103 protein-coding genes (2 of these 103 running past the window's edge) are annotated in these 111871 nt (G+C 74.2%); 54 read left to right on the top strand and 49 right to left on the bottom strand.

Features of this window, described 5'->3' with window-relative positions; all coding sequences use genetic code 11:
• Positions 1-599, top strand: partial view of an aldo/keto reductase gene (locus tag AB0O53_RS02665; protein ID WP_350989163.1) — the 3' portion only. 385 nt of this gene lie to the left of the window's left edge; only the last 599 of its 984 coding nucleotides appear in the window; the start codon falls outside the window, past its left edge; the stop codon is at positions 597-599.
• A gap of 22 nt (positions 600-621) precedes the next feature.
• Here AB0O53_RS02665 and AB0O53_RS02660 read toward each other — a convergent pair whose 3' ends face one another.
• The 7 genes from AB0O53_RS02660 to AB0O53_RS02630 form a co-directional block, all read right to left on the bottom strand.
• Entirely contained in the window at positions 622-2052 is a 1431-nt protein-coding gene (locus AB0O53_RS02660; RefSeq protein WP_350989161.1) for an aminobutyraldehyde dehydrogenase, read from the bottom strand.
• On the bottom strand, positions 2045-3391 hold the full coding sequence (locus AB0O53_RS02655) for a flavin monoamine oxidase family protein (protein ID WP_365192848.1): 1347 nt from the start codon (positions 3389-3391) through the stop codon (positions 2045-2047). Before AB0O53_RS02655 ends, AB0O53_RS02660 begins: the two co-directional genes overlap by 8 nt.
• Positions 3392-3416: 25 nt before the next feature.
• The gene (locus AB0O53_RS02650) at positions 3417-4514 is read right to left on the bottom strand and encodes an ABC transporter ATP-binding protein (protein ID WP_365192847.1); all 1098 of its coding nucleotides are present in this window, start codon (positions 4512-4514) and stop codon (positions 3417-3419) included.
• 5 nt (positions 4515-4519) lie between these two features.
• On the bottom strand, positions 4520-5440 hold the full coding sequence (locus tag AB0O53_RS02645) for an ABC transporter permease (RefSeq protein ID WP_365192845.1): 921 nt from the start codon (positions 5438-5440) through the stop codon (positions 4520-4522).
• Positions 5437-6309 carry an ABC transporter permease gene (locus tag AB0O53_RS02640; RefSeq protein WP_350989155.1) on the bottom strand — a complete coding sequence of 291 codons (873 nt, stop codon included), beginning with the start codon at positions 6307-6309 and terminating at the stop codon, positions 5437-5439. The genes AB0O53_RS02645 and AB0O53_RS02640 overlap by 4 nt, the downstream gene beginning before the upstream one ends.
• A gap of 1 nt (position 6310) precedes the next feature.
• Positions 6311-7441: a polyamine ABC transporter substrate-binding protein gene (locus tag AB0O53_RS02635; RefSeq protein ID WP_350989153.1), complete on the bottom strand. Its 1131-nt coding sequence runs from the start codon at positions 7439-7441 to the stop codon at positions 6311-6313.
• A gap of 352 nt (positions 7442-7793) precedes the next feature.
• Positions 7794-9269, bottom strand: coding sequence for an aromatic ring-hydroxylating oxygenase subunit alpha (locus tag AB0O53_RS02630; RefSeq protein WP_365192842.1), 1476 nt, complete (start codon positions 9267-9269; stop codon positions 7794-7796).
• 389 nt (positions 9270-9658) lie between these two features.
• On the opposite strand from AB0O53_RS02630, the gene AB0O53_RS02625 reads away from it, so the two are divergent.
• From AB0O53_RS02625 to AB0O53_RS02590, 8 genes are all read left to right on the top strand, one after another.
• A complete protein-coding gene (locus AB0O53_RS02625) occupies positions 9659-10078 on the top strand; it encodes a hypothetical protein (protein WP_350989149.1) in 420 nt (139 codons plus the stop codon).
• On the top strand, positions 10075-11469 hold the full coding sequence (locus AB0O53_RS02620) for an NADH-ubiquinone oxidoreductase-F iron-sulfur binding region domain-containing protein (RefSeq protein ID WP_365192840.1): 1395 nt from the start codon (positions 10075-10077) through the stop codon (positions 11467-11469). The genes AB0O53_RS02625 and AB0O53_RS02620 overlap by 4 nt, the downstream gene beginning before the upstream one ends.
• The gene (locus AB0O53_RS02615; protein ID WP_350989145.1) at positions 11466-11657 is read left to right on the top strand and encodes a ferredoxin; all 192 of its coding nucleotides are present in this window, start codon (positions 11466-11468) and stop codon (positions 11655-11657) included. Before AB0O53_RS02620 ends, AB0O53_RS02615 begins: the two co-directional genes overlap by 4 nt.
• A gap of 1 nt (position 11658) precedes the next feature.
• Positions 11659-13737, top strand: a complete 2079-nt coding sequence (locus AB0O53_RS02610; protein WP_365192838.1) for an acetate--CoA ligase family protein — start codon at positions 11659-11661, stop codon at positions 13735-13737.
• A gap of 34 nt (positions 13738-13771) precedes the next feature.
• Entirely contained in the window at positions 13772-14944 is a 1173-nt protein-coding gene (locus AB0O53_RS02605; RefSeq protein ID WP_350989142.1) for an acyl-CoA dehydrogenase family protein, read from the top strand.
• 76 nt (positions 14945-15020) lie between these two features.
• Positions 15021-16193 (top strand): acyl-CoA dehydrogenase family protein, encoded by a 1173-nt coding sequence (locus AB0O53_RS02600; RefSeq protein ID WP_350989140.1) that lies wholly within the window; start codon positions 15021-15023, stop codon positions 16191-16193.
• Positions 16194-16291: 98 nt separating this feature from the next.
• The gene (locus tag AB0O53_RS02595) at positions 16292-17254 is read left to right on the top strand and encodes a 3-hydroxybutyryl-CoA dehydrogenase (protein WP_365192835.1); all 963 of its coding nucleotides are present in this window, start codon (positions 16292-16294) and stop codon (positions 17252-17254) included.
• A complete protein-coding gene (locus AB0O53_RS02590; RefSeq protein WP_365192834.1) occupies positions 17251-17862 on the top strand; it encodes a TetR/AcrR family transcriptional regulator in 612 nt (203 codons plus the stop codon). The genes AB0O53_RS02595 and AB0O53_RS02590 overlap by 4 nt, the downstream gene beginning before the upstream one ends.
• A 39-nt stretch (positions 17863-17901) precedes the next feature.
• Here the strand turns inward: AB0O53_RS02590 and AB0O53_RS02585 are convergent, their stop codons facing one another.
• Together AB0O53_RS02585 and AB0O53_RS02580 are read right to left on the bottom strand one after the other, a co-directional pair.
• On the bottom strand, positions 17902-18693 hold the full coding sequence (locus AB0O53_RS02585; RefSeq protein WP_350989135.1) for an N-acyl homoserine lactonase family protein: 792 nt from the start codon (positions 18691-18693) through the stop codon (positions 17902-17904).
• A gap of 53 nt (positions 18694-18746) precedes the next feature.
• Positions 18747-19427 carry a TetR/AcrR family transcriptional regulator gene (locus tag AB0O53_RS02580; RefSeq protein WP_365192831.1) on the bottom strand — a complete coding sequence of 227 codons (681 nt, stop codon included), beginning with the start codon at positions 19425-19427 and terminating at the stop codon, positions 18747-18749.
• Between the two features lie 68 nt (positions 19428-19495).
• On the opposite strand from AB0O53_RS02580, the gene AB0O53_RS02575 reads away from it, so the two are divergent.
• Both AB0O53_RS02575 and thpR read left to right on the top strand, forming a co-directional pair.
• Positions 19496-21121, top strand: coding sequence for an FAD-binding oxidoreductase (locus tag AB0O53_RS02575; protein WP_365192829.1), 1626 nt, complete (start codon positions 19496-19498; stop codon positions 21119-21121).
• Between the two features lie 106 nt (positions 21122-21227).
• The gene (thpR, locus tag AB0O53_RS02570; protein ID WP_350989129.1) at positions 21228-21812 is read left to right on the top strand and encodes an RNA 2',3'-cyclic phosphodiesterase; all 585 of its coding nucleotides are present in this window, start codon (positions 21228-21230) and stop codon (positions 21810-21812) included.
• 28 nt (positions 21813-21840) lie between these two features.
• On the opposite strand, the gene AB0O53_RS02565 is transcribed toward thpR, so the two are convergent.
• Positions 21841-22680, bottom strand: a complete 840-nt coding sequence (locus AB0O53_RS02565) for a class I SAM-dependent methyltransferase (protein WP_350989127.1) — start codon at positions 22678-22680, stop codon at positions 21841-21843.
• A 91-nt stretch (positions 22681-22771) separates the two neighbouring features.
• Positions 22772-23947 carry an alpha/beta hydrolase family protein gene (locus AB0O53_RS02560; protein ID WP_350989125.1) on the bottom strand — a complete coding sequence of 392 codons (1176 nt, stop codon included), beginning with the start codon at positions 23945-23947 and terminating at the stop codon, positions 22772-22774.
• A gap of 178 nt (positions 23948-24125) precedes the next feature.
• Here AB0O53_RS02560 and AB0O53_RS02555 point away from each other — a divergent pair, with 178 nt between their 5' ends.
• The 4 genes from AB0O53_RS02555 (at position 24126) to AB0O53_RS02540 (ending at position 26962) form a co-directional block, all read left to right on the top strand.
• Complete coding sequence (locus tag AB0O53_RS02555; RefSeq protein WP_365192827.1) at positions 24126-25598, top strand: NUDIX hydrolase; 1473 nt, start codon at positions 24126-24128, stop codon at positions 25596-25598.
• Positions 25595-26167, top strand: a complete 573-nt coding sequence (locus AB0O53_RS02550) for an NUDIX hydrolase (RefSeq protein ID WP_365192826.1) — start codon at positions 25595-25597, stop codon at positions 26165-26167. Before AB0O53_RS02555 ends, AB0O53_RS02550 begins: the two co-directional genes overlap by 4 nt.
• Before the next feature lies 1 nt (position 26168).
• A complete protein-coding gene (locus AB0O53_RS02545) occupies positions 26169-26720 on the top strand; it encodes an AAA family ATPase (RefSeq protein ID WP_350989119.1) in 552 nt (183 codons plus the stop codon).
• 86 nt (positions 26721-26806) lie between these two features.
• Complete coding sequence (locus AB0O53_RS02540) at positions 26807-26962, top strand: DUF6131 family protein (protein ID WP_167389254.1); 156 nt, start codon at positions 26807-26809, stop codon at positions 26960-26962.
• 23 nt (positions 26963-26985) lie between these two features.
• Here AB0O53_RS02540 and AB0O53_RS02535 read toward each other — a convergent pair whose 3' ends face one another.
• Positions 26986-27372: a VOC family protein gene (locus AB0O53_RS02535; protein WP_350989118.1), complete on the bottom strand. Its 387-nt coding sequence runs from the start codon at positions 27370-27372 to the stop codon at positions 26986-26988.
• A gap of 31 nt (positions 27373-27403) precedes the next feature.
• Complete coding sequence (locus AB0O53_RS02530; RefSeq protein WP_350989117.1) at positions 27404-28624, bottom strand: FUSC family protein; 1221 nt, start codon at positions 28622-28624, stop codon at positions 27404-27406.
• Positions 28625-28793: 169 nt separating this feature from the next.
• Here AB0O53_RS02530 and AB0O53_RS02525 point away from each other — a divergent pair, with 169 nt between their 5' ends.
• Positions 28794-28985, top strand: coding sequence for a hypothetical protein (locus tag AB0O53_RS02525; protein WP_365192825.1), 192 nt, complete (start codon positions 28794-28796; stop codon positions 28983-28985).
• Between the two features lie 63 nt (positions 28986-29048).
• Here AB0O53_RS02525 and AB0O53_RS02520 read toward each other — a convergent pair whose 3' ends face one another.
• The gene (locus AB0O53_RS02520; protein ID WP_350989114.1) at positions 29049-29423 is read right to left on the bottom strand and encodes a hypothetical protein; all 375 of its coding nucleotides are present in this window, start codon (positions 29421-29423) and stop codon (positions 29049-29051) included.
• A gap of 125 nt (positions 29424-29548) precedes the next feature.
• Here AB0O53_RS02520 and AB0O53_RS02515 point away from each other — a divergent pair, with 125 nt between their 5' ends.
• Together AB0O53_RS02515 and AB0O53_RS02510 are read left to right on the top strand one after the other, a co-directional pair.
• A complete protein-coding gene (locus tag AB0O53_RS02515; RefSeq protein WP_350989112.1) occupies positions 29549-30085 on the top strand; it encodes a SixA phosphatase family protein in 537 nt (178 codons plus the stop codon).
• Between the two features lie 100 nt (positions 30086-30185).
• Positions 30186-30413 carry a hypothetical protein gene (locus AB0O53_RS02510; RefSeq protein ID WP_350989110.1) on the top strand — a complete coding sequence of 76 codons (228 nt, stop codon included), beginning with the start codon at positions 30186-30188 and terminating at the stop codon, positions 30411-30413.
• Between the two features lie 19 nt (positions 30414-30432).
• Here AB0O53_RS02510 and AB0O53_RS02505 read toward each other — a convergent pair whose 3' ends face one another.
• Both AB0O53_RS02505 and AB0O53_RS02500 read right to left on the bottom strand, forming a co-directional pair.
• Positions 30433-30906, bottom strand: coding sequence for a DUF5709 domain-containing protein (locus AB0O53_RS02505; protein ID WP_350989108.1), 474 nt, complete (start codon positions 30904-30906; stop codon positions 30433-30435).
• A gap of 64 nt (positions 30907-30970) precedes the next feature.
• Entirely contained in the window at positions 30971-31321 is a 351-nt protein-coding gene (locus AB0O53_RS02500; RefSeq protein WP_350989106.1) for an STAS domain-containing protein, read from the bottom strand.
• 101 nt (positions 31322-31422) lie between these two features.
• Here AB0O53_RS02500 and AB0O53_RS02495 point away from each other — a divergent pair, with 101 nt between their 5' ends.
• The 5 genes from AB0O53_RS02495 (at position 31423) to AB0O53_RS02475 (ending at position 35704) form a co-directional block, all read left to right on the top strand.
• Positions 31423-32352: an oxygenase MpaB family protein gene (locus tag AB0O53_RS02495; protein ID WP_350989105.1), complete on the top strand. Its 930-nt coding sequence runs from the start codon at positions 31423-31425 to the stop codon at positions 32350-32352.
• Between the two features lie 66 nt (positions 32353-32418).
• Positions 32419-32817: a hypothetical protein gene (locus AB0O53_RS02490; RefSeq protein WP_365192821.1), complete on the top strand. Its 399-nt coding sequence runs from the start codon at positions 32419-32421 to the stop codon at positions 32815-32817.
• A 151-nt stretch (positions 32818-32968) separates the two neighbouring features.
• The gene (locus AB0O53_RS02485; protein WP_365192819.1) at positions 32969-34402 is read left to right on the top strand and encodes a carotenoid oxygenase family protein; all 1434 of its coding nucleotides are present in this window, start codon (positions 32969-32971) and stop codon (positions 34400-34402) included.
• Between the two features lie 178 nt (positions 34403-34580).
• The gene (locus tag AB0O53_RS02480; RefSeq protein ID WP_350989099.1) at positions 34581-35453 is read left to right on the top strand and encodes an isocitrate lyase/PEP mutase family protein; all 873 of its coding nucleotides are present in this window, start codon (positions 34581-34583) and stop codon (positions 35451-35453) included.
• The gene (locus AB0O53_RS02475) at positions 35450-35704 is read left to right on the top strand and encodes a hypothetical protein (RefSeq protein WP_365192817.1); all 255 of its coding nucleotides are present in this window, start codon (positions 35450-35452) and stop codon (positions 35702-35704) included. Before AB0O53_RS02480 ends, AB0O53_RS02475 begins: the two co-directional genes overlap by 4 nt.
• A gap of 143 nt (positions 35705-35847) precedes the next feature.
• Here AB0O53_RS02475 and AB0O53_RS02470 read toward each other — a convergent pair whose 3' ends face one another.
• Positions 35848-36075 (bottom strand): hypothetical protein, encoded by a 228-nt coding sequence (locus tag AB0O53_RS02470; RefSeq protein ID WP_350989095.1) that lies wholly within the window; start codon positions 36073-36075, stop codon positions 35848-35850.
• 150 nt (positions 36076-36225) lie between these two features.
• Between AB0O53_RS02470 and dacB the strand changes: the two genes are divergently transcribed.
• Genes dacB through AB0O53_RS02455 form a run of 3 tightly spaced genes read left to right on the top strand, consistent with a single transcriptional unit; the run spans position 36226 to position 38992 of the window.
• Entirely contained in the window at positions 36226-37851 is a 1626-nt protein-coding gene (gene dacB, locus AB0O53_RS02465; RefSeq protein ID WP_365192815.1) for a D-alanyl-D-alanine carboxypeptidase/D-alanyl-D-alanine endopeptidase, read from the top strand.
• Positions 37852-37908: 57 nt separating this feature from the next.
• Positions 37909-38403 (top strand): NUDIX hydrolase, encoded by a 495-nt coding sequence (locus AB0O53_RS02460; protein WP_350989091.1) that lies wholly within the window; start codon positions 37909-37911, stop codon positions 38401-38403.
• A 49-nt stretch (positions 38404-38452) separates the two neighbouring features.
• Positions 38453-38992 carry a helix-turn-helix domain-containing protein gene (locus tag AB0O53_RS02455; protein ID WP_365192813.1) on the top strand — a complete coding sequence of 180 codons (540 nt, stop codon included), beginning with the start codon at positions 38453-38455 and terminating at the stop codon, positions 38990-38992.
• Between the two features lie 7 nt (positions 38993-38999).
• Here the strand turns inward: AB0O53_RS02455 and AB0O53_RS02450 are convergent, their stop codons facing one another.
• The 3 genes from AB0O53_RS02450 to AB0O53_RS02440 are packed head-to-tail and all read right to left on the bottom strand — an operon-like array spanning position 39000 to position 40479.
• Complete coding sequence (locus tag AB0O53_RS02450; RefSeq protein ID WP_350989087.1) at positions 39000-39299, bottom strand: Asp23/Gls24 family envelope stress response protein; 300 nt, start codon at positions 39297-39299, stop codon at positions 39000-39002.
• Positions 39296-39964 carry an Asp23/Gls24 family envelope stress response protein gene (locus AB0O53_RS02445; protein WP_365192811.1) on the bottom strand — a complete coding sequence of 223 codons (669 nt, stop codon included), beginning with the start codon at positions 39962-39964 and terminating at the stop codon, positions 39296-39298. Before AB0O53_RS02445 ends, AB0O53_RS02450 begins: the two co-directional genes overlap by 4 nt.
• The gene (locus AB0O53_RS02440) at positions 39955-40479 is read right to left on the bottom strand and encodes an RNA polymerase sigma factor (RefSeq protein ID WP_365193131.1); all 525 of its coding nucleotides are present in this window, start codon (positions 40477-40479) and stop codon (positions 39955-39957) included. The genes AB0O53_RS02445 and AB0O53_RS02440 overlap by 10 nt, the downstream gene beginning before the upstream one ends.
• A gap of 237 nt (positions 40480-40716) precedes the next feature.
• Between AB0O53_RS02440 and AB0O53_RS02435 the strand changes: the two genes are divergently transcribed.
• Both AB0O53_RS02435 and AB0O53_RS02430 read left to right on the top strand, forming a co-directional pair.
• Entirely contained in the window at positions 40717-41202 is a 486-nt protein-coding gene (locus AB0O53_RS02435) for an Asp23/Gls24 family envelope stress response protein (protein ID WP_365192809.1), read from the top strand.
• Positions 41203-41439: 237 nt separating this feature from the next.
• The gene (locus AB0O53_RS02430; RefSeq protein WP_365192807.1) at positions 41440-41943 is read left to right on the top strand and encodes an SgcJ/EcaC family oxidoreductase; all 504 of its coding nucleotides are present in this window, start codon (positions 41440-41442) and stop codon (positions 41941-41943) included.
• Here AB0O53_RS02430 and AB0O53_RS02425 read toward each other — a convergent pair.
• The 3 genes from AB0O53_RS02425 to AB0O53_RS02415 all read right to left on the bottom strand — a co-directional run bounded on the left by AB0O53_RS02425 (position 41909) and on the right by AB0O53_RS02415 (position 44924).
• Positions 41909-43273, bottom strand: a complete 1365-nt coding sequence (locus AB0O53_RS02425) for a sensor histidine kinase (RefSeq protein ID WP_365192805.1) — start codon at positions 43271-43273, stop codon at positions 41909-41911. The genes AB0O53_RS02430 and AB0O53_RS02425 overlap by 35 nt on opposite strands.
• Positions 43270-43965 (bottom strand): response regulator transcription factor, encoded by a 696-nt coding sequence (locus AB0O53_RS02420; RefSeq protein ID WP_350989077.1) that lies wholly within the window; start codon positions 43963-43965, stop codon positions 43270-43272. Before AB0O53_RS02420 ends, AB0O53_RS02425 begins: the two co-directional genes overlap by 4 nt.
• A gap of 125 nt (positions 43966-44090) precedes the next feature.
• Entirely contained in the window at positions 44091-44924 is an 834-nt protein-coding gene (locus tag AB0O53_RS02415; protein ID WP_350989075.1) for a class I SAM-dependent methyltransferase, read from the bottom strand.
• Between the two features lie 137 nt (positions 44925-45061).
• Between AB0O53_RS02415 and AB0O53_RS02410 the strand changes: the two genes are divergently transcribed.
• The 10 genes from AB0O53_RS02410 (at position 45062) to AB0O53_RS02365 (ending at position 53623) form a co-directional block, all read left to right on the top strand.
• Positions 45062-45598, top strand: a complete 537-nt coding sequence (locus AB0O53_RS02410; protein WP_350989073.1) for a hypothetical protein — start codon at positions 45062-45064, stop codon at positions 45596-45598.
• Positions 45599-45655: 57 nt separating this feature from the next.
• On the top strand, positions 45656-46390 hold the full coding sequence (locus AB0O53_RS02405; protein WP_350989071.1) for an ArsR/SmtB family transcription factor: 735 nt from the start codon (positions 45656-45658) through the stop codon (positions 46388-46390).
• 66 nt (positions 46391-46456) lie between these two features.
• Positions 46457-47416: a DMT family transporter gene (locus tag AB0O53_RS02400; protein WP_350989069.1), complete on the top strand. Its 960-nt coding sequence runs from the start codon at positions 46457-46459 to the stop codon at positions 47414-47416.
• The gene (locus tag AB0O53_RS02395; RefSeq protein WP_350989067.1) at positions 47413-48342 is read left to right on the top strand and encodes a 2-dehydropantoate 2-reductase; all 930 of its coding nucleotides are present in this window, start codon (positions 47413-47415) and stop codon (positions 48340-48342) included. The genes AB0O53_RS02400 and AB0O53_RS02395 overlap by 4 nt, the downstream gene beginning before the upstream one ends.
• A 101-nt stretch (positions 48343-48443) precedes the next feature.
• Positions 48444-48956: a hypothetical protein gene (locus tag AB0O53_RS02390; RefSeq protein ID WP_350989065.1), complete on the top strand. Its 513-nt coding sequence runs from the start codon at positions 48444-48446 to the stop codon at positions 48954-48956.
• A 113-nt stretch (positions 48957-49069) separates the two neighbouring features.
• Positions 49070-50164 (top strand): PI-PLC domain-containing protein, encoded by a 1095-nt coding sequence (locus AB0O53_RS02385; RefSeq protein WP_365192802.1) that lies wholly within the window; start codon positions 49070-49072, stop codon positions 50162-50164.
• A 113-nt stretch (positions 50165-50277) separates the two neighbouring features.
• The gene (locus AB0O53_RS02380) at positions 50278-51507 is read left to right on the top strand and encodes a cytochrome P450 (RefSeq protein WP_350989061.1); all 1230 of its coding nucleotides are present in this window, start codon (positions 50278-50280) and stop codon (positions 51505-51507) included.
• Between the two features lie 199 nt (positions 51508-51706).
• A complete protein-coding gene (locus tag AB0O53_RS02375; protein ID WP_365192799.1) occupies positions 51707-52261 on the top strand; it encodes a rhodanese-like domain-containing protein in 555 nt (184 codons plus the stop codon).
• 100 nt (positions 52262-52361) lie between these two features.
• On the top strand, positions 52362-52613 hold the full coding sequence (locus AB0O53_RS02370) for an EF-hand domain-containing protein (protein WP_030843592.1): 252 nt from the start codon (positions 52362-52364) through the stop codon (positions 52611-52613).
• A gap of 167 nt (positions 52614-52780) precedes the next feature.
• Positions 52781-53623, top strand: coding sequence for a class II glutamine amidotransferase (locus AB0O53_RS02365; protein WP_350989057.1), 843 nt, complete (start codon positions 52781-52783; stop codon positions 53621-53623).
• On the opposite strand, the gene AB0O53_RS02360 is transcribed toward AB0O53_RS02365, so the two are convergent.
• Positions 53604-54698 carry a mechanosensitive ion channel family protein gene (locus tag AB0O53_RS02360; protein ID WP_350989055.1) on the bottom strand — a complete coding sequence of 365 codons (1095 nt, stop codon included), beginning with the start codon at positions 54696-54698 and terminating at the stop codon, positions 53604-53606. The two genes, AB0O53_RS02365 and AB0O53_RS02360, sit on opposite strands and share 20 nt — an antisense overlap.
• 90 nt (positions 54699-54788) lie before the next feature.
• The gene (locus AB0O53_RS02355; RefSeq protein ID WP_403141618.1) at positions 54789-55709 is read right to left on the bottom strand and encodes a SigB/SigF/SigG family RNA polymerase sigma factor; all 921 of its coding nucleotides are present in this window, start codon (positions 55707-55709) and stop codon (positions 54789-54791) included.
• A gap of 190 nt (positions 55710-55899) precedes the next feature.
• Here AB0O53_RS02355 and AB0O53_RS02350 point away from each other — a divergent pair, with 190 nt between their 5' ends.
• Complete coding sequence (locus tag AB0O53_RS02350) at positions 55900-56277, top strand: helix-turn-helix transcriptional regulator (protein WP_350989051.1); 378 nt, start codon at positions 55900-55902, stop codon at positions 56275-56277.
• 7 nt (positions 56278-56284) lie between these two features.
• Here AB0O53_RS02350 and AB0O53_RS02345 read toward each other — a convergent pair whose 3' ends face one another.
• Positions 56285-56716 carry an SsgA family sporulation/cell division regulator gene (locus AB0O53_RS02345; RefSeq protein WP_350989049.1) on the bottom strand — a complete coding sequence of 144 codons (432 nt, stop codon included), beginning with the start codon at positions 56714-56716 and terminating at the stop codon, positions 56285-56287.
• Between the two features lie 272 nt (positions 56717-56988).
• On the opposite strand from AB0O53_RS02345, the gene AB0O53_RS02340 reads away from it, so the two are divergent.
• A complete protein-coding gene (locus AB0O53_RS02340; protein WP_350989047.1) occupies positions 56989-57339 on the top strand; it encodes an SH3 domain-containing protein in 351 nt (116 codons plus the stop codon).
• An 18-nt stretch (positions 57340-57357) separates the two neighbouring features.
• On the opposite strand, the gene AB0O53_RS02335 is transcribed toward AB0O53_RS02340, so the two are convergent.
• Positions 57358-58935: an amidohydrolase gene (locus tag AB0O53_RS02335; protein WP_365192795.1), complete on the bottom strand. Its 1578-nt coding sequence runs from the start codon at positions 58933-58935 to the stop codon at positions 57358-57360.
• Between the two features lie 61 nt (positions 58936-58996).
• Entirely contained in the window at positions 58997-59209 is a 213-nt protein-coding gene (locus tag AB0O53_RS02330) for an MbtH family protein (RefSeq protein ID WP_350989043.1), read from the bottom strand.
• Between the two features lie 94 nt (positions 59210-59303).
• Between AB0O53_RS02330 and AB0O53_RS02325 the strand changes: the two genes are divergently transcribed.
• Together AB0O53_RS02325 and AB0O53_RS02320 are read left to right on the top strand one after the other, a co-directional pair.
• Positions 59304-60398, top strand: a complete 1095-nt coding sequence (locus tag AB0O53_RS02325) for an alpha/beta fold hydrolase (RefSeq protein ID WP_365192793.1) — start codon at positions 59304-59306, stop codon at positions 60396-60398.
• A gap of 72 nt (positions 60399-60470) precedes the next feature.
• Positions 60471-61139, top strand: a complete 669-nt coding sequence (locus AB0O53_RS02320; RefSeq protein ID WP_350989039.1) for a GNAT family N-acetyltransferase — start codon at positions 60471-60473, stop codon at positions 61137-61139.
• Here AB0O53_RS02320 and AB0O53_RS02315 read toward each other — a convergent pair.
• From AB0O53_RS02315 to AB0O53_RS02280, 8 genes are all read right to left on the bottom strand, one after another.
• The gene (locus AB0O53_RS02315) at positions 61115-62815 is read right to left on the bottom strand and encodes an ABC transporter ATP-binding protein (protein ID WP_365192791.1); all 1701 of its coding nucleotides are present in this window, start codon (positions 62813-62815) and stop codon (positions 61115-61117) included. The genes AB0O53_RS02320 and AB0O53_RS02315 overlap by 25 nt on opposite strands.
• A complete protein-coding gene (locus tag AB0O53_RS02310; protein WP_365192789.1) occupies positions 62802-73820 on the bottom strand; it encodes a non-ribosomal peptide synthetase in 11019 nt (3672 codons plus the stop codon). Before AB0O53_RS02310 ends, AB0O53_RS02315 begins: the two co-directional genes overlap by 14 nt.
• 74 nt (positions 73821-73894) lie before the next feature.
• On the bottom strand, positions 73895-75682 hold the full coding sequence (locus AB0O53_RS02305) for an ABC transporter ATP-binding protein (RefSeq protein ID WP_350989033.1): 1788 nt from the start codon (positions 75680-75682) through the stop codon (positions 73895-73897).
• Between the two features lie 2 nt (positions 75683-75684).
• On the bottom strand, positions 75685-76743 hold the full coding sequence (locus AB0O53_RS02300) for an iron-siderophore ABC transporter substrate-binding protein (RefSeq protein WP_350989031.1): 1059 nt from the start codon (positions 76741-76743) through the stop codon (positions 75685-75687).
• 76 nt (positions 76744-76819) lie between these two features.
• Positions 76820-77695, bottom strand: a complete 876-nt coding sequence (locus tag AB0O53_RS02295; RefSeq protein WP_350989029.1) for an ABC transporter ATP-binding protein — start codon at positions 77693-77695, stop codon at positions 76820-76822.
• Positions 77696-77734: 39 nt separating this feature from the next.
• On the bottom strand, positions 77735-78841 hold the full coding sequence (locus AB0O53_RS02290; protein ID WP_403141597.1) for a FecCD family ABC transporter permease: 1107 nt from the start codon (positions 78839-78841) through the stop codon (positions 77735-77737).
• Positions 78838-79899: a FecCD family ABC transporter permease gene (locus AB0O53_RS02285; RefSeq protein WP_350989027.1), complete on the bottom strand. Its 1062-nt coding sequence runs from the start codon at positions 79897-79899 to the stop codon at positions 78838-78840. The genes AB0O53_RS02290 and AB0O53_RS02285 overlap by 4 nt, the downstream gene beginning before the upstream one ends.
• A gap of 60 nt (positions 79900-79959) precedes the next feature.
• Entirely contained in the window at positions 79960-81318 is a 1359-nt protein-coding gene (locus AB0O53_RS02280; protein ID WP_350989025.1) for a lysine N(6)-hydroxylase/L-ornithine N(5)-oxygenase family protein, read from the bottom strand.
• Positions 81319-81591: 273 nt separating this feature from the next.
• Here AB0O53_RS02280 and AB0O53_RS02275 point away from each other — a divergent pair, with 273 nt between their 5' ends.
• The 5 genes from AB0O53_RS02275 (at position 81592) to AB0O53_RS02255 (ending at position 86230) form a co-directional block, all read left to right on the top strand.
• On the top strand, positions 81592-82539 hold the full coding sequence (locus AB0O53_RS02275) for a methionyl-tRNA formyltransferase (RefSeq protein WP_365192785.1): 948 nt from the start codon (positions 81592-81594) through the stop codon (positions 82537-82539).
• Positions 82540-82659: 120 nt separating this feature from the next.
• Positions 82660-82911 carry a hypothetical protein gene (locus AB0O53_RS02270; protein WP_350989021.1) on the top strand — a complete coding sequence of 84 codons (252 nt, stop codon included), beginning with the start codon at positions 82660-82662 and terminating at the stop codon, positions 82909-82911.
• Positions 82908-85253: a heavy metal translocating P-type ATPase gene (locus AB0O53_RS02265; RefSeq protein WP_365192783.1), complete on the top strand. Its 2346-nt coding sequence runs from the start codon at positions 82908-82910 to the stop codon at positions 85251-85253. Before AB0O53_RS02270 ends, AB0O53_RS02265 begins: the two co-directional genes overlap by 4 nt.
• The gene (locus AB0O53_RS02260; RefSeq protein WP_350989019.1) at positions 85250-85846 is read left to right on the top strand and encodes a copper chaperone PCu(A)C; all 597 of its coding nucleotides are present in this window, start codon (positions 85250-85252) and stop codon (positions 85844-85846) included. The genes AB0O53_RS02265 and AB0O53_RS02260 overlap by 4 nt, the downstream gene beginning before the upstream one ends.
• Before the next feature lie 135 nt (positions 85847-85981).
• On the top strand, positions 85982-86230 hold the full coding sequence (locus tag AB0O53_RS02255) for a DUF6296 family protein (protein WP_350989018.1): 249 nt from the start codon (positions 85982-85984) through the stop codon (positions 86228-86230).
• Positions 86231-86363: 133 nt separating this feature from the next.
• On the opposite strand, the gene AB0O53_RS02250 is transcribed toward AB0O53_RS02255, so the two are convergent.
• The 3 genes from AB0O53_RS02250 to AB0O53_RS02240 all read right to left on the bottom strand — a co-directional run bounded on the left by AB0O53_RS02250 (position 86364) and on the right by AB0O53_RS02240 (position 88912).
• On the bottom strand, positions 86364-86762 hold the full coding sequence (locus tag AB0O53_RS02250; RefSeq protein WP_350989016.1) for an ATP-binding protein: 399 nt from the start codon (positions 86760-86762) through the stop codon (positions 86364-86366).
• 190 nt (positions 86763-86952) lie between these two features.
• Entirely contained in the window at positions 86953-87426 is a 474-nt protein-coding gene (locus AB0O53_RS02245) for a hypothetical protein (RefSeq protein WP_350989014.1), read from the bottom strand.
• Positions 87427-87640: 214 nt separating this feature from the next.
• Positions 87641-88912: an amidohydrolase gene (locus AB0O53_RS02240; protein WP_350989012.1), complete on the bottom strand. Its 1272-nt coding sequence runs from the start codon at positions 88910-88912 to the stop codon at positions 87641-87643.
• Between the two features lie 164 nt (positions 88913-89076).
• Between AB0O53_RS02240 and AB0O53_RS02235 the strand changes: the two genes are divergently transcribed.
• Positions 89077-89250 (top strand): thiazolylpeptide-type bacteriocin, encoded by a 174-nt coding sequence (locus AB0O53_RS02235; RefSeq protein WP_007268044.1) that lies wholly within the window; start codon positions 89077-89079, stop codon positions 89248-89250.
• Between the two features lie 77 nt (positions 89251-89327).
• On the opposite strand, the gene AB0O53_RS02230 is transcribed toward AB0O53_RS02235, so the two are convergent.
• The 10 genes from AB0O53_RS02230 to AB0O53_RS02185 are packed head-to-tail and all read right to left on the bottom strand — an operon-like array spanning position 89328 to position 105646.
• Positions 89328-91265, bottom strand: a complete 1938-nt coding sequence (locus AB0O53_RS02230; RefSeq protein ID WP_365192779.1) for a TOMM precursor leader peptide-binding protein — start codon at positions 91263-91265, stop codon at positions 89328-89330.
• The gene (locus AB0O53_RS02225; protein ID WP_350989007.1) at positions 91262-92017 is read right to left on the bottom strand and encodes an ABC transporter permease; all 756 of its coding nucleotides are present in this window, start codon (positions 92015-92017) and stop codon (positions 91262-91264) included. Before AB0O53_RS02225 ends, AB0O53_RS02230 begins: the two co-directional genes overlap by 4 nt.
• Positions 92014-93000, bottom strand: coding sequence for an ABC transporter ATP-binding protein (locus AB0O53_RS02220; RefSeq protein ID WP_350989005.1), 987 nt, complete (start codon positions 92998-93000; stop codon positions 92014-92016). The genes AB0O53_RS02225 and AB0O53_RS02220 overlap by 4 nt, the downstream gene beginning before the upstream one ends.
• A 58-nt stretch (positions 93001-93058) precedes the next feature.
• The gene (locus AB0O53_RS02215; protein ID WP_365192777.1) at positions 93059-94159 is read right to left on the bottom strand and encodes a peptidase M50; all 1101 of its coding nucleotides are present in this window, start codon (positions 94157-94159) and stop codon (positions 93059-93061) included.
• Complete coding sequence (locus AB0O53_RS02210; RefSeq protein WP_403141616.1) at positions 94156-95232, bottom strand: lantibiotic dehydratase C-terminal domain-containing protein; 1077 nt, start codon at positions 95230-95232, stop codon at positions 94156-94158. The genes AB0O53_RS02215 and AB0O53_RS02210 overlap by 4 nt, the downstream gene beginning before the upstream one ends.
• Positions 95229-97979: a lantibiotic dehydratase gene (locus AB0O53_RS02205; RefSeq protein WP_365192773.1), complete on the bottom strand. Its 2751-nt coding sequence runs from the start codon at positions 97977-97979 to the stop codon at positions 95229-95231. The genes AB0O53_RS02210 and AB0O53_RS02205 overlap by 4 nt, the downstream gene beginning before the upstream one ends.
• Before the next feature lie 14 nt (positions 97980-97993).
• Positions 97994-99553, bottom strand: a complete 1560-nt coding sequence (locus AB0O53_RS02200; protein WP_365192771.1) for a SagB family peptide dehydrogenase — start codon at positions 99551-99553, stop codon at positions 97994-97996.
• A 40-nt stretch (positions 99554-99593) separates the two neighbouring features.
• Positions 99594-101576, bottom strand: coding sequence for a TOMM precursor leader peptide-binding protein (locus AB0O53_RS02195; RefSeq protein ID WP_365192769.1), 1983 nt, complete (start codon positions 101574-101576; stop codon positions 99594-99596).
• Positions 101566-103866 (bottom strand): TOMM precursor leader peptide-binding protein, encoded by a 2301-nt coding sequence (locus tag AB0O53_RS02190; protein ID WP_350988994.1) that lies wholly within the window; start codon positions 103864-103866, stop codon positions 101566-101568. The genes AB0O53_RS02195 and AB0O53_RS02190 overlap by 11 nt, the downstream gene beginning before the upstream one ends.
• A gap of 58 nt (positions 103867-103924) precedes the next feature.
• Positions 103925-105646: an AfsR/SARP family transcriptional regulator gene (locus AB0O53_RS02185; RefSeq protein ID WP_365192766.1), complete on the bottom strand. Its 1722-nt coding sequence runs from the start codon at positions 105644-105646 to the stop codon at positions 103925-103927.
• A 580-nt stretch (positions 105647-106226) separates the two neighbouring features.
• On the opposite strand from AB0O53_RS02185, the gene AB0O53_RS02180 reads away from it, so the two are divergent.
• The 6 genes from AB0O53_RS02180 to AB0O53_RS02155 all read left to right on the top strand — a co-directional run.
• Positions 106227-106889, top strand: coding sequence for a hydrolase (locus tag AB0O53_RS02180; RefSeq protein WP_350988991.1), 663 nt, complete (start codon positions 106227-106229; stop codon positions 106887-106889).
• Positions 106886-107407, top strand: coding sequence for a DoxX family protein (locus tag AB0O53_RS02175; protein ID WP_365192764.1), 522 nt, complete (start codon positions 106886-106888; stop codon positions 107405-107407). Before AB0O53_RS02180 ends, AB0O53_RS02175 begins: the two co-directional genes overlap by 4 nt.
• An 84-nt stretch (positions 107408-107491) precedes the next feature.
• Positions 107492-108322: an alpha/beta fold hydrolase gene (locus AB0O53_RS02170; protein ID WP_350988989.1), complete on the top strand. Its 831-nt coding sequence runs from the start codon at positions 107492-107494 to the stop codon at positions 108320-108322.
• A 112-nt stretch (positions 108323-108434) separates the two neighbouring features.
• Positions 108435-109388: an alpha/beta hydrolase gene (locus AB0O53_RS02165; RefSeq protein ID WP_365192761.1), complete on the top strand. Its 954-nt coding sequence runs from the start codon at positions 108435-108437 to the stop codon at positions 109386-109388.
• On the top strand, positions 109385-111283 hold the full coding sequence (locus tag AB0O53_RS02160; RefSeq protein WP_350988985.1) for an amidohydrolase: 1899 nt from the start codon (positions 109385-109387) through the stop codon (positions 111281-111283). Before AB0O53_RS02165 ends, AB0O53_RS02160 begins: the two co-directional genes overlap by 4 nt.
• A gap of 20 nt (positions 111284-111303) precedes the next feature.
• Positions 111304-111871: the 5' portion of a GPR1/FUN34/YaaH family transporter gene (locus tag AB0O53_RS02155; protein ID WP_434094314.1), read on the top strand. 173 nt of this gene lie beyond the right edge of the window; 568 of the gene's 741 nt are visible here — the first part of the coding sequence; its start codon is at positions 111304-111306; its stop codon lies beyond the right edge, outside the window.

The raw sequence follows: 111871 nt of genomic DNA, 5'->3' as shown, positions 1-111871 counted from the left end.
ACGTGCCCATCGAGGAGAGCGTGGGCGCCCTGGCCGGGCTGGTCGAGGCCGGCAAGGTCCGCCACATCGGCCTGTGCGAGGTCTCCCCCGCCACGATCGCCCGCGCCCACGCCGTGCACCCGCTGGCCGCCGTACAGACCGAGTACAGCCTCTTCGAGCGCGGCATCGAGCACGACGGCGTCCTCGACACCCTCCGCGACCTGGGGATCGGGCTCGTCGCCTACTCCCCGCTCGGCCGCGGTTTCCTCTCCGGCGCCATCACCAGCCCCGACGACTTCGCGGCGGACGACTTCCGGCGCACCGACCCGCGCTTCCAGGGGGAGAACTTCCGGCGGAACCTGGCCGTCGTGGACCAGGTCCGCCGGCTCGCCGCCGAGAAGGGCGTGACGCCCTCGCAGCTCGCCCTGGCCTGGACCCTGCACCAGGGCGCGGTGCCCATCCCCGGCACCAAGCGCCGCACCTACCTGGAGGAGAACATCGCCGCCACCGGCGTGGTGATCACCCCGGCCGAACTGGCCGCGATCGACGCCGTCGCCCCGCACGGCGTGGCCTCCGGCGACCGCTACGCACCCGAGCTGATGGCCTCCCTGAACGGCTGACGGGGCGCAGGTGGCGGCGGGCTCACAGCATGACGTGCTTGACCCGGGTGTAGTCCAGCAGGCCCGCCATCGACAGGTCGCTGCCGTAGCCCGAGTGCTTGACCCCGCCGTGCGGCATCTCGGAGACGGTGGTGCCGTGGGTGTTCACCCAGACGATGCCGGTGTGCAGGGCACGCGTGGCCCGCATCGCCCGGTCGTGGTCGGCGGTCCACACGCTGGCGGCGAGTCCGTGGCGCACGTCGTCGGCCAGCCGCAGCGCCTCCGCCTCGTCGGTGAAGGACTGGACGGTCACGACGGGACCGAAGACCTCCTCCTGCACAATCTCGTCACCCTGGCGGACGCCCGCGACGACCGTGGGCTCGTGGAAGAAGCCGGGCCCCGGCAGCCGGGCGCCACCGGCGACGATCTCGGCGCGGTCCGGCAGCCGGCCGAGCAGCTCCCGCACCGACGCCAGCTGGGCGGCGTTGTTGAGGGGGCCGAAGTCGGCGTGCGGATCGTCAGGGCCGCCGGTGCGCAGGGCGCGCACCCGCTTCGCGAAGGCGGCCAGGAACGCGTCGTGGATCCGGTGGTGGACCAGGAACCGGGTGGGCGCGGTGCAGTCCTGGCCGGCGTTGTAGTAGGCGACGGCGGCGAGGGCCTCGGCGGTGGCGTCGACGTCCACGTCGTCGTGGACGAGGACGGGTGCGTTCCCGCCGAGCTCCAGGTGGACGCGCTTGAGGTCGACGGCCGCGGCCGCCGCGATCTGCCGGCCCGCCCGCACGCTGCCGGTGACCGCGACGAGTGCGACGTCGCGGTGGGCGACGAGGTCGCGGCCGGTGTCCCGGTCGCCGCAGACCACGTTGAGCACGCCGGGCGGCAGGTGCGCGGCCGCGATGCGGGCGAGGAGCGCGGTCGAGGTGGGCGTGGTGTCGGCCGGCTTGAGCACGGTCGTGTTGCCGGCGGCGATCGCCGGGGCGATCTTCCACACAGCCATCATCAGCGGGTAGTTCCACGGGGTGATCTGGGCGCAGACCCCGACCGGTTCGCGGCGCAGGAGGGAGGTGCGGCCCTCGGTGTACTCGCCGGCCGCGGAGCCCGGCAGGTTTCGGGCGGCGCCGGCGAAGAAGCGGACGCTGTCGACGATGGCGGGCAGTTCCTCGGTTCTGAACAGGTGGGCCGGCTTGCCCGTGTCGCCGGTCTCGGCGGCGACGAGGGCCTCGGCGTGCTCCTCGATGGCGTCGGCGATGCCGAGCAGGGCGCGTTGCCGTACGGCCGGGGTGGTCGCGGACCAGTGCGCGTACGCGGCCGCGGCGGCCGCGCAGGCGGCGTCGGTGTCGGCCCGGCCGGAGCGCGGGGCGCGGCGGTGCTGCCGGCCGGTGGCGGGGTCGGTCAGCTCCATCACCGCGCCGTCCGCGGCGGGCCGGTCCGCGCCCGCGATGTGGTTGAGCACGGTGGTGGTGGCGGTGTCAGCCACGGTGCAACGCCTCCCGGGCCGCGGCGCGTCCGGTGCGGACGGCGCCCTCCATGTAGCCGGCCACCCATTGGTCGGATCCGCAGACGTAGAAGGGTGGTTCGTGGGTGCCGTGGCGGGGTCCGACGGCCGTGACGTCGCCGGGGGTCCACTGGGTGACGTACCCCTGGGTCCACGGGTCGGTGCCCCACATCCGGGTGTGGGTGGCCAGCGGGCGGTGCGCCTCTTCGCCGTAGAGGCGGGCGACCTCGGCGAGGAGTTCGCCGGTGCGCAGCGCGGTGGGTGTGCCGAGCAGGACGGCGAGCCGCTCGGGCGGGACGAGGGCGGAGAGGACGCCCTCGCTCTGCGGCCAGGTGCTGCCGAGGACCCCTTCGCATTCGGAGAGGCCGCTGCGCCCCCGGTCGCGCCAGAACGGGCGGTCGTAGGCGGCGACGAACTTGGCCGCGAGAGCGTGGCGTTGGCGGTGCAGGGAGGTGAGCCGTTCCTCGCATACGCCGGTGACGACGACCGAGCGGAGCGGGCCGACGGGCAGGGCGCTGACGACCGCGCCGGCGGTGAGGGTCTCGCCGCCGGCCAGCCGCACGGTGCAGGGGCCGGGGCGGCGGACCGTGACGGCCTCGACGGGTGAGCCGGTACGGATCCGGCCGCCGAGTGCGGCCGCCATGCGCAGGGCGACCGTCGCGGAGCCCTCGGCGACCCGCAGGCCCTCCCAGGCCTCGTAGTCGTAGTGGTCCGGGCCGGTGCCCGTGCCGGTACCGGCGTCGGGGACGGGTACGGCGGCGTGCTTGCGCAGGGCGGCCAGCAGCGAGGTGCGCTCGTACGAGCCGTCGGCCAGGGCGAGCTGGCCGATCTCCCAGAGCCGGACGACGGCCGGGGTCGCCCCCTCGGCCCGCAGCCAGTCGGCCACGGAGAGCCGGTCGAGGGCGGCGGCGTCGGGGTGGGCCCAGGGGTCCTCGGGGTCGACGGTCCGGGCGAGGGCGCAGAAGGCGGCGGTGACCTTGCGGTGACAGGTGTCGTCGCCGGGGCCGAACCAGTGGGGCGGCTCGCCCGCGGAGACCCCTTCGGGGGTGGCGCGGGTGAGGGCGCCCGGTTCGGCGACGTAGCTGGGTATCAGGGTGAGGCCGAGTTCGGCCGCCAGGGTCGTGTACGCGGTGTGGGCGCGGCCGACGACCTCTCCGCCGAGCTGGACCAGCCGTCCGTCGGGGAGTTCGGTCTGCTCGACGCGCCCGCCGACCCGGTCGCGGGCCTCGACGACGAGGACGTCGGCTCCGCCGGCGGCGAGGTCGCGTGCGGCGGCGAGGCCGGCCAGGCCGGCGCCGAGCACGATGACGTCGTGGTTCATGGGGTGTTCCTCCGGTCGGGGGCCGTCATCGGTCGAGGACCAGGCAGTGTTCGGGCTTCCAGCCGATCTCGACGTGCTCGCCGCCGCTCCAGCGGTCCTCCATGCGGGAGCGGACGGTGTTCTGCTCCAGTACGGACACCGTGACGCCGGGGGCGAGTTCGATGAGGTAGGTGGTGGTCGGGCCGCAGTAGACGGTCTCCCGGACGACGCCGCCGACCCGGGCCATGTCGGGTTCGAGGTCGGAGAGCCAGATCTTCTCGGGGCGGATCGACAGGCTCACGCTGCTGCCGTCGGTGACGGACGGCCGGTTGCCGACGGGCAGTTCGGGTCCGGCGTCCAGGACCACGCGGCCGGAGCGGTAGGTGCCGGGGACGAGGTTGGAGGTGCCCATGAAGGAGGCGGTGAAGCTGCTGGTCGGCCGTTCGTAGACGTCCTCGGGGGTTCCGCACTGCTCGACGCGGCCGTCGTTCATGACGGCGAGCCGGTCCGACATGGTGAGGGCCTCGTCCTGGTCGTGGGTGACGAAGACGAAGGTGATGCCGACCTCGCGCTGGATCTGCTTGAGCTCGACCTGCATGTGGCGGCGGAGTTTCAGGTCGAGGGCGGCCAGCGGCTCGTCGAGCAGCAGCACCTGGGGCCGGTTGACCAGGGCGCGGGCGAGGGCGACGCGCTGCCGCTGGCCGCCGGAGAGGGTGGGCGGCTTGCGGGCCGCGAGGTGTCCGAGCTGGACGAGGTCGAGCATGGCCGTGACCCGCTCGCGCGTCTCGGCGCGGCCGACGCCCTTGCGCTTGAGGCCGAAGGCGACGTTGTCGGCGAGCGAGAGGTGGTCGAAGAGGGCGTAGCTCTGGAAGACGGTGTTGACGTTGCGCTTGTTGGGCGGCAGGCCGGTGACGTCCTCGCCGTCGAGCAGGACGCTGCCCTCGGTGGGGTCGGTGAAGCCGCCGATCATCCGCAGCAGGGTGGTCTTTCCGCAGCCGGAGGGGCCGAGGAGGGAGAAGAACTCGCCCTGGGCGATGTCGAGAACGACGTCGCGCACGGCGTAGGTGTCGTCCGCCGCCGGGTACCGCTTGCTGACGTGGTCGAGCCGGACGGCGGGGGTCGGGTGCACGGGGGTGGGGTGCATGGGTGTCACTTCCCGGAGAGCAGGTCGAGGCCGCCGCGGCGTCCGAACAGGCGCGGTATGGCGAGGGCGAGGACGATGAGGCCGACGGATCCGGCGAGCATCAGGGTGCCGACGGCGTTGATGGTGGGCTGTACGCCGAACCTGATCGCCGAGTAGATGCGGACGGACAGCGGCTGCGGGTCGACTCCGGTGGTGAAGTAGGCGAGGACGAAGTCGTCGAAGACGAGGGCGAAGATCAGCACCGCGGACGCGAGGATGCTGGGGAGCAGTGCGGGCAGCGTGACCAGGCGCAGTGCCTGGCGGCGGGTGGCGCCGAGGTCCATCGCGGCTTCTTCGACCTCGGGGTTCAGGGCGGCGATGCGCGAGCGGAGGATCACCGTCACGTAGGAGATGGAGAAGGTGATCTCGGCGAGCATCACGGTGGTGGTGGACAGGGTGATGCCGAGCCCCTTGAAGAGGAGCATCGCGGCGACACCGGTGACGATCTCCGGGGTGATGAGCGGGACGAGCATGACCAGGCCGGCGAAGGAGCCGAGGCGGCTCCGGCTGCGTACGAGGCCCAGGGCCAGGGCCACGCCGAGGACGAGCGAGCCGGCCATGGCCACGAGGGAGACCCGCAGGCTCATGCCCAGCGAGTCGAGGATGACGTCGTCCTGGAGGAACGCGGTGTACCAGCGGAAGCTGAAGTCCTCGAAGACGGTGAGGGACTTCTGGGAGTTGAAGGAGAACAGGACGACGACGGCGACGGGGAGGTAGAGGAGGGCGAAGAAGACGGCGGTGACGGCGATGGCGAAGCGGGGCCTGCGCTCGGCCGTGCGGCGGCGCCGCCGCTGCCGCTGCTGCTGCTGTTTCGGAGCGCTCGGGGTGTCCGGGGTGTCGGCGGGGCTCGTCGTGCTCGTCGTCACGGGGGTGCTCGGGGTGCTCATCGGACCGCCTCCGCCTCGTCCTTGCGAGTGCGCCGCAGGTAGCCGAGCATCCCGAGGAACAGGACGGCCATCAGGAGCATGGTCAGGGCCGAGCCGAGCGGCCAGTTCTGGCCCTGGAAGAACTTGTCCTGGATCAGGTTGCCGATCATGATCTGGTCGGGGCCTCCCATGAGCTGGGCGCTGACGAAGTCGCCCATGGCGGGCAGGAAGACGAGGACGCAGCCGGCGGCGGCTCCCTGTCGGGTGGCGGGGACGGTCACGTAGAGGAAGGTGCGCAGCGGGCCGCCGTAGAGGTCGCGGCCGGCCTCGATGAGCGAGGTGTCCATCCGCTCCATCGCCGCGTACAGCGGGATGATCATGAAGACGACGAAGCCGTAGACGAGTCCTGCCACGACCCCCGCGCCGGTCTGGAGGATCTTCGTGCCGTCGTCGGCCACGCCGATCGCCCGCAGGGCCCTGAGCAGCGGCCCGTCGTCGGAGAGGACGACGGACCAGCCGTACATCCGTACCAGGTAGTTGGCGAAGAACGGGACGACGATCGCGGCGATCAGCAGGTTCTTGAAGCGGCCGCCGCGCAGGGCGATGGCGTAGGCGACGGGGTAGGCCACGGCCAGGCAGATGAGGCAGGTGATCAGCGCGTAGCCGAGGGAGCGCAGCAGGACGGTGCGGTAGGCCGGGTCGGCGAGGGCGGTGAGGTTGTCGGGATTGAACCCGAAGCGCGGATTGCCGAGGGGGTCGGTGGTGCCGAGGGCGAGGGTGGCCACCAGGAGGAGGGAGGCGACCAGGAAGCCGGTCATCCAGAGGGTGCCGGGGAGCAGGAGCCAGGTCCACAGCCGCGTCCGCGGCCGGGCCCCGTTCACACGTGCCATGTCAGCCGGCCTTCACGTCGGTCCAGGCGGCGTCGCGGGCCTGTTCGGCCCGGGCGTCGCCGTTGCGGAAGAAGAGGTCGGCCTTGAGGTCGTCGGCGGTCACCAGGCACTGGGGGAAGGGCTCGACGAGCGCCGCGTAGGTGTCCTCGGTGCCGCGGACCGGCATGGGGTAGCCGATGTACTCGATGTTCTTCTTCACGTTCTCCGGGCGGAGCATGTAGTCGATGAAGAGCATCGCGGTGCCGGGGTGCTGCGCGTTGGCGGGGATTGCGTAGCAGTCGGAGTTGACGGGGGCGCCCTCGCGGGCGACTTCGAAGCCGAAGACGGCCGGGTCCTCGGCCTGGGCGAGCATGGCGGCCATGTCCCCGCTCCAGGCCTGGGTCATGTCGGCGTTGCCGTTGAGCAGGTTGTTGTAGCTGTCGCTGGAGAAGCCGCGCAGGCGGGGGCGGAGCGAGCGCAGGGTGTCGGTGACGCGGGCGAGGTCGCCGTGGTCGCCGGTGGTGAGGTCCAGGCCGAGCTTGAGCGCGCCCAGGCCGAGGACCTCGTCGCGGTCGTCGAGGACGAAGACCTTGCCCTTGGCCCTGTCGTTCCACAGGTCGTTCCAGGACCCGGTGAGGTCGCCGAGCCGGTCCCGGCGCCAGCCGATGCCGGTCTTGTACATGGTGAAGGGCACGGTGTGGGCCGAGCCCGGGTCGTACCAGGGGTCGGCGAAGTAGCCGTACCCGCCGAACACCGGCTCGGCGTTGCGCAGTTTGGAGTGGTCGATCCTGCGCAGCCGGCCGCCGGTCGCGAGGCGCTGCGCCCATTTCGCGGTGGGGAAGATGATGTCGTAGCGGTTCCCGGCGTTGAGCTTGGCGGCCATGCCCTCCATGGAGTCGTAGTTCGACTGGACGACCTTGACGCCGTACTCCTTCTGGAAGCCCTCGAAGACGGCCGGGTCGACGAAGTCGGCCCAGTTGAAGTAGACGAGGTCGCCGTCGACCTCGGCGTCGACGGGGGTCTCGGCAGTGGCTCGGCCGGCCGGGTCGGCTTCGGAGGCGAAGCCGCAGCCGGCGGCGGTGAGGGTGAGAGCGGCGGCGGTGCCGATGCGCAGGAACCGGCGTCTGGTCGGGTGGAGTGCCTCGGGGGACATGGGGTCCTCTCCGTAGGGCCGCGGGGGGACGGCGGGAACGAGCGGAAGGTGGGGGGCTCGGTCGGGCGGGGCGCCGTACGGGCTGCGCCGTCGTCGTACGGACGGTGCGCGGGCGCCGGTCGCGCGGTGGGGCGGAGCCGGAGGTGGGGCGGGTGGGCCGGGACGGGCGGGCGTGCCGGGACGGGCGGGCCGGGCCGCCGGGCCGGGTCCTGTCCTGTCCTGTCCTGTGGACCGGGGCGGATCAGCTCGCGGTGTCCCGCGCCATGGGGTCCGCGCAGGTCAGGGCCCGCGGGGTCCGGGGGACGGCGCGGTGCCGGCTGCCGCGGGTCCGGCGCGATCCGTACGGCACGGCCTACGGCCCGGCGGCGTCGAGGGCGGCCCTGATGCGGCCGGCGAACCAGCCCACGGCCGACTCGCGGCGCGAGAGCGGTCCGGGCTCGAAACCGGGGGTGGAGAGCCCCTTCTGGACGCGGGCGACCAGTTCGGCGTCCTCGTCGTTGGTGATCCAGCCGATGTGGATGTTCAGGCGGCGGGCCAGCCGGGTGCGCAGGCCCGTGCCCCGGCGGGTGTAGAACGCGCCGGGCACGGCCACCCGGTCCACCGCCGTGGGGAGCGCCGTCCAGGCCAGCACGTGGTCGGGGTAGAAGTCGATGAGGGTGTTGGGATAGATGACCGCGTACCGCCAGATGCGGCGGTCGGCCTCGGCGAGGCCGGGCATGGGGGCGGCGATGCGCTGGTAGAGGCGCTCGGCCCAGTTCGAGGAGGGCTTGTCGCGCAGCGGCGAGGCGAACAGCGCGTAGGACTCCTCGATCTCGCAGGTGTACCCCTGGTAGTCGAGCAGGCGCATCAGGCCGGGGTGGGCCACCGGGACGTGGTAGCCCTCCAGGTAGTTGTCGACGGCCACCTTCCAGTTGGCGTGCTGCACTTCGGCGCCGGCCAGGTCGTGGATCCGGGCCCGGCCGACGGGGACCAGGTCGGCTCCGGCGTAGTGGCCGACCGCCTCCGCGAGGCCAGCGCAGCTCTCCGCCAGCGGCACGGCGTCGGGGTCGAGGTTGACGAAGACGAAACCGAGGAAGGACTCGGCGCGGGCCGGGAACAGGCCGAGGCTGGGCTTGTCGAGGCAGGGGATCTGCCGGGCCTCCGGGGCGCCGACCAGGCTCCCGTCGAGGCGGTACGTCCAGCCGTGGTACGGGCAGCGGATCGCCTTGCCGGCCGGTTCGGGGTTGGTGACCAGGCGGGTTCCGCGGTGCCGGCAGACGTTGAGGTGGGCGGCGAGGCCGCCGTCCTCGGTGCGGACCACGACGACCTCCCGGTCCGCGACGGTGGCGGCGAGGCGGGATCCCGGGTCCGGCAGGTCCGACTCGTGGCAGACGAGCTGCCACGACGCGGCGAACACGTGTCGCGTCTCGGCGGCGGCGATGGCGGGATCGGTGTAGTAGCGCGCCGGGAGCGCGGAACCGGGCGCGTCGGAGGCGGAGGCCGCGGAGGCCCGGGCCGCTGAAACGGGGGCCGCGGAAACGGGGCCCGCCGAAGCCGCGGCCGCCGGGGCCGGGGGTTCGGATCCGGGGGCCTCAGGGGCGGGGGCCTCAGGGTCGGGGGCCTCGGGGTTCCTCGGGCCCGGAGCGGGGGTCTTCGGGGTCCCGGTGCCCGGAGCGGGTGCGTTCTGGGCGGTGGCGGTCCCGGAGGCCGGCGGTCCGGGCACGGCGCCCCGGCCCGGCGGGCCGGTCGGGCCGGCGCCGTCGGTGCGGCCGGGGGGTGCGGAGGGGCCGGGGGGTGCGGAGGCACCGGAGTGGCCCGTCGTCGGTGTTTCGGGAGCTCGGGAATGCATCGTGACTCCTCCGTGCCGCCGTGCGGCGATCGGTGTCGGCGTTCGATGGCGAGACGACCCTGCAGTGGACAGGCGGCCGGGGCGGGAAGCCGGGACCGGGCTGACCGATTGGACAGTCAGATTGCTGGCTTGTTTCCGCCGGGTCAAGACTTGTTCACTGACCGATCGGTCAGCTAGCGTGATTCTTGCCTGACCGCTCGGTCAGCAAACGTGCTTTCCTGTCGCCGGCCCGGCGCTGCTCCGCGTTCGCCCTGTTCAACGGGGCGCATTCGGCCCGGGCGGCCCGCCCGGCCCCGCCCGGGCCCGCACCCCTCGATTCCCCGCTCCCCCGCCGACCGGCCTGCGCCGGCCGCCGGGTCGGCGGCGGCATCCCACCCCCGGAGGCACGCATGAGCGGTCGTCGGCGTCTGGACTGGCTCGGGCTCACCCCCGAACCGGAGCGAGAACTCCCCACGGCGGTCGCCGCCCTGCGCGCCTCGTCGCGCGGCACCCGCGCCCCGCGGACGGCCGAAGAGCTGGCCGCCGCCGAGCGCCGCCGCGTGGAGCGCCTGATCCTGCGCGGCAGCCGGCACAGCTGGCTGCGCTACCTCGCCGAGGTCACCGACCTGGTCACCGGCGTCGCCGCCGGGTCCCGCACCGGCGACCGGGCCGCCGCCCTGCTCGCCGGCGAGGTCGTCCTCGACCACCACCGCATGCTGATCGGCCTTCCCGGACCGGGATACGGCCGCACCGCGACGGACCGCACCGCGCTGGAGGGCGCCGTACGGGCCCTGCGCACCCCCACCCCCCGGACCGGAGGCAGCCGATGACCACGATCCGACTCCCCACCGCCCGGCCGCCGGGCACCGTCCTCGGGACGGCCCCGGACACCGGCGAGAGCGCCGACGCCTACCGCGCCGCGGGCGGCTACGGCACCGACACCACCCCCGGCGAACTGCTCGCCCACCTCACCGACTCCGGCCTGCGCGGCCGCGGCGGGGCCGGCTTCCCGGCCGCCGTCAAGCTCCGCTCCGTACGCGACCACGGCGGCCAAGGCGACCACGGCGCCCCGGGCGGCCGCGGCGCACCCGGCGGCCCTCCGGTCGTCGTCGCGAACGGCGAGGAGGGCGAACCGGGCTCGGCCAAGGACCGCTGGCTGCTGCGGGCCCGCCCGCACCTGGTCCTCGACGGTCTCGCCCGGGCCGCCGCGATCACCGGCGCGGCCCGCGGCTTCGTCTACCTCTCCGACCCCGCCGCGGGCGAGAGCGTGCGCCGGGCCCTGGCGGAGCATCCGCCGCCGCTGCCGGTCGAGGTCGTCGAGACCGGCCACACGTACGTCGCCGGCGAGGAGACCGCGGTGGTCCGCCGGATCGACGGCGGACCGGCGCTGCCCGCCGCCAAGCCGCCCCGCCCGTTCGAGCGGGGGGTCGGCGGCGCCCCGACCCTGGTCTCCAACGTCGAGACGCTCGCCCGGATCGCCCTCACCGCCGCCCGGCCCGACCTGCGCACCGACATCGCCCGCGGCACCCTGGTGACGCTCTCCGGCGGTACGGCCGGGCCCGTGCTCACGGAGGTCCCGTACGGGGTCCCGCTGCGCGCACTGGCCGCCCGGCACGGCGTCCCCGACGCGGCCGGGGCGCTGATGGGCGGCCTGTTCGGCGGACTCGTCGACGCCCACGCCCTGGACCTTCCCCTCGAACCGGACGCGCTCGGCGCCGCGGGCACCGCGCTCGGCTGCGGCGCGATCCGCTTCCTGGCCCCCGGCAGCTGCCCGGTGACCTGCGCCGCCGACGCGGCAGCCCACCTCGCGGCCGAGAGCGCACGGCAGTGCGGGGTGTGCGTCTCCGGCACCTCGGCGGTCGGCGACGCCCTGTACGCCCTCGCCGCCGGGACGGCCGGCCCGGACACCGCCGACCGCCTCGACCGCTGGTCGCGGGGCCTGCGCGGGCGCGGGGCCTGCGGGCTGCTCGACGCCGCCGCCGGCCTCGCGGGCAGCCTGCTCCGGGCCTTCCCGGGGCACGTCCGCTCCCATCTCGCCGCCCCGTGCCCGCTGTGCGCGGCCGCCGCTCCCGCGGAGGGAACACGTCGCCTCACCGTGGCCGTGCCGCAGGTCGCGGGCCCGCCGACGGCAGCCGCACCCGTACTCCCGCCCGTACCCCGTCCCGCCCGCCTGCCCCTCCCCCTGCCCGAGCCGCTGCCCGCGCTGAAAGGAACGCCGTGAAACTCCTGCTGGACTCCACCCGCTGCCAGGGCTACGGACTGTGCCAGGAGCACGCCCCCGACCTGGTCGAACTCGACGAATGGGGCTATGCGAACGTCATCGCCGTCACCGTCCCGCCCGGCGCCGAGGACACCGCCCGGGCCTGCGCCGACAGCTGCCCCAACTCCGCCCTCCGCGTGGAGGGATGACATGGGACGCGATCTGACCCCCCTCTTCGACCCGGCCTCCGTCGCCGTCGTCGGCGCCAGCGACGATCCGGCGAAGTACGGGCACGCCGTGGCCTCCCAGGCCCTGCGCGCACCCGGACGGCGGCCCGTGCACCTGGTCAACCGGCGCGGCGGCACCGTCCTCGGCCGGACCGCCGCCACCTCCCTCTCCGCCATCGGAGAACCCGTCGAACTGGTGGTGGTCTCCGTGCCGGGCGCCGGCTTCGAGGCCGCCGTCGACGAGGCCCTGGCCTGCGGGGCGAAGGCGATCGTCGCCATCACCGCGGGCTTCGCCGAGGCCGGCCCGGCCGGACTGGCCCGCCAGCGGGCGGTCGCCGACCGCGTGCGCGCCGCCGGAGCGGTCCTCGTCGGACCGAACTGCCTCGGCATCGCCGACAACACCACCGAGCTGTACCTCGCCTCGGACCGGTTCGCACCCGGCACAGTCGCCCTGCTCAGCCAGAGCGGCAACCTCGCGCTCGAACTCCAGCTCCGCGGCGAACCGTACGGCCTGGGCTTCTCCCGCTTCGTCTCCCTCGGCAACCAGGCCGACGTCACCCTCGTCGACCTCGTCGAGGACTGCGCCCGCCACCGGGCCACCTCGGCCATCGCCGTGTACGCCGAGGACTTCGGCGACGGCCGGGCCTTCGCGGCGGCCGCCGCGGCGGCCGGCAAGCCGGTGGTGCTGCTGACGGCCGGCCGGGGCTCCGCCTCCGCGCGCAGCGCCCAGTCGCACACCGGCGCCCTCACCACCTCGGCCGACGTGGTGTCCGCTGCCTGCCGCGACGCGGGCGTCGAACTCGTCCGCACGCCGCGGGAGATGACCGTCGTCCTGGCCGCGCTGGCCGCGGGTCCGCGGACCGCGGGGCGGCGCACCGCGGTCTTCACCGACGGCGGGGGCCACGGCGCGGTCGCCGCGGACGCGGCCGAGGACGCCGGGCTCGACGTGCCGGAGCTGGGCGCCCGGACCCAGGCGCGGCTGCGGAGCGTGCTGTGGGAGCAGTCCTCCGTCGGCAACCCCGTCGACCTCGCGGGCATGGGCGAGCAGCGCCCGCTCTCGTACGCCGACACCGTCGGGGAACTCCTCGCGGGCGAGGAGGTCGACGCCGTCCTGATGACCGGCTACTTCGGGGGCTACGCGGCCTCCGACGGGGGCCTGGGCGGCGGCGCGGACGGCGGCAGCGTCCTCGCGGAGGGCGAGACCCGGGCCGCCAAGGAGATCGTCGCGCACCTGGCCGCCGTGTCGAAGCCGCTGGTCGTGCAGTCGATGTACCCGCGGTCGGCGAGCTGCCGGGTGCTGGCCGAGGCGGGGGTGCCGGTGTTCTCCGCGACCGAGGACGCGGCCCGCGCGCTGGCGGCGATGACCGGCCGGGCGGCGGCCGCCCGGGGCGGCGCCGGCGCCGTGCCGCCGCTGCCGCCCGCCGCCGCGCCGCTGCGGGACCCCGGCTATCACGCGGTCCGGGCGCTGCTCGCCGACGCCGGCGTGCCGTTCCCGGCGGCGCGCGAGGTCACGGACGAGGCCGGACTCCTCGCGGCGGCCGCGGAGTTCGAGGGACCGTACGTGCTCAAGGCCCTGCACCTGCTGCACAAGTCCGACGCGGGCGGTGTGGCGCTGCGCCTGGCGGACCGGGCGGCGCTGCTGGCCGCGTACCGGGAGATGCGGGCCCGGCTCGGCGCACCCGCCCACTCGGTCGAGGCGATGGCCGACCTGACGGACGGCGTCGAGCTGATCGTGGGGGTGAACCGCGACCCCCGGTTCGGGCCGGTCGCCATGGTCGGGCTCGGCGGGGTGCTCACCGAGACCCTGCGCGACGTCGCCTTCGCCCTGGCGCCCGTACCGGCCGGGCGGGCCGAGGAACTGCTGCGGGGCCTGCGCAGCGCGGCCCTGCTGGACGGCGTGCGCGGCCGGCCGGCCCTCGACGTGGCCGCGGCGGCCGCCGTCGTCGAGCGCATCACCGCGGCCGCCGCCGCGCACCCGGAGATCGCCGAGCTGGAGGTCAACCCCCTGCTGGTCCGGCCGGACGGGGCCCTCGCCCTGGACGCGCGGGCCGTCCTGCTCTGACCGCTCCATCCCACCCCTGTGCCCTGGAGGACGCATGGACTTCCGCTACACCCCCGAACAGGCCGCTCTCAAGGCCCGCGCCGCCGGCTACGCGCGGCTGCTGATGCGCTACGAGGACCAGTCGGAGGAGGCCGGCGGCCCGCTGCCCGCCGACACCGTCCGGGAACTGACCCGGGCCGCGATCGACGCCGGGGTCTACGCCATCAACATGCCCGCGGAGTGGGGCGGGGCCGGCCTGTCCCTGCTCGACCAGGTCATCGTCGAGGAGGAGTTCGGCAAGGCCACCAACTGCCTGTGGGACATCCCCTGGCGGCCCGCGAACGTCCTCGCGTACGGCACGCAGGCGCAGCGGGAGAAGTACCTGCTGCCGGTGATCCGGGGCGAGCGGTTCGACGCGTTCGCCGTGACCGAGCCCGGGGCCGGCTCCGACCCCGGCTCGGGCACGAGCACCGCGACCCGGACGGACGGCGGCTGGCTGCTCAACGGCGAGAAGTGGTTCGTGACCTGCGGTGACATCGCCGACTTCCTGCTGGTGCAGGCGGACGCGGGACCGGAGCGGGCGGCGACGCTGTTCTTCGTGGACAAGCAGGCGCCGGGCGTGGAGATGACGCGCGTCCCGCGTTTCATGCACTCCGCGGTCAACGGGCACCCCGAGTTCACCTTCACCGACGTGTTCGTGGCCGACGAGGACGTGCTCGGCGGCATCGGGGGCGGCTACGAGCTGACGAAGGAATGGTTCACCGACGAGCGGCTGATGATCGCCGCCCGGACCGTCGGCGCGGCCGAACGGGCGCTGGAGCTCGCCCGGGACTGGGCCGTCGAACGACGCCAGTTCGGCTCCCCCATCGCCGACTTCCAGCTCGTCCAGGGCATGCTCGCCGACTGCGCCGTCGACATCGCCGTCAACCGCGCCTACACCCACCAGGTCGCCTGGGAGGCCGACCGGCCGGAGACCGACCGCAAGACGCTGCACGCCAAGGCGTCGACGGCGAAGCTCGCGGCGAGCGAGGCGGCCGGGCGGGTGATCGACCGGTGCGTCCAGATCTTCGGCGGCCGCGGCTACGACCGCTCCTACCCGGTCGAGCGCATGTACCGCGAGCTGCGCGTGGACCGTATCTGGGAGGGCACCTCCGAGATCCAGCGCCTGATCATCGCCAACGAGCTGGTCAAGCGCGGTACGCGGGCCCTCGCCCTGCCCGGCTCCTGACGTCCTGTCCGAGGTCCCGCCGGACGCCCCTTTCGAACGACCGCTCCCCCACCACGACCCAGAGGACAGAGTGCACATGGACTTCCGTCTCACCGCCCGTCAGGAAGAGCTCCGGAGCGCGGCGCGCGAACTCACCGAGTTCATCATGAAGTACGAGCTCGACTGCGAGGAGAACAACGGCCTGCCCCCGCAGGCGCACACCGAGATCCGCGACGCCGTCCTCGACAGCGGGCTGCAGGCCGTCAACATGCCGGCGGAGTGGGGCGGCGCCGGGCTCAGCATCCTCGAGCAGGTCACCGTCCAGGCCGAACTCGGGCGGCTCACCGGCGCGTTGTGGGACATGGTCTGGCGTCCGGCCAACGCGCTGTCCTTCTGCACGCCGGAGCAGCGCGAGCGCTACCTCGTCCCCGTGATCCGGGGACGGCGCCGGGACTGCTACGCGGTGAGCGAGCCCGAGGCCGGTTCCGACCCGCAGAGCATCCGGACGACGGCGACGCGGGCCGACGGCGGCTGGGTGCTGAACGGCGAGAAGTGGTTCGTCACCGTCGGGGACCACGCCGACTTCATGATCGTGCTGGCCGCCGCCGGGGAGGAGCGGGCGCCGACGCTCTTCCTCGTCGACAAGGAGACCCCGGGCATCGAGATGACCCGGGTGCCGCGCTGGATGCACACCTTCGTCTACGAGCACCCCGAGTTCACCTTCACCGAGGTGTTCGTCCCCGAGGACGCGGTGCTCGGCGAGGTGGGCCAGGGCTACGACATCACGCGCTCCTGGTTCACCGAGGAGCGGCTGATGATCGCCGCCAGGACCATCGGCGCCGCCGAGCGCGCCCTGGAGCTCGCCCGGGACTGGGCCGTCGAACGCCGCCAGTTCGGCTCCCCCATCGCCGACTTCCAGCTCGTCCAGGGCATGCTCGCCGACTGCGCCGTCGACATCGCCGTCAACCGCGCCTACACCCACCAGGTCGCCTGGGAGGTCGACGAGGGCACGGCCGACCGCAAGACGCTGCACGCCAAGGCCGCCATCGCCAAGCTGGCGGCGAGCGAGGCCTCCGGCCGGGTGGTCGACCGGTGCCTGCAGATCTTCGGCGGCCGCGGCTACGACCGCTCCTACCCGGTCGAGCGGCTCTACCGCGAGCTGCGCGTGGACCGGATCTGGGAGGGCACCTCCGAGATCCAGCGCCTGATCGTCGCGGGCGAACTCGTCAAGCGCGGTACGGGAGTGCTGCGGATGCCGTCCGCGGGATGACCCGTACCCCGTGGTCCGGGGCGGCGCCCGCGGGCGCCGCCCCGGACCGCGGCACGGCTCTCGCACGGACCGGCACACGAAGGAGGGAGGACGGATCCATGACCGATGTCGAACGCGTCGGGGTCGTGGGCTGCGGGCTGATGGGATCCGGTGTCGCGGAGGTCTGCGCCCGGGCCGGACGCGACGTCGTGGTGGTGGAGGCGAGCCGTACGGCCGCGGCCGCCGGCCTGGAGCGGATCACCCGCTCCCTGGGCCGCGCGACGGCGTCGGGACGGCTGACCGCCGCCGAACGGGACGCCGCCCTCGGCCGGATCGCGGTGACGGCGGACCCGGCGCGGCTCGCGGACCGGGACCTCGTCGTCGAGGCGGTCGCCGAGGACGAACGGGCGAAGCTGGAGGTCTTCGAGCTGCTCGACCGGGTGGTGGAGCGGCGGGACGCCGTCCTGGCGACGAACACCTCCTCGATCCCCGTCATCCGGCTGGCCGCCTCGGTCTCGCGGCCGGAACAGGTCGTCGGCCTGCATTTCTTCAACCCCGTACCGGTGCTCCCGCTGGTCGAGGTGGTGCCGTCCCTGCTGACCGGCGCGGAGACCGTCCGGCGCACGCACGCCTTCGCCTCCGAGGTCCTCGGCAAGGAGGTCGTGCGCGCCCAGGACCGGGCCGGCTTCGTCGTGAACGCGCTGCTCGTGCCGTACCTGCTGGCCGCCATGCGCATGGCCGAGTGCGGGACCGCGTCGGCCGAGGACATCGACCGGGGCATGACGCTGGGGTGCGCGCACCCGCTGGGCCCGCTCGCCCTGGCCGACCTGATCGGGCTGGACACCGTGCAGGCCATCGCCCGGTCCCTGTACGCGGAGTACCGGGAGCCGTTGTACGCCCCGCCGCCGCTGCTGGCCCGGATGGTCGACGCGGGGCGGCTGGGCCGCAAGACGGGCCGGGGCTTCCACGCCTACGACGCCCACGGGGGCGGTGCGATGCGCGAGGATGGGAGCGGGGTGGCCACGGCAGCCGGGCCCACCCGCCCGGGCAGCGGGCGTCGAGACGGGGAGCAGCCAACGTGACCAAGGCCGAGCGCGCACTCGAGACGCGCGAGCGCATCCTCACGGCCGCGTGCGAGGTCATCGCCGACATCGGCTTCGAGAACGTCAGCATGCGCAAGGTCGCCGAGCACGCCGGGGTGTCGAAGGCCCTGCTGCACTACCACTTCGACACCCGCGAGAAGCTCTTCGCGGAGGCCATGACGCACTCCTTCGCCCAGACGGGTACGGACACCGAGGGCGTCGCCGACTCGGTGCCCTCGTCCGTCGTCCTGGCCCGGATCCTGCGCAGCATGCTGCCCAGCGACGCGGAGCTGCGCCAGGACTGGAAGCTGTGGCAGGAGCTGTGGGTGCGCGCCCAGCGCGACGCGGCGGCCCGGCACCTGGCCGTCGACCTGTACGACCAGCTGCACGCCTGGGTCGGCGGGGCCGTGGAACGCGGGATCAGGTCGGGCGAGTTCGCCGACTGCGACGTCGCGGCGCTGAGCACCCTCGTACTGGCCCTGTGCGACGGCCTGGGCATCCGCCTGATGCTCGACGACCCCCGGGTGGACCTGGCGACGGCCCGTTCCACGATCTGGCGGAGCATCGCGCCCGTCCTGGGCGTCGACCCGGTGTTCCCGGACGTGTGAGGCCGCCGCGGGCGCGGGGCCCCGGCGGGGCGGCGGGTCTCAGTCCCAGAACTCGCCGTCGTGCGGGAGGGCGGCGAAGTGGTCCGGGTCGTGGGAGAGGAAGACCCGGATGCCGGCCCGGGAGAGCGCGCGCAGGCGGCCGTGGGTGAGCAGCTTCTCCTGGACGTTCCAGTCGCTGGGCATGGGCAGGTCCTGCTCCAGGCTCTTCTGCAGGTGCGCAGCGTCCCCCATGAGGGCGATCCGTCCGTGGTGGTCGAGGTCCAGGACGATGCCCTGGTGGCCGGGGGTGTGTCCGGCGGTGCGCACGATGGTGAGCGTGCCGTCCTCGAACAGGTCGGTGTCGCCGCGCAGTTCGAGGAATTCGTAGTCCCGGCAGGCCGCGTAGTCGTTGAAGGCGTAGCCGCGGGCGGTCCAGCGGTCGGGCCACCAGGCGTGGCGCAGTTCCTCGTGCTGGGCGACGTGCACGGCGTGCGGGAAGTAGGTCATGCCGCCGGCGTGGTCGAGGTGCAGGTGGGAGTAGACGACGTAGCGGACGTCCTGGAGCCGGTAGCCGAGGCGTTCCAGCTGGGCGTCGACGGCGTGGGCGCGGGTGAAGCCCTCGGCGCCGTACGCGGTGCGCAGCCCCGGTCCCCAGTGGGCGTCGGCGGTCTCGGGGTCGGCCACGCGGTGGTTGATCCCCGTGTCGAAGAGGACCGGTCCGTGGGTGGCGTGCTCGATGACTGCCACCGTCGAGGGGACGGTGACGGTGCCGCTCGCGCCGTACTGCAGGCCGCTCCTCGGCATGGTGAACGGCCCGGCGTCCACCGTCGTCACGCGCAGTCTGGCGACCACGGGACCTCCCTCTCGCGGACCGGCCCGGCCGCTGTCGCGTCGCCCCGTCCAGGCTAACCCCGGGAGGGCGGGGGCACGCGTCGGTCCGGCTCGGCCTGGGCGGCCGGCTCGGCCGGGGCGGGGGTGAGGGCCGCGGCGGCCGCGAAGAGGCGGGCGCAGCGGCGGGTCATGGCGTCCGGGGATTCGTCGGGGTGCTTGACCCACCAGCGCACGAGGGTGGCGACGAGGTCCCGCCAGACGTACTTGAGGGCGTCCGCGTCCAGGGGGTCGTCGGAGCCGGTCGCCCGCAGCAGGTCGGCGGTCCCGCCCGCGGCGAGGGCGTCGATGGCGGACCAGTACTCCGCGGCCCGGCGGGCGGCCGCTCCGTCGGCCGGCAGGGAGGTGTCGTACAGCACGAACCACGCCTCCCGCTGCCCCTCCAGCGCGGTGAAGATGCTCTGCAGCACCCGCAGGGGCGTGTGCGCGGTGGCCCCCTCCCGGCCCATCGCGGTGCGGATGGTGTCCAGCAGGCGGTCGCCGACGGGCACCAGGCAGGCGAGGTAGAGGTCCTCCTTGGTGCCGAAGTACTGGTGCAGCAGGGTCTTGGTGACGCCGACGCGCTCGGCGATGGCGGCGAGGGAGGCGGCCGCGTAGCCGCGGGTGCCGAACTCCTCGGTGGCGGCGGCCTGGATCTGCGCCCGGCGGTGGTGCCGCGGGACTCCCTTGGTACCGGCTTTCGAGCGTGGGGTTGCCATGGACGGATATTATCAGTAAGTAATTTACCGCAAGGTAAGTTCCGCATCGCGACCTCTGGAGCGCCCCCATGCCCGGTACGACGCCACAGCCGACCCCTGCCACGCGCACCCGGTCCTGGTGGGGGTGGGGGTGGGCGGACGCGCACCCCGACGACGCGGAATGCGCCGCGATGGGCGCCCTGATACCGGGCACCCTCGCCCACCCGCTGCCCGTCCCGCACGTCCGCGACCTGGACATCGAGCGGCCCGCCGCCGAGCCCCCGGCGAGCCTGGCGCACCTGGTCACGGCGGATCCCGAGGACCGTGCCGCCCACGCCATGGGCAAGGCCTACCGCGACATCGTGCGCGCCCTGCGCGGACGCCCCGGCCGCATCCCCGACCTGGTCGCCCGCCCGACGGACGAGCGCGAGGTGGCCGACCTGCTGGACTGGGCCGGCGAGCGGCAGGTCGCGGTCGTCCCGTACGGCGGCGGCTCCTCGGTCTCGGGCGGGGTGGAGTACCGGGGCGACGCCCACCGCGCGGTGCTGTCCCTCGACCTGACCGCCATGGACCGCGTCCTGGAGGTCGACACCGCGGGCCGGGCGGCGCGCATCCAGGCGGGCACCCTCGGCCCGCACCTGGAGGACCAGCTGCGGCCGCACGGGCTGACCCTGCGGCACTTCCCGCAGAGCTTCGAGTTCTCCACGCTGGGCGGCTGGCTCGCCACGCGGGCCGGCGGCCACTACGCCACCGGGCGCACGCACATCGACGACTTCGTCCAGTCGCTGCGCGTGGTCACGCCGGCCGGGACCAGCGCCTCGTGGCGGCTGCCCGCGTCCGGCGCGGGCCCCTCCCCCGACCGGCTGTTCCTCGGCTCCGAGGGGGCGCTCGGGGTCATCACCGAGGCGTGGGTGCGGCTGCAGGAACGTCCCGCCCACAAGGCGTCCGCCTCCCTCGCCTTCGGCGACTTCCACGCCGCGCTGGAGGCGGTGCGGGCCATCGCGCAGTCGGACCTGTTCCCCGCCAACTGCCGGCTGCTCGACGCCGGCGAGGCGGCGCTGGCGGGCGCCTCGCACGACGGCTCCGCCGTGCTCGTCCTGGGGTTCGAGTCCGCGGACGGACCGGTGACCGCCCGGCTCGGGCAGGCCGTCGACCTGGCCCGGTCCCACGGCGGCCGGCCGGCCGCCTCCGCCGCCACGGCGGCCGCGGGCGGCACGGGGGGCGGTGACGCCGACGCGGCCGTGAGCGCCTGGCGCTCGGCCTTCCTGCGGATGCCCTACCTCCGCGACGGCCTGGCCCGGATGGGGGCGGTCGCGGAGACCTTCGAGACGGCGGCCACCTGGGACCGGATCCCCGGCCTGATCGAGGCGGTCCGCAAGGAGGTCGGGGAGGCGGCGCTCAAGGGCTCCGGCCACCCGGCGACCGTCAACTGCCGCCTCACCCATGTCTACCCCGACGGCGCGGCCCCGTACTTCACCGTCCTCGCGGCGGGCCGCCGCGGCGACGAGGTGGCCTTCTGGGACGACCTCAAGGCCGTGGCGGGCGACGTCCTGCACCGGTACCGGGCCACGATCACCCACCACCACGCCGTCGGCCGGGACCACCGCCCCGGCTACGACCTCCAGCGCCCCGATCCCTTCGCCCTCGCGCTGCGCGCCGCGAAGGGCGCGCTCGACCCGCGGGGCATCCTCAACCCCGGCGTGCTCGTCGGCTGAGCGGCGAGCGGCACCCCGCCCGGGGCGCGGGCCGCGAAGGCGCCGGCCGCGAAGGCACGTGCCGCGAAGATGACCGGAGCACGCGTCGTACGGTACGAAGACTTCTGTGAAGGAACAGATCCAGCCCTCGACCGTTCGTGTGTTCATAGCGCTCGCCCCGCCCGACGACGCCAAGGAGGAGCTCGCGCGGGCGCTGCGGCCCGCCTACTCCGCGTACCCGGGCCTGCGGTGGAACCGCATCGAGGACTGGCACATCACCCTGGCGTTCCTCGGTGAACTCCCGGTCGGGACCGTCCCGCTCCTGCGGCCGCCGCTCGCCGGCCTGGCGGCGGCCCGCCGCCCCCTCGAACTGGGGCTGAGCGGCGGCGGGCACTTCGACGAGCGGGTGCTGTGGAGCGGTGTCGACGGGGACCTCGAAGGCCTGCACCTGCTGGCCTCCGAGGTCCGCGCCGTGGTCAAGGAGTGCGGCGTCCCCTTCGAGGACCGGCCGCTGCGCCCCCACCTCACCCTCGCCCGGACCCGCCGCAACGATCCCGCGTGCGTGGTGGAGGCCGCGGCCGGGCTCGGCGCGTTCTCCGGCCGCCGGTGGCGGACCGCACGCCTGCACCTGGTCGGCAGCAACATCGGCCGCGGCCCGGGCCCCATCCACTACCGCGACATCGAGGCCTGGAGCTTCCGCCACGACGGCTGAGGTCCCGTACGGTCCGGCCCGGACATCCCTAGGGCGTGGCCCGCAGCCGGGCCACCGAGTACGCGGGGGCGCCCAGGGTGAGCAGGCGGAACAGCCCCGCGGCCGCCCGGTGGCCGACGCCGATGCGCTCCATCACCGGGTGGTCGGCGACCCACTCCCAGCCGGGAGCGGCGGCGGCCAGCCCGCGCCCGCCGCGGGCCCCGGAGCGGAACTGCGCTCCCGTCGCCCTGACGATGGGGTGCCGGCCGCTGAGGGCGACCTTCGGGTGGAAGTAGTCGGCGACGAGTTCGGCGCCGGGGAAGGCCTCCCGGCAGGAGGTGAGGAAGGAGCGCAGCCCGGCCGGGTCCAGGTACATCAGGACCCCCTCGGCCAGGACGAGTACGTTCCTGCGCCCGCCGACGAGCGGCAGCAGCCGCTCCGTCCAGCCCGGCTCGGTGATCGAGGCGGGGAACACCCCGGTCAGGTCGTGGGGAAGGAGCGTGGCGCGCAGTTCCACGACCTCGGGCACGTCGACGCCGAGCCAGGTGACGGAGGCGGGCCGGGACGGGGCGAGCCGTTCGGCGCGGGTGTCGAGGCCGATGCCGACGGAGATGACCACCGCGTCGGGGTGTTCGCGGCAGAAGGCCGAGGTGAGTTCGTCGAGGACGATGGCGCGGTGGACGGAACCGCGCGCGTTGCTCCGGTCGGTCAGCACCTCCGGGGGCCGGAATCCGGTGGCGGCCAGCACGGAGGCGGCGGCCGGGTCGCGGAAGGTGGTGCCGGGCAGGAGCTCGGCCGCGTGGGCCCTGCCGTACAGGGGCGTGAGCAGGGTCATGGCCACGCCGCTCAGGCCGTGGGCGCTGCCGCCGCTCTCGGATGGGGTCGACATGGGTGTGGCTCCTCGGTCCGATGGGTCGTCCGGAACAGGGCGGGACGGGGGCGCCCGGCGCGGCACTCGCGCCGCGCGCCCCCGTGCCGGGTCAGCTGCGGTGGAACACCACCTCGGGGTCGGCCGGGGTCGGGCCGTCCAGGCGGGGCGCCGGCCTGCCGCGCAGGTGGAGGTCGAAGAACGCGCCGACGTACGCGCGCGTGATCTGCTGCGACCGGGTGCCCGACAGCGGGGTCTCGGGGTGGGGGTAGCCCGCCCCGTCACCCAGCACGGGCCAGTCGGTGAAGGCCGGGTGGCCCGCTCCCGTGACGGTCAGCCAGCGCTTCCAGCCGTCCAGCCGGGGCCAGTTGTCCTCCCAGGACGTGTCGTTGAGGTCGGGCGGCAGCAACGTCGGATCGCCGCCGAGCAGCAGGAAGGGGCGGCCGCCGAGCCCGGCCTCGGGTACGGGTGTGAAGAGGGTGCCGTCCATGTTCACCCCGGCGTCCACGCGCGGGTCCGCGGCCATGGCGGCCGAGGCGGCCGCACCGCCGATGGAGTGGCCGGCCATGCCGATGCGCTGCGCGTCGATCAGCCAGGAGTAACGCCACGCGGAGTGCGGGCCGGTGAGACGGTCGAGGAGGAACCGGACGTCCTGGGCCCGCCCGTCGGAGACCCGGTGCAGCGATCGGTCGGGGAAGACCTGCTCACAGGCCTTGCAGGTGAGGACCCGTCCGCCGGGGAAGACCGTGCCGTCCGACTCGTACGCGTGGTCCACGGCGGCGACGACGTAACCGCGGCTGGCGAGGTCCTCCGCCAGGGTGGTCAGCGAGGCGCGCGGCATCGTGAAGCCCGGGGAGAGCACGATCAGCGGGTGGCGGCCGGCGGCCGGCCGGGGCAGCGCACCGGTCCTGGAGTGCGTGCGGGTGGCCGCCAGGCGTTCGGGGGTGACGTGGTCACCGAGCTGCCCGCGGTCGGTGAGCAGCGCCTTGGCCTCGGCGACCGCCATGTAGGGGGCGGGGCCGCCGGTGCGGTCGAGGGCCGGGTAGTACAGCGACAGCAGCAGTTCCCGGTCCGCGGTCGGCACCCACGGGTCCTTGCGCTCGCGGTCCACCAGGTGGAGGGTGTCCCGGCCGACCGCGAAGGCGCCGGTGGGGCGCGGGAGTTCGAGCCTGGTGGCATCCCCGGCGGGTGCGGCGGTCTGGGCCGCGGCGGGCGTCGCGAGGGTGCCGGGCCCGGCGAGGACTAAGCCGGCGGCCACGGCCGCCAGCACACGGATGATCTTCTTCATGCCCCGCATCCTAAACCATTTTTAGGCAAGGCTAACCTAACTTGATTGGGGTGGGCGGGAGTTGCCCCGTCACGGCACCACCCCCGGGCGGGTGACCGCCCCCGGAACGACCGCGGCGGGCCGGTTCCCGGGCCATCCTGGGAGCCGGCCCTCCCTCTCCCGGAACTGCGAGGTTCACGTGCCGCCCACCCGCGCCCACCTCCGCGACGCCGTCGCCGCCCACCTCGAACGCCATCCCGCCGAACGGGATGCGCTCCGCGGCCTGTTGGCGACCCTCGACGCCGGGCCTGTCGACGCCGCCCGGCCGGCCGCGCCCGTGCACATCACGTGCAGCGCGGTCGTGATCGACCCCGGACGGCGCGTCCTGCACGTCCGGCACGGGGCCGACGGCACGCTCCGCCTGCCGGGCGGGCGCGTCGAGCCGGTGGACCGTACGCTCCTGGCCGCGGCCCTGCGCGGAGTCCGGGAGGGGGCGGGCATTGCGCCCGCCGCCCTCTGCCACACCGCCGAGTACGGGGGTGCGCCCGTCCACATCGGCGTCGGCACCGTCGGGGTGGACCCGGCCGGGGGTGAACCGGTCGGGGGCGAACCGGCCCGCCCGCACTACGACTTCCGCATGGTCTTCCACCTGGCCGACGCGGCTGCCGGCCCGGCGTCGCGCGGCGAAGGAGCCCCGGGGGCCGAGTGGCTCCCCCTCGACGAGATCGGCCCGCCCGCCCTGCGGGCCAGGCTGCTGGAGTCCGGGCTCGACGGTGTGGCCCGGCCGGTGAACGCCTCGGCCTTGATCCACGACGGCGCAGGCCGCTACCTGCTCCACCTGAGGGACGACGTCCCGGACATCTGGGAGCCGGGGGCCTGGGCCCTGCTCGGCGGCGGCCGCGAGCCGCAGGACGCCTCGCTGGAGGACACCGTCCGCCGGGAGTTGCGCGAGGAGGCCGGACTCGAACCCCGCACCGTGGAGGCGTACGCGGTGGAGCGCGTCACCGGGACCGACGGCACCACCGTCCCCGTGCAGATCTTCACCGCCCGCTGGAACGGCGACCCGGCCGCCCTCACCCTGACCGAGGGGGTCATGCTCGCCTGGCACGACCCGCAGACCGCGTCCCGCCTGCGCATGAGCCCCTCGACCCTCGACCTGATCCGCCGGCACGCCGAGGAGCGGCCCCCGGGGCCGCCCCGCGCCGCGGCCGCGGACGCGGCGGTCCCCCACGTCGTCGGCGTCCATCTCTACCTGGAACGCGACGGCGAGGTCCTGCTGGGACTGCGGCACCCCGACTCCGCCTACGCGGCCTCCGCCCACCACTTCCTCGCCGGGCACTGCGAGCAGGAGTCGGCCGTGAGCTGCCTGGTCAGGGAGGCGCGGGAGGAGGCCGGGCTCGTCATCGACCCGGCCGACGTCGACCTCGTCCACCTGGTGCACACCCTGGACCGGCCGGGCGCACGGCCGCGCATGCAGCTGGTCTTCCGGGCCCGGCGCTGGCTCGGCGAGCCGCAACTGCTGGAACCGGACCGGTGCGTGGCGTGGACGTGGTGGCCGCTCGACGCGCTGCCGGACCCGGTCGTCCCCTACGCCCGGGCCGCGATCGAGGGCATCCGGGCCGGACGCCCCTACACCGAACTGGGCTGGGGCCGCCCCGGGGACACCCGGTGACCGGCGCGCCCCGGCACACGCTGCCGCTCGACGTGCACCTCCTGCTGCGCCGCGACGGCGGGCGCGGCCCGGAGGTCCTGCTGTCGCGGCGGGCCGGGCCGGTCTACGCGGCCGGGATGTGGCACCTGCCGTCCGGCCACCTGGAGGCGGGCGAGGACTTCGTCGAGGCCGTGGTCCGGGAGGCCCGCGAGGAGACCGGGATCCTCATCGACACGGGCGACGTACGGGCCGCGGTGACGGTGCACCACCGCCCGCCGACGGGCTCGTCGTCCCGCCTCGGCGTCTTCTTCGAGGTCCGCAGGTGGTCCGGCCTGCCGCAGATCATGGAGCCGGACCGGTGCGACGGCATGGGCTGGTACGCCCTGGACGCGCTGCCGGCGCCGATGGTCGCGTACTGCCGGGCGGGACTGGACGCCTACGGGGCCGGACTCCCGGCGGCCGTCCACTTCCAGCGGCCGGGCGACCCCGTGGACCACCGGGACGGCGAACCGGGCGCCGGCCGCACCGAGTTCCTGGCCGGCCCCGCGGCCGATGCGCACGGGCCGCTCCCGCACGAAGGGGGCCGGTGACATGCCCCTGCCCCTGGGGAGCGAAGAGACCCGCCTCGTGGTCGTCCGGGGAAACTCGGCGTCGGGCAAGTCCTCGGTGGCGGCGGGGATCCGCGACCGGTTCGGCCGCGGCCTGGCCCTGGTCGGCCAGGACAACCTGCGCCGGACCGTACTGAGGGAGCGCGACGTGCCCGGCGGCGCCAACATCGGCCTGATCGACATGGTCGCCCGCTACGCGCTGGACGCCGGCTACCACGTGGTGGTCGAGGGCATCCTGTTCGCCGACCGGTACGGCGACATGCTCGCGGGCCTGCTCCGCGACCACCGCGGCGTCTCGCGCTGCTACTACCTCGACATCCCGATCGAGGAGACCCTGACCCGGCACTCCTCCAAAGCGGATCCCGACTACCTGGCCCAGGTCACCGAGCTGGAACTGCGCGCCTGGTACCGCGAACGCGACCTCCTGCCCGGTGGCGTCGAGACCGTCGTCGGAGCCGACAGCGCCCTCGCCGAGACGATCGACCGTGTCCTGCGCGACACGGGCCTCGCGGGGCTGCCGCCGCGGATCGACTGACACTCGATCGGGGCGAAACGGGCATAAGGTCGCGCAATCGTGGTAGACGCCCTGCATACCGGTTCGACAGGAACCAGGAGGTAATCATGATCGTTCTGGGCGTCATCCTGCTGATCATCGGCTTCGTCACGGGGATATCGATCCTCTGGACGATCGGCGTGATCCTCGTCGTCATCGGCCTGGTGCTGTGGCTGCTGGGCGCGGTCGGGCACGCCGTGGGAGGCCGCAAGCACTACTACTGACGCCGACCCTCCTGGCACCACGCTCAGGGGCGGCGGCGCAGCGGATGGTCCTCCGGGACCTCCACCACGGCGATCCGCACACCGTCGGGGTCCGCGATCCACATCTCGACCAGGCCCCACGGTTCGCGCACCGGAGGCCGCAGCACCTCGGCGCCGCGGCTGTGCAGCTCCTCGTACGCCGCCCGCACGTCGGCGACTTGGAGCCACAGCCGCAGGCCCGGCGCGGGCGGCGCGTCGGCCCGCCCCGACACCTCCAGGAAGCCGCCGCCGAGGAAGTACACCGTGCCGCGGTCCGGTCCCGTGCCGAACTCGCGGTACACGGCGAGGCCGAGGGTCTCCCCGTAGAACGCGCGCGAGCGCTCGGGGTCCGTGGGTCGCAGCAGGATCCGGCTGCCCAGTACGTGCACCATGCCCCCACCTTCGCGCACCGCGCCCCCTTCGTCACCCCGGCTGCTTCGCGCCGCCGCGCCTGCGGGTCCACGTCCGCAGCCGGCCGCGCAGCCCGCCGGTGCGGCGAGTGCGGGTGTGCTCGTCGAGTTCCTCCAGCAGGCGCTGCGAGCGCTTCTCCACTCCCAGCTCGTCGAGGACCCGGTCGATCTCGGTGAGCAGCGCGCCGCGCAGCTGCCAGTGCTCGGGGTCCTCGCGGGCGGAGGCCAGCAGCAGGTCGGCGAGCCGGTCGCGGTGGACGCGGGCCACGGCCAGCTCCCCGGTCAGGCGGGCCTCGGCCTCTTCGGCGTTGGCGCTCACCTGGGCGGTGATGAGCTGGGCGAAGCTCTGCACGGCGACCGCGGTGTGGCGCAGCACCTCGCGCAGCGCCGTGGCGGTCTCGGGCTCGAAGAGCGGGCCGTCGGGGCGGGCCTTGGCCAGGTCGGTGAGGGTGCGGCTGGCCACGCGGAGCACCACCGCGCAGATCTCCAGGGTGTCGAGGCCGGTGCGCAGCACCAGCCTGAAGAGCAGGCCCTCCTTGACCCGCGGATTGAGCCGGAGGCTGTCCTCGGCCTGCCGCAGGGCGGTGTCGACCTGCGCGATGTCGTTGTCGAGGCGGCGCGCCTCGTGCAGTCGGGCGGCGGCCCGTTCGACCCGGCCCGGGCCCGGGAGTTCCTCGCCGAGGTGGTCGAGCAGGCGGCTCATGCGCAGGGCGAGATCGGTGATGGCGTCGCCCGCCGGGCCGATCCACAGGGGTGGCGCCAGGAGGAGGTTGACCAGCAGGCCGACCACCGCTCCGATGACGGTTTCCAGCACCCGGTCCCAGGCGGTGTCCGCCACCTGGGTGACGCCGAGGACGAGCATGGCGCTGATCGCGACCTCGGGGACGAATTCGTCCACGCGCACCAGGTGGCCCACCACCAGGGAGGCCAGGATCAGCAGGCCGAGGCTCCACCAGGTGAGGCCGACCAGGGCGCTGAAGCCGATGGCGATCAGGACGCCGACGACCACCGAGTTGACCCGGCGGATGCTGGTGGTCAACGTGGAGTAGAGCGTGACCTGGACGACGAGCAGTGCCGTCAGCGGAGCGGTCAGCGGGTTCGGTTCGCTGCTCAGGCGGAGCGCGACGACGTAGCTGATGACGGCCGCGGCCGTGGAGCGCAGGGCCTGGACGGCGACCGGCTCGCGGCGGCGCCGTGCGACACGGGTGGCGAAGCTGGTGATCGTTTCGGGCATGACTGCGCATCTTCCCAGGCCGCGCCGGATGACGCGTGCCGGAACCGATGAGTCCGGTCGTGTCGTACCGCGTCGTTCCGTCCCGTGTCGCGCGTGCGGTGCGGGGTAGGTGGAAGGAGTCCGAAGTCCAAAAGTCCGCGTCGATCGGATCCGCGAGGGAGCGTCAGCCATGAAGGGTACGCAGGACAGGCGTGAGCAGCCGGCCGGGGGCCGTGGGGAGCACGCGCAGGAACACCCCGGTCCGGACCCGGTGCACCCCGAGGCCAGCAAGCCGGTCGCCGGCAAGACCCCGGAGGAGCTGCGGATGCGGCAGGAGAGCAGGATGTCCCACCCGCACGAGCACGAGGAGGACGCCGGCTGACGGCGTCCGTCCGGCGAACGTGCCCCCGGACGGGTCCTGCCCGGAAGGGTCCTGCCCGGCGGGTCAGGTCTCCCAGGGGCCTTCGTCGTAGGTGCCGGCCTCCACCTCCAGGGCCAGTTCCTGGAGGACCTCGATCGAGGAGACGTCCGTCCGCCCGGCGTCGTGCGCGATCGCGAGGCTCGTGAAGGCCAGACTGAATCCCGAGACCATTGTGTGCAGGGCCGGGCCGAGCGCCCCGGCCACCAGGGTCGCCACCTGCTGCGGCGACGCGTCGGCGGGCACGCTGATCGACGGCAGCATCTCGTTCAGGAGCTGGGTGGCCACTCCGGCCGTCTCGGCGGGACCGTCGGCGTCCTCCCCGGCCTCGGCGGCCCTGCGGATGTCCTGGGCCTCGGTGAGGATGCCGATCACTCGCCTGAGCACGTCTGCGCGTTCCATCCCGCCGAGCCTAGTGCGCCCCGGCCCGGCCCGGGTGCGGGTGCGCGCGTCCCGCACGGACCGCACCATGACCGTGTACCCGTACGCGGTGCGCGGTACGCGGACCAGCCGGAAGGGAGAGCGCCATGTCCTCGGACCCCGCGCAGCGGACGACCGGGAGCCGGCTGCTGCTGGTACGGCACGCCAAGGCGGTGCCGAAGGGCGATCCCGCCGAGGACTTCGGGCGCGCCCTGGGCGAACGCGGCAGGGCCGACGCGCCCCGGACGGGCCGCTGGCTGGCCGAGGAGGGCTACCGGCCGGATCTGGCCCTGTGCTCGCCCTCGCGCCGGACGCGCCAAACCTGGCAGCTGCTGGTCCCGGCCCTGGCGGACCCCCCGGACGCCGTCTACGACGAGAGGCTCTACGACGCGGCGCCGAACACGCTGGTGACCGTACTGGCGGAACGCGGAGCGGGACTGGGCTGCCTGGCGCTGGTCGGCCACAACACCGGCATCCACGAACTGGCCACGGCCCTGTGCGGGAGCGGCCCGCAGGAACTCCTGGAGCGGTTGCGGGACGGGTTCCCGACCTCCGGCGTCGTCGTGGTGGATCTCGCGCGCGGCTGGGAGGACCTGACGCCCGGCAGGGGGCGACTGACCGCCCTCTGGGCGCCGGATCACTGACGCCCGCTCACCTCTGCACCGTCACTGCGCAAAATTGGTGCGCATCCGCACCGAGTTGATGCAAGCATGGTGCCCTCCTCACCTTCAGGAAGGGCTTCCCATGGATCAGCTCCCGCCTCACCCGGACACCGAGCGGTACTCCGTGACCCTGTGCCCGCCCGCGGTCACGGTCGTCTCCGAACTGACGGCCGCGAGCGGCGTCAGCAAGTCCGACGTGATCAACCGGGCCGTGCTCCTGCTCGGTTTCATCGAGCGCGAACGCGCCAAGGGCAACGACCTGATGATCCGCGACACCGCGGGCGCCCTTGAGCGCATCCACATCATCTGAACCCGGCCCCGCCGCGGGCTCAGGCCTCCATGTCCTCGGCGGGCATGTCCTCGGCGGGCGGCAGCTCCTCGACGACGTGGACGGCGGCCTCCTCGGCCGATGCCGCGCCGCCGTCGATCCCGACGTCGCGGGCCAGTACGGAGATGTGGCGCTGCGGCGCCGAGTCGTCGACCGCGGCCAGGCGGCCCGCGCGGTCCGGTCCGACGAGCATGGCCTCGCCGGACTCGTCGGAGATCTCGTCCTGGTCGGACACCTCCGGCTGCTCGCGCGCGAGGCGCTGCTCCAGCGTCTCCCCCGTGCGCGCCTCGGCGGCGGTCGTACCCCGGTCGTCGACGGCCAGGGGGCGGTCGAGCGGTACGTAGGCGGTGTCGAGGGTGTCGTCGAGGCCCGGCTCGTCGAGGGTGTTCTCCAGGTCGGGCTGCGCCTCGGCGGACTCGTCGGTCTCCTGCGGCTGGTAGACGTCGTCGCCGTAGGCTTCGTCGGCGCTGCTCATCGGTTTCTCCGATCGGTCGGGGTCGGCGTGCCGCCGGCAGGGGGCGCACCGGTCCCCGGTGCGCTCAGCCGGGCACGGTGGCGTCCAGGGGGAAGGAACCGCTCGAACCGGTGAGTTCGAGCAGCCTCAGCAGCTGGTGGCTGGGCGCCGCCAGACGCAGGACGTGCCCGGTCCTGGCGGCCTGCCGCCGGGCGTCCAGCAGCGTGTTGAGTCCCGCGGAGTCGCAGAAGGAGGAATTCCGCAGGTCGACGATGATCTCGGCGCCTTCGGGCGCCTGTGCCAGGGCCGCGGCGAGCGTCCGGCGGAGCTCGCCCGCGTGGTCCAGGTCCATGTCGCCGATCACCTGCACCACGTAGGGGTCGTGGTGCCCGGTGCCGGCGGCGGGCTCCGGTACGGGCGCGTCCTCGGCAGCCATGACGTACCTCCTCGTACATGGGGCACCTGCCCGTGGTGACGTCGGTCAACCGTCCCTGTGTCCATGGGACCGCGCGGCGGCGCCGGGCGCATACTGGGCGCATGGCGAGCCCGACGACGGCCGTCCGGCGGATCAGGCGGCACGCCGGCGAGGCGGTCTTCCTGCGCATCGCCGGTCCCGAGGGAGCCCGCAACCGGGAACGCATCCACCGGACGCCCGGACCCCGCTGGTTCGGGCCGGACCGGCCGGTCCGGCGGGTCCACGGGGACGCGTCGATGTTCGTGGGCGGCCTGGCCGCCCTGCTGCTCCAGTCCCTGCACCCCGTCGCGATGGCCGCGGTGGCGGCGCATTCCGGGTACCGCGGCGACCCGTGGGGGCGCCTGCACCGGACCAGCACCTTCCTCGCGGTCACCACCTTCGGTACGAGCGCCGACGCCGAGGCGGCGGTGGCCCGCGTCCGGGCGGTGCACGCCCGTGTCCGGGGGCGCACGGCCGACGGCGTACCGTACCGGGCCGACGACCCGGAGCTGCTGGGCTGGGTGCACGCCGCCGAGGCGGACTGCTTCCTGCGGGCCCACCAGCTCTACGGCCGGCGCCCGTTGGATCCGGCGGGCTGCGACGCCTACCTCGCGGACACGGCGCGGGTGGCCCGGGCGCTGGGCGCGCTACAGCCACCGCAGGACGTGCGGGAACTGGCCCTGCGGATGGCGCGGTACCGTCCCGGCCTGCGGGCGACGGACGCGTCCCGGGACACGGCCCGCTTCCTGCTGACGGACCCGCCGCTGCCGGGGGTCGCCCGGCTGCCGTACGCGCTGCTCGCCGCGGCGGCCGTGGAGCTGCTGCCGTCGTGGGCGAGGACGGCGGTCACCGCAGGATCGGGTTCCGCGGCCGACCGGGTGCCGGGCCCGGCCGCCCGCGCGGGCGGCCATGCGGTGACCCGGGCGATCCGCTGGGCGCTGCCCCCGGCCCCGGCGGGCGCGGCCCAGCACTCCTCGTCAAGATCGATGTTGACGGACGGGGTGGGAGACTAGGGGGTGTCCGGCGGATCAGGGTCGGACAGCCCCGTTACCGGACCCGACCGCAGAAGTGGACCACCGATGCCCCTCCAGGAAGGCCAGCGGGTCACGCTGGCGGCAGACCTCCGGCTGGCCGGGACGGTCGTCACGGCCGAGGGCTCCCCGGCGGGCGGGGAACCCGTCGCCGGCTCGCTCTCCCTCGCGTCGGGCACCGGGGGCACCGTCGAGCGGGTGGACGCGCCGAGCGAACGGGAGCAGAGCCACGAGGTGTGCGAGTACGTCCGGCTCAAGGCGCTCCTGGACGACTTCGGCCACCAGATGCCCCCGGCCAGCCGGCAGCAGCTGGCGGAGCAGGTGGCCTCCCTCGAACCGGAGTGGGCCGCGCACCGGGAGCACGGGCCGCGGGTGACGGTCCGGGTCCGCCTGGACAGCGGATTCGTCCTCGACGACGCGCACGCCGACCTCTTCACCCCGGCCTGACCTGCCCGGACGGACTCCGGCCGAGCGGCCTCGCCGCCCGCTCTGGCAGCCGTACGGGTCCCGCGTTTCACTGGAGGGAGCCGCGACGGTGCGCCCGCGGAGGAGTTCCTTCCGGCCGCCGGGACCCGCCGGGCCCTGCCGGGAGGTCTTCGTGAACACGCACACGCCGCCCCGTTTCGACCCCACCCGCGTCCCTCATCTCCTGGGTTCGTTCGCCCCGGTCACGCAGGAGGTCGACGTCGCCGACCTGGAGGTGACGGGCGAGCTGCCGCCTTCGCTGGACGGCCTGTACCTGCGCAACGGCCCCAATCCGCGGTTCACCCCGATCGGCTCGTACCTGTACCCCATCGACGGGGACGGCATGCTGCACGGGGTCTGGCTCTCAGGGGGCCGCGCCCGGTACCGCAACCGCTTCGTGCGCACGCCCGCGCTGGAGGCCGAGGAGCGGGCCGGGCGCGCCCTGTGGGGCGGCCTGGAGTCGATGGTGATGCCCGACGCCGACCAGGTCGGTCCGGAGCTCGCGGGCACCTTCCGCGACCTCCCCGACATCAACGTCGTCCGGCACGGCGGGCGGATGCTGGCCCTCGCGGAGTCGGCGTGCCCGTTCCGGATCGACGCGGGCCTGGCGACCCTGGGCCGCGAGGACTTCGGCGGGGCGCTGCCCGCCGGGATCACCGCCCATCCCAAGGTCGATCCGGTCACGGGCGAGATGGTCGTCTTCTGCTACGGCCTGGAACCGCCGTACCTCACCTGGTCGGTCATCGGCCGCGACGGCGCCGTCACGCGCGGGCCCACGCCCGTCGAGGGGGTGGACGAGCCGATGATGATCCACGACATGGCCCTGACCGGCCGCTACGCCGTCCTCGTCCTCGCCCCGGCCCTCTTCGACCTGGCGGCGGCGATGTCGGGCGGGTCCTTGCTGGCCTGGCGGCCCGAGCGCGGCACCCGCGTGGCACTGATCCCCCGCGACGGCGGACCGGTGCGCTGGGCGGCCGACGAGGCGTTCTGGATGTGGCACACGGTGAACGCCTACGACGACGGCCCCGGCGAGGACGCCCCGGTGGTCCTCGACTACGTGGAGTGGAGCAGGCTGACCGTCGGCCCGCCCCCGAGCCCGGAGGCCGGACCCGTGAGCGGCGGACTGACGCGGGCGCGCATCGACCCGGCCGCCGGCCGGATGGCCCGCACCCGGCTGGACGACTCCCGGGTGGAGTTCCCCCGGGTCGACGACCGGCTCGTCGGACGGCGCCACCGGTACACCGCGCTGGCCGCCGAGACCGGGCGCACGGACCTCCTGCCGGGCGAGTACGACGCCGTGCGCTGGTACGACACGGAGACCGGAAGCTCGCGCGTCTGGCGGGCGGGGAACCTCTCGGTCGGCGAGCCGGTCTTCGCCCCCGAGCCCGGGCGGGACTCCGACGCACACGGCTACTGGCTGACCTTCGCCACCGACCGCACCGACGGGGCGAGCTGGTTCCTGGTCTTCCCCGCCGAGGACCCCGCGGCGGGTCCGGTGGCCCGCGCCCGGATCCCCGTCCGGGTCCCGCTCGGCCTGCACGGCTGCTGGCTGCCCACCGAGGCCTGATCCGGACGCCTCAAGTGACGTTTCTGTGGTGAACCGGCTACGCCGTAGGGGTGAGTAAAGGCTTCATCAGTGAAAGTTCTGCTCTTCACCAAGGAAGTATCCGCTTTGGGTAAAGAGCCCTGGTGGCGCGGCTCTCCGCCCTCCCCTGTGCCGATGCGCTCCTCGGAGGAACCGAACGATGTCTTACGGGAACAAGCTGCGGGAACAGATCGCGAAGCCGGGCACCACGCCGCTCATCGGGGTGTACGACATGTACTCGGCCTCGGTCGCGGCCGCGCACTACGACGGGATGTTCGTGTCCGGGTTCGGGTTCGCCGCCTCCTACTACGGGCTGCCCGACATCGGCTTCATCGCCTGGCCCGACATGGTGGCCTTCGTCCAGCGACTGCGCGGCGCCTTCCCCCGCCACCACCTGCTCGTCGACATCGACGACGGGTACGTCGACCCCGAAGTGGCCTGCCACGTCGTGGAGGGCCTGGAGCGGATGGGCGCCTCCGGAGTCATCCTGGAGGACCAGAAGCGCCCCCGGCGCTGCGGTCACGCCGACGGCAAGCAGGTGCTCCCGCTCACCGAGTACCTGGAGAAGCTGGAGATGGTGCTGGCGACCCGCAAGGACCTGGTCGTCGTCGCGCGCACCGACGCGACGGAGGAGGCCGACATCATCCACCGCGCCCAGGCCCTGGCGGCGACCGACGCGGACGTCGTCCTCGTCGACGGGGTCCGCAGCGTCGAGTGGATCGAGCGGATCCGCGAGGCCGTCGGCGGCAAGCCGCTGCTGTTCAACCAGATCGCCGGCGGCAAGTCGCCGCGGCTCTCGCTCACCGAGCTGACCGACCTGGGCGTCGACATGGCCATCTACAGCACCCCGTGCCTGTTCGCCGCGCACAAGGCGATGGACACCGCCCTCGCCGAACTCCGGCTCGCCGACGGGCGGCTGCCCGCGGCCGAGGGCGGCGAGGAGGTCGGGGTCGGCGAGTCCACGCGGCTGCTGGCCAAGAACATCTCGCGCCACCACCCGGTACCGGTGGCCCGCGAGAGCGTGAAGGTGTGACCGGCGCGCGCGTCCGGGCCGCCGCCGCGCTCGCGGTGGCGCTCATCGGCGGCGGCGCGGCACCGGCCGCCGCGAGCGGCAGCCTGATCACCGTCATCGACAACTCCCACTCCGACTCCGTGGTCGAGGTCGACCGCGCGGCGAACCTCCAGAGCGGAAGCGGGACGGCCGGCAGCGACCACGACGGCAGCGCCGTCGACGTGCTCGCCACCCTCGTCGAAGCGGTGCGCCCCGGCGACGAGAACGGCTGAGACACCGCCGGACCGGACGACGGGAACGACGGGAACGACGACGGGAACGACAACGAGAACGGCCGGTCCGCATCTCTGCGGGCCGGCCGTTCGGCCGTCGCGGCGGCGTCGTCCCCGGTCCCCGGGTGCGGTGGGCGCCGGTGTCAGTCCTCTCCCAGCAGGTCCAGGTCCTCGACCACATCGGTGACGTCGTCGGTCAGGTCGTCGGTGAGCTCGTCGGCCGGGCCGTCGGCGGCCGCCGCGGACACCGCGGTCACGGCCGGCCCGGAGGCGGGACCGGCGGCGTGGGCGGTGGTGGCGGCGGTGGCGGCCGAGAGGGCACAGCCCGCGAGGGCCAGGGCGAGGCTGGTGGTTCGTACGTTCAGGCGCATGCCCTCAGAACGATCTTGTCCGTCGGAGGTCACACCGTGTGCCCGCCGGCGCGGCCTCGACGGCGCCTTTCGGGGACGTGCAGGCCGGATGCGGCCGTGCCACGCTGTTCACAGGCCTCGGGGAGACAGCCGCGGCGAACGGAGCGCGCTGTGAACGGTCCGCACCCTCCCGCACCGCTGCGCCGCGGCCTCGCCGCCGCCTGCGCCGCGCTCCTGTTCGTGGTCCTGACCACCGGTACGGCGGCCGGGGCGACCCCGTCCCCCACCCCCTCGCCCTCGCCGTCCTCCTCCGGCGGGCTCGACCCGCGCATCACGGAGATCATGCGGAAGCCGGAGTACCGCAACGCCCAGTGGGGTCTGCTGCAGACCGGACCGGACGGCGGCCGCGTGGTCCACAGCATGTACCCCGACCAGTTCTTCATCCCCGGGTCCACCGCCAAGCTGGTCACCGTCTCCGGCCCGTGGCACACCCTCGGCTCCGAACACCGCTTCGTGACACCGCTCTACGCGGTCGGCGAGCGCAGGGGCGCCACACTGACCGGCGATCTCGACCTGGTCGCCCAGGGCGACCTCACCCTGGGCGGCAGGACGCGCCCCGACGGCACGGTCGCGTACACGGACCTGGACCACACCTACGCCAACGACTTCACGGGGGCGACCCTCACCCCGGAGAACCCCCTCGCGGGCATCGACGAACTCGCGCGCCAGGTGCGCGCCGCGGGCATCACCCGCGTCGACGGCGACGTGATCGTCGACAGCCGGCTGTTCGCCCCGGACCCCGTCCTCGACCCGACCCCCACCCCGCTGATCGTCAACGACAACCTGATCGACCTCCTGACCACGCCCGGGGACCGGGCGGGCGCGGACGCCCGGCTGGACTGGCGGCCCAAGGTCGCCCCTTACCAGGTCGATTCCACGGTGAAGACGGTCGCGGCCGGCGGGCCGACCGACATCACGGTGACGGCCACCGACGGCGGCACCCGCATCCGGCTGTCGGGCACGATCGCGGCCGGCGCCGAGCCGCTGCTGCGCACCTCCCCCATCGCCGATCCCGCCGCCTTCGGGCGTGCCGCGCTGATCCAGGCACTGGAACGGGCCGGCGTACGGGTCACCGCGGACCCGGCCGGCCCGAACCCGGTCGCCCGGCTGCCCCGGGACTACGAGGGCCGGCCGCGGGTGGCCGCGTACACCTCCCCGCCCTACGCCCAGTACGCCAAGCTGATCCTCAAGGTCAGCCACAACCTGGGCGCCAACCTGGGCATCTGCCTGATGGCCGTCGCGACCGGCAGCCGTCAGTGCGAGGACGGCTTCCCGGTGCTCGCCGACTTCCTGGACGAGGCGGGCGTCGACCGCGGGCAGCTCCAGCTCATGGACGGCCGGGGCGGGAACCCCGCCGACCGGGCCACGCCCGAGGCGCTGGTGCAGATGCTGACGTACTGGCAGCGCACCCCCGACGCACGGCTCTTCCGCGAGGCGCTGCCCATCCTCGGCGTCGACGGGCTGCTGGCCGAGAACTGCCGCGACTGCCCGGCGCGCGGGAAGGTGTTCGGCAAGACCGGTGCGGCGGTCGGAGGGGACGCTCTCAACGACCGCCTGGCCGTGGGTGCCATCACCATCGCCGGGTACCTGGACCGCGGCGACGGCCGCTTCGACCCCTTCTACGCGGGGGTCAACGGCGCCTCCACCCCCGGCCCGAACACCCAGGACGTGGTCGCCATCGCCAATGACCTCGCCATGATCGCCGCCTACCTCCAGGAGGCTCCGCCGTCCCCCTGACCGGCGACTCCGCGGCCGGCGGAAGCACGGTCGGGGGTGTCTGACAGGGTGTGCGCCATGGGTGAACAGGTCGAACGGGTCGACGAGTACGACGAGGTGCTCGGTGTCGTGGACAGGGCCGAGGCGATCCACCGCGGCTGGCTGCACCGCGTGGCGACGATCGTGTGCCGTGACACCGAGGGACGCTTCCTTGTCCACCGCCGCCCGGACGGCGTCCCGCGTTTTCCGGGTCACCTCAACTGGATGCTCGGGGGCGCCGTGGACGTCGCCGAGTCCTACGAGGATGCCGCCGCGAGGGAACTGGCGGAGGAACTCGATGTCCTCGCCCGTCCTCGCTTCGTGTTCAAGTTCCTGTGCAGGGGTGCGATCAGCCCGTACTGGCTCGGCCTGCACGAGGTCGTCGTCGCGGAACCCGTCCGGCCCGATCCGTCGGAGGTCGCCTGGCACGGCTGGGTGAGCGAGCGCGAACTCGCCGAGCTGGTCCGCCATCAGGCGTTCGTCCCGGATGCCCGGGAAGCGTTCCACCGGTATCGGGAGGGGCCGATCGGATGAATGCCGGGGATCGCGCATCACGGATCGAAAGTGCGGTTGTCAGACCTGTATGACAGTCGATCAGTTTCTTCCTCGTCAGATCGTCCGGCCGCCGCTGGAGAAGTCCTCCGTGCGGCGGGCAGGGGGGCTTCCCGAGCCCGGTGAGCGGCGTCGGCTCCGTGAGCAGTGGGGGCTGACGACCCGCCAGGTCGCCGCCGCGTTCGGGGTGACTCCGGCGACCGTGCGGTCCTGGGAGTGCGGGCGCACGGCGCCGCGGGGAAGCCGGCGCGAGGCGTACCGGCGGTTCCTGGCGGGCCTGGCCCAGCACACCGGCGTCGAGGCGTCCGGCTCCCCCGGCGGCCGGCCTGCCGCGCCCGTCCCCCCGAAGTCCGCGGCGCGGCAGGCGGTACCGGCGAAGGCATCGCCGCAGAAGGCCGCGCCGCCCTCACCGCCCTCACTGCCCTCACCGCCATCGCCGGCGCGCGTCGTGGGGCGGGTGGACCCGGTCCCGGCGGGCCGGGTGCGCAGACTGCGGGTGCTGGGGGCGGCCGCCTGCGCGTGGTCGATCGCCGCCCTGTGGGTGATCCTCACCTGCCCGCCGCCGCTCTAGCTCCTGTTCACACGATGCCGGTGACGGTGATCCTCACCGCCGCCGACGGCGCGGCCGCCGCCTCGGCGGCCGCCGTCCGTACCGCACGGGCCACGTCCGCCGCCCGGTGCTGCGACCGGGCGACGATCTCCACGTGCAGGGACCGTACGGACCCGGTGGCGTCGAGGACGACGCGCACCGCGCCTGGTCGGCCCACGGCGGCGTGCAGCAGTCCGCGCAGGCCGGGGCGCAGGCAGGCCACGCCCGGTACGGCGAGCACGGCGTCGGTCACGGCCGCGGTGACGGCATCCGCCCGTGGCGTCGTCATGGTGTGGCCCCCTGTGGCCGGTGCGGCGGGTCGTGGAGGTCGGTGACGGTGACGTCGAGCGAGGAGACGGCCAGGCCGAGCCGTTCGTCCGCGGCCCGGCCGGTGTCGCGGCGTACGGCCTCGCACGTGGCCCGGAGTTCGTGCCCGTACGCGACGGTGACCTCCAGCTGCACCGTGACCGGTCCGCGCGGGTGCTCGCCCCGGCCGCCGGACGGGGCGATGCGGCAGCTGCCTGCGCGGACCCCGGGAACCTCCTCCGCGGCCGCGCGCAGGGTGCGGGCGGCGACGGACTCGTAGACCCAGATGTCCTCGTCCGCACCGCCGAGCGGCAGCGTCCGGCCGGGGCGCAGTTCCAGTCGCACCACGTCCATGACCCTGCGGACGAGGGCCGACGTGTCCGCCGGTCCGTCGGCGCCGGGGCCGGCGTCGCAGGTCGCGGCCGGGGCGAGCGCGGCGGCGCGGAGCCGCTCCAGGTCGGCCGCGGCGTCCCGGCAGTGCGGGCACGTGAGGGCGTGCGGGTCCGTGCGGCCCTGCCCGGGCTCGCCGGCGCGCTCGGCCTGCTCCCACACGGCGGCCAGGTCGCGGCCGCAGGCGAGGAGTTCGGCGGGTTCCTCGTCGGGTCGTCCCCCGGGGGCTCCGAAGGGTTCGGGGTCGTTCATCGCCATGCGGCCATCGCCTCCGTCAGCACGCGCCGGGCCCGGAAGACGCGAGCGCGGACCGCTTCCGGGCTGATGCGGACCGTGTGGGCGATCGATTCGTAGGACCTGCCCTCGATCTCGCGCAGGACCCAGCACACCCGCTGCTGCGTGGACAGGCAGCGCATCGCCAGGTCGAGGTCGCGGGCGGCCGCGTGGGACTCGGCGGCCCGGACGGGTGACGACCGGTGGTCCGGAGCGGCCGGTTCCGGGACCGCGTCGAGGTCGGCGACGGGCCTGCGGGCGCGCAGCAGGTTCAGGCACCGATTGGTGACGATGCGGTGCAGCCACGTGCCGAAACCCGCCTGCCCCCGGAACTCGGGCAGTTTGCGCCAGGCGCTGACGAAGGCGTCCTGTACGGCGTCCTCGGCTTCCGCGCGGGACCCCATGAGCCGTTCGGCGAGCTGGAGCGCGGCCGCTCCGTGGTGGCGGACGAGCACCTCGAACGCCTCCTCGTCCCCCTCCGCCGCCCGCACGGCGAGCAGCCGGTCCCCGGCGCCGGACGCAGGGTCCTCGTCCTCACCGCCACCGTCGGGGTCCCTTCGAGCACTCACACGCGGGCTCCTTCCAGCCTCCGCTGCTTTGACACCCCGGCCCCCGGGTTCGTTACGCCCCACAGAAGCGCACTGTCGTTCGCACCATCCCCCGAAAGGCGTCCGTAACCGATCGGCTCCCGCCGGTGTCAATCGGGCGTAACCGCACACGGCCCCGAGGGAGCAGTCATGACCACGACGCAGGAAACGGCACCGGCCGGTCTCGACCGTGCGAACGGTTCCGGCCCGGGGCCGGGAGCCGGACGTACGGAGGCCTCCGAGCCGGCGGGCACCCGGGGCCGGACCTCGATCGCGGACGTCGTGGTCGTCAAGATCGCCGGTATGGCGGCCCGGGAGATCCCGGGCGTCCACGACATGGGCGGCGGCCTGTCGCGGACCCTGGGCGCGGTCCGCGACCGGGTGCCCGGCGGCCGGCCCCACGTCGGGCGCGGCATCAAGGTGGAGGTGGGCGAACGGCAGGCCGCGATCGACGTCGAGCTCGTCGTGGAGTACGGCGTTCCTGTTCCGGACGTGGCCCGGGACGTACGGGAGAACGTGATCGGCGCGGTCGAACGGATCACCGGACTGCAGGTCGTCGAGGTGAACGTGGCCGTCAACGACGTCCACCTGCCCGGCGACGACGACGGGGCGACGGGCGACAGCCGCGTGGCATAGGGGCGTCCCGGGGCCGTCCCGGGCGGCACAGGGCGCCTTGCGCGACGGTGCGGGCCCGCCTTGCCCGCGGGAGTGAACGGGCCGCCACTGTGCGTACCTTGGCCGTTTCCTGGACCTGCGCTGCAGGTCCCCTGCACGGCCGCTGGTCCGTGGCGGGCAAGTCTGGAGCCGCTTCCCCGGAAGGCCCCCGGGGCCCGACGGGAAGCAGCCCTCCCGACCCACACCCCTGGAGATGCGTTGACCCGTCGTTCCCTCGGCAAGCGCGCCGCGGTCGTCACCGGCGCCGCCGTCCTGGTCCTCGGCACCGTCGGTACCGTCGCGGCGGCCGCCGGGCCCCAGCACCGGCCGTCACACCCCGGCAAGGACCGGATCGCCGCCCTGTTCGACACCTGGAACAAGGCCCTGCAGACCGGCGATCCGCGGAAGGTGGCCGACCTCTACGCGCGCGACGCCGTGCTCCTGCCCACGGTCTCCAACGAGATACGCACCGATCGCGCGGAGATCGTCGACTACTTCGAGCACTTCCTGCGCAACAAGCCGGTCGGCACGAAGATCGAGACCAGGGTGAACGTCCTCGACGGCGACTCCGCCATCGACACCGGCGTCTACGCGTTCACGCTCACCGACCCGAAGACCGGAGCGAAGAGCACCGTGAAGGCCCGCTACACGTACGCGTACGAGAAGCGGAACGGCACATGGCTGATCGTCAACCACCACTCCTCGAAGATGCCCGAAGGGTGATGACCACCCACAGGCCCGAGCCGGGCGCGTCCTGCAGGGTCACCGTGCCGCCGTCGTCCGTCACCAGTTGCCTGACGACGGCGAGGCCGAGGCCCGAGCCGGACCGCCCGGTCAGGCCCTGACCGCGCCAGAACCGGTCGAAGGCACGGGACTTCTCCACGTCCGTCATGCCGGGGCCCTCGTCGACGACGGAGAGCACGGCCCCGGCACCCCCGGGGTCGATCCGGACGGTGATCGTGCCACCGTCCGGCGAGACCTCCAGTGCGTTGGACAGGACGTTGTCCAGGACCTGGTCCAGATGACCGGGACTGGCCAGGACGGTCGGCCGGCCGCCGGCGCCCGCCGGGAAGGCGATGGTGACCCCGCGCTCCTCGGCGGCCGGCCGCCACACCGACAGGCGTTCCTCCACGATGTCCCCGAGCGGGAGCGGCTCGGCCGCCGACTCCTTCGCCTCGGCGCGGGCCAGCACCAGCAGACCGTTGACCAGGCGGCTCATCCGGACGACCTCGGCGGTCGCCAGTTCCACGTCCTCCCGTACGAACTCGTCGTCGACCCCGTCCGCGATGTTGTCCAGTGACAGGCGCAACGCGGTGAGCGGCGTCCGCAGTTGGTGGGACGCGTCCGCGACGAAGATGCGCTGGGAGGCGATCAGCGTGTCCAGGCGCTCGCCCGCCTGGTTGAGGGTGCGGGCGAGGGTCCGCGTCTCCTGCGGGCCCTCCACCGGGGAACGCGCGGTCAGGTCGCCGTCGCTGAACCTGCTCGCCATGTCGTTGAGTTGGCGCAGGGGGCGCGTCAGCCGCCGGGCGACGACCGCGCCGATCAGGGCGGCCACCCCCAGGACCGCCACCGCGAGGCCCGCCCGGAACCCCCAGATCGTCCAGAGCCGGTCGGTGAGGTTGCCGGTCGAGAAGACGATGCGTACCGCGCCGGTGATCCGGCCGCGGTCCTCGGCGGGGACGGTGATGACCAGCTCGCCGCCCCAGATGACGTCCGAACCCCAGTCGGTGGTCGGGTGCCCGTCCTTGAGCGCACGCTCCAGGGCCGCGTCGGGGACCGGCGCGGGAATGTCCGGGGCGCAGGTGCCGGTGGCGGTCACCTCCACCCGGTCGTGGGTCTCCCGTTCGTACGCCCGCACCACTTCCTCCAGCGCCCGGCAGGAGCCGGCGTTGCCGTTGCCCAGCAGCAGGGCCATGGTCGTCGCCTCGCGCTGGACGAAGTCCTCGGTGTCGTCGCGCAGTTGAGCGGTGAGCGTGAACGCCACCGGAACGGTGAACAGGAGGATCGCCACGGCGACGAGCAGGATGTAGCTGCGGATGAGCTGGCGGATCATGAAGCGGCCGCGCCCCCGCCCTTGTCGACCTCCAGCCGGAAGCCGACCCCGCGCACCGCCTCGATCACGACCGCCCCGGCGAGTTTGCGCCGCAGCGCCGCCACGTGCACGTCGAGCGTCTTGGTGGGCCCGAACCAGTTCGCGTCCCACACCGCTTCCATGATCTGCTCGCGGGACATCAGCGCCCCGGGCTCCTCCGCGAGGAAGGCGAGCAGGTCGTACTCCTTGGGCGCGAGGGCCACTTCACGGCCGTCGAGCCGGACGCGGGCCGCCCTGCGGTCGATGGTCAGGCGGGCGCCGTAGCCGTCGGGCGAGCTCTGCGGGGAGGACGGGGTACGGGGCTGCACGCGCCGCATCACGGCCCGTATGCGGGCGATGACCTCCCGGACCCCGAAGGGCTTCGACACGTAGTCGTCGGCGCCCAGTTCGAGGCCGACCACCCGGTCCGTCTCGTCGCTGCGCGCACTGATCACGATGATCGGCACCCCGCCGCGCCCGCGCAGCGCCCTGCAGACGTCGAGGCCGTCGGTGTCGGGCAGCCCGAGGTCGAGGAGGACCACGTCGTACGGCCCCTCGTGGCTCAGCGCCGCGCCGCCCGTGGTGACCCACTCGACGTCGAAGCCGTAGCGGCGCAGCCCGCGCGACAGGGACTCGGCGACCGGCTCATCGTCTTCCACCAGAAGTACGTGCACACCGAGCACACTAGTGCGGTGCGCCGGACACCCCTAGGTCGTGTCGTCAAAGTCCCGTCTGGCCGGCGGGGTCTGGCACGCACGCCCCGCCCTTCGGGCGGCCGACGCTACTTTGACGACACTCCCTAGGGCCGGGCGGCGGTGATCAGGTAGTAGTCCAGGATCCGCTGTTCCCAGGCGGCCATGAAGTTCCGGGGCCAGGTACCGGGTGCCCAGAGGCGGGCGAGCCAGCGGTCCCAGCCGGGCCAGACCTGCGGGCCGATCGAGTCGGTGCGGACGTCGGAGAAGCCGGCTTCGGTGAGGGCCTGCGCGAGCCGGGAGACGGGCCGGGCGATGTCGAGTCCGCTCGCGAACGTCTCCAGCAGGCCCGCGAGCCGCTCCTCGGGCGCGCTCTCGCCGTCGACGCTGAAGAACCCGGCGACCGCCACCCGCCCGCCCGGGCGCAGGACCCGGGCCGCCTCCCGGGCGAACGCCGGCAGGTCCGGGAAGTGCTGGACCGCCTCGACGCTGTACAGGCAGTCGAACTCCGCGTCGCCGAGCGGCAGGCTCTCGGCCGCTCCGAGGACGAAGCGCAGCCGCTGCGGCCGTGCGGCGAGGAGCGGGGAGTTCGCCTCGCGGGCCCGCCGCAGCTGCTGGGGGTGGATGTCCACGCCGGTGACCGCGGCGGGTCCGTACTCGTCGAGGGCGAGGGCGCATCCCAGGCCGAGGCCGCAGCCGATCTCCACGGCGCGGGCGCCGTCGGGGGCGACCGCGTCGAGCACGTGCCGATAGAGGTCCTGCTCGCTGCGGATCCGGTCGTCCTGCGACAGCGGCCCTTCAAGGTCGACGGCGTGCCAGTAGCCGAAGTTGATGAACCCTCCGGCGAACACGGGCACGGCGCTGAGGTCGGCTGGTCCGTACGTCTCCCACACCTCGGGCCGTACGGCCGGAGCGGACTGCTCCGCAGGATCTTCCGACACCACGTCACCGCCTCCTCGCGACGGGGACGTTGTGCCCCGCGGCCACCAGTGTGGCCCGTGGCGGACCGTCACGACAGAGGGCACGCCCGGGCCCCGGTGCCCGGGCACGACCGGGTGCCGCGCCTTAGGGTGGCGCCATGGATCATGCCGATGCCGCAGCCGCAGCCGCAGCCGCCGGTGCACCCGAGCAGGAGGCGGCCGCTGCCGCCGCCCGGCTGAAGGAGCGGCTGTACGCGACCATCACCATGATCTCCGTGGTGATCGGTCTGGCCGTCTCGGAGCACGCCGACGCCGCCGGGACCGCGGCCACGGTGCTGACCGCCGCCGTCGGACTGTGGCTGGCGGCCCTCGTCGCCGATCAGCAGGCCCACCGCGTGGTCCACGGCAGGCTCGCCACCGGAGCGGAGCTGCGGCACATGCTGTGGGTCGGCAGCCCGCTGCTGCTCTCCGCCGTCGGACCGTTGATCCTGATCGCCGCCTCCGCCCTGGGGGTGATGGACCTGCAGACCGCGCTGTACGCCTCGGCGGGCGTGAGCGTGGCCAGCCTCTTCGGCTGGGGCTGGTACGGCGGCGTCCGCATGGGCAGCGGGGCGGGCCTCGCCCTGCTGGCAGGTGCGCTCGACGCGGCGATCGGCCTGGCCGTCGCCCTGGTGAAGGCGGCAGCCGGCCACTGAACCAGTGGCGGCGCGAATGGTTCGTCGTATGCCGAAATCATGGGGCATCCTGGACGCATGAACGAGTTGCACCCCGAGCAGCCCGCGGACGCCGCGGCCCCCGCGGCCCGCCTGGCGGCCTTCGCCGCCGCCCTGGCCGACGAGACGCGGGCCTCGATCTGCATGACGCTGCTGGAGGGGCGTGCCTGGACCGCCGGTGAGCTGGCTCGGATCGCGGGGGTGGCCCCCTCCACCGTCTCCGGCCACCTGACCCGGCTGCTGGACGCCGGGATCTGCGTGACCGAGCGGCAGGGCCGCCACAGCTACGTGCGCGTCGCCGACGCCGCGACGGCCCGGCTGCTCGACGAACTCGCCTCGTACGCCGTCCCGGACCGGGACGCCGCGCACGCCGTACCGGTGGTCGGCGCACCGGATCCGCTGGCCCGGGCCCGGACCTGCTACGACCACTTCGCAGGGCGGCTGGGCATGGCGGTGACCGACGCGATGGAGGAGCGCGGCCTGCTGCGTACGGAGGGCGTGTTCGAGCTGACCGAGGCCGGCCGCCTCTGGTGCGCGGAGGCCGGCATCCCGCTGGACGGCCAGGGGCGCAGGCGGCCGGCGAGCTCCTGCCTGGACTGGACGGAGCGGCGCCGCCATCTGGGCGGCCTGGCGGGTGCGCGGCTGTGCGCACGGGCGCTGGCGCAGGGGTGGGTGGTGCGCCCGCCGGGCGGCGGGCGCGCCCTGGAGGTGACCGCGGCGGGCGAGCGGGCCTTCGCCGAACTGCTGGGGATCACCCGGCGGGCCTGGGCGTAGCCCCTCCGTCCACACCTCCGAAATATTTCGGTCGACGCCGAAATGTTGCGGTCGTAGAGTGGTGCCATGACGTTCCGCTCGACTCCGATCCCGCCCGGCGTCCTCACGGCCGGTGCCGTCACCTTCACGGTGTTCGCCTGGGCCTCCGCCTTCGTCTCCATCCGCAGCGCGGGAGCCGCGTACTCCCCCGGCGCGCTGGCCCTGGGCCGGCTGCTGGCCGCCTCGCTGGTGCTCGCCGTCCTGCTCCTGGTCCGCCGCCAGGGCCTGCCGCCCCGCGACGCCTGGCGGGGGATCCTGGTCTCGGGTGTGGTGTGGTTCTGCGGCTACACGGTCGCGCTGAACTGGGGTGAGCGGCTGGTCGACGCCGGTACGGCCGCTCTGCTCGTGAACACCGGGCCCATCCTCATGGCGCTGCTCGCGGCCCGCCTGCTCGGCGAGGCGCTGCCGCCGCGCCTGCTGGCGGGCATGGCCGTCTCCTTCGTCGGAGCGGTGGTCGTGGGCCTGTCCATGTCCTCCGGGGACGGCGGGGCCACCTCGCTCCTCGGCGTGGTCCTCTGCCTGCTCGCGGCGGTGGCCTACGCGACCGGCGTCATCGCCCAGAAGCCCGCGCTCTCCTTCGGCACGCCCCTGCAGATCACGGCGTACAGCTGCATGACGGGCGCCGCGGTCTGCCTGCCCTTCACCGGGCAGCTGCTCGACGAACTCCCCCGCGCACCCGTCTCCGCGACCCTGAACATGGTCTACCTGGGCGTGGTCCCCACCGCCCTCGCCTTCACCACGTGGACCTACGCCCTGGCGCGCATGCCCGCCGCCCGGCTGGGCGCGACGACGTACGCCGTCCCGGCCATCGTCGTCCTGCTCAGCTGGGCCCTGCTGGCCGAGGTGCCCGGCTGGCTGACCCTGCTCGGCGGGGTGCTGTGCCTGGCCGGCGTGGCGGTCTCCCGGTACGCACCGCGCACGCCGCCCGCCCCGGCGACTCCCGTCGACGGCACTCCGCCCGCTCCCACGAAAGGCAACCGCACATGAGGATCCTCACGGTCGGCGCCGGCGCCGTCGGCGGCTTCTTCGGCGCCCGGCTCGCGGAAGCCGGCCAGGACGTCTCCTTCCTCGTCCGGCCCACCCGCGCCAAGGCCCTGCAGACCCGCGGCCTGCGGATCGAGGGCCAGGGCGAGAAGCTCCGCCTCACCCCGAAGCTGGTGACGGCGGACGCCCCGGGCGGCCCCTACGACCTGGTCCTGTTCTCCGTGAAGGCCACCGCCCTGCACCCGGCGCTGGCCGACATCCGACCGGCCGTCGGCCCGCAGACGGCCGTCGTGCCGCTGCTCAACGGGGTGGCCCACCTCGACGCGCTCGTCGCGCACCTCGGCGCCGGGGCGGTCCTCGGCGGGGTCGCGAAGGTGGTCACCACCCTGAACGAGGAGGGTGACATCCTCCGCATGGCGCCGCCCGCGGTCATCCTGACCGGCGAGACCGACGCCCGCCCCTCCGCGCGCGTGGAGGCGATCCGTACGGTCCTCACCGGTGCGGGCATCGACTCGCCGGACACCGCGGACATCGTCGCCGCCATGTGGCACAAGTGGGTGTTCATCTCCACCCTGGTCGCCGTCACCTGCCTGATGCGCGGCACGGTCGGGGAGGTGAACGCCGTACCGGGCGGGGCGGCCCTCGGAGCGTCCCTGCTCGCCGAGGCGGCGGCGGTGTCCGCGGCCGCCGGGCATCCGGTGCCCGAGGCCGAACTGGCCTTCACCACGGCGACGGTCACCGCCCCCGGCTCCCCGCTCACCCCGTCCCTCTACCGGGACCTGGTCGCCGGATCGCCGACGGAGGCCGACCACGTCCTGACCGACCTCACCGTGCGGGCCCGCGCGCTGGGGGTGCCCACTCCCCTGCTGGACCTCGCCGCCCTCCACCTGCGCGTCCACGAGCACCGCCTGGCGGCCGGACGCCCCTGAGGCCACCGCGCCGCGCCGCCGCCCCTCACCCGGATGCCCCGTCCAGTGGGCATCCGGGCCGCCGGGCCGTTGACTGGGAGGCCCGGAACACCCTTGGAGGCGTGGTGGCGACGGTCGCGTGGACGCGTGGTGCGGCAGGCGTGGTGCTGGCGGCGGCGGTGGGGCTCGGCGCCGCGGGCTGTTCGGGCGGGGACGGCAACCCGTCCGGCGCCGTCTCCAGCGCCGCGTCCGCGGTGAGGTCGGCCGGCGAGGCCGTGTCGTCGGCCGCCTCCGAGGCGGCGAAGGCCGCCGAGTCCGCGGCCGCCGTCGCCAAGGACAAGCTCGGCGAGGTCAAGAACGGGGTCAACGCGAAGGACCAGGTGTCCCTGGGCACCGTGGCCACCGACACGGACGGGTACACGACGGTTCCCGTGACCGTGCGGAACACCGACGACGCCGCGAAGTCCTTCGCGGTGCAGGTCGAGTTCAAGGACGAGAGCGGCAACCTCGTCGACACCGTGGTGGTGACGGTCTCCGACGTGGCCGGGCAGGGCACCGGGCAGGGCACGGCCCGCAGTACGCACAAGCTGTCCGGCACCGTCACGGCGCAGACGGGCACGGCCCTGCGCTACTGAGGCCCCCCGACGGTGCAGGAAGGGCGCCGGAGCGCGCCCGCTCGGACCGTCGTTTACCGGCCGTACGCGTCCGCAGGGGGGCGTGTTGGCGGGGTGCGCGCTACCCTCCCGCCATGATTGACATGGACATGAAACGAAGGGGCTTCCGGGGCCGCCTGGCCGGCGTGCTCCGCAGAGGCCGCGCCCGGCGCACCCTGGTGGGTCTCCTCCTGCTGGCACTGCTGGGCACGGCGACCACCGCGACGGCCTCACCGGCCCCGCCGGCCGCGACGGCCCCGACCGCGGTGGCGCCCGCGGCCCGAGCGGCGGCCGGAGCGGCGGCCGCCCGCTGGGGCGACCGGCGCCTCGACGAGGTCTCCTTCCTGACCACCCACAACGCCTTCACCAACTACGAGGACTCCCGCTGGAGTTCGGTCAACCAGTCCGAATCGGTGCGCGGCCAGCTCGAAGGCGGCGTGCGCGGTCTGAGCCTGGACACCCACTGGTACGAACGCAGTACCTGGCTGTGCGTCATCAGCTTCGGCAGCGACTGCTATCCCAGCGACGTGTACCTGTGCCACGGCGAGTGCAAGACCTTCGCCGGTGCCACGTACGCCCTGCCGCGCCAGTCCTTCCACGGCACGATGCAGACCGTGGTGGACTTCCTCGCCGCCCACCCCCAGGAGGTCGTGACCGTCTTCCTGGAGGACTACGTGAGCGCCGACCAGCTGGGCCGCTCGCTCGGCCGGGTCCGGGGGCTGTCCGACATGGTGTTCCGGCCCGACGAGTGGGGCGTACGGCAGAACGGCTGGCCGAAGGTCGCCGACCTCGTCACCTCCAACAAGCGGCTGCTGATCTTCTCCGACCGGTCCGACCGGGAGAACCTGGGCGTCATGTACGACCGGTCGTGGACCGTCAGCAACTTCTGGAGCCTCGGGGACCTGGGCAACGACCTGTCGTGCGTCAGCCGCTGGTCCGACGTGCCCCTGGACCGGCAGGAGCCCGGCTTCCGGCGCCTGTTCACGATGAGCCACCACCGCAACGTGCCCACCGTGCTGACGGCTGCCCTGGACAACGGTGCGAAGCTGCGGAACCGGATCGCCGAGCAGTGCCGGCCCGCTGCCGGGGGCCGGAACCCGAACTTCGTCTCGGTCGACTTCCACCGCCTCTCCGACGGCAGCGGCCACACCCCCGCCTCGGTCGTCGCCGAGCTCAACTCCGGTCCGTAGCGGGGGTCGTGCGCCCTACCGGGCACGGCCGGGTTCGGGCAGGATGACCCGGCGCACCGGCGGGCGCCCCGCGGCGGCGCCCGCCCGGCCCGACCGTGATCCGGAGGTCCCCTGTGACGTGGCACGACGAGCAGGCACGGCGTGACGAGCTCTACCGCGACCCGTACCCGCTGTACGAGCGCGCCCGCCGGGCCGAGGGGCTGACGTACGTGCCCGAGTTCGACGCGTGGCTGGTCGCGCGCGACCGCGAGGTACGGGAGGTGCTGCTGCGCGCGGAGGACTTCTCCTCCGCGAACTCCCTGCTGCCGGACGTCCAGCTCTCGGAGGCGGCGCTCGGCGTGCTGCCGCGCGGGTTCGGGCCCCGGCCCACGGTCGTGTCCTCGGACGGCGCGGCCCACCGCCGGCACCGGGCGCCGCTCAACCGTGGCCTGTCGGCCGCGCGGGTGGCCGCGCTGGTCCCGTACGTGCGCGCGTCGGCCGCGGAGCTGGTGGACGGCTTCGCGGCGGACGGCTCCGCGGACCTGGTGGAGGCCTATGCGCAGCGGCTGCCGGGGATGGTGGTCGGGCGGCTGATCGGGCTGGATCCCGCCGACGTGCCCGCGGCCGTGCACGGCGGCTACCGGGCCGAGGAAATGCTGTTCCGGCCGCTGCCGCCGGAGGGCCAGGCGGCCGCCGCCGAGGACGTGGTCGCGCTCCAGCACCTGCTGGACGGGTACGTGCGCGACCGGCGCGCCCGCCCCCGGGACGACCTGTGCTCGGTGATGGTGGCCGCCCTCGCCCCCGGTGCGGGCGAGCTCACCCTGGAGCAGCGCCACGAGCTGGTGACGAGCCTGCAGAACCTGCTGATCGCCGGATTCCTCACCACCGGGGCCCTCATCGGCACCGCGCTGCTGCACCTGCTCGACGACGACCGGCGGCAGTGGCGGATGCTCTGCGCCGATCCCTCGCTGATCCCCGCGGCGGTGGAGGAGGCCGCCCGCCACGACACCGCCATCCAGGCCTTCCGGCGGACCACCACCCGCCCGGTGACGCTGGGCGGCACGAAGCTGCCCGCCGGGGCCGCCGTCCTGGTGGCGTACGGTGCGGCCAACCGCGACGAGGAGCGGTACGAGCGGGCCGGCGAGTTCGACATCACGCGCCCGGTGGACCGGCGCCACCTGGCCTTCGGGCACGGCCCGCACGGCTGCCCCGGATCCCGGCTGGCGCGCGAACAACTGCGTCTGACGCTCGAACTGCTGACGAGCCGGATGCCGGGGCTGCGGCCGGCTCCCGGCCGCCCGCGGCCGCGGATGCGGCCCACCCTGATCCACCGCTCGCCGGAGGCACTGCACGTGACCTGGTGAACGGGGGCCGGGCCGGGTCCGGGGCTCCGGTTGTTTCCGGAACATGGCAGTCGTGTGGCGGGACCGTCGGAATCCGGCCACGGCGCCCCGCGGGTGCCTAACATCCCCGGCATGGCTCCGGCGCGTGCCGTACCGCACCCCGTGCGGCGCGCCGCCGGGCCTCCCCTCCGCTCCCCCACCGCCAAGGACCAGGTCCGCCATGAGCGTTCCCCCCTCACTCGACGTCGAGCAGGCGCGTCCGCGGCTGCGCGAGCTGACCGTCGTCGACGTCCGCACACCGGGCGAGTTCGCCTCCGGCCACCTCCCGGACGCCCTCAACGTGCCCCTCGACCGGCTCCTGCGGAGCCTGCCGGAGCTGCGGTCGGCCGCCGGCCGCGGCCCGCTGCTGATCGTGTGCGCCTCGGGGGCCCGCTCGGCCGGCGCCGTCCGCAGCCTGGCGTCCCACGGCATCGGCGCGTCGAGCCTCACGGGCGGTACGGAGGCCTGGGCGGCCGGCGGCAACGCCCTGGACCACCCCGGCGGCGGCGCCCGGACGCGGGCCGTGTGGGCGATGGAGCGCCAGGTCCGCTGCGCGGCGGGCGCCCTCGTGCTGCTCGGGCTGCTCCTCGGGCTGCTCCTGCACCCCGGCTTCTCGCTGCTGTCCGCGGCGGTCGGGGGCGGACTGGTCTTCTCCGCGCTCACCGGCACCTGCGCGATGGCGGTCGTCCTGGGCCGGCTGCCGTTCAACCGGCGGGGCGCCGAGGCCCGGCCCTGACGTCCGGCACTGAGTGGGGCAACCTCCCGGGGTGCCGCTGCGTCCTTGCGTACAGGACCCGCCGGCCGAGACGGCGCGTGCACCGCGGAGAGGACATGTGATGAGTGAGAAGGCCCGTCGGTTGTTCGACGCCCTCGACCTCGACCAGGACGGCACCCTGACCCGGGCCGAGGTCATCGGCGCCCTGCGCTCCAAGGGCCCGACCCTCGCCGCGCAGGGGGCGATCCCCTTCTGGGGCGTGGGGGACACCGAGGAATCCTCCGCGCTCTTCGACGCGGCCGACCAGAACGGCGACCGGGTACTGACCTTCGAGGAGTTCGCGGCCGTCGTCGACCGCCGCTTCGGCTGGTAGCCGCCGCAGCGTCCGGCGGGCGGACGTCCGCCGGACGTCCCGCGTGCGGGCCCCGCCGGGCGGCGCGAGAATGACAGGGGCGGCGGGGCGCCCACGCGGGAGGTTGCGGCCCCGGCCGGCCCGCGGCTCGGCCGACCTGACGGGGCGGACGGATCAGGTGATCGCACATGTGCCGGTGGCTGGCGTATTCGGGAACCCCCGTGCTGCTCGACACCATCCTGTACAAGCCCGCCCACTCGCTGATCGACCAGAGCCTGCACTCGAAGCTGGGCGTGGAGACGACCAACGGCGACGGTTTCGGCATCGGCTGGTATCCGGACGGCGGCGGTGGGGACGGCACGCCCGCCCTCATGAAGGACGTCGGTCCCGCCTGGAACAACCGCAACCTGCGCGAGCTCGCGGACCACGTCACCTCCCCCGTCTTCTTCGCCCACATCCGGGCGTCGACGGGTACGGCGGTGCAGCAGACGAACTGTCACCCCTTCCGCCACGGCCGCTGGATGTGGATGCACAACGGTGCCATCTCCGGCTTCCACGCCATGCGGCGCGACCTCGCCCTCCTCGTCGACCCCGCCCTGTTCGGGGAGATCGAGGGCACGACGGACTCCGAGACCATGTTCTACCTGGCGCTCACCTACGGCCTGGAGGAGGACCCTCCGGCCGCCGTCGCCAAGATGGTGGGGGTGGTGGAGCGGGTCGGCCACGAGCACGGCGTGGAGTACCCGATGCAGATGACAGTGGCCGTCACCGACGGGACCAGCGTGTGGGCCTTCCGCTACTCCAGCCAGGGCGCCTCGCGGTCGCTGTTCTACAGCAGCCGGGTGGACACGCTGCGCAGGCTGCACCCCGACATCCGGTTCCTCCAGGAGGCGTCCGACGAGACCCGTCTGGTGGTGTCCGAGCCCCTGGGCGATCTGCCCGGTGCGTGGAACGAGGTGCCGGAGAGCAGTTACGGCGTGGTCAAGCCGGGTGCGGACGCCCTGTTCCCCTTCACCCCGCTGGCGGCCTGACGTCCGTACGGGCTTCCGTACGGGCTTCCGTGCGGGGCGACGGCACCGCGGCTGCGGTCGCGACGCGGGGCAGCGCGTACGGGTGCTTCTCGGCCAGCCAGCCGACCAGCTGTTCGCGCACCTCGCAGCGGGCGGTCCACAGCCGGTCCGGGTCCTTGGCCGTGACGATCGCCCGCACCACGATCGTGGTGGGGGTCGTGTCGGTGACGGACAGGTCCCAGCCGCGGCCGTCCCACGCCTCGCAGCCGTCCAGGATCTCCTTCAGCTTCTCGCGCATGAGGGCGACGGGGACGGTGTGGTCGCAGTGGAGGAAGACCGTGCCGGTCATCTGGATTCCGCCGCGGGACCAGTTCTCGAAGGGCCGCGAGGTGAAGTACGAGACGGGCATGGTGATGCGGCGCTCGTCCCAGGTGCGCACGGCGATCAGGGTGAGCGTCACCTCCTCGACCACGCCCCACTCCCCGTCGACGACGACGGTGTCACCGATGCGCACCATGTCGCCGAAGGCGATCTGGAAGCCGGCGAAGAGGTTGCCGAGGGTGGACTGGGCGGCCACGCCCGCGACGATGCCGATGATGCCGGCCGAGGCCAGGACGGACGTGCCGACCGCCCGGAAGGCGGGGAAGGTGAGCAGCATCGCGGCCGCCGCGACCACGGCGACGACGGCGGTGACGATCCTCCTGATGAGGGTCACCTGGGTGCGGACCCGGCGCACCCGTGAGGGATCGCGGGTGCCGAGCGCGTAGCGGGCGTACGAGGACTCGACCACGGCCGAGGCGACGCCGACGACGCACCACGCGCCCGCCCCGATCAGGAGGAGCGTCAGGGTCCGGCCCACGGCCGTCTCGTGGTCGCGCAGCGGCTGCCATTCGATCTGTCGGTACGCACCGCGCAGCACCGCCGTGAACAGCAGTACCTTCACGGACGGGCCGCAGCGCCGCAGCATGTTCCACAGGGGTGTCTCGGGATGGCGGGCGTCGGCCCGGCGCAGCAGCAGGTCGGTGAGGCGGCCCACGACGAGGGTGAGCACGACGGAGCCGCCCAGGACGGTCAGCAGTCGGAAAAGGCTGTTCATGACTCCCCGGTGTCCGGTCTCGGGAACGGATGGGGGCCGCCGGGCGCGACAGGACGCCCGGACCGGCTCCTGAGGTCCTCGGACCGCCGGTCAGTCGTGCAGCATCTCCTCGCGCAGGCTCTCCAGCGTGCGGGCGAGCACGCGGGAGACGTGCATCTGGGAGAGGCCGACCTCCTCGCCGATCTCCGCCTGGGTCATCTCCTCGCCGAAGCGGAGCTGGAGGATGCGCGTGCTGCGCTCGTCCAGGCCGGCCAGCAGCGGGGCGAGGGCCTGCCGGTCCTCGACGGCCTCCAGGGCGGGGTCGAGGTCGCCGACGGTGTCGGCCAGGGAGCGGGCGGGCTGTCCGCCCGCGGGGGTCCCGCCGCCGGACTCGGACTGCTGGGGTGCGTCGAGGGACTGCGTGGAGTAGCCGTTGGCGGCGACCAGGCCCTCGCGGACCTCGTCCTCGGTGAGCCCCAGGTGGGCGGCGAGCTCCGCGGGGGTGGGCGCGTGGTCCGTCTCGGAGGTCAGTTCCTCGGTGGCCCTCGCCAGGACCAGGCGCTGCTCCTGGAGCCGGCGCGGGACGCGCACGGCCCAGGTGGTGTCGCGGAAGTGGCGCTTGATCTCACCTGTGATGTAGGGCACGGCGAGCGTGGTGAACCGGGTGTTGCGGTCGGGGTCGTACCGGTCGATGGCCTTGATCAGGCCGATGATGCCGACCTGGACGATGTCCTCGTTCTCGGGGCCGCCGGGACGGTCGCGGAACGGCCGTGCGGCGAAGTTCACCAGTGAGATGTTCATCTCGATCAGCGTGCCGCGCACGTACTGGTACTCGCGGGTGCCCTCTTCCAGGCTCCGCAGGCGCTCGAAGAACACCCGGGTCAGCTCCCGGGCGTCGCCGGTCGACAGTTCCCGGGGGCAGGGCACCTCGGGCAGCCCGCCGAGGGCGGGTGCGGCCACGGCGCCGCCGTCGGGGGCGGCGGCCGTAGTGGGGGGCGTCGTCGAGGGCGTCGCCTCGGTCGCGGCCGTCATGGTCATCGTCTTCGCTCCTTGGGCACAGGTGCTTGCGGCGCGTTGCGCGATTGCTCGCTCGTTGCTCGGTCGGTGCGGAAGTCCCCTTCCGCTCCCCAGCACCCTGCCGGGAGCCCGGACACACGTCAAGTTATACCGGAAAAGGTTTTCTGGATTTGCTTTTCGCGAGTCGCCACTCAAGAATGTCGGCGTGGAGAACGAGCACACGGGTTCCCGCCGGAACCACTGGACCTTCCTGACCAACCACGCCCGGGTCCTGATCGCCATCGCGCGCGACCCGGGAGTCAGGCTGCGCGACATCGCGGCGGGCTGCGACCTCACCGAGCGCACCGTGCAGGCGATCGTCACGGACCTGGAGACGGACGGGTACCTCACACGCACCCGGGACGGCCGGCGCAACCGCTACGCGATCGCCCCCGGGGCGCGCTTCCGCCACCCGGCCGAGTCCGGCCTGGAGATCGCCGGCCTCCTGGCCTACCTCGCGGGGACACCGACGGCGACGGCGCCGCCCGGCCCCGGCTCCGCACCCGCCGTCCCCGACGGCGACGGAGCCCTGCCCCGGCTGTGATCCCCGGCTAGCGGTCCGCGAGCAGGCCTTCGAAGAACTCCCAGTCCAGGCGCTCCGCCTCGGCGCCGGCCGGAACCGCCGCCCAGGTCCGCTCCAGCCACGACGCGAGCCCCGCGCGGTCCAGTACGAAGAGGGCGTGGGGCGCCTCCGTCCCCAGCCGCAGGAGGACCTGCGCCGTGCGGCCGGGTCCGGCGGTCGGCCGGATCCGCACCTCTCCCGTCCCCGCCAGCGTGCGCAGCCCCCTGGCCAGCAGGTCACGGCCGATGACCCAGGTCACGTCGTCCTCTCCCGGCTGGTGGAAGGTGAGCTCGACGCCCAGGGGCGAGCGGGCGGACCAGTGGAAGGTGGCCCGGAGCGGGAAGCGCAGCCGGGTCCGCACCTGGTGGATCCCGGTCGTCCAGGTCAGGTCCTGCTCGGGACAGCGGGGCCGGTGGTCCATGATGACTCGTCTCTGCAGGTGGGCGGCGGGGCGGCGGCCGGGGCCCGGTGCGCACCGTCCGGCCGGAACGGCACCGGCGACACCGGGTGCCATGCAGCGCGTCTGCTCACTCGTCCGCGTCCGAAACAGCCGTGCGGGCCATTGGGGGGAACGGCGGACGTGTCGGCCCGCAAGCTCCGGGGTGCGCACGGATAGTCGTACCGGGCACCCCCGGCCGGCCGCGGTCCGCCGTGGCGCGCCCGTACCGAAGTCGTCGGAGAACGGGGCCGCAGATGAAGAAGTCCGTAGTGATGTGCGCGCTGGTGACGGGCCTGGCGCTCGGCCCGATGGGCGGCGCGGGGTGGGCGGCCCAGCAGCAGGGGTCCGCGCCGGCGCCCGCCGCGCCCCGGGCCGCGTACCCGGTCGGCGAGGTGGTCTCGGACGCCCCGCTCCACGTGCGCCAGAAGCCCACGGTGTACTCGGGCGTCGTCAAGACGCTCCGCCCGGGTCAGCGTGTGCTCCTCAACTGCCAGGCGCGCGGCGGGTGGGTGGACGGCAACCCCCTGTGGTACCGCCTCCAGGGCTCCAAGGGCTGGGTCTCGGCCCGCTTCGTCCACGACCACCAGCCGGTCCGCCCCTGCTGACGCTCGCGCCGTGCCCGCCTACACGGCGGGCTTGCCGGCCTCCCGGCCGTCGACGTACGTCGCCACGACCTCGATGTCGCCGATCGCGCTGACGTCGACGCGCCGCGGGTCGTCGCCCAGGACGACGAGGTCGGCGCGCTTGCCCGGCGTGAGGCTGCCCGCGCTGTCCTCCCAGCGGCAGGCGCGGGCTCCCGCCACCGTGTAGGCGTACAGGGCCTCGTCGACGGTGATGCCCTCGTCGGGGCCGATCAGCCGGCCCGACTCGGAGGCGCGCTCGACCATGAACTGGACGGCCCGCAGCGGGGAGCCGTCGGTCACCGGGCGGTCGGAGCTGCCGACGAGGGTGATGCCGTGGTCGAGGAACCCCCGGCCGCGGTACAGCCACGGGGCCCGCTCCTCGCCCGTGATCGCCGCGTAGTCGTCGCCGAAGTAGCGCAGGAAGTTCGGCTGGACCACCGCGGCGATCCCCAGCCGCGCGAAGCGCGGGAGCTGGTCGGGGCGGATCAGGCCGGCGTGCTCGATGCGGTGGCGGGCGTCGGGCCGGGGCCTGAGCCGCTGGGCCTCCTCCAGGGCGTCCAGGGCCACGTCGGCCGCGCGGTCACCGATGGCGTGCACGGCGAGCTGCCATCCGGCGAGGTGGCCGTCGACGATGGACCGGGTGAGGACCTCGGGGTCGTCCTGCAACTGCCCGGCATGGTCCATGCCTTCGTACGGGGCGCTGAGGGCGGCGGTCCGGGCCATCATCCCGCCGTCGGTGAAGATCTTCAGGGCGCCCACGGACAGCCAGTCGTCGCCGAATCCGGTGCGCAGGCCCAGGTCGAGGGCCCTGGGGATGCCGTCGGCCTCGTGCGCGGCGACCGGCCGCAGCCGGTCGGCGGAGACCATCAGCTGGACCCGCAGCGGCAGCAGGCCCTTGTCCCGGGCGAGTTGGTAGGCGCCCAGTTCGACCGGGGTGTGGCCGAAGAGGGCGCCGCCGATGCCGGCCTCGGCGCAGGCGGTGATGCCCTCGGCCACACAGGTGCGGGCGGCGCGCCCGATGGACTGCGCCAACTCCTCCTGGGAATAGGGCAGTCTGAGCGCACGGGCGGCGCCCATCGCGCCCTCGGCGAGGAAGCCGTTCTCGTGCGGGACGTCCGCGGCGAGCAGGTCCAGTACGGCGGTGTTGACCACGCAGCCGTGCCCGGAGTCGTGCAGCACGTACAGCTTGTGCCCCTGGCTGACCCGGTCGAGTTCGGCGGCGGTCAGGTGGCGGCCGAGCGCCCGCTGGTCGTAGCCGACGACGCTCACCCAGGACCCGGGCGCGTTCCTGGCCGCGACCGCCTCGGCCACGACCGCGAGGGCGTCCTCGATCCGCGTGCAGCCCGCCATGCTGGCGGTGTTCTGCTTGAATCCGGTCCAGGGCAGGTGCACGTGGGAGTCGATGAACCCGGGGAGCACCGTGGCGCCCTGGAGGTCGACCACCTCGCGCGCGGGCAGGGCGGCCACGGCCTCGTCCAGGCCGACGATCCGGCCCCGCCAGATGCCGAGCTCGTGGGCGACCGGATGGTCCGGGTCCATGGTGAGGAAGCGGGCGTTGGTCAGCCTGGTGCAGAGCATGGTGCGGGTCCCCGAGGTGGTGGCCGGCGGTGTCGCCGGCGCGTCGGACGGGCGGTGGAGGTCAGGCGTCCATCGAGCGGGCGAGGGAGCGGGGGCGCAGATCGGTCCAGTTCGCCTCGACGAAGTCCAGGCACGCCTCCCGGGTGTTCTCGCCGAGGGCGATCGTCCACCCGCCGGGCACGTCGACGAAGGACGGCCAGAGCGAGTGCTGGCCCTCGTCGTTGACCAGGACGAGGAAGCGGCCCTCGGTGTCGTCGAAGGGGTTGGTGCTCATGGTCGTTGCCTCCCCGGCACGTCGTGGTTAGGTTAGGCTCGCCTCATTGCAGCGAGCTTAATCTCTTCCCCTTGCCGCTCACAAGGAGGCCTGCATGCGCCTGACCGAGGACGCCTTCGCCGCGTACGGACTGCCCGGCGCGCCGGGTTCCGAAGCGTTCTGGGCGGCGGCGGGGACCCCCGCGTCGATCCCCGCCGAGGACGGCGGCTGGTCGACGCTCTTCCTGTGGCGCGGCTCCCCGGCGAGCATCGGCTTCGAGAGCTGGTCGGAGCCGGTGGAACTGGCCCGGTGGGGCGACACGGACTGCTGGTACGCGGAGGTCCGCATGCCCGCGCGGCTGCGGCTCACCTACTGGTTCCTCGCGGACGGCGCGGCGTTCGCCGACCCGTTCAACCCGCTCGGCGCGGGCGGGGACCGGTCCATCGCGGCGACCCCCGACGCGCCGGCCCAGCCGTACTGGCCCGTCCTCGGTGCCGGCGCCGACCCGGTGCTGCCCCTGCCGCGCACCCGGGTCCGCTGGACGAGCGAACGCCTCGGCGGGCGGCGCACCGTACGGGTCCACCCGGCGGGCGGCGGCGGCCCCGTGGTCCTGCTGCTCGACGGGGACGACTGGCTCCACCTGCACCCGGCCATGACGGCCTTCGACGCGGCCGTCGCGGCCGGGGAGATGCCGCCCGTCACCCTCGTCTTCCTGCCGACCCGGGACCGGGAGGCGGAGTTCGGATGCCGGCCCGGACTGTGGGAGGCGGTACGGGACGAACTGCTGCCCCTGGTGGCGGACACGGGCCTGCCCGCGGGGCCGGACCGCCTGGTGGTCGCCGGGCAGAGCCTCGGCGGGCTGAGCGCGATGTACGCGGCGCTGGAGTTCCCGGAGCTGGTGTCCCGGGTCGCCTGCCAGTCCCCGTCCTTCTGGTGGGCACCCGGCGCCGCCGACCTTCCGGACCCCCTGGCGGGCCCGCTCGGCGGCGCCGTCGCGGCGCGCCTGCGCGAGCGCGTGGACCTGTCGGGGCTGCGGGTCGCCTTCGACGTGGGGGAACACGAGAACCGGATGCTGCCCCACTGCGCGCTGGTCGAGACCCTGGCCGCCCAGGCCGGCGCGACCGTGCGCGTGTCGCGCTCCCCGTCGGCCCACGACCGCGCGTCATGGCGCCACGCCCTGCTCAGGGACGTGGCCTGGGCCCTGGGTTGAGCCGGCTCGACGCCAACTGCGCGGGTAATATCTGAAATTGGATTTCAGGCATTACTCGGAGGGGTGGTCCGGATGTGGGATCTCGCACGGTCGTGGGTCGAGGGGTGGGCCGTCTCGCGGAAGGTGGCCGAGCCCGTGGAGGAGCCGTGGGGGCTGAGCATCGAGGTCGGACTGCCCGGGCAGCCGGTCCGGCACGTCCTGCTCGACGCCGACGCGGCGACCGCCCGCGGGCTCGTCGGTGCGGTCACCCGGCCGGCCACCTGCGTCAAGGGCTTCCTGGCACCCGAGGTGATGGCGCCCTGGTTCCCGGACGGGTGGGAACCGCTCGATCCCGGTTTCCTCATGGCCACCGACCTGCGCCCGGGCAGTGTGCGGGCGCCCGACGGCTACACAGTCGCCACCGAGACCTCCGGCGGCGTCGTCAGCGTGCGCGTCCTGGCCGCCGGCGGGGAACCCGCCGCCCGCGGCCAGATCGGCCTGGCGGGCGGCTCCTGCGTCTTCGACCAGATCATCACCGAGGCGGCCCACCAGCGCCGCGGCCTCGGAACGCTGGTGATGGGCGCGCTCACCGACGCGGCCGTCGCCGGCGGTGCGGCCACCGGCACCCTGGGCGCGACCGTCCAGGGCCGGGCGCTCTACGAGACCCTCGGCTGGAAGGTCCTCGCACCCCTGACCGGCTACACCCTCGGTCCCGCCGCCGCGCGCCGACCCGCCCCCTACCGGGCCACTGCCAGGCAGTAGTTCCGGTCGGTGGCGAGCAGGTTGCGGTGGGTGTCCTCGGCCGTGATGACGCCGTCGTCGAGGACGAGGACCCGGTCGGCGGCGTCCAGGAGGGCCGGACTGCTCGTGATCACGAGGGTGGTCCGGCCCCGGCGCAGCCGGGCGATGTTGCGCGCGATCAGCTGTTCGGTGACGGCGTCGACGGCCGTCGTCGGGTCGTGCAGGACGAGGACGTCGCTGTCGGCGGCAAGGGCCCGGGCCAGGGACAGCCGTTGGCGCTGCCCGCCGGAGAGGTTCGCGCCGCGGTCGCGTACGGCGTAGTCGAGCCCCTCCCGGTGCAGGGCGACGACGTCGGTCAGCATGGACGCCTCGACGGCCTCGGGGACCGTCCGGCTGCGGCCCGACGGATCGATGTTCGTCCGGAGCGTGCCCGCGAAGATCTCCCCGTCGTACGGGTTCACCAGCAGGTGCTCCCGGACCGCCTCCACCGACAGCTCGGCGACCTCCTGTCCGCCGACCCGTACCGTGCCCTCGTACGCGTGGGGCGGCACCTTCACGGCCAGGACCGCGGCGAGGTCCGCGGCGGCGCGCGGCTGGTAGGCGGCGATCGCCGTGAACCCGCCCGCCGGAACCTGGAACTTCAGGCCGCGCAGGGCCCCGTGCCGGATGCCGTCGATCTCCAGGTCGCCGCCGGCGGCCGGGCGCCGCGGCCCCGGGACCGAGACCGGTGGCGCGGTCAGCACCAGCGCCATCCGCTCGGCCGAGGCCCGCGCCATCATCACGTACTTGGGCATGTCCGAGAACATCTTGAGCGGCTCCATGATGAACTGCGCCAGCCCCACCGCCATGACGAGCTCACCGATGGTGATGCGGCCGTCGAACGCCAGCCAGCCCGCCGTCAGGGTGACGGCGACGGCCAGGGCCGAGTTGAGGGCCATGGCGGTGCCCGCGTACGCGCCGTTCACCCCGGCCACGGTGACGGCCTGGTGCTTCGCCTCGGTGCTGACCTTCCGGTAGGACCCGAAGGCAGCGTGGTTGCCGCCGAAGCCGTGCAGCGGGCGCAGGCCGGTGATCAGGTCGGCGACCTTCGCACCCGCCCGCGCCACCCGGGCCTGCTGTTCCCGCGTACTGGAGCCGATCCGCCGGGACATCACCGACAGCACCGACAGGATCGCGACGGTGCCGACGATGACCAGCAGGCCGAGCCTGAGGTCCGCCAGGCCCAGCGCGACGGCGGCGACCAGGACCGCGACCAGCGAGCTGATCAGCAGGGGCACCACCTCGATGATGTCGGCCGTCTGGTCGGCGTCCTCGGTGGCGATGGTCAGCACCTCGCCGGACTTCAGGTCGACGTCCCGGGCCACGGGCTGCAGGCCGCAGTCGGCGACGCGCACCCGCCAGCGGTGCGCCTCGGTGGTGTTGGCCTTCTGCAGGATGCGCATGCCGAAGCGCCACGACAGCGACACCGTCGTGATGATCACGGCCAGTACGGCGATCGACAGGGCCAGGGCGCCGGGGCTGCGGTCGCGCATCGTGTGCTCGACGATCAGGCCGAGCGCGATGGGGAAGGCGGTCTCACCGGCCTGGTACAGGCCCATGAGGACGGTGCCCCCGGCCATGGCGCCGACGTTGCGGCGCAGGGCGGTGCGCAGGATGTCGGACCCCGAACGGGGCCGCTGGGTGTCAGGAGTTGTCATCGAGGTGGCGGGCAATCGCTTCCGGGGTGCGCAGGGTGAACAGATCGCGGATGGTGATGACCGGACCGTACTCCCGGCGGAGCAGCCCGATCAGCCGCACCGCCAGCATGGAGTGTCCGCCGAGGGAAACGAAATCGCTCACCGCGCTCACCTCGTCGTCGTCCAGGTCCAGTGCCTCGGCGAAGAACACGCAGACGGCGGTCTCCGTCGCGGTCTGCGGGCCGCGCTCCCCCGCCGTGGTCAGCGCGCCCAGCGGGCGGGCCTCGGGCAGCGCCTTGGTGTCGGCCTTGCCGTTCACCGTCAGCGGGATGCCGTCGACCCGGGCGTAGTGCGTCGGGCGCAGGAAGTCCGGGAGTACGGCGCCCACCTGCGCGGCCACCGTCGCCAGGTCGCCGCCGTCGTCGAGCACGAGATAGGCGGCCAGCCGGTGGGCGCCGTCGACCTGGGGGTCGGGCTGGGCGACCGCGGCGACGAAGCGGACCTGCGGGTGGGCCGCGAACGCGGCCTCCACCTCGCCCGGTTCGACGCGGTGTCCGCGGATCTTGACCTGCTGGTCGGTGCGGCCCAGGTACGCCAGGTTGCCGTCGGGCCGCCGGGCCACCAGGTCGCCGGTGCGGTACATGCGCTCGCCGGGCTCGCCGAACGGGCAGGCGACGAAGCGGTGGGCGGTCTGGGCGGCCTGGCCGAGGTAGCCGCGGGCGATGCCGATGCCCGCCACGTACAGCTCGCCGGGAACCCCGTCCGGCAGGGGGCGCAGCCACGGGTCCAGGACGTAGACGTCGGTGTTGTCGATGGCCACGCCCACCACCGGGTCCGCGCATTCGAAGGTGCCGACGCCGAGGGTGTTGATGGTGTACTCGGTGGGGCCGTACAGGTTGTAGCCGGCCGTGCCCTCCGTCTCGGCGAGCCGCTGCCACAGCGTGGGCGTGACGGCCTCGCCGCCCAGCAGGACCAGGGCGGGCCGCCGGTCCGGATCGTCGAGCAGCCCCTCGGCCACCAGTTGCTGGGCGTAGGTGGGGGTCACGTTGATGACGTCGATCCCGTGCCCGACGCAGTACTCGACCAGCCGGGGGGCGTCGCGGCGCAGTTCCTCGTCGCAGATGTGGACCTCGTGGCCGTCGGCGAGCCACAGCAGCTCCTCCCACGACATGTCGAAGGCGAAGGACACGGTGTGGGCAATCCGGAAGACCCGGTGGCCGTGGTCCGCGAGCACCGGCTCGAAGATCCGGCGCTGGTGGTTGACCAGCATGTTGGTCAGGCCCGCGTACTCGGTCACCACGCCCTTGGGCCGGCCGGTCGAGCCGGAGGTGTAGATCGTGTAGGCGGGGTGCCGCAGGCGGTGCGGGTCGTCGGGGGCGAAGGTCGTGAAGGGCGCGGCATCGGGCAGGGGCCGGTCGAGCTCGATCAGGTCGCCGGGCAGTCCGCCGAGCCGGGGTGACACGGCGGCGACGGTGAGGATCACCTGCGGGCGGGCGTCCGCGACGATCGCGGCGATCCGCTCGTCGGGGTGGTCCAGCTCCAGGGGTACGTACGCCGCGCCCGTGCGCAGTACGGCGAAGAGCGCCACGATCGAGTCGAGGGAGCGCGGGACGGCGAGGCCGACGGTGGTCTCGGGGCCGATGCCGCGCCCGGCGAGGACGCCGGCCACCGCGCGGCTGCGGTCCTGGAGTTCGGCGAAGGTCATGGTGCGCCCGTGGGCGACGAGGGCGGTCCGCCCGGGGTCGCGGTCCGCCGCCCGGTCGAAGGCGTCGACGACGGTGTCCGTGCCGATCTCGGTGCGCTCGGCGGGACGGGGCAGCGGCGCGAGGCCCCGCAGGGCGCCCACCGGTCCCGTGGCCCGGGCGAGGTCGTCGAGCAGGCGCAGGTAGTCGTCCAGCAGGCGCCGGGCCGCCGGGGTGTCGTGGTCGCGGTACTCCAGTTTGACCGTGAGCCGGTCACCGGGGGTGACCACCCAGGTGTACGGGTAGTGCGTGGAGTCGTCGGCCCGTACGGAGGTGATGCCGTGGCGGGCGTTCATGGCGGCGAAGGCGTCCAGGTCCAGGAAGTTCTGCAGCACGAACAGGTTGTCGAAGAGGGTGTCGTGTCCGCCGGCCCGCTGGATCTCGCCGAGCCCGATGTGCTCGTGCTCCATCGCCTCGACCCGGGCGGCCTGCACGGCCGACAGGTACTCCCGTACGCTGTCGCCCGGCCGGGCCCGCGTCCACAGGGGCACGGTGTTGAGCAGGACGCCGACGATCCCGGAGCGTCCTTCGCCCTCGCGGCCGGAGACGGTGACGCCGAACACGGCGTCGCCGCGGCCCGTCCGGGCCCCCAGCAGGAGGCCGAAGGCGCCGGTCAGGACGGAGTTCAGGGTGACGCCGTGGGTGCGGGCGGCGTCCCGCAGCAGCTGCGACCGGTCGGCGGTGAGGGTGTGCACCAGGGTGCGGGGCAGGCCGTCGGCGAGGGCCGGGGCCGGTCCGGCGAGCAGGGTCGGGCCGGGCAGGCCGGTCAGGTGCCGGGCCCAGAACCGTTCCGCCGTGGCCGGGTCCTTGGCGGCGAGGGCCCGGGCGTGGTCCTCGAAGCTCGGGGTGGCCGGGGCGGGCGCGGTCAGGGACCCGGCGACGGCGGCCTCGTAGGCGTCGAAGAGGTCGCGGAGCACGATCTCCCGGGACCAGCCGTCCCACAGCAGCAGGTGGTAGCTGAGCAGCAGGCCGTCGCGGCCGTCGGGCCGGCGCACGACGGTCAGCCGGATCAGCGGCGGGCGGCCGGTGTCGAAGCCGGTGTCGCGGTCGCGGGCCAGCAGGTCGTCGACCTCCGCGTCCGTCGTGAGGTCGAGCGTGCGCACGGGGACGCGGCGGACGGCCGCGAGGACCTGCACGGCGTTGCCGTCGTCGTCGGTGGCGAAGCCGGCGCCCACCGCCGGGTGGCGTGCGATCACCCAGGCCATCGCCTCGGCCAGGGCCTCGGTGTCCAGGCGCCGGTCGAAGGTGAACCAGCTCTGGGCGACGTAGTGTCCGGCCGGCCCGGCCAGCTGGGCCTGGAAGAACAGGCCGCGCTGGAGCGGGGTGACCGGTGCGGTGCGCTCGGCGGTCGCGCAGGCGCCGGCGATGTGCTCCAGGGCGGCGCGCCAGTGCCCGGTGATCTCGTCGGGGACGCCCTCGGCGAGGGTGAAGACGGCGTGCAGGCTTCCGGTGGCCGCGTCGGTCCAGGCGTTGACCTCCACGGCGTACGGGCTGCCGGTCCGGTCGCCGCCGGTGATGTGCAGGGCCTGCGACTCGTCGCCCCGGCCCAGGTAGTTGAACAGCACCTGCGGGCGGGCGGTGAGCAGGGGGGCCGTCTGCGGGTTGAGGTACCGCAGCCCGCCGTACGCGACGTGCGCGCGCTCGTCCGGCAGGCGTTCGAGGACCTCGCGGGCCGCGGCGACGGGGTCGGTGTGCGCGGTGAGGCGCACCGGGGCGATCGCCGTGAACCAGCCGACCGTACGGGTGTAGTCGTGGTGTGCGGCGGCCGGGAACCGGCCGTGCCGCTCCAGCTCGATCGCCAGATCGGTCGGCGCGGACTGGATATGCGTGAGCGCGGTGCGCAGTGCGCCGCACAGCAGTTCGGTCAGGCCGACGCCGAGTGCGGCGGGCGCGGTGCGGGTCACCAGGTCGCTGGCCTCGGGCGCGAGGACGACCGTGGTCTCGCGCGGCCGCTCGGCCACGGGCAGCAGCGGGGGCGCCTGGAGGGTGGTGATCCAGTGCCCGAGGCCGTCGGTCTCGTGGGCCGCCCGGTCGGCCAGTGCCTGCGCGTACGCGGCGTAGGAGGTGGTGGGCGGCGCGAGCGGGTCCCCGCGCAGGGCGGTGGCGATGTCGTCCAGCAGGACCAGCCAGGAGACGGCGTCGACGGCGAGGTGGTGCACGGCGACCACGAGGGTACGGGTCGCGTCCAGCCAGGTGAACGCGATGACCTCCCCGTTCTCGGGGTCGAGCCGTCCGGCGGCTTCCTCGGCGGCGGCGCCCGCGTCGGACGCGTCGCTGCGGACGACGGTGACCGCGCGGGCGGGTTCGGTGCGCAGGGCCCACACGCCGTGCTCGACGCGCAGGCGCAGCCGCAGGGCCGGGTGGGCGGCGACGACGGCGTTCGCGGCGCGCTCGGCGGCGGCGAATCCGGTGCCCTCGGCCGCGGTCACCGCCCGGGCCTGGGCGAACCGGGCGAGGGATCCGCCGAGTTCGCGCTGGCGCAGGATGATCGGGGTGGGGGTCAGCGGACCGTCCTCGTGGGCGGCGGGTGCGGGCGCCGCGGTCCGCGTGGTGCTTGTCGTCAGGTGCGCGGCGAGGGCGCGCGGGGTCCTGAGCAGGAACACCTCCCGTGGCGTGATCGCGAGGCCGAGGGCCCGGGCCCGGTTGACGACGGTGATGGCGAGGATGCTGTCGCCGCCGGCCCGGAAGAAGTCGCAGTCGGCGTCCACGGCGGTGCCGGGCAGCGCGTCGGTGAAGATGCCGACGAGCGCCGTGAGGACGGTGTCGGGCGCCTCGGGCGCGCCGCGCTCCGCGCCCGCCGCACCGGCCCGTGCGCCCTGCTCGGCGCGTTCGGCCCGCTCGGCCTGTTCGGCGCGCTCGGCCAGGGCCTTGCGGTCCAGTTTGCCGTTGACCGTCAGCGGAAGGGCGTCGGCCGTCAGCACCCGGGCGGGCACCATGTGCGCGGGCAGTTTCGACGCCAGGGGCCCGGCGAGGTCGGCCGGCGGCCGGCCCACGACGTGCGCGACGAGGTGGTCGCCGCTGCCGGCGACGGTGACGGCCACGTCGACGACCCCGTCGAGCTCCCGGATCGCGGCCTCCACCTCGGCCGGCTCGATGCGGAAGCCCTTGAGCTGGACCTGGTCGTCGGCCCGGCCGGTGAACTCCAGCTCGCCGTCGAGGTTGCGGCGGGCGAGGTCGCCCGTGTGGTACATGCGGGATCCGTCGCCCGCGAACGGGTCCGCGACGAACCGGCCCGCGGTGAGGGACGGCCGGCCGAGGTAGCCGAGCGAGACCTGGTCGCCCGCGACGTAGATGGCGCCCACGCGGCCCGGCGGCACGGGCCGGAGCCGGTCGTCGAGCAGATAGGTGGCGAGGCCCCGGATCGGGCCGCCGATCGGGCTGGCGATCGGCCCGGCGATCGGGCCGGCATCGCCGCCGGGGCGGAAGTCCTCGTCGGTCAGGACCCGGTGGGTGACGTGCACGGTGGTCTCGGTGATGCCGTACATGTTGACGAGTTCGGGCGAGGCGGTGCCGTGCCGTTCGACCCAGCCGCGCAGCCGCCCGAGGTCCAGTGCCTCGCCCCCGAAGACGACCCGGCGCAGGGCGGGCAGCGGCTCGCCGGCGTGCCGGTCGGCCTCGATGAACTGGTAGAAGGCGGAGGGGGTCTGGTTGAGGACGGTGACCGCGCGTTCACGCACCAGCCGGTGGAAGTCGACCGGCGAGCGGGTCAGCGCGTAGTCCGGCACCAGCAGTTCGCCGCCGTGCGCCAGGGCGCCCCACAGCTCCCAGACCGCGAAGTCGAAGGAGTACGAGTGGAACTGCACCCACACGTCCTGCGGGCCGAAGTCCATGTCGGGGCGGGTGTTGGCGAGCAGGCTCACCACGCTGGAGTGCGGGACGACGACGCCCTTGGGCCGGCCGGTGGAGCCGGAGGTGTAGATGACGTACGCGGGGTCGTGCGGGGCGGGAGCCGGCGCGGGGCCGGGATCCCCGCCGCTCTCCGGGAGCCGCTCCCCCTGTACGAGCACGCGGGCGGGCACCCCGGCCCGGGCCAGCAGCCGCGTGAAGCGGTCCCGCTGCTCGGGGGCGACGAGGACGGCCTGCGGAGCGGCGTCGGCGAGGACGTACTCCAGCCGGCCGTCCGGGTAGGCCAGGTCCAGCGGTACGTAGGCGCCGCCCGCGGAGACGACGGCGACCAGGGCGACGACCTGCTCCAGGGAGCGCGGGACGGCGACGGCGACGCGCTCTCCCGGTCCGACGCCGGCGGCGCGCAGGGTGGCGGCCAGTTCGTCGCGCGCCGCGGACAGTTCGCCGTAGGTGAGCGTGCGGATGGCGCCGTCGAGGGCGCACTGGGTGACGGCGGCGGCCTGCGGGTCCCGGCGGGCGGCGGCGTCGAAGAGGGCGCCGAGGGTGGCCGGGGCGGTGGAGGCGGTGGAGGCGGCCGGTGCGGTCCGGGCCGGACGCCGGGCCTCGTCCGGCAGCAGGTCGTCGACCGGGGCGTCCGGCCGGGTGAGGAGGCCGGTGAGGGTGTGGGTGAAGGCGGACAGGATCGCGCGGGCGCTCTCCTCCCGCAGGAGCGCGCCGTCGTGGATCAGGTTGAAGCGCGGCCGGCCGTCGGACGTGCGTTCCACCACGAGGGTCAGCGGGTAGTGCGGGGCGCCCTCGTTCACGATGCCCGTGATGGACAGCGAGTGGCCGGGTTCCCGCAGGGCGGCGGTGTCGGTCGCGACGTCGAAGACCACCAGGGTGTCGAACAGCGGTCCGGCTCCGGCGTGGCGGCTGATGCGCGCCAGCGAGACGTGCTGGTGCGGCAGGACGGCGCTCTGGTGCTCGCGTACCGAGGCGAGCAGGTCGCGGGCGGTGGTGCCGGCGGTCCACCGGGCGCGGACGGGGACGGTGTTGATGAAGAGGCCGACCATGTCCTCGATGCCGGGCACGTCGGCGTCGCGGCCGGACACCGTGGAGCCGAAGACGACGTCCCGGTCGTGCAGGAGGCCGCCGAGGGTCACCGCCCAGGCGCTGTGCACGGCGACGCTCAGGGGCACTCCCGCCGAGCGGGCCGCCTCGTCGAGGTCTGCGTCCGGTTCCACGACCGTGTCGGCGAACCGGTCGGACGGCGTGTGTCCTTCGGCGACCAGCGAGGGGCCGGGCAGGCCCGCGAGCTGTTCGCGCCACACCCGGTCGCTCGCCTCCTCGTCGTGCGCGGCGAGCCGGCGCACGTAGTCGGCGAAGCCGCCGACCGGGTACACGGTGCCCGGCGCGTGGTATTCGGCGAGCAGCGCCCGGAGCATCGGCGGCACCGACCAGCCGTCGGCGATGATGTGGTGGACGGTCTGGACCAGGACGGTCCGGCCGGCTCCCGCGCGGATGAGCGTGTACCGCATGAGGGGGCCGGTGGCCAGGTCGAATCCGGCGCGGCGGTCCCGTTCGGCGTGGTCGCGGATCTCCTCCTCGGTGATGCCCGGCCGGTCCAGGACGGTGAAGGGGGCCCGTACGCCGCTCTCCAGTACGCAGACCACGCGGCCGTCGGCGAGGGGGACGAAGCGGGCGGCGAGGTTGGGGAAGAGGGCGAGCAGGCGGGTGGCGGCGGCTGCGAGCCGGTCGGCGTCCACCTCCCCCTCCAGGGTGAGCAGTTGCTGCTCGACGTAGTGGCCCGCGGAGTCGTCGTCGAAGACGGAGTGGAAGTACAGGCCCTCCTGGAGCGGGGTCATCGGCAGGACGTCGCGCAGGGCCGGGCCGTCGAGTTCGTCGACGTCGGCCTGGGTGAGGGCGACGAGGTCGAAGTCGCTGGGTGAGTGGCCGCCCGTGTCGAGTGCGGCGATCGCGGCCAGGGTCCGGCGGAAGTACCCGCCGATGGTCGCGATGTCCTCGTCGGTGAACAGCCCGTCGGGCCAGGAGAGGGTGGTGACCAGCTCGAAGGCGCCGGTCGCGTCGGGTTCGGCGATGGCGTTGAACTCCAGGGCGCGCGGCAGGCGCATGCCCGGGTCGCGCTTCTCCCCCAACTGACCCGTGGTGGTGCTGAGTTCCCAGTCGCCGGCCGATCCCGCATCGAAACGGCCGAGGTAGTTGAAGAGCACCTGGGGTGCGGGCGCGTCGAACCGGGCACCGGCCAGGTGGCGCAGGACACCGTAGGAGAGGCCGCCGCGCGGCACGCGGGCGAGGTCTTCCTTGACGGCCTTGAGGGCGGCGGCCAGGTGGGCGGGGTCGCCGGGGTCCGCGGCGGCCGGGCCGGGGTCCACAGTCACCGGGAAGAGGGTGGTGAACCAGCCGACGGTCCGGGAGAGTTCCGGTTCGAAGCCGGCGCCGTCCGCCACGAAGCGGGCTTCGCGTCCGTGCCCCTCCAGTTCGATGTGGGCGAAGGTCTGGTCCTGGCCCAGGTCGCGGCGCCACCGGGCGAGCGTGACGGCCAGCGCGGTCAGCAGGACGTCGTTGGCGCCCGCGTGGAAGGCCGCGGGAACGTCCCCGAGGAGGGCGGCGGTGATGTCGGGGCCGACGGTGACGGTCGTCGTCCGCTCCCGTGCGACGGTGTCGGCCGCGTCCAGCGGGCGCCGGCCCAGGGGTGCGTCCGTCCCGGGCAGGGCGCGCCGGAAGTGGGCGAGGTCGTCGTCGAAGGCCGCGCCTTCCAGCAGCTGGGTCCAGCGGCGGAAGGAGGTTCCCACCGCGGGGAGCCGGACCGGTTCACCTTCGGCGTACTGCCGCCACGCGGTGGCGAGGTCCTCCATCAGGATCCGCCAGGACACTCCGTCGACCACCACGTGGTGGGCGACGAGGACGAGCTGGCGGGCGTCGCGCCGCCACACGGCGCGCAGCATGACGCCGCCCGCCGGGTCCAGCGCCCGCGTGGCCAGGGTGACGCACTCGTCGAGCGGCCGGTCGCTCTCCTGCCACCCGGCGGCGGTGCGGTCCCCGGGGGCCGGGACGTCGAAGCCCCAGCGGCCGTCGCGGACGAGCCGGGCGCGCAGCATGTCGTGGCGGTCGACGACGGCGGAGAGGACCGTGTCGAGGGCGACGGCGGTCAGGTCCGCCGGGGTGTTCAGCACGACGGACTGCACGAAGCCGTCGACCGCGTCGGTGGTCTCGCCGAGCCAGCGCACGACGGGCGAGCCCGTGACGGGTCCGGTCGCGATGTCGTCGTGGTCCTCGGCGGCGGTGTCCAGGGGGCTCGCCACCGCGGCCAGCGCGCCGATCACGCTGTGGGTGAAGATCTGCCGGGGGGTGACGTGCAGGCCCGCCTTGCGCAGCGCGCCGAGCAGGGAGATGGCGAGCAGGCTGTCGCCGCCGAGCCGGAAGAAGTCCTGGTCGACGCCGACCCGGTCCAGGCGCAGGAGCGTCGCGACCGCCGCGCACACCAGGCGCTCGTTGTCGGTGGCGGGCAGGGCGAGCGGGCCGGTGGCGGACTCGGGCTCGGGCAGCGCGCCGCGGTCGAGCTTGCCGTTGGCGGTGAGGGGGAACTCCTCCATGACCACGATGCGGGCGGGCACCATGTAGTCCACCATGTGCGCGGCGGCCCAGTCCCGGACCTCCTCGGCGTGCAGGCCGGCGGCTCCGGCGGCCGGGATCACGTAGCCCACCAGGTAGGTGCCGCCGGCCGTGTTCTTCTTCGCGACGACGCAGGTGTGCCGGACGTGCGGGTGTTCCGCGAGGCCCGCCTCGACGTCCTCGATCTCCAGCCGCATGCCGCGGATCTTGATCTGGTTGTCGGCCCGGCCGAGGAAGTCCAGCGATCCGTCGGGCGCGTACCGGGCCAGGTCGCCGGTCCGGTACAGCCGCGAGCCGTCCGTGGCGAAGGGGTTGGCGACGAAGCGGGAGGCCGTCAGGCCGGGGGCGCCGGCGTAGCCCCGTCCCAGGAGGAAGCCGCCCACGTACAGTTCGCCGCCGACACCGACGGGGACCGGGCGCAGCTCGTCGTCGAGGACGTAGAGCTGGGTGTTGGGGTTGGCCCGGCCGATGGAGGTGGACAACCGTTCCGCGGCGCCCCGGTAGACGACGTGGGAGACGCCGATCGTCGTCTCGGCCGGGCCGTAGCCGTGGTACATGGGTATGTCGAGCCGGGTGCGGAACCGCTCGTACAGTTCGGGGGTCAGGACTTCGCCGCCGCACCACACGTGCCGCAGGCTGTCCAGCCGGCCGGTGTCGCCCGCGATCTCCAGCAGCACGTCCAGCATGGACGACACCAGGTACGTGAAGGTGACGCGCTGCTCGGCGATCACGCCGAGCAGGTGGTGCGGGTCGCGTTCGCCGCCGGGCCGCAGGACCACGAGCCTGCCGCCGGACACCAGCGGCAGGAAGATCTCGTTGATGGAGATGTCGAAGGACAGCGGCGCCTTGAAGAGGGAGGCGTCGTCGTGTCCGAAGCCCAGGACCTCCTCGACCTGCCACAGCAGGCGCTCGCTGATCGCCTCGTGGCGGATCATCGCGCCCTTGGGCCGGCCGGTGGAACCGGAGGTGAAGATCACGTAGGCGAGGGCGTCGCCGGGGGTGGCGATGCCGGTGTCGTCGCCGGGGTGGGATCCGTGGCGCCAGTCGCCGAGGTCGACGGCCACGGCGGCGGGTTCGCCCGGAGCGTGTTCGCCCGAGGTGTTGAGCTGGAGCACGACGCCGGCGTCCTCGATGACGACGGCCCTGCGCGCGGCGGGCCACTGCGGGTCGAGCGGTACGAAGGCGGCGCCGGCCCGGAGCACGCCGAGGAGGCCGACGACCATGTCGGCGGAGCGGTCGAGCGAGATGCCGACGACCTGTTCGGCGGTGGTGCCGCGCGCGAGGAGGTGGTGGGCCAGCTGGCCGGAGAGCTCCGCGACCTGGCCGTACGTCAGCGAGCGGTGCCCGTCGACGACGGCGACGGCGTCGGGGCGGGTGCGGGCCTGCTCGCGGAACATCTCCACGACGGTCGGGCGGACCCGGTCTGCGCGATTGTCGTTCCACTCGGCCAGGGTCTCGATGCGCGCAGCGACGCTGGAGGGGGCGATGGTGCCGAGCGGCCGGTCGGGGAAGTCGGCCAGGTCGTCGAGCGCGAGCTGCGCCTCGGCCTGCGGGACGCCCTCCGGGAGGGTGATGCTGCGGGCGTCCGCGCCGGTCTCCCGGCCGGCCGCGCCGGCGCCGCCGTTGTCGACCCAGCCGAGGACGTCGGCGAAGAGGGTGGCGGGGGTGAGTTCCATGCCGTCGGGGCTGCGGCCCGTCGCCCAGTACGACAGCCCGATCGAGCACGCCGAGGCGATGGTCCGGTCGCTGTAGTCGCCCGTTCGCCGGCGCACCCCGGCCAGGCGCGTGGGAGAAAGCCGCACGAGACGAGCGGTCGGTTCCGTCATCGAAGACTCAACGCCCCTTCAGTGTCTGCGGGCCGCCCCGTCCGGTCGCGGGTGGGGCGGGCCCAGGCCGTGTCCTAACTTCCCTCGCGCCAGGCGCGCCACAGTTGCGCGTAGCGGCCGCCCAGGACCACCAGTTCCTCGTGCGTGCCGTGCTCCACGACGCGGCCCGCGTCGAGCACGGCGATCCGGTCCGCCGCCATGGCCTGGGTCAGCCGGTGTGCGACGAACAGCGTGGTGCGGCCGGCGCATGCCGCGAGCACGGCCCGTTCCAGCTCGGCCGCGCCCTCGCTGCCCGCCTCCGCCGTGGACTCGTCGAGCACCACCACGGGCGAGCGGGCCAGGACCAGCCGGGCGAGTGCGATCTGGGCCACCTTGGTGACGTCCGGGCGTTCGCCGCCCTCGCCGACCGGGGTCTGCAGTCCCTCGGGCAGGGCGTCCACCCAGCCGTCGGCGCCGACCGTGCGCAGGGCGTCCGTCAGCTCGGCGTCGGTCGCCCCCGGTGCGGCCAGCCGCAGGTCGTCGGCGAGCGGGCCGGAGAAGACGTGGGTCTCCTGGGTCAGGATGCTCACCAGGGCGCGCGCCCCGGCCTCGTCCAGGCCGGCGAGGTCGGTGCCGCCGATGCGCACCGATCCGGCCTGCGGGGTCCCGATGCCCGCGACCAGCGCGGCCAGGGTCGACTTGCCGGCGCCCGTCGCGCCCACGAGGGCGAGCGAGCCGCCCGCCGGGATGGCCAGGTCGACGTCCTGGAGGACCGGCTGCTCGGTGCCGGGATAGCTGAAGGTCAGGCCCTTCACGGTCACCGGGTACGCCGCGTCGGCCGCGGGCGCCTCGGCCGGGGTGCCGACCAGCCGGTCCTCGGCGTCCTCCCCGAGGACCCCGACCAGCCGGGTCAGGCTCGCGCCCGACTTCTGCGCCTCGTCGAAGGTGAACATGATGGAACCCAGCGGGGTGAACAGCCGGTGGAAGAGCAGCGGGGCCGCGGAGACCTCGCCGAGGGTGGCGGCGTCGGCCTCCAGCAGGGCGTACCCCACGACGATGATGAGGACCAGTCCGATGAACTCGGCGCGGTTCTCGCGGCCGACGAACCGGCCGAAGAGGCGGAACACCTCGATGCCGAGTTCGCGGACCCGCCAGGACTCGGTGGTGACCTTCTCCCGGACGGCGCCTTCCAGGCGGTAGGCGCGGACCGTGTCGATCCCGTTGAGTCCGCTGATCAGGGCCTGGGCGCGGTCGGCCTGGACGGCCCGCTGCTGCTTGTAGAGCGGGGCGGAGCGGGGCAGGTACCAGCGCAGGGCGAGCGCGTACGCGGGCAGCGCGCCGGCTCCGGCCAGACCGAGCCGCCAGTCGAGGCCGAACATGCCGAGCGTGGCGATGACGACCAGCACGCCCGCCGAGAACACGGTGGGGACGGCCGTGCGGATGCCCCGGGACAGCACGGCGACGTCGTCGCCGACGCGGGACAGCACGTCTCCCCGGCCGACCTGTTCGATCCGGGCGCTCGGCATCGCCAGCACGGCCCGGACGGCGCCCTCGCGCAGCCGGGCGAGGAGGTCCGCGCCGAGCCGGCCGACGAGGTAGGTGGACAGGGCGGTGGCCGCCGCGCCGAGGAGCGCGGCGGCCACCATCAACACGCCCGTGGTGACGAGGATCGAGCGCGGTCCGCCCGCGACCACCCCGTCGACGACCCGGCCGAGCAGGAGCAGCGGGAGTACCTGGAGCGCCGCCCCGGCGACCGTGGTCAAGGCGGTGGCGGCCGTCAGCCAGGGCACCTCCCGGCAGTGCGCGGCCACCCAGCGGGTGGCCTCGCGTCCGGTGGTGGTGCGCAGGGTGGCCGGGGCGACGAGCGTGTCCGTGGTGCTCACACTCAGCCGGCCGACTTGACGAGTTCGTCGATCGCGTAGGGCAGGGAGAGCAGGGTGCCCTGGGACATGGCCGCGCCGACGGCCGGGCCCTCGCTGTCCAGGAGGTAGGAGACCTTCCCGTTCTTGACCGCGTTCAGGTTGGTGAACAGCTCGAACTTCTTCAGGGCTTCCTGGTCGGCCTTGTCGGCGATGACGAAGATGCGGTCGACGTCGACGAGGTCCATGCGCTCGGGGGAGAGCGTGGTGTAGAACTTGCCGTCGGCGATCTTGTCGATCTCGGTCTGGCCCTTGTAGCCGATGCCCGTCACCAGCCGGCCGCGCACGTCGGTGGTGGTGAAGGGGGCCACCGAGTCCTTGTACCAGGACAGCGCGACGGCGGTCTGGTTCGCGAAGTCGGGGTGCGCCTTCTTGGCCGCGTCGAGCTTGTCCTGGATGCCCTTGACGAGTTCGGTGCCCTTGGACTCCTGGCCCAGGGCCTTGGCGATGTGGACGGCGTTGTCCTGCCAGGGGGCGCTGAACGGCTCCTTCTCGGCCTTGGTGCGGCCCACCGTCGGCGCGATCTTGGTGAGCTTGTCGTAGGCGGCCTGGTCGATCTCGGAGTAGACCGCGATGATCAGGTCCGGCCGCAGGGCGGCGATCTTCTCGTAGTTCGGGCCGGCGTCGCCGTTGTTCATGACGACCTCGGGGCGGGCGTCGCCCCACTTGTCCTTCGTCCAGGGCCACTGGGTGTTGATGTCGGGACTGGTGCCGGGCGGGTTGGGGTACTGGTCGACCATGCCCACCGGCTTGGTGCCGAGGGCGAGGATGGCCTGGTCGTCGGTGTAGCCGACGGAGACGACCCGCTTCGGGGCCTTTTCGATCTTCGTCGATCCGAAGGCGTGCTCGACGGTGACCGGGAAGGTTCCGGCTGCGGCGGCCGGGGCGTCACCGCTCTTCTTGTCGGCCGGGTCCGCCGGGTCGGATCCGCATCCGGCCAGGAGGCCCACCCCGAGCGCGGTGGCGGACACCGCCGCCGCGACCCGCGCCCAGGGCTTCGTGACTGTCGATCGATGGAGAAGCATCCGCAATCCCTTGCTTTCGTGCTGTCCATTGCGCCCCCGGCCGAGGGCAGGCACACAGTATCGCGCTCAAGTGAGGCTAGCCTAGCCTTACTTCAACCGTATCTTTGTCCATCCGTTCCGGCCGCACGTGGGCGCGGCCGATCGGCACGATGAGGGGCCTGTCCCCCACCGGGTCGTCGATCACCTTGGCACGCAGTCCGAAGGCTTCGTGCAGGAGGTCCGCGGTGATGACCTCGCGCGGGTGCCCCTGCGCCAGGATCGATCCGGCCTTCATCACGATGAGGTTGTCGCTGTAACGGGTGGCCAGATTCAGGTCGTGCAGCACGAGGACGACCGTGCACCCGGACTCGTGGAGGTCGTCCACCAGATCGAGCACGTCGATGGCGTGCGCCAGGTCCAGGTAGGTGGTCGGCTCGTCCAGCAGCAGCAGGTCGGTGCCCTGCGCCAGGGTCATGGAGATCCACACGCGCTGGCGCTGGCCGCCGGAGAGCGCGTCGACGGGGCGGTCGGCCAGGTCGGACACCCCGGTCATGGCCAGCGCGCGCTCCACGACGGCGGCGTCGTCCGACGACCACTGCCGCAGCCAGCTCTGGTGGGGATGGCGGCCCCTGGCGACCAGGTCGGCCACCGTGAGCCCCTCCGGGGCCACCGGGGCCTGCGGCAGCAGGCCGAGCTTCTTGGCCACGTCCCTGGTCCTGAGCCGGGCGATGTCGTCGCCGTCGAGGACCACGGACCCCCGGGTCGGCTTGAGCAGCCGCGACAGGGTCCGCAGCAGGGTCGACTTCCCGCAGCCGTTGGAGCCGATGATCGTGGTGATCACCCGGGGCGGGATCGCCACGTCGAGGTCGTCGATGACGACCCGGCCCCCGTACCCGACCGTGACCCCTCTGGCGGCCAGCCGCGCGGGCTCCCCGCCCCCGGCCGCGCTCCCGGTGACGTCTTCGATGGCCACGGTTCCCCCTTGGTTCGTGCCTGCCCGGACATGTGTCGATCAACGAAGATTGGCCCGCACCAGGAGGTAGACCAGGAAGGGTCCGCCGATCGCGGCGGTGACCACGCCGACCGGCAGGGTGATCGGCAGTGCCGTACGCGCGAGAAGGTCCGCGCCGATCAGCAGCAGCGCACCGGTCAGGCCCGAGGCCGCCATCGGCGGCGTCGGGCACCTCGTCAGGCGCATCGCCACCTGCGGTGCCACCAGCGCGACGAAGGAGACGGGCCCGGCCGCGCTCACCGCGACCCCGGCCAGCAGCACCGCGCACAGCAGCAGGACGGCACGCACCACCGTGTACCGCACGCCCAGGCCCGCGGCCACGTCGTCGCCGAGGTGCAGCGGCTTGAACTGGAACGCCGCGCCCGCGACGACGACCGCGAGGACGAGCGTGCACCAGAGCGCCACCCGTACGTCCTCCCAGGAGCGGTTGTCCAGCGAGCCGATCAGCCAGGCCTGCGCCCGGGCCACGTCCCTGATGTCGGCGGTCACCAGCAGCCAGGTGGTGACCGCCTCCATGACCGCGCTCACGGAGAGGCCGATGAGGATGAGCCGGAAGCCGTCGATCCCCCGGCGCCACGCCAGGACGTAGACCAGGAGCCCCGTGCCGAGACCACCCGCAAGGGCGGCCCCGGACAGGCCCACGGAGTTGACGACGGCCGTGGCCGTCCCGCCCGACACCGTCACCAGGAACACCGCGACCGCCCCGGCGCCCCAGGTGATGCCGAGGATGTCCGGACTGGCCAGCGGGTTGCGTGCGACGGACTGGGTGATCGCGCCGGACATGCCCAGCGCGATACCCACGACGCAGCCGGCCAGGGCCCGGGGCATCCGCAGGTCCATGACCACGAACTCGTCGACCTGCTCGCCCCGGCCCAGGATCGTGGCGACCACCTGGGGCAGGCCGATGGGGAAGTCCCCGACGCCGATGGACAGGCAGAAGAGGAGGAACGTGGCCGCCGCCAGCAGGAGCGTGACGCAGACCGGCCAGGGCCGCCAGACGAACGACACCCGGCCGATCCGCACTCCGGGGGCCACCGACGGCTTCGCCCGTGCCACGTCCACGTCGGTCACGCTCATGCCGCTCACGTCCATGCCGGTCCCGTTCATGCGCTCTTGAACTTTCCGCGCCACACCAGCACCGCGAAGAAGGGGGCGCCGAGGAGCGCCACGACGACACCCGCGTCCAGTTCACCCGGCCTGACCACCAGGCGCCCGGCGATGTCGCAGACCAGCAGGACGATGGCGCCGAGGAGACCCGCGTACGGCACCAGCCAGCGGTAGTCCGGGCCGGTGAGGTAGCGGGCCACGTGGGCCACCATGAGTCCGAGGAACGCGATGGAGCCGCACGCCGCGGTCGCCGCGCCCGCGAGCAGGGTGATGGCGATGATGCCGATGGTCCGGTGCAGGGCGATGTTGACGCCCAGGCCCCGCGCCACGTCGTCGCCCAGGTTGAGCAGGTTGATGGCGGGCAGCGTGGTCAGCGCCAGCAGCAGCCCGGCCGCGATGAAGGCGGTCACCGGCCAGATGACGCCGAATCCGACGCCGGCCACCGAGCCCGCGTTCCAGAAGCGCAGCGCGTTCAGCGACGCCTTGTCGGACAGGGCGACCGCCGTGGTCATGGCCGCGAGGAACACGGTGACGCCCTGCCCGGCCAGTGCCAGCGTCAGCGGGTTGCCGGCTCCCCGCCCGATGCTGGCCAGCCCGAACACCAGGACGCCCGCGACCGCCGCCCCGGCGAAGGCGAACCAGACGTACTGGAACGGGTTCGCGAAGCCGAAGACGGCGATCACCGAGACGACGGCGAACGAGGCGCCCGCGTTGACCCCCAGCAGGCCGGTGTCGGCGATCGGGTTGCGGGTGTACCCCTGGATCAGCGCCCCGCCGACCCCGAGGGCCACCCCGGCCACCGTGGCGAGCACCGTGCGGGGGACCCGCACGGTCTGGACGATGAGCCGGATCTCGGTGAGCCGGTGGTCGCCGCCGCCCGGCCCGGCCGACAGGCCGTACCAGACCTCGGACGGGCTGAGCCCGCGCGCACCGACGCCCAACGACACCACCATCGCGGTCAGGAGGATCAGCACGAGCGTCACCGAACCGACAACTCGCCGCCTGCGCGCCCGTGTTGTGCCCTGGGGCACGGGGCGTTCCACTGCAATCGTGCCCATGTCGCCGTACGTTATCCCTTCGGTCCACCGGTGGACTGGAGTCAGTGGAATGGGCGCCGGTCAGCGGGCGGCGGTGCTGCCGGTGCCCCCGGCGACCGTACGGGCCTCGTCGGAGCCGGACTTCAGGCCGCGCCCGAGGAGCGAGTCCAGGATCTCGCCGACCCTGACGGCGGTGTTGGACAGCAGGGAGGAGGTGATGCCGTGCGTGTGCTCCGTCCCGCCCTGCACGTAGATGCCGCAGCGCAGCGCGGGATCGGTCGCGATGCGGTAGTCGCGCTCGACCCGGACGCGGCCCTCGTCGTCGCGCAGGCACCGCTCGGCGGCCTCGCCGAGCAGGCCGAGGGGGTCGGCGGGGCGGTACCCGGTCGCGAAGACCACGACGTCCGCGTCCAGCCGGGTCTCCTCGCCGGTGACGAGGGACCGCACGGTCGTGCGGACGCCCGCCGGGGTCTCCCTGACGCTCGTCAGCCGGGAGACGTTGAGGAAGCGGAGGCGTTCGGTGCCCAGGACCTTCTCCTGGTACATCTGCCGGTACAGGTCGTCGATGAGGTCGATGTCCACCACGGAGTAGTTGGTGTTGCCGTGGTAGTCCATGAGCCGGCGCTTGACGTCCTCGGGCGCGGCGAAGAACTCCCCCACCGCGTCCGGGTCGAAGATCCGGTTGGCGAAGCCGCTGTCGTCGGCGGGGCTGTACCCGTAGCGGGAGAAGACGGCGCACACCTCGGCCCCGGGGAAGCGGCGGTGCAGGTAGGCGACGTTCTCGGCGGCGCTCTGCCCGGCGCCGACGACGACGAACCGGGAGGGGGCGGCGCCGTCCATGCCGTCGACCTTCGTCAGCAGGTCGCAGTTGTGCCAGACGCGGTCGGTGCGCTCCACGCCGTCCGGCATGAAGGGGCGCAGTCCCGTGCCTATGACGACGTTGCGGGTCCGGTGGAGGGCGAGCCCCTCGCCGGAGCGGACGGTGACGTCCAGGTAGTCCACGACTCCGTCCCGGACGACGGGGGTGACCCCGACGACCTCGTGGCCGTAGGAGACCATGCCGTCGACCTTGGCCGCGGCCCACTCGAAGTAGTCGTGGAACTCCACGCGCAGCGGGAAGAGGTTCTTGTGGTTGATGAAGTCGATCAACCGCCCCTTGCTCTTGAGGTAGCACAGGAAGCTGAACTCGCTCGCCGGGTTCCGCAGCGTCACCAGGTCCTTGAGGAAGCTGACCTGCATCGTCGCGTCGTCGATGAGCATTCCGCGGTGCCAGCCGAAGCGTGGCTGCTGTTCGAAGAAGTGGGCGCTGACCGCTTCCTGTCCGCCGACGCGTAAGTTGTGCTCGCTGACCGCGATCGCCATGGCCACGTTGGACGGCCCGAAGCCGATTCCGATGAGATCGTGGACGACTGGGGCTTCGCCAGGACGAACCTGTGCCATGTCACTCCCATCCTGCGAGGGCGGCCGGCGCGCCGTGGGGACGCGCGGCCGTCGGTCCGGCATCGCCGGGCCCGGAATGCGGGCATGCCGACGAAGCCACGACCATGAGACTTAGGCAAGGCTAAGCTCATTCCGAGGACACTGTCGATAGACAAAACGGACGGTCACCCTTCCGGGCGATCTTCAACTCCCGTACGCATGCGGGCCATTGCAGGCTTAGGCAAGCCTTGCTTTACTCGACATGACCAACCCCCTGCGCTGAGGAGGAACCCCATGCGGGTCGTCATGTTCGGTTACCAGACCTGGGGGCACCGCACCCTGCAAGCCCTCCTGGACTCCGAGCACGACGTGGTCCTGGTCGTGACGCACCCCAAGAGCGACCACGTGTACGAGAAGATCTGGAGCGACTCCGTCGCCGACCTCGCCGAGGAGCACGGGGTCCCCGTGCTGCTGCGCAACCGCCCCGACGACGACGAGCTGTTGACCCGCCTCAAGGAGGCGGCCCCGGACATCATCGTCGCCAACAACTGGCGGACCTGGCTCCCGCCGCGCGTGTTCAACCTCCCGCGCCACGGCACCCTGAACGTGCACGACTCGCTGCTGCCGAAGTACGCCGGCTTCTCGCCCCTGATCTGGGCGCTGATCAACGGCGAGACCGAAGTGGGCGTCACCGCGCACATGATGAACGACGAGCTCGACGCCGGCGACATCGTGCGGCAGGAGGCCGTACCGGTGGGGCCGAAGGACACCGCCACCGACCTCTTCCACCGCACCGTCGACCTCATCGCGCCGGTCACCGTCGGCGCGCTCGACCTCATCGCCTCCGGGCAGCGGGAGTTCGTCCGCCAGGACCGCTCCCGGGCCAGCTTCTTCCACAAGCGCTCCGTCGAGGACAGCCGCATCGACTGGACCTGGTCCGCACAGGAGCTGGACCGTCTGGTCCGCGCCCAGTCCGAGCCGTACCCCAGCGCCTTCACCTTCCACCGGGGCAGGAGGATCGAGATCCTGGCCGCCTTCGTGTCGGAGGGCCGCTACGGCGGCACGCCCGGCCGCGTCTTCTACCGCGAGGGCGACGGCGTGGTGATCGTCGCGGGCGCCGAGGCCCGCTACGGCCGCAGTCACGGACTGGCCATCACCCGGGTGCGGACCGAGGACGGCCGCGAGCTGCCCGCCGCCGAGTACTTCACCTCGATGGGCGGGTATCTGACCGCGCGGCCCTGACCGCCGGACATCCGGGCTGCCGGAGATCCGCGGGAACCGGGCGGGCATCGCGTCCGACCACCTGCGCGGAACCGGCGGGGCGTCGACCCCGTGAGCGAATCCTCGGATCAGGGAATGTCGATGACCGAAGAACAGCAGTCCGCAGTCCGCCCGCCCGCGTCCAGGGGGCGGTGGGGCCCTCCGCCGGCGCTGACCGGCTTCGTGGCGCTGCTCCTGGGGATGTTCGCCCTCGCGTACGGGGTCGGGTCGGCGGCCGGTCCGGTGGCGCCCGGCATGCGCAGCACCGTCGGCGACGCCGGCCCCGCCGAGCCGGGCGGCGGCATGGGCGGCATGAGCGGTGGCATGGGCGGCATGAACGGCGGCGCGCGATGACGGCGGAGGGGGGCACGGTCGCCGGGGTGAGCACCGACCTCGTCGTGCGGGGCATGACCTGTGCGGCGTGCGTGAACCGGGTCGAGAAGCGGCTGTCCCGCATCGGCGGAGTGACGGCCTCGGTGAACCTGGCCACCGGCCGGGCCCGCGTCCACCACCCGGCGGACGTCACGGTGGAGGAGCTCTTGGCCGCCGTCGAAAAGGCCGGGTACGAGACCGAGTGGGTGCCGCCGCCCGTGCCGCGGGCCGCCGCACCGCGGGCCACGCCCGGCCCGACGGCTCCGCACGATCCGGCGGCTCCGGCCGCCCCCGACGATCCTGCCGGTCCGACGCCGGAGGAGGCCCGCAAGGACCGCGAACGCCTCCTGATCACCGCGCTGCTCTGTCTGCCGGTCCTGGTCCTGTCGATGGTCCCCGCCCTGCAGTTCCGCAACTGGCAGTGGCTGTGCCTGGTACTGGCCGCCCCCGTGGTCGTCTGGAGCGCCTGGCCGTTCCACCTGAGGGCGGCCCGCGGACTGCGCCACTCGGCGGCCACCATGGACACCCTCGTCTCGCTCGGCGTCCTCGCGTCCTTCGCCTGGTCCCTCTACGCGCTGTTCCTCGGCGGCGCGGGCGATCCCGGCATGCGGATGCCGTTCAGCCTCCTGCCCTCGGCCGGGACGGAGGTCGCGCACGTCTACCTCGAGGCGGCGGTCGCCGTCCCCCTCTTCGTGCTGACCGGCCGCCACCTGGAGGCGCGGGCCCGGCGCGGCACGGGGGCGGCACTGCGCTCCCTCGCCGGGCTGGCGGCCAAGGACGTCACGGTGCGCGAGGACGGCAGGGAGCGCCTGCTGCCCATAGCTGAGCTCGTACCGGGCCAGGGGTTCGTCGTCCGGCCCGGGGAGCGGGTCGCCACCGACGGCGTCGTGGTCTCCGGCAGCTCGGCCCTGGACCTGTCGCTGATCACCGGCGAGAGCGAGCCCGTCGAGGTGGGCCCCGGCCGGGCGGTCGTGGGCGGCGCCGTCAACATGGGCGGGCTGCTCCTCGTCCGGGCCACGGCGGTCGGCGCGGACACCCGGCTGGCCCGGATCACGCACCTGGTCACCGAGGCGCAGGCGGGCAAGGCACGGGCGCAGCGCCTGGCCGACAAGGTGGCCGGCGTCTTCGTCCCGGTGGTGCTGTCGCTGGCGGTCACCGTGCTGGGCTTCTGGCTGGGCGCGGGGGCCGATCCCCAGGCCGCGGTCACCGCGGCCGTCGCGATCCTCGTCGTGGCCTGTCCGTGCGCCCTGGGCCTGGCCACCCCCACCGCCCTCATGGCCGCCACCGGCCGTGGCGCGCGCCTCGGCATCCTGGTCAAGGGGCCGCAGTCGCTGGAGGCCCTGCGGCACGTCGACGTGATCGTGCTGGACAAGACGGGCACCCTCACCACGGGCCACATGTCCGTCGTACGGGTCACGGAGACCGCCGGCGGCATCGGCCGGGACGCGGCCGTCCGGCTGGCCGGGGCCGTGGAGCAGGGCTCCGAGCACCCGCTGGGCCGCGCCGTCGTCACGTACGCGCAGCGCGCCGCCGCCGCCCGGGGCCCGCTGCCCGAGGTCGCCGGCTTCCTGGCCGTCCCCGGCAGCGGGGTCACGGGGATCGTGGAGGGCCGCCGGGTGGAGGTACGCACTCCGGGCGAGGGACTGCCCGCGTCGCTGGCGCAGGCCCTGGCCGAGGCGGAGGCCGCCGCGCTCACCCCCGTCCTGGTCCGGGTGGACGGGTTCGACGAGGCGCTCATCGCGCTGGGCGACGGCCTGCGGCCCGGCAGCTACCGGGCGGTCGACCGGCTGCGCCGTCTCGGCGTGGAGCCGGTCCTGGCCACCGGCGACCGGGAGGCCACCGCGCGGGCCGTGGCCCGCGAGCTCGGCATCACGGAGGTCCACGCGCACTGCAGCCCGGAGGGCAAGGCCGCGCTGGTGCGGCGGCTGCGGGGCGGGGGCCGCCGGGTGGCCGTGATCGGGGACGGGGTCAACGACGCCGCGGCCCTGGCGGAGGCGGACCTCGGGATCGCGATGGGCAGCGGCACGGACGTGGCCATCGGGGCCGCCGACGTAACCCTCGTACGAGGTGACATCGAGGCCGTGGCCGACGCGGTCCGCCTCGCCCGGCGCACCCTGGCGACGATCCGGCTCAACCTGGTCTGGGCGTTCGGCTACAACGCGGTGACCGTCCCCCTGGCGGCCGTAGGCCTGCTGGGCCCGATGCTGGCCGCGGCGGCGATGTCCGCCAGCTCGGTCCTCGTGGTGGCCAACAGCCTGCGCCTGCGCACCTGGCAGCCCGCGCCGAAACGCCCGGGCTCCCCCGCCGGAAGGGCGTCCCGATGAGGAACGCCTTCGTACGGACGGTGAACGGCCCGGTGGGCAGGACGGTGCGGCGGGCCGTGGCCCGGGCCGCAGCCCGGGCGGTGAAGGCGGCGGCGGAGGTCCGCGGGCCGGGCCGCCGGGGCCTGCGCGAGGGGCTGCTCGCCACGCTGGTTCCCGTGATGGCCTGCATGACGATGCTGGTGGCCCTGACGGCCTGGACCAGGGCGGGGGCCGCGGGGACTCCGGCGCGGATCGACGTCGGCGTGGGACGGGTCTTCCTCCCGTACGCCGGCCGGGAGCGCACCGCGGCCTTCTTCCGGATCGCCAACACCGGCGGATCCGACGACCAGCTGGTCTCGGTGACCTCGCCGGCCGCGGACGAGATCATGCTGAACCGGCACGAACGCGTCGGCGAGGGCGGCGACACGATGCGCGCGGTGCCGTCGGCGAACATCCCGGCGGGGTCGGTCGTGCACATGACGCCGAGCACCCTGGACCTGATGGTCAGGGTGAAGACCCGCCGCCAGGTGGGCGACGCCATCCCGTTCGTCCTGCACTTCCGCCGCAGCGGCCCGGTGGACGCGGTGGCGTTCGTGGTGCGCCCCGGCAGCTGAGCGGTGCGCGGCGGCCGGGCCCGGCTCCGGGGCCCGCTTCCGGCCAGGACAGAGCGACGGGCCGGGCTTAGCGTGGCAGGTGGGAAGTCGGCCACCCGCCGGCGAACGGCAGTCGTCACGGCAGGAGGGTCGGCCATGAGCACGGTGCACGGGGACGCGGACGCGGAGGCCTACGAGGTGGTCTTCGCGGCCGCGGACGGGGTCGGGGAGGACGTCGTCCGGATGACCCGCACCCCCGCGGCGGGACCGGGTGGACACCCCGTCTACGAGGACGCCACCGGCATCGTCCGCGCGGAGATCAGCAGCGGCGGCGAGGTACGGGTGCTGGCCACGAGCGGGGGCCAGCAGCCGGCCCGCGTGCTGCGGGCCCGGGCGGTGACCTGAGGCAGCCCGCGGCCACCGGGAGTCACCGGGCGCGGACACCGATGGTTCCACCGTCCGGCCGAAGCCGGCCCGGGCACGGCATCGCGGATCCCCCGCCCGGCCGCGCGGAGCGCCCGGCGGCGGGACCCGGCCGTCAGCGGGGGACGCGGACGTGGATGGTCTTCCCTCCCGCCGCGTGGTGGCGGATCCCCACATCGGTCCCCAGCCGGTTGACCAGGTGCCATCCCCAGCCGCCCTCGCCGCGCCGGTCGGGCTGCCGGGCCCGGGGCTCCTCGCTGCTGGTGTCCGAGACCTCGATGTCGATCCCGTCGGAGACGAGGCAGACCTCCAGCATGCAGCCGCCGCCCGTGTGGCGGACCGCGTTGGTGACGAGTTCGCTGATCAGCAGGAGTGCCGTGTCCAGCGCGAGCGGCGGGAGGCATTCCTCATCGCCCCCCGCCGTCCCGGAGAGGTGGGACCGGGCAGCGCGCCGGGCCTGCGCGGCGGCGCTCCGGCCGTGCAGGTCGAGGTGCAGCATCAGCTGGAGCGGCATGAACCACCCTCCTGAACCCATAGACAATCACCGCATTCCCGGAAATCTCCGGTATTGCGCTTCCGCCTGTGCGCCTGCCCGGCCGTTCCCGCTTTCACTCACCCGGCCCGGACCCGTGGCTCTGCGCGCAGCTCCCGGGACACCGGGTAGCCGCCCGACCGGGCGGCGCCGGTTCACGTGGAGCGTCGGTTCACGTGGAGTGGGACACGATCTGGGTGACGACCCACACGGCCCACGCCAGGGGTATGAGGGTCACGTAGGTGAGCGGCCGGCGCAGGACCGGCGGGCCGGTGTCGAGGTGGGTGCGGCCCGGGGCGGGGTCCGAGGGCGGCAGTGCCCGGTACTTGAGGTGGGCGACCAGGTTCCACACGAGCGTGAGCGGGTTGAGGATCACCAGGGAGAGCGGTCCCCACCAGCCGATGATGAGGGTCCGGTAGGTCATCTGCCGGACGACGGCCAGGCCGCAGTCCCGGCAGAAGGGTCCGTCCAGGTGCTGGAACCTCATCATGATCAGGACGCCCGTGTGGGAGCGGACCTTGAAGTCCACGGCGGTCGGCCCGCCGCAGGCACGGCAGGGCGCGGGGAGCGCCCGGCCTGCGGGGGCGGTCTCGTACGGGTTGCCGGTCACGGGGCCGTGGCCGGCGGGGTGGTGCGGTGCTGCCATGGTGAAACGGTTCTCCAAGTCTGCTCGTGCGTACCGGCGACAGGCGCAGCGGGCAGGCACTCGCCGGGGGCCGGACGACTGCGCCGACCGCGGCGGCCGAGTACAAGGGCTGGGACGAGCGGACCGGAGTCGGCGGTTCCATCAACTGCCGTGCCCTTCGGCCCCGGCGGGGCGGGCCTTGGACTGCCTGCGGGCGGGGCCGTTCGTGACCGGTTCACGGGGGGCCGAGCCGGGCCAGCGCCGCGGCGGTCAGGGCGCGGACGGCGGCCGGGAGGGCGGTGCGGGCGTCCGGGGCGAAGTCCGGTGCGTGGTTGGCGGGGAGGGCCGCCAGCTTCTCCGCCGCCGTCGAACCCGGTGCGCGGGACCAGGCGGCCGGGCCGGCCGTGCCCAGCATCCAGTAGCCGAGCCGGATGCCCCGCTCGCCGTGCACGTCCACGCCCGCGTCGCCGAAGAGCGCGAAGTCCTCCGTCGCGAGCGAGGGCGGCCACATCGCCACCCGCTCCGGCCCGAACTCGGCCGTGTGCGCCTCCCGCAGAGCCGCCGTCAGCGCCGGATCCGGGTGGGTGACGGGAGAGGCGGAGAGCCGGAGGATCTCCGGGTCCCGGGGGCAGGCCGCGGCGGCGCACTCCGCGCGTACGATCCGCTCCACGGCCGCGGCCGCCCGGGCCAGCGAGGCCTCGCTCACCGCCCGGACGGTGAGGGCCAGTTCGGCGCGGTCCGGGATCACGTTCGCCCGTTCCCCGGCCCGGAACGAACCCACGGTCACCGCCACCTGGTCCGCCGGCGCGGCCTCCCTCGCCACCACCGTCTGCAGCCTGGTCACCACGTGCGCGGCCGCCACCACCGGGTCCACGGCGAGGTGCGGGGCGCCCGCGTGCCCGCCACGGCCGTGCACCACCACCCGGAAGGTGACACTGCCCGCCGTCACGGGCCCGTACCCGTGGGCGACCATCCCGGCCGGCAGCGGCGCCGCGTGCTGCGCCAGGACGTCGTCGGGCCGCCCGCACCGCCGGTAGAGGCCGTCGGCGAGCATCGCCCGGGCTCCCTCCAGCGTCTCCTCGGCGGGCTGCCCGGCCACGACGAGGGTGCCGCGCCAGGACCGGGGCGCCCGCGCGAGCAGCAGGGCCGTGCCCGCCGCGGCGGCCAGGTGCAGGTCGTGCCCGCAGGCGTGGGCCGCCTCCCCGTCGGCCGCGTACGGCAGTCCGGTCGTCTCCCGGACCGGCAGGGCGTCCAGTTCGGCCCGCAGCAGGACGGTGGGCCCGGCCCCGTTGCGCAGGACACCGGCCACGCCGTGCCCGCCGATGCCGCGCGTGGTCGCGTACCCCGCCGACTCCAGCCGTGCGGCGAACCGCTCCGCCGTACGCCGCTCCTCCCCCGACAGCTCCGGGTCGCGGTGCAGTTCCAGGTAGAAGGCCGTCAGGTCGCGCAGGTGCGCGCCGAGCCGGGCGAGCGGCGCGGCGGGGGCTTCGGGGGCGTGGCCGGTCATGGAGCCATGATCGGGCGGCGGGTCCGGAGCGGTCACGGCAGGGCGCTGACACGTCGTGACAGAGGAGTGTCAGCGGTACGGGGGGTCCGGTGACGGCGCCACCCGCTCTGATGGGTGCAGGCGCGGCGCACCCCGGCGCCGTCCCCTCACCCCAAGGAGCCACCATGGAGAAGTCGCCCCTCGCCTCGCTCGCGGACGAGATCCTGGAGCTGGAGTCGGAGACCTTCGAGATCTCCGACTACTCGGACGCCAGCGAGGTCGTGCTCGCCGGTTCCACGAGCTGCAGCTCCACCTCGACCTGTTCCTCGACCACCAGCACCACCTCCTGCTCGGCCTGACCCGCCGGGCCGAGGACACCCGGATGCCCCGGTCCCCCGCGTGCGGGGGACCGGGGCATCCGCCCGTCCGGGGCTTCCTACGGGAAGGGGTGCGGGACCCTGCGGACGTCGGCGTCGGCGAGGTCGGCCGACCGCAGTCCCGCCCGCCGCGGCGCGGTGCGCAGCCGCGGCAGGTACGGGGCGCGCTGCCGGGCCCAGCCGAAGTCGATCGGCAGCAGCCCCGGCACCACCGCGCAGACGGTGTGCAGTCCGATGCGCCGCTGCTCCGGGGTGGTCTGGTCGACGGCGATGACATCGTGTCCGGCGCGCACCAACTCCTCGACGACGCAGGCCAGATCGTCGCGGAGGTCCCCGGTGCGGGGCCGTCCGCGGTCCGTCCAGGACCGGTAGACCTCCTCCACGGGGCGCACGGCGACGGGCTCCCGGTAGGGCCCGACGTGCTCGGCCATCGCGGGCAGACCGTAGAGCTGGGCGTGGTCCTTCAGGTGCAGCACCTTGCCGAAGTCGGCTGCCATCGCCTCCAGTTCGTGCCGGCGCTCCTCTACCTGCCGGGGCAGGTGCGGGATGTAGGTGAGCACTTCCGACAGGGCGGCCTCCACCGCCGCCACCGGGTCGAGCGCGGCGCCCGCACCGAAGGAGAACAGTCCGGGGCCGCCGTCGCGCCGCACCGCGAGCCCGGTGACGACGGGGACCGCCAGGTCGATGCGGTTGTCGAAGGCGTGCACGTCGTAGCCCTGGAGCGCGGCCCGGTCGGCCATGGTGCGGACCGCGCTGCCCGGTACGCTCGCCAGGTCGATCCCGGTCAGCGGCAGGCCGCCGTACCAGGCGAGCAGGAAGGCGTCCCGCTCGACGAGTTCGAGCAGCGCGCCGAGCAGCGCCTCCTCGGGGCAGCTGCCGATGGCGCAGCCGTTGGAGCACTCGAAGACGAAGTTGTCGGCGGCGACGCCGGCGCTGTAGTGCACCAGCCGGGCCGGGACCAGGACCGGGCGGTCGTCGCGCAGCGAGTGCCCGTACACCCACGGGATGGGCCGCTCGGGGTCGAAGGGCGACACGAGCGGGTCGTCGCGGTAGGTCTCCGGCGCGTAGAACCCGCAGGCGGCCGGGTCCAGCGCCCGCTCGCCCAGTTCGGTGTAGCTGGCGGTGAGCAGGGTGTTCCCGGTGCGGCGGTGGGTGCCGGCGTACCGTTCCAGTCCTTCCAGGTGGGCGAGGTCGCGGCTGGCGGCGAAGCTGTTGGCCTGCCCGCTCCACGTGACGTCCGTCAGTCCCGCGTACCCGCGCATGAAGACGCTCCCCGCGACCGGGGCGGTGGTGGGCGAGGTGACGTTCTGCCAGGTTCCGCCGCCGAGCACGCCGGTCACCGGGTTGGCCAGCGCCGCGTACGGCATCGGGTACGAGGAGGCGGCGCGCAGCCGCTGCGCGCCTGGCTCGGGTTTGGGCCTGGAGGCGGGGGTGAAGGGCCGCGGCGCGTCGGTGCCGCGCGGCCCGCAGTCCGGGCAGAGCGGGTCGGCCAGCAGCGGGTACGTGCGGATGCGCAGCGTCTCCAGGTCCAGCCGGGACACCTGGGGCAGGGCCCGGTCGGCGGCCGCCCCGGCGGGCGCGGTGACCCGGCCGCCGTGGACGGCCTCGTGCAGCGCATGGACCGCGTCGAGCGCGTACGGGGACAGCCGCGGCCATTCGGGGCCGGTGGGCGTGCCGGGCCGGCGGCCGGTCTCCAGTGCGTCGCGCTCGCTGCGGCTGCGCAGCCGCTGGCGGCGCATGGCCAGGCACTGGCCGCACGCCGGTGCGCTGCCGTCGCCGCCCCACGGGCCGACGAGCACCTCCCGGGCGGTGAGGTGGACGGTGGCCCGCGGCCGGACGGCGGCGAACGGGTCGGCGGCGCGCGGCCCGAGGGCGTCGTGCACGCCGAGGGTCACCACGACGGCGCCGAGCGGCGCGAGCGCTTCGGCCAGGTGCCGCCGGGCCGATTCGAGGGGCGTCCCGTCGGGGGCGAGCGGACGGGTCGGGGTCGTCGTCATGTCCGGTTGCTCCAGCGGAAGGTCTTGAGCCCGATCGCACCGAAGAGGACGGCGAAGCCGAGGAGTGCCGCGCAGCCGGTGCCGATGGCGGCGAGGGAGCCGGTGCCGGTGAGGGCGCCGGTCGCGGCGTCGTTGAGGTAGCGCAGCGGCAGTACCCGGGAGACCGACTGCAGCCACGCCGGCATCATGTCGAGCGGCAGGAACGAGCCGGACAGGAACGCCATCGGCACCATCAGGCAGTTGGCGATGGCGGCGACGGCCTCCGGGGTGTTCGCGTAGGTGCCGACGATCACCCCGATGGCGAGGAAGGCGGTGATGCCCAGCACCAGGGCGGGCAGGACGAGCGGCCAGCGGCCGTCCAGGACCAGCCCGAAACCGGGGAGCATGGCCACCGCGACGAACACCGCCGCCTGCACCACTCCCACGGCCAGCGCCAGGACGTACCGCGAGGCGAGCACGGTCGTCAGCGGGGTCGGCGTCAGCCGGATCAGCCGCAGCAGGTCGTCGCGCCGCCACTGCATCAGGGTGAAGGCGATGCCGAAGACGGCCGCGTTGGCGACGCCCCAGGACATCACCCCGGGCGCGATGTAGGAGATGTAGGGACGTCCGGTCTCCTCGACGTCCTGCCCGCTGAAGATCAGGCCGAAGACGACCAGGAAGAGCAGCGGGAAGGCGAAGGTGAAGAAGAGGGTGGCCTTGTCCCGGACCTGGGCCCGGTAGCCGGCGGCGGTCAGGGCCGTGTACGCGCTCATGCCTGGTGCTCCGTCTGCGTGTGGGGGCCGGCCTGCGGACCGGTGGGTGCGGTGGGTGCGGTGTGCGCGGCGCCGGTGAGTTCGAGGTAGACGTCCTCCAGGGTCGCCGTCCGGGTCATCACCCCGTCCAGTCCGGTGAGGGCGTCGACGGCCTGGAGCACCTTGCCGGGCGCCGCGGTCTCCAGGACGAGGGAGCCGCCCTGGAGCACGGCCCGGTCCACGCCGGGCAGCGCCGCGGCCTCCTCCACGGCGAGCCGGCCCGCGGGCAGCAGCAGGCGCGAGGGGGCGCCGGCCGCGGTGACCAGGCGGTGCGGCGAGTCGAGGGCGGCGATCCTGCCGCCGACGAGTATCGCGACGCGGTCGCACAGCGCCTCGGCCTCGTCGAGGTGGTGGGTGGTGTAGACGATCGTGCGGCCCTGGCTCTTGAGGGCGCGCAGCACCTCCCACAGGTCGCGGCGGGCCTGCGGGTCCAGGGCGGCCGTCGGCTCGTCGAGGAAGATCAGCTCCGGTTCGTGGACGAGTGCGGAGGCGATGGCCAGGCGCTGGCGCTGGCCGCCGGAGAGGTTCTCCACCAGGACGTCGCGCTGTTCGGTCAGCCCGACGCTCTCCAGGGTGCGGTCCGCGGCGGCAGGGTCGCGGCGGTACAGGCCGGCGACGGTGGCGAGGTGCTCGCGCGCGCTCTGCCGGACGAAGAAGGCCGAGGCCTGGGTCTGTACGCCCATGCGGGGCAGGAGCGCGGTGTTGCGGGGCCAGGGGCTCTGGCCGAGGACGGTGACCGTGCCGCCGTCCGCCCGGCGCAGCCCCTCCATGATCTCGATGAGGGTGGTCTTGCCCGCTCCGTTGGGGCCGAGGAGCCCGAAGAACTCGCCGCGGCGCACGTCGAGGGAGACCCCGTCCACCGCCCGGCGGTCGCCGTAGCGTTTGTGGACGTCCTGGACGGCGATGGCCGGGGCGTCGGGCGGCTGGGTGCTGTCTGTCGTCATGGGTGGTGCGTCCCTCTGTGTCTGTCGTGCGGTGTGTTCGGGTCGGGTGGGGCGGGGTTCAGGTGGTGGCGGCGTACCAGACGGCTCCCGTCAGGGCGGCCGCCAGCAGCAGGACGAGCGCGGCGCTGCCGATGCCGTATCCGAGGTAGAGCCTCCTGGCGTGCGGCGGGTACGCGGCGGCGGCCGTCCGGTCGCGCATCCTGAGCCGGAGGTACCCCGAACTGGCGGGTGCCAGCCGGGTGACGCGCAGACCGTGGCCGAGCATCGTGTAGCCGTCCAGCGGGGGCAGCGGGATCAGGTTGACGAGGGCCTGGGCGCTGCCGAGGAGCAGCAGCGCGCCGAGCGTGCGCCGGGTGGGGTCGCCGTCCGCGGGGAGCGCCGCCCACCAGAGGCAGAACGGCACCAGGAACGCCAGGTTGGCGAAGGCGCCCGCGGCGGCGACCGCCAGCTGGTGCCGGCGGCGTTCCAGGAAGCGGTAGTTGTCGACGGTGCAGTACATGATGGCGACGGGCAGCCGCCAGCGCAGCCCGATCTCGCCCACGGTCCCGCCGACGTGGCGGGCGGCCACCCCGTGGGCGAACTCGTGCAGGGCCGTGCTCAGCCACAGGAGGGTGGCCACGGCCAGCAGCGGCACCGGCCGGCGCAGCAACCACCACAGGGACGCGGCGAGTTCGCCGAAGGACGCCGCGAGCACGGCCTCCATGGCGAGGCAGCCCAGGAGCAGGACGCCGAGCACCGCCGGGTGCAGGAGCGGGCGCAGGGCGCGGTGCAGCCGGGCCGTCGTGGCGTCGGCGTCCGCGACCAGGCGCAGCGTGCCGCGGAGCAGGCCGCCCGTGAGCGGCGGGCCGGGCGGGGCGGGCGCGGGCGGCGGCGGGCCGCCGGCGAGCAGCCGCCGGCTGCCGAGGAGGGCGAGCAGCTGCTGCCAGTTGCCCTCGCCGAGCCGCCGGCCGAAGGCGCGCCCGTACTCGGCGCCGATCTCCGCCAGGCTGCGGCTGCCGTCGAGCCGTGAGACGAGGAAGTGCTCCTTGGGCCCGATCTCGAACGAGGCCCCCGACACCGGGTCCTTGACCAGGTGCACGGTGGCCGGCCCGTCGAGGAGCGGCGGGGACAGCAGGATGTCGGGCCGCAGGGCGGGCCGGTGGTCCAGCAGCCCGGTCACGGTGCGACCGCCGTACCGCCGGCCGGGACCTCGCTCTCGCGCAGCACCCGCCCCAGCAGGTGTGCCAGGTACGCCTCGTCGCGGATGGTGACGTGCAGCCGGTTGTTGGTCATGTGCATGTACGGGGAGAGCAGCAGCGGCAGGGCCTGCGCGGGATCCGTCACCCGTTCGTCGCGGGTGCCGTCCCAGGAGCGGAACACGAGGTCCCCGGCGACGGCGAGGGCCTCGGCGCGCTCGCGCAGCTCCTGGCAGTGCTGCGCCCATCCGGCGAGGAAGGCGGGGAGCCGGCCGGTCTCCCCGGAGGCGAGCGCTGCGCGCACGGCGGCGAAGCGGCGGCCGAGCCCGGGCGCGGTCTGCCCGTAGGTGCGGTCGTACTCCTCGGACCCGATGAAGCCGGTGCCGGGAAAGGCCCCGTGCCAGAAGTCGTAGTACCGGTCGAGGTATCCGGCGAGCTCGTCCCGGTCGGGCAGGAACACGCCCGCCATGACCATCATCAGCTGGGCGGAGGTGCCCAGCAGCACGGTGCGCAGGTGCAGGTTCATGCGGTGCAGTGCGTCGATGACGAGGTCGCTGGAGCGGGCGAAGTGCCATTCGGCGAGTTCGACGCCGGCGGGGCCGCCGTACTTCCCGTACTCGGGCTCGTACGGCTCGCGGGAGAAGGAGTTGTTCGGCCGCAGGTTCATCCGGCCGTCGGGTCCCATGAAGGCGGCCCGGTCGCCCTCCGGGAACTCGATGTCGAACAGCGTGTTGTAGAACTCGTTGAGGAATCCGGAGTCGACCTCGTAGAGCGCCGGGCGAGCCTTGAGGAAGGCCGTCACGGCCTCCTCGGCGCGGCGCCGCACCTCGCCTTCCGCCTCCGGTGTGGCCGGGCGCAGCCGCAGCCGCACGTGCGGGCCCTCCAGCCAGTAGTTGATGAAGAAGTGTCCGGCGAGCAGTCCGTCGGCGGTGAGCCCGGCGATCAGCGGCCGGACGCACTGCACCAGCAGGGGCTGGGGGTTGGCGGCGTAGAAGACGTGCAGGGCCTGCCAGGCGCCGCGGGTGTCGGCGCGGGCGCCGGTGGTGGACGGGGTCATCTCGGACATCGCGTGCCGCCTTCCTGGTCTGCTTCTTCTTTGGTGGTGGTGAAGGTCTCGACGGCCAGTTCGGCGACGTGCGCGCCGCGCGCCGAGTGCACGTGCAGGCCTCCGGGGTCGGGGAGCACCTCCCGGAAGACCACCCGGTGGGCCGGGTCCCGCAGCAGCGTCTCGAAGGCCGCGAGCGACAGCAGGCTCGCGAAGTCGACGTGGCACGGTTTGGCCCCGGCGGCCGACGGCCCGGCGGACACGGTCGCGAACACCTGCTCCGGCAGGCCGTGGGCGCGGCGCCAGCGCTGCCAGTCGAGGAAGTGCCGGGCCTCCTGCGCCCCTCGGACGGGCAGGTCGCCGGCGGTGGTGGTCCAGCTGCGGCGGCTCAGCACCACGTCGCCGTGGACCACGCGGGGCCGGGTGGTCACGTTGTCGTGCGCGGCGCCCTCCGGTACGCCCGCCCACGGGTCGAGGGGTGACATCGACGACGGGGACAGCAGCAGGAGCGTGCGCGGGATCGCGGGGAGCGCGAGCGGCACCAGGTAGCCGAGGTAGACGGGGATCACCTCACGGCCCAGGCGGCGCGACCGCAGCACCACGCGCCCGGTGGCCGGCACGTGTTCGGCGTACAGGTCGTCCAGGTGGAGGCGCTGCTCCGGCGGGAGGGTGCCGCTCTCGCCGGGGCAGACGATCTCGTACTCGGTCAGCCGGCCGTGCAGGTTGAGGTTGGTGGTGACCGGGCCGCCCGTGACCTCGGCGAGGACCGCTCCGGGCGGGGTGACCGCGTGTGCCGTGGCCCGCAGCGCGTCGGAGAGGTCCGCGCCCGGTCCGTCGTAGGCGTGGGTGAAGCGGCTGAAGGGGAAGGACAGGCCGCCGTACGAGCGGTTCAGCACGGTCAGCGGGGTGCCGTCGGCGGGATCGCGGCCGAGCTGGAGGTGGTGGCAGCGCGGCGCGAACCGCGGTGCGATCGTGCCCAGTTCGTCCGCGACGGCCGCGAGGTCCTCTTCGCCCAGGTGCAGGACGGCCGCCGTGTCCGGGCCGCCCGCGTCCCCGTACGCCGTCCAGGCGCGCCGCATCCGGCCGATGAAGGCGCGGCGCGCCGTGTCCAGGGCGCGGATGCCCGGCAGGCCGAGCCAGTTCTCCTCCGCGACGTACTCGCCGCGCTCGTCGAAGGGCTTTCGCCGGGCGGTGAACGACAGGTACTGGTCGAAGAAGTCCTCGTGGAAGTCGTGCACCAGGCCCAGGAGGTCCTCGCAGCGGCCGCCTGACCCGTACCGGGCGGTGAAGAAGCCCTCGAAGGTGATCCGCTGGGCCAGCGTGAGGTCGAAGGCGGGCAGGATCCGCTCGACCGACCGCAGGGCGGTCCAGTCGCGCGGCGGGCAGGGCAGCTCGGTGCCGGCGCTCACGTCCTCGTACAGCAGGGTCTGCGGCAGGGCCGCGTCCGGTGCGCCGAGCTCCTCCTGGGCGCGGCGCAGGCCGCTGCGCAGCACCCGCAGCAGGTCGGCGCGTTCGGCGTGCCCTGCGGCCGGGTAGCCGGCCAGGGCGGCGGCGGGCGCCTCTAGCAGGGCGGCGAGCCGGTCGGCCCAGGGGCGCTCCAGCGAGGTCAGCGCCTGTCGGAAGGAGTGCAGCGGGTCGGCGCTGTGGACCTCGGTGTCGAGGCGTGGGACGTGCACCATGCCGAGCTGGAGGAGGGCGGCGACGTACGCCTCGCACTCCTCGGGGCCGGCGGCGTGCTCGGCGGCGAGCCAGTCGGTCAGTTCCCGGTGGCGCAGCTCGGGGCGTTCGGCGAACAGGCCGAGGAGCCGGTCCAGTGTGCCGCTGCGGCGCAGGAAGAACAGCCGGTCCTTGACCGCGTCGAAGGTGACGGCGGCCGCGTCGTCGCCCGCCGTGACCGAGCGCCGTACGTAGCGGATCCGGTCGTCCTCGTGGCCCCAGCCGGAGGCCAGGCGCAGCGGCAGGTCGCGGCGGCGCTGCGGGTCGGCCAGGATCAGCTCGGCGAGCCGGGCGAGGACGACGACGTTGAGCCGGACGTGGCTGCTCCACGCGTCGGCCACCCGCATCCCGTCCTGCGGCGCGCGGTCACCGGTGGCCCCGGCGGTGAAGCGTCCGGTGGCCACGGCGGTGAGGGTGCTGAACGGGCTCGTCTTGCAGGCCGTGCGGTACACGTACGACAGGAGGGCCCGTTCCGCCTTGCGGGCCCGTCCGTTCGGTACCCCTTCGGCGCGGGCGTACCCGTCGAGCTGCCCTTCGAGGACGGGCGAGGCCAGCAGCAGGCCGCCGCGCAGCCGCTCGTCGGCGGCCAGGGCGCGCAGGGCGGCCCGGTTGCGGGCCAGGTCGGCGGTGAGCAGGTGCGGTCCTTCGGCCAGGAGTTTGTCCAGCAGGCGGCGCCGGTGCAGCCAGCCGGCCAGTTGCTCGGCGGCGGCCTCGTCCACGGCGGCGACGGCCTCGACGGCGGTCTCGGTCGAGGTGTCGGGGCGGGCCGGCAGCCGGTCGTTGTGGATCTGGCGGCGCAGCCGCAGCAGGGCCCGGCGCTGGGCCGCGCCCGGGCCGTCCGGAGCCGGGTCGGTCGCGCCGACGGCCGCGTGGAGCACCTCTCCCAGCCGCTCGGCGCTCCGGCGCAGGCCGGCCTCGGCGCCGAGGACGTCCTCGGCCCAGCGGCGGGTGCCGTCGGCGCGCAGGGCGTCGACCGCGGACAGCGGGAGCCCGGCGACGCGCAGCATGAAGCGTTCGCCCGCTCGCCACTCGGTGGTGTTCATCGTTGTCGCTCCCTTCAGGCGATCTCGTGGCGGAAGTCGGCGGGCCGCGGGCGCTCGTGGCCCAGCAGCATGATCAGCAGGGGTGCCTCGTCGGTGCCGGTCAGCCCCAGCTCCTCGATGTAGGAGATGTTGTCGAAGCCGAGGGCCACCCCGGCGCCCAGGCCGAAGGCCGCGGCCGTGGTGTAGAAGGTCTGCGCGACGGCTCCGACGGTGCCGCCCACGAGCCGGTAGCCGCGGTCGCCGACGCGGTCCAGCACGGCGGTGGTGCGGACGGTCGGGACGAGCACCGCGCCGGCCTGCTCCAGGTTGTAGTTGGAGAGGAAGTAGGTGCGCTGGAGGAAGGATCCGGGCGGTCCCTCCTTGACCGGGCGCAGGGTGTGCGCGGCCGGGTCGTAGGCGTAGGCGCCGGGGGCGATGCCCTCGACGTGGTTGACGAAGGCGTACAGCGAGGTGAGGGAGGGGCCGCCCGGGCGCTCGGCCTCGGTCCCGTACCGGGTGGCCGCGCAGTCGGCCAGCGCGGCGGCGAGCTGCTCGGCTGCGACCGGCCGGGAGGCGTCGAAGCGGCCGAAGCTGCTGCGGCGTTCGCGCAGGGCGCGGGTGGTGGCGGCCGGCGGCGCGGGGGGAGGCGGCAGCGGCAGCGGCCGTGCGCCGCGGGGCGGGTGGGCGGCCGCCGAGTCCAGTGCTCCCGGCTCCGGACGGTCGGCGGCCCGCCCCTCGGTGGCCCGGTGGACGCGTCGCAGGGTCTCGAACTCCAGGACGCGGCGGGAGCGTTCGACGTCCCGGTGGCGCGCGGCCGCGCCCGTCGCCCCGCCCTCGCCGGACGGGGTCGGACCGCCCTCCCAGGTCAGGGGGACCACGGCGAAGACGCCCTCCTCCTCGGGGGCCGCGCCCACCAGCCGGGCCAGGCGCTCCTCGTCGAACCACAGCACGGGGTCGATCCGCAGCCCGTACTGCGCCGCCCACAGCCGCCAGGTCTGTACGAGTGCGCCCACGTCCATGCTGACGGCGTGGAAGGAGAAGCTGTTGTACTTGAAGGCGTTCTGCCAGTACTTGACGCCGAGGACGAGGTACTGCGTGGCCCTCCCGGCCTCGCCCGCGCCCGGGCCGAGGGCCGCCCGGACGTCGCCGGTGACGTCTCCCGTCAGCAGCCGGCGCAGCCCGTGCTGGTGCGGCGCGTAGTGGTAGAGGCCGGGGGTCAGCGGTCCGCCGGGGCCGGCCGCCCAGTGGACGGCCACCGGGTAGAGGCCGCCGCCCGAGGCGGTGCCCCGCGACCAGTTCGCGTGGGTGTAGTGCGGCAGCGCCGCCAGGTCGGTGTTGGCCTGGACCGCGAGGCGCCGGCCCGTGAGCCCGTAGGAGTCCCTCAGCATCCCGGACAGCAGCGGCAGGGTGAACCCGGGCGCGGGCAGCGGTGTCCGCGCCCGCGGGGGCGTCGCCGGCAGCGGGAGGGTCTCGGCGTCCGGGTGGAACTTGGCCTTGCGGGGCCGGTCCGCCCAGTCGGGGACGAAGTCGACGGGCTCCATCGGCACCCGGCCGCGGTGCATGATCTCGTGGGCGTAGACATGGGCGTGGCCCATGGGTCCTCCTGCGTTCGGATCGGACGCCGGCGGTGGCCGGTCAGGGGAAGGGGTGGGGTGCCGGGTTGAGGTCGGCGGGCTCCAGCGGGCGCTCGCGCAGACCGGCGGCGAACAGGCCGGTCCGCATCCGCGGCATGCCCAGCGCCCGCTGCCGGGACCACCCGAAGTCGATGGGGAGCAGCCCGGGGACGAGCACGCTCACGGTGTGCAGTCCGAGGGCCCGCTGTTCGGGCATCGTCTGGTCGACGACCACGACGTCGAAGCCCTCGGCCGCGACCGCCGACACGCACCGTTCCAGGTCGGTGCGCACGTCGTCGGAGGCGGGCGCGCCCCACGCGTCGGGCCACTCCAGCTCGGCGACGGTCCGCGGCTGTGCGCGGCCCGGGCCGCGCAGCAGGAAGTCGGCGTGCACGCCCATCTCGGGGATCCCGTAGACGAGCGGATGGTCGTGCAGTGCCGTGACCAGGTCGAAGTCGGCCGCCATGGCGCGCAGCCGGGCCTCGTCGCGTGCGGTGCGCCCGGGCAGGTTGACGGCGTCCGTGGCGATCTCGCAGAGCGCCGAGGCCAGGGCGGCCTCCGGATCGAGGCCGGCGCCGGCGCCGAAGCACATCCGGCCGGGGCCGCCGTCGAAGCGTTCGGCGACCGCCGTCACGACGGGAACGGGGAAGGTGATCCGCGTGTCGAAGAAGCGGGCCCGGTAGCCGTACATCGCCAGCCGGTCGACCATCGCCCGCGTCGCGGGCCGGGAGCTGCCGGCCGGGTCGATCTCCGGCAGGGGCTGGCGCCCGTACCAGGTGAGCAGGAAGGCGTCGCGCTCGACGACCTCCATCAGGCCGAAGTAGGCCGCCTCCGCCAGACTGCCGCCGGAGGCACAGCCGTTGGAGCTCTCCTGCACGAACCGGTTCTCCAGGCCCGGGGCGTGGTAGTACGTCAGGATCTCCGGAACCAGGCGGGGCGTCCGGTCCCGCAGCGACCAGCCCCACACCCAGGCGATCTGCCGGTCCGGGTCGAAGGGGCGCACGCGCGGGTTGTCCCGGTGGAAGGCCTCGCTGTAGAGGCCGACCTCCCGCGGGTCGACCGCGTCGGCGCCGAACCGGTTCAGCGAACCGGTGACGCTCGTGGTCCGGGCGCGGGCCCGCATCCCGGCGTAGCGCTCCAGGCCCTCCAGGACCCCCACGCGCGCGCTGCGCGCGAAGGAGTCCGTGTGCCCGCCCCAGAAGGTCTCGCGCAGGTACGCGCCCGAGCGCATGGAGAAGCAGCCGATGGTCGCGGAGGTGGAGGTGGAGGAGACGTCCTGGACGAGGGAGGGTCCCAGCGCCCCGCACAGCGGGTTCGCGAAGGCCGCCACGTCGATCCCGTACGACTCCACGGGGCGGGTGCGGAACACCCCGGGCCGGTGTTTCGGCGCGGGTGCCAGGTCGGGCACGGCCGCGGCGGCGGTGTCCGCCTGCGGGGTGGCGCAGACCGGGCACTCCGGGTCCGGGACCAGCGGGTACCGGCGTACGCGGCCGGTCCGCAGGTCCAGCAGCAGGACGTCGGGGAAGGCGCCGCCGGGCTCCGCTCCGTCGGGGCGGGGCTTCCGGGCGGCCGTGACCAGCGCGGCGAGCGCCGCGGCGGCGAAGGGGTGCGCGTAGGGCCACTCCCCCGCGGACCGGGTGCCGCCGCCGAGTTCGAGTGCGTCCCGCAGCGCCACGGACCGTACCGCCTGCCAGCGGCGTTCCAGGCAGCGGGCGCAGCCGCCGGTCGGTCCCACGACCGCCTGGTGGCCGTACAGGTGCACGGGCACGGTCGCGCCGTCGGCGGGCTCGGGGACGGGCCGGGTGAAGGCGTCGCCGAGACCGAGGGGGGTGAGCGTGATCCGGGGCCCGCCGAGCGCGGCGAGGTCGCGGTGCAGCCGCGCGGTGAAGCGGGCCGCCGCGTCGGGGCCGAGCGCGCCGGCCAGGCCGGGGCCGGAACCGGGGCGGGGGCCGGGGCTGGGGCGGGGGCCGGGGCGGGGGCCGGTTGTCGACTGATCAGTGGTCATCGCCCGGCTCCTGGGCGGTGGTCAGCAGCACTCTGGCGGTGTGGAGTCCGGCCGAGGCGAGGTCCGGGGTGCCGGTGGGGACGACGTAGGCGTCGCGGCCCGCCGCCCGCAGCCGGTCCAGCACTTCGGACCAGCCGGCGGCGGGCCGGCCGGCGTCGGCGGAGCGGGCGTGCGGCGTGGTGGTGAGGGTACGGGCGTCGAGGTCGGCGAGCAGGGGGTCACCGGTGTCGGCCGGTCCGCCGGGGGCGGCCTCGTCCCGCTCGAACTGCACGGCGCCCAGCAGGTCCCGCAGCGCGGCCACGGTCGCCGTCCGCCGGTCGAGTCCCGCGCCCACGGCCCAGCGCTCCCCGGCGCGGGCGAGCAGCACCTGGACGCCGGAGCGTGCGGCCTCACCGAGGTCGAGGAGCTCGACGGCCAGTCCGAGCCGGTCCGCCGACCGTACGAGGAAGACCAGTTCGGCGTCGTCGGTACCGTCAGGGCCGTCGGCGTCGTCCACCGTCGGTACGGGTACGGCCGCGGCCCCGCGGACCGCCCGCAGCAGGGCGTCGTGGGCCAGGGCGGACAGCAGGCCGGCGGCGGCCGCGTCGGCGGGCGAGGGTCCGGCGCCGGCGCCGGCGCGGGTACGCTCGAATAGGCGGTCGCCGTTGTGCGGGCCGAAGGGGCGGACGGCGCCCGCCGGTACGAGGGCGGGCTCCTTCGTGACGAGGGAGACGGCCCGCTGCCAGGCGGTGGCCGTACCGGGCAGGCCGGAGGCGATGGTCAGCGAGGCTTCCGCGACCGCGCCTTCGCCACCGGCCGTGACGGCGTACGCGGGGACGACGTGCTCGGCGTAGAGCACGGCCGCGGCGTCGAGGGCCCGCATCCGGGCCCCGGCGACGTGGTGGACGTCGAAGGCCGCGATCGCCCGGGTCCCCGCACGGCCGGTGCCGAACTCGACCACGCTCAGCTTGAGGGGGATCTGGGTCAGCGGCTCGTCGGCGTAGCGCGTGAAGACGCCGGTGTACGGGCGGACGAGCGCGGAGCGCCGGTTCAGCTCCTCCACCAGGGCGTCGGCTTCGCGTGCGGTGTCCAGGGTGGGCAGGGCGGGGACGGCGGCGGTGCCGGCCTCGGCGAGGTCCACGGGGGCCGCGGCCCGGTCCGCCTCTTCCGGGTCCGGGGAGCAGAACGGGCAGCGGGGGTGGGCGAGGAGCGGCTCGGCCGTCACGTCCAGGGACGCCATGTCCTGCACGATCACCTGGCCGGCGGTCTCGGCGGGCAGGGATCCGGAGGTGTGGCGGAAGACCTCGTAGCCCAGCAGGTTGCCGATCATCGCGGCCAGCGGCCGCCCCGGCTCCGGTCCGCCCGCGGCGGACCCGCCGGGCAGTGCCAGGGTGCTCCACAGCTCGGCCGCGGCGGAGCCGTCGCGGCCGGCGGCCGCCCCGAGCCGGAGCGCGGCGCAGGCCCAGCAGCCGGGGGTCCCGGACGTCATGAGCGGGCCGATCACGGCGTCGGTGCCGAACGACCAGGCCGGCAGGAGGGTGCGGCCGTCGGGGATCCCGGCACGCAGCAGGGGCAGCACGCGGGCGGGCGCGGTACGGCCTCCGGTGACGACCACGAAGTCGTAGTCGGACAGTTCGGACCAGGACGGCTCCCGGCCGGGGTCCGTCGGGAGCGTGCGCAGCTGCGCCGGGCAGCCGTCGGCGACGGCCTCGGCCACCTCCGCGTCGAGCTCGGGCGCGCCGGACGCGTCAGGGCCCGACGCGTCGGGGCCGGGCGTGTGAGGGCCGGGCGCGGGGGCGCTCAGGGCCGGTGTCACGCCGACGAGCGCGCAGCCGTTGCGTATCAGGCTCGACGCGCACCAGCGGGCGACGTCGTCGTCGCCGAGGACGGCCACGCGGGTGTTCCGGAAGCGGAGGAAGCGGGCTTCGGCGTCGTCGGCGTAGTGGTCGACGTAGGCGATCTGCGGGGCGTACCGGCGGACCACGTCGGCATCGGGCGCGGGCTCGCCGGCGGCGGGTCCGGCGGGCGCGGTGACGGGCCGGGCGAAGTCCCGTTCGTACAGCGTCCGGACCAGTTCGCCGACCATGGCCCGCTGCGCCTCGCCGAGGCCCCGGCACAGGTCGGCGACCGAGTGCTCGCCGGTGAGGTGGGGGACGATCAGGGTCGCGAAGCGGTACGCGGACTTGGCCGTGAGCCGGAAGCCGCCGTCCGCGTTGTGGAACAGCACGCCGTCGGGCGTCTCGGTGAACAGCACGTCCCGGCGGATCCGGGGACGGGTCTCGGCAACGGCTTGGTAGCTGGCGTGGGCCATGGGAACACCCCTGGGTGCGGTCTGGGCGGGAATCGGGGAGGAGCCTTCAGCGGTGGGGTCAGCGAGGTGCGGCCGTGGCCGCCGTCTCGTGCGTGCGCACGCGCCAACGCGCGTAGATGCGGAGCAGCGCGTGGAGGCGGTACGGGCCGGGTGGCCCGTCCTCCAACAGCCCTTCCTCCACGAGCTGTTCGAGTACGGACTCGCTCTCCCCGGCCCCCGGGTCGCCCGCTTCGGCGCTTTCGCCCAGCCGGAGGAAGGCCTCCCGCAGCGCGGGGGCGAGGGCGTCGAGGGCCTGCCCCAGCACCTCGGGGACGGAGAGCCCGGCGTCCTCCGCGAGCGCGAGCCGTGCGGGGGGATCCTCCGCGAGCCAGGCCGCGCAGTCCGCGACCGACAGACCGGGCCGGGTGAGCAGCCGCCCCGCCGCGATCCGCAGGGCGAGCGGGAAGTGGCCGCACACGGACGCCAGTTCACGGGTGGCAGCGGGCTCGGCCGCGATGCGTTCGGCGCCGACGAGCCCGGCGAGCAGCGCGTGCGCCTCGGCGGAGCGGAGCACGTCGAGGCGGTGCACGGCGCCGCCGTGGGTGGCGACGACCGCGGCCAGCTGGCGCCTGCTGGTCACCAGGACGGCGGCGTCCTCGGCGGCGGGCAGCAGCGGCAGCACCTGCCAGGCGCCGGCCGCGCCGTCCAGGACGACCAGTCGGCGGCCGGGGGCCGGCCCGGGCATGAGCCGCGCCGCCTCCTCGACGGGGACCGGGGTTCCGTCGGGCCGGGCCAGCTGGAGGGTGAACACGCCGCCGGGGAAGGACTCCTGCACCTCGTGGGCGGTCTGGCGGGCGAGCGCGGACTTGCCGATGCCCGGCGCTCCCGAGACGACGACCAGGCGCGGTCCGTCGGCGGCGGTGAGCCGGGCGGCCATGGCCCGGCGGTCGGCGTCGCGTCCGGCGAAGGCGGGGACGGGCGGCACCGCCCTGGGGGGCCGGGAGGGTACGGACGCGCCGGCGGGCAGCGCGGCCGGTCCGGCCGCGGCCGCCACCGCGGCGCGCGCGGGTTCCGGCGGGGCGGGCGCCAGCTCCTCGGCGCGCAGGATGGCGAGTTCGAGGCGGCGCAGCCCCGGTCCCGGGTCGATGCCGAGTTCGTCCCGCAGCCGGTCGCGGACCGTGCGGTACTCGGCGAGCGCCTCGGCCTGCCGTCCGGTGCGGTAGAGCGCCTCGACGAGCTGCTCGGTGAACCGCTCGCGCACCGGGTGCCGGCGTGCGCTCTCGTAGAGGTCGACCAGGACCTGATGGCAGTTCCCGGCGGCGAGTTCGAGGTCGCAGACACGTTCCAGCACCCGCAGCCGCTCCTGTTCGAGGGCGGGCACCGCGTCCTCCTGGAGCATGCGGGAGGCCACGTTGGCGAGGGGCTGCCCCTGCCAGAGGGTGAGTGCCTCGCGCAGCCGGTAGAGCTCCTCCCCCGGCCCGCCCGCCGATCCGGCGCGGGCCGCGAGCGCGCGGAACTGGACGAGATCGAGGGTCTCGGTGTCGCAGTGCATCCGGTATCCGCCGGGGACGGCCTCGATGGTGGTCGCGGATATGCCGTACTTGGCGAACAGCCGGCGCAGCCGGAGGACGCACGTCTGCAGTGCGGCGCGTGCCGTGGCGGGCGGTTCTTCGTCCCATACGGCGCGCAGCAGGTATGCGGTGGACACCACCGTGTTCGGGTGCAGCAGAAGTGCGGCGAGAAGACTGGTCGGCTTGGACGGTTTGAGAACGACGGTTTCCGGGCCGTGCGCAATGCTCAAGGGCCCCAAAAGCTGGAACCGGATGATTGATCCCCCGTGTCGGGACACGCATTCCCCCAATGGGGAGCGTGGCGGGGGCGGTGATCTGCCGGTTCTCCGGGGCCGTCACACTCCGGAAATAGTCCGGACCAAACCCGAAGCCGCCGTCCGCCCCCCGTTGGGCGGTGAATAACTGGAACACTACATAACGGATCTTGCGGAAGTCGAGCCGACGGAAGGCCCATTTCCTTCCGTCCGACTTTTTCTCCCTTCTCCGTAACCTGGGCGCTTCGCGCAGTTACCGCCGGTTCGTCAAAAACGTTAAGCGGTAAACGAATTACCGTGGGGCGCCATCCAAGCACGATGTCGTGATCCAATTAAGGTGCATATCACGCCACTGAAATGGCCGATCCTCACCCTTGTCACGGGCTCCGCTTCCCGGCCTTCCGGAAGCGGCGGTGCACGGGTGGGCAAGAGGCCGGGCACGGACGGGCAACCGGGCCGATCAGAGCCGGCCTACGGTGCCGGGGCGGCCGACCGGGAGTAGCTCCAGCAGGCCGCTTCCGCTTCTGATTCCGCCCTTTTCCGAGAGGACACCCTCGTGTTCGACATCGCCCAGGTCCACGCCGCCCCGAGCGCGGACCTGCTCACGCCCGACAACTCGGTCATGCTCTTCATCGACCACCAGCCGCAGATGTTCTTCGGTACCGGGAGCGGCGACCGTGCCGCGATCATCAACAGCACGGTGGGCCTCGCGAAGGCGGCCCGCGCGTTCGACGTCCCGGCCGTCCTGACGACCGTCGCCGCCGAGTCCTTCTCCGGACCCCTGCTGCCGCAGCTGGCCGCCGTGTTCCCCGGCCACAAGGCCGTCGACCGCACCAGCATGAACGCCTGGGAGGACGAGGCGCTGGTCGAGGCGGTCCGGGCCACCGGCCGCAAGAAGATCATCCTCTCCGGTCTGTGGACCGAGGTCTGCCTGGTACTGCCCGCGCTGTCCGCGCTCGCCCAGGGGTACGAGGTCTACGTGGTCACCGACGCCTCCGGCGGTGTGAGCCCGGCCGCCCACGAGCACGCCCTCCAGCGGATGCTCGCCGCCGGCGCGGTCCCCGTCACCTGGGTGCAGGTCCTCCTGGAACTCCAACGCGACTGGGCCCGCTCGGAGACCTACGGCGCCGTCATGGAGATCGTCAAGGAGCACGCGGGGGCGTACGGCCTCGGCGTCGTCTACGCGCAGGCGGTCATCGGCGCGCACGCGGCCGGATGACCTCCCCGGACACCGGCCTGCTCCTGCTGCGGCTGCTGGCGGGCCTGCTCATCGCGGGCCACGGCGTGCAGAAGGTCAGCCGGCGCCTCGGCGGGCGAGGACTCGACGGCGGTGCGCGGGAGTTCCGCGCCGACGGGTTCCGCGGCGGGGCCCTCACCGCCCTCGCGGCCGGCGGCGGCCAGATCGGGTCCGGCGTGCTGCTCGCCGCCGGACTGCTGACCCCGCTCGCCGCGACCGGGGCCATCGGGGTCATGACCGTCGCCGTCACCGTGAAGTGGCACAACGGCCTGTGGGTGCAGAACGACGGCTACGAGTACCCGCTCGTGCTGATCGGCACCGCCGCCGCCCTGGCCGCCACCGGCCCCGGCGCCTGGTCCCTCGACCGCGCGCTCGGCCTGCCGCCCTACCCCCTGTGGTGGACCGTCCTCGTGCTCGCCGCCGGCGTCGGCAGCGGACTGCTCACCCGGCTCGTCCTGCACCGCGCCCCGGCCGGCGCTCCGCGCGCGTCCGCGCCGTAGCGGGCACACCGGACCGCACCGGACTCCGCACTCCCCTCCCGCATGCCCCATCCCACATCCCCCATCCCGCACAGGAGCACATCCATGCCCCACATCGAGGTCGCGGAGGGCAACTCCGCCCCCGTCCGGCTCCACTACGAGGACCACGGCTCCGGCCGCCCGGTCGTGCTGATCCACGGCTGGCCGCTGAACGGCGCCTCCTGGGAGAAGCAGACCGCCGCCCTGCTCGCCGCGGGCCACCGGGTCATCACCTACGACCGGCGCGGCTTCGGCCGCTCCGACCAGCCCGCCGAGGGCTACGACTACGACACCTTCGCCGCCGACCTCCACGAGGTCCTGACCGCGCTCGACCTGCGCGACGCCGTACTCGTCGGCTTCTCGATGGGCACCGGCGAGGTCACCCGCTACCTCGGTACGTACGGGTCCGAGCGGATCGCCAAGGCCGTCATGATCGGCGTCGTCCCGCCCTTCCTGCTCAAGACCGAGGACAACCCGGCGGGCGTCGAGGGCGAGGTCTTCAAGGGCATCGAGGAGGCCATCCGCGCCGACCGGTTCGCCTTCATGACCGATTTCCTCGCCGACTTCTACAACGTCGACGTACTGGGCGGCGAGCGGATCAGCGAACAGGCGGTCAGGGCGAGCTGGAACGTGGCCGTCGGCGCCTCCGCCAAGGGCACCCTCGACTGCGTGCAGGCCTGGCTGACCGACTTCCGCGCGGACCTCCCCCGCATCGACGTGCCCACGCTGATCATCCACGGCGACGCCGACCGCACCCTGCCGATCGACTCCACCGCCGTCCCGCTGGCGCGCAGCATCGCCGGCGCCCGGCTGGTGACCGTCCCCGGCGGCCCGCACGGCCTGCTGTGGACCCACGCCGACGAGGTCAACGCGGCCCTGCTCGCCTTCCTCGGCTGAGCGGGTCCCGCTCCGGCGCGCCGGTGGCCGTCTCCCGCGGGGGAACGGCCACCGGCGTGATCCTGGGCGCCGTACCGGCAACCTCCCCACCGCTTCCTCCGAAGGAGTCACCATGACCAGCCGCCCCGTCCTGGAGCCCGCCGCCCAGGCCTTCGCCGACGCCACCGCGAAGCCGCCGTTCCTCTACGAGATCCCCGTCGCCGACGGCCGCAAGGCCGTGGACGACGTGCAGAGCGGCGAAGGCGTCGCCCTCCCGCCCGTGGACGAGGAATGGGTCACCGTCACCGGCGGCCCCACCGGCGAGGTCCGCACCCGCATCGTCCGCCCGAGCGGCGCCACCGGCCCGCTCCCCGTCATCCTCTACATCCACGGCGCGGGCTGGGTCTTCGGCAACGCCCACACCCACGACCGGCTGGTGCGCGAACTCGCCGTCGGCGCCGGGGCGGCCGTCGTCTTCCCCGAGTACGACCTCTCCCCCGAGGCCCGCTACCCCGTGGCCATCGAGCAGAACTACGCCGTCGCCCGGTGGATCACCACCGAGGGCGGCCGGCACGGCCTGGACGGCGGCCGCCTCGCCGTCGCCGGCGACTCGGTGGGCGGCAACATGAGCGCCGCCCTCACGCTGATGGCCAAGGAGCGCGGCGACGTCCGCCTCGTCCAGCAGGTCCTCTTCTACCCGGTGACCGACGCCTCCTTCGACAGCGCGTCCTACCTGCAGTTCGCCGAGGGGTACTTCCTGCGCCGCGACGCCATGCTCTGGTTCTGGGACCAGTACACGACCGACCCGGCCCAGCGCGCGGAGATCACCGCCTCCCCGCTGCGGGCCCGGACCGAGCAGCTCACCGGGCTGCCGCCGGCCCTGGTCATCACCGCCGAGGCCGACGTGCTGCGCGACGAGGGCGAGGCGTACGCCGCGAAGCTGCGGGCGGCCGGAGTACCCGTCACCGCACTGCGCGCCCTGGGCACCATCCACGACTTCGTCATGCTCAACGCCCTGCGCAAAACCGCGGCCGCGACCCTCGCCATCTCGCTCGCCGTCGCCACCCTGCGCGAGGCCCTCGCATGAGCGGCGCGCCCAGCATGCCCGTCGCCGGCATACGCCCGGCCGCGGAACTCCACGACGGCTCCGCGGCCGACCTCGTCGTGCGCAACGCCAAGGTCTTCACGGGAGACCCCGCCCGGCCCGGGGCCCGCGCCGTGGCCGTCAAGGACGGCCGGGTCCTGGCCCTCGGCGACGACGACCACGAACTCGCCGGGCTCGTCGGCCCCGCCACCCGGGTCGTCGACGCCCTCGGCCGCCGTGTGGTCCCCGGGCTGAACGACTCGCACCTGCACGTCATCCGCGGCGGCCTGAACTACGTGCTGGAGCTGCGCTGGGACGGCGTGCGCAGCCTGCGCCGGGCGCTGGCCATGCTGCGCGAGCAGGCCGGGCGCACCCCGCGCGGCCAGTGGATCCGGGTCGTCGGGGGCTGGACCGCCGAGCAGTTCGCGGAGCGCCGGATGCCGACCGTGGCCGAGCTGAACGCGGCCGCGCCCGACACGCCCGTCTTCGTCCTGCACCTGTACCAGTCGGCCCTGATGAACCGGGCCGCCGTCCGGGCCGCCGGGTACACCCGCGACACGCCCGACCCGGCCGGCGGCCAGATCGTCCGCGGCCGGGACGGCGAGCCGACCGGGGTGCTGCTGGCGGCGCCGGGCGCCCTCCTGCTCTACTCCACCCTCGCCAAGGCCCCGGCCCTGGACGAGGCGGACCGGCGCACCTCCACCCGTCACTTCCTGCGGGAACTCAACCGGTTCGGGCTGACCTCCGCCCTCGACGCCGCCGGCGGCTTCCAGAACTTCCCCGGCAACTACGAGACCGTCGTCGACCTGGCCCGCTCGGGCGAACTCTCGCTGCGGATCGCCTACTACCTGTTCCCGCAGACCGCCGGTCAGGAGCTCGCCGACCTCAGGCGCTGGACGCAGACCGTCCGGCCCGGCGACGGCGACGAGTGGCTGCGCCTGGCCGGCGCGGGCGAGAACCTCACCTGGGCCGCCGCGGACTTCGAGAACTTCGCCGAACCCCGGCCCTCGCTCGCCGAGGGCTACGAGGCCGAGTTCGAGCAGGCCGTCCGGCTGCTGCTGGAACACGGCTGGGGCTTCCGGCTGCACGCCACCTACGACGAGACCATCCGCCGCGACCTCGCCGTGTTCGAGAGGCTCGCGGCCGAGGGGCTGTTCCCCGGCGGCGGCCGCTGGCTCTTCGACCACGCCGAGACCGTCTCCGACCGGAGCCTGGACCGCATCGCCGCCCTCGGCGGGGCCGTGTCCGTGCAGAACCGGATGTCCTTCCAGGGCACCGTCTTCCTCGACCGGTACGGGGCCGAGGCCGCCGCCCGCACCCCGCCGGTGCGGGCCATGCTGGAGCGCGGTCTGACCGTCGCGGCCGGGACCGACGCCACGCGCGTGTCCTCGTACAACCCGTGGGTGGCGCTGCACTGGCTGGTGACGGGCCGCACCGTGGGCGGTACGGCCCTCTACCCGGCCGCGAACCTCCTCGGCCGGGAGGAGGCCCTCGGCCTGTACACGCGGGGCGGGGCGCGGCTCACCGGCGAGGACCACGTCAAGGGCGTCCTGCGGGAGGGGTACTACGCGGACCTCGCCGTCCTGTCCGAGGACTACTTCACCGTGCCCGACGCGGCCATCCCCGACATCGAGTCGGTGCTCACCGTGGTCGGCGGACGCATCGTCCACGCGGAGGCGGAGTACGCGGGCCTGGAGGAGGCCCTGCCGCCGGTCGCCCCGCCGTGGAGCCCCGTGGCCCGCTTCGGCGGATACGCGGGCGGCGGGGCCCTGCAGGCCGAGGCGATGGCGGAGGCCGTCGCCGAGTCCGAACGGCACCGCCGCCGGCGCGCCGCCCGGGGCGAGGCGGCGGTCCCCGGGCCGGCGCCTGACCTCGTCGACCCCTGCTTCGCGCACTGAACCACCAGGAGACCGCGCAGATGACCACAGTCCCCGGCACCGCCGACGGCGACGACGGCCACGGCCACGGCCACGGCGCAGGGCCGTCCGGGCGCCGCTTCGAGCCGGACCTCCGCTCGATGACCCGGATCAACCTGCACCCGATCGCCTCACCGATGCCCCTCGGCTTCTTCACGGTGGCGATCGCCTCGGTGATGACGGGCTGCCTGCAGCTCGGCGTCCTCCAGGCGCAGGACCGGCGGGCGGTCGCCCTGTGCGTGCTGCCCGCCTTCGTCCTGCAGTTGCTCGTCAGCGTCCTGGCCTTCGGGGCCCGGGACGTGATCGCCGCGACCCTGATGGGCACCTTCGCCGGCAGCTGGCTGGCGTACGCGCTGGTCATGGCCTCCGGAGCGGCCGGCGGGCCGGAGGTGCTCGGCGTGTTCAACCTGGCGTTCCTGTGCTTCGGGGCGCTCATGGCGGCGGTGACCCGGCCCAAACGCGCCCTGTGGTGCGTGCTGGTGGCCTCCCTGCCCCGCTGGGCGGCGACGGGGCTGGCCGGGCTGACCGGCGCCGAGTGGCTCACGCGCACCGCCGGGGCGCTCGGCCTCG

The organism is Streptomyces erythrochromogenes (assembly GCF_040684695.1).
Taxonomy (GTDB): Bacteria; Actinomycetota; Actinomycetes; order Streptomycetales; family Streptomycetaceae; genus Streptomyces; species Streptomyces erythrochromogenes_C.
Note: the sequence above shows the minus strand (reverse complement) of the source record. Positions and strands in the feature narration are given on the sequence as shown.

Coding starts and splice junctions, on each gene's coding strand:
- AB0O53_RS02250 (WP_350989016.1), bottom strand. CDS start 86,762: ATGCCGCTCCAGCTGATGCTGCACCTCGACCTGCACGGCCGGAGCGCC.
- AB0O53_RS02225 (WP_350989007.1), bottom strand. CDS start 92,017: ATGAGCGCGTACACGGCCCTGACCGCCGCCGGCTACCGGGCCCAGGTC.
- AB0O53_RS02320 (WP_350989039.1), top strand. CDS start 60,471: ATGTGGGATCTCGCACGGTCGTGGGTCGAGGGGTGGGCCGTCTCGCGG.
- AB0O53_RS02345 (WP_350989049.1), bottom strand. CDS start 56,716: ATGGACCACCGGCCCCGCTGTCCCGAGCAGGACCTGACCTGGACGACC.
- AB0O53_RS02190 (WP_350988994.1), bottom strand. CDS start 103,866: ATGGCCCACGCCAGCTACCAAGCCGTTGCCGAGACCCGTCCCCGGATC.
- AB0O53_RS02620 (WP_365192840.1), top strand. CDS start 10,075: ATGACCACGATCCGACTCCCCACCGCCCGGCCGCCGGGCACCGTCCTC.
- AB0O53_RS02360 (WP_350989055.1), bottom strand. CDS start 54,698: ATGAACAGCCTTTTCCGACTGCTGACCGTCCTGGGCGGCTCCGTCGTG.
- AB0O53_RS02260 (WP_350989019.1), top strand. CDS start 85,250: ATGAGGAACGCCTTCGTACGGACGGTGAACGGCCCGGTGGGCAGGACG.
- AB0O53_RS02575 (WP_365192829.1), top strand. CDS start 19,496: ATGCCCGGTACGACGCCACAGCCGACCCCTGCCACGCGCACCCGGTCC.
- AB0O53_RS02645 (WP_365192845.1), bottom strand. CDS start 5,440: ATGAGCACCCCGAGCACCCCCGTGACGACGAGCACGACGAGCCCCGCC.
- AB0O53_RS02480 (WP_350989099.1), top strand. CDS start 34,581: ATGTCTTACGGGAACAAGCTGCGGGAACAGATCGCGAAGCCGGGCACC.
- AB0O53_RS02600 (WP_350989140.1), top strand. CDS start 15,021: ATGGACTTCCGTCTCACCGCCCGTCAGGAAGAGCTCCGGAGCGCGGCG.
- AB0O53_RS02540 (WP_167389254.1), top strand. CDS start 26,807: ATGATCGTTCTGGGCGTCATCCTGCTGATCATCGGCTTCGTCACGGGG.
- AB0O53_RS02375 (WP_365192799.1), top strand. CDS start 51,707: ATGAGCGTTCCCCCCTCACTCGACGTCGAGCAGGCGCGTCCGCGGCTG.
- AB0O53_RS02655 (WP_365192848.1), bottom strand. CDS start 3,391: ATGAACCACGACGTCATCGTGCTCGGCGCCGGCCTGGCCGGCCTCGCC.
- AB0O53_RS02435 (WP_365192809.1), top strand. CDS start 40,717: ATGACCACGACGCAGGAAACGGCACCGGCCGGTCTCGACCGTGCGAAC.
- AB0O53_RS02340 (WP_350989047.1), top strand. CDS start 56,989: ATGAAGAAGTCCGTAGTGATGTGCGCGCTGGTGACGGGCCTGGCGCTC.
- AB0O53_RS02425 (WP_365192805.1), bottom strand. CDS start 43,273: ATGATCCGCCAGCTCATCCGCAGCTACATCCTGCTCGTCGCCGTGGCG.
- AB0O53_RS02325 (WP_365192793.1), top strand. CDS start 59,304: ATGCGCCTGACCGAGGACGCCTTCGCCGCGTACGGACTGCCCGGCGCG.
- AB0O53_RS02630 (WP_365192842.1), bottom strand. CDS start 9,269: ATGCATTCCCGAGCTCCCGAAACACCGACGACGGGCCACTCCGGTGCC.
- AB0O53_RS02220 (WP_350989005.1), bottom strand. CDS start 93,000: ATGACGACAGACAGCACCCAGCCGCCCGACGCCCCGGCCATCGCCGTC.
- AB0O53_RS02565 (WP_350989127.1), bottom strand. CDS start 22,680: ATGTCGACCCCATCCGAGAGCGGCGGCAGCGCCCACGGCCTGAGCGGC.
- AB0O53_RS02545 (WP_350989119.1), top strand. CDS start 26,169: ATGCCCCTGCCCCTGGGGAGCGAAGAGACCCGCCTCGTGGTCGTCCGG.
- AB0O53_RS02310 (WP_365192789.1), bottom strand. CDS start 73,820: ATGACGGAACCGACCGCTCGTCTCGTGCGGCTTTCTCCCACGCGCCTG.
- AB0O53_RS02240 (WP_350989012.1), bottom strand. CDS start 88,912: ATGACCGGCCACGCCCCCGAAGCCCCCGCCGCGCCGCTCGCCCGGCTC.
- AB0O53_RS02355 (WP_403141618.1), bottom strand. CDS start 55,709: ATGACGGCCGCGACCGAGGCGACGCCCTCGACGACGCCCCCCACTACG.
- AB0O53_RS02410 (WP_350989073.1), top strand. CDS start 45,062: ATGGATCATGCCGATGCCGCAGCCGCAGCCGCAGCCGCCGGTGCACCC.
- AB0O53_RS02530 (WP_350989117.1), bottom strand. CDS start 28,624: ATGCCCGAAACGATCACCAGCTTCGCCACCCGTGTCGCACGGCGCCGC.
- AB0O53_RS02280 (WP_350989025.1), bottom strand. CDS start 81,318: ATGGCACAGGTTCGTCCTGGCGAAGCCCCAGTCGTCCACGATCTCATC.
- AB0O53_RS02505 (WP_350989108.1), bottom strand. CDS start 30,906: ATGAGCAGCGCCGACGAAGCCTACGGCGACGACGTCTACCAGCCGCAG.
- AB0O53_RS02515 (WP_350989112.1), top strand. CDS start 29,549: ATGTCCTCGGACCCCGCGCAGCGGACGACCGGGAGCCGGCTGCTGCTG.
- AB0O53_RS02385 (WP_365192802.1), top strand. CDS start 49,070: ATGATTGACATGGACATGAAACGAAGGGGCTTCCGGGGCCGCCTGGCC.
- AB0O53_RS02335 (WP_365192795.1), bottom strand. CDS start 58,935: ATGCTCTGCACCAGGCTGACCAACGCCCGCTTCCTCACCATGGACCCG.
- AB0O53_RS02365 (WP_350989057.1), top strand. CDS start 52,781: ATGTGCCGGTGGCTGGCGTATTCGGGAACCCCCGTGCTGCTCGACACC.
- AB0O53_RS02230 (WP_365192779.1), bottom strand. CDS start 91,265: ATGACGACGACCCCGACCCGTCCGCTCGCCCCCGACGGGACGCCCCTC.
- AB0O53_RS02330 (WP_350989043.1), bottom strand. CDS start 59,209: ATGAGCACCAACCCCTTCGACGACACCGAGGGCCGCTTCCTCGTCCTG.
- AB0O53_RS02635 (WP_350989153.1), bottom strand. CDS start 7,441: ATGTCCCCCGAGGCACTCCACCCGACCAGACGCCGGTTCCTGCGCATC.
- AB0O53_RS02210 (WP_403141616.1), bottom strand. CDS start 95,232: ATGACCCCGTCCACCACCGGCGCCCGCGCCGACACCCGCGGCGCCTGG.
- AB0O53_RS02205 (WP_365192773.1), bottom strand. CDS start 97,979: ATGAACACCACCGAGTGGCGAGCGGGCGAACGCTTCATGCTGCGCGTC.
- AB0O53_RS02605 (WP_350989142.1), top strand. CDS start 13,772: ATGGACTTCCGCTACACCCCCGAACAGGCCGCTCTCAAGGCCCGCGCC.
- AB0O53_RS02510 (WP_350989110.1), top strand. CDS start 30,186: ATGGATCAGCTCCCGCCTCACCCGGACACCGAGCGGTACTCCGTGACC.
- AB0O53_RS02270 (WP_350989021.1), top strand. CDS start 82,660: ATGACCGAAGAACAGCAGTCCGCAGTCCGCCCGCCCGCGTCCAGGGGG.
- AB0O53_RS02170 (WP_350988989.1), top strand. CDS start 107,492: ATGCCCCACATCGAGGTCGCGGAGGGCAACTCCGCCCCCGTCCGGCTC.
- AB0O53_RS02300 (WP_350989031.1), bottom strand. CDS start 76,743: ATGCTTCTCCATCGATCGACAGTCACGAAGCCCTGGGCGCGGGTCGCG.
- AB0O53_RS02495 (WP_350989105.1), top strand. CDS start 31,423: ATGGCGAGCCCGACGACGGCCGTCCGGCGGATCAGGCGGCACGCCGGC.
- AB0O53_RS02395 (WP_350989067.1), top strand. CDS start 47,413: ATGAGGATCCTCACGGTCGGCGCCGGCGCCGTCGGCGGCTTCTTCGGC.
- AB0O53_RS02535 (WP_350989118.1), bottom strand. CDS start 27,372: ATGGTGCACGTACTGGGCAGCCGGATCCTGCTGCGACCCACGGACCCC.
- AB0O53_RS02580 (WP_365192831.1), bottom strand. CDS start 19,427: ATGGCAACCCCACGCTCGAAAGCCGGTACCAAGGGAGTCCCGCGGCAC.
- AB0O53_RS02165 (WP_365192761.1), top strand. CDS start 108,435: ATGACCAGCCGCCCCGTCCTGGAGCCCGCCGCCCAGGCCTTCGCCGAC.
- AB0O53_RS02255 (WP_350989018.1), top strand. CDS start 85,982: ATGAGCACGGTGCACGGGGACGCGGACGCGGAGGCCTACGAGGTGGTC.
- AB0O53_RS02490 (WP_365192821.1), top strand. CDS start 32,419: ATGCCCCTCCAGGAAGGCCAGCGGGTCACGCTGGCGGCAGACCTCCGG.
- AB0O53_RS02160 (WP_350988985.1), top strand. CDS start 109,385: ATGAGCGGCGCGCCCAGCATGCCCGTCGCCGGCATACGCCCGGCCGCG.
- AB0O53_RS02650 (WP_365192847.1), bottom strand. CDS start 4,514: ATGCACCCCACCCCCGTGCACCCGACCCCCGCCGTCCGGCTCGACCAC.
- AB0O53_RS02370 (WP_030843592.1), top strand. CDS start 52,362: ATGAGTGAGAAGGCCCGTCGGTTGTTCGACGCCCTCGACCTCGACCAG.
- AB0O53_RS02640 (WP_350989155.1), bottom strand. CDS start 6,309: ATGGCACGTGTGAACGGGGCCCGGCCGCGGACGCGGCTGTGGACCTGG.
- AB0O53_RS02560 (WP_350989125.1), bottom strand. CDS start 23,947: ATGAAGAAGATCATCCGTGTGCTGGCGGCCGTGGCCGCCGGCTTAGTC.
- AB0O53_RS02520 (WP_350989114.1), bottom strand. CDS start 29,423: ATGGAACGCGCAGACGTGCTCAGGCGAGTGATCGGCATCCTCACCGAG.
- AB0O53_RS02525 (WP_365192825.1), top strand. CDS start 28,794: ATGAAGGGTACGCAGGACAGGCGTGAGCAGCCGGCCGGGGGCCGTGGG.
- AB0O53_RS02445 (WP_365192811.1), bottom strand. CDS start 39,964: ATGGCGATGAACGACCCCGAACCCTTCGGAGCCCCCGGGGGACGACCC.
- AB0O53_RS02455 (WP_365192813.1), top strand. CDS start 38,453: ATGACAGTCGATCAGTTTCTTCCTCGTCAGATCGTCCGGCCGCCGCTG.
- AB0O53_RS02235 (WP_007268044.1), top strand. CDS start 89,077: ATGGAGAAGTCGCCCCTCGCCTCGCTCGCGGACGAGATCCTGGAGCTG.
- AB0O53_RS02285 (WP_350989027.1), bottom strand. CDS start 79,899: ATGGGCACGATTGCAGTGGAACGCCCCGTGCCCCAGGGCACAACACGG.
- AB0O53_RS02315 (WP_365192791.1), bottom strand. CDS start 62,815: ATGACAACTCCTGACACCCAGCGGCCCCGTTCGGGGTCCGACATCCTG.
- AB0O53_RS02460 (WP_350989091.1), top strand. CDS start 37,909: ATGGGTGAACAGGTCGAACGGGTCGACGAGTACGACGAGGTGCTCGGT.
- AB0O53_RS02200 (WP_365192771.1), bottom strand. CDS start 99,553: ATGGGCCACGCCCATGTCTACGCCCACGAGATCATGCACCGCGGCCGG.
- AB0O53_RS02195 (WP_365192769.1), bottom strand. CDS start 101,576: ATGACCACTGATCAGTCGACAACCGGCCCCCGCCCCGGCCCCCGCCCC.
- AB0O53_RS02470 (WP_350989095.1), bottom strand. CDS start 36,075: ATGCGCCTGAACGTACGAACCACCAGCCTCGCCCTGGCCCTCGCGGGC.
- AB0O53_RS02405 (WP_350989071.1), top strand. CDS start 45,656: ATGAACGAGTTGCACCCCGAGCAGCCCGCGGACGCCGCGGCCCCCGCG.
- AB0O53_RS02610 (WP_365192838.1), top strand. CDS start 11,659: ATGGGACGCGATCTGACCCCCCTCTTCGACCCGGCCTCCGTCGCCGTC.
- AB0O53_RS02625 (WP_350989149.1), top strand. CDS start 9,659: ATGAGCGGTCGTCGGCGTCTGGACTGGCTCGGGCTCACCCCCGAACCG.
- AB0O53_RS02265 (WP_365192783.1), top strand. CDS start 82,908: ATGACGGCGGAGGGGGGCACGGTCGCCGGGGTGAGCACCGACCTCGTC.
- AB0O53_RS02450 (WP_350989087.1), bottom strand. CDS start 39,299: ATGACGACGCCACGGGCGGATGCCGTCACCGCGGCCGTGACCGACGCC.
- AB0O53_RS02245 (WP_350989014.1), bottom strand. CDS start 87,426: ATGGCAGCACCGCACCACCCCGCCGGCCACGGCCCCGTGACCGGCAAC.
- AB0O53_RS02175 (WP_365192764.1), top strand. CDS start 106,886: ATGACCTCCCCGGACACCGGCCTGCTCCTGCTGCGGCTGCTGGCGGGC.
- AB0O53_RS02290 (WP_403141597.1), bottom strand. CDS start 78,841: ATGAACGGGACCGGCATGGACGTGAGCGGCATGAGCGTGACCGACGTG.
- AB0O53_RS02595 (WP_365192835.1), top strand. CDS start 16,292: ATGACCGATGTCGAACGCGTCGGGGTCGTGGGCTGCGGGCTGATGGGA.
- AB0O53_RS02500 (WP_350989106.1), bottom strand. CDS start 31,321: ATGGCTGCCGAGGACGCGCCCGTACCGGAGCCCGCCGCCGGCACCGGG.
- AB0O53_RS02400 (WP_350989069.1), top strand. CDS start 46,457: ATGACGTTCCGCTCGACTCCGATCCCGCCCGGCGTCCTCACGGCCGGT.
- AB0O53_RS02275 (WP_365192785.1), top strand. CDS start 81,592: ATGCGGGTCGTCATGTTCGGTTACCAGACCTGGGGGCACCGCACCCTG.